The sequence below is a fragment of the Streptococcus criceti HS-6 genome (genome assembly GCF_000187975.2).
In the GTDB taxonomy this organism is placed as follows: Bacteria; Bacillota; Bacilli; order Lactobacillales; family Streptococcaceae; genus Streptococcus; species Streptococcus criceti.
In genome coordinates this window covers 1556806-1672148 of sequence record NZ_AEUV02000002.1, presented here as the reverse complement: position 1 = coordinate 1672148, position 115343 = coordinate 1556806, and the positions used below count along the sequence as shown (strand labels likewise).

Here is a 115343-nt window from a genome sequence, read left to right as displayed (position 1 = left end):
ATTGGCCGGAATCTGTACGCGATTTCCAAACAACTAAGGACATTCATCGTATCATCAGGTATAGATTCGAAGATGGTTCTCAAGCCAGTGTGGATGTGACTGATGCAGTAAGATTTGAACATACAGCTAAAGTTAATTTGGTGACAGGTGTTATTATTGATGAATCATGGACAGCAGTAGATGGTGATACAACCTTTGATGCCGTTACCTCACCGGTTATTGCTGGTTACATCGCAGATAAGGCAGCAATCGCTGAAAAAACGGGTTTGACACAAAACTCTGCAGATGACAGTCATGTGGTTATTTATAAAATTCTTGGTCACTACATACCAAACATGCCAGTACCAAACTTCCCGGATAATCCATATCCAAACGATCCGACAGATTCAACTAAGCCAAAGCAGCCAAGCGATCCAGATTATCCGGTGATTCCGCATAATCCCGGCTATACACCAGTTGATCCAAACACCAACACACCCTTGACTCCGGTAGATCCTAACGATCCATCTAAAGGCTATATACCACCAACGCCAGAAGATCCAACAAAGGATACCCCGATCAATTACGAAGCAGATACTCAAAAAGCCATTATCAACTTCGTAACCGAGACTAATCGTCAACTATCACAATTAACGGAAGCTGGTAAGTCAGAAGAAGCAATTCCGTCAACAGACTATACCATCACACTTGCGGGCTACCTCAAAACAGGTTACGCTCTTGTTAGCGATGACTTCGGTGGCTATCAAGTATTTGATAAAGATAAACTTGCAGACCAAATCTTTACCATCATTCTCAGAGAACGCATCGAACCATTCGATCCATCTAACCCACCAGTACCAGGTCAGCCAGTAGAACCGAACGATCCTAGCAGCCCAGTATGGCCAGATAATGTTAAAGATCAATCGGGAACTGAGACAGTTACTAGGACCGTTAAGTATGTCTACGCTAAAGACGGGTCACAAGCGTCTGCTCCAGTATCAGAAACATTGACCTTCACTCGCCAAGCTAAGGTTAACTTAGTAACTGGTGAAGTGACATTTGATGAATGGACAGCAACTGATACAATATTCGATGCCGTTACCTCGCCGGTGATTGCTGGCTTTATCGCAGATAAAGCAAAAGTTGCGGAAGTGACAGGTGTTCAAGTGAAAGATCCGGATTCTGAAGAAGTTGTTAAGTACACGAAACTTGGCCGCTACGTACCAAACGTGCCAGTGCCAAACTTCCCAGCTAATGCTTATCCGAATGATCCGACAGATCCAACTAAACCAAAGCAGCCAGAAGATCCAGATTATCCGGTGATTCCGTATAATCCTGGCTACACACCAATTAACCCAAACACCAACATGCCATTGACACCAGTGGACCCTAACGATCCAAGTAAGGGTTATATTCCACCAATCCCAGAGGATCCAACTAAAGATACACCAATCAACTATGTTCCAAACCTACCAGAAAAAGAAGTTCCGAATGAACCAGCTATTCCGAAAAAAGCAGAAATGCTTGCTCAATCAGCTAAGGCTGAAGCTGAAACTCCGATTGCTGAAGGACCAGCCGTGACTGCTAAAGAACTTCCTAAAACTGGGGATAAGGGGGCTCAGCCTTCACTAGTAGGCCTGCTGGCACTATTTGTAGGAAGCATACTGGCATTTGGTAAAAAACGCAAAGATGAAAAATAAAGAGAAACTTTAATAAGCTTACGAAGTCATCTATAGTTTTCAACTACCAATGGTAATCCTAAGGGAACCTTTATCAACTGCAGTTGGCAGACAAAAAGGGCTGAGATAAAATAATTTCTCAGCCCTTTTCGAGATCAAAGAGAGAATGGGCAGAAGTCGATTTATATAAAAAATTGACTTCTATCCAACCTCCGCACAGTTCATCAGATATTTTAGCACCAATGAACCCCTGCTGGCTGTTTTTCCTTTTGCCGCAAGGCTAAAGCGAAAAAACTAGCCAACGGTTCTGATGCCATCACCTACAGTAAAGCTAGAATCTAATTTTTTCTTAGTATCGATTGGCATAATCGCCTTTGGCTCATTCTCGGTTTTCTTATGCTATAAGAAGGATCTGATTTATCCGCTTGAAAATCTAGTTTTACCTGTCACAAAAAAAGCATGACATCTCATTCCTCAAACGAAGGGAAAATGTCATGCTTTTTTCATTTCATAGAAAAATTCTTAAGCTAGAGCTAGTTTTCTTCCTTTTTCTTTCCCGTAAAGAAGACTGTAAATGTCATGATCAGACCGACTAGGCTGAGGGCGGTTGCTGATTTCTCCTCGGTCCCCGTTTCCGGCAAGGACTTAGCCTCAGTTCGCTTAACTTGTTTAGCTTGAGCAGCGGTTGACTGATTTCCTGTCTTGTCAGCGAGAGGTGTGAGGTTAAAGCTAGCACTTGGTAGATCTTGAGTTTCTCGTTGAGCTCTTGCTTCAGACTGATTTTCTTTAATCAATTGGTCGCTGATAATAGCTTGACCGACTGGCTGACCTTGACGATTGACATAGGTCTCTATAGTCAGCAGATGGCGACCATCAGGTCGGTCTTGATAGGTATGGGCCGTTTGAACGGTGACATAGGTCTTGTGGTTCATCTCCGGTATATCAACCGTTTTACCGGCGGCCTCTTGATCTTTGATGTATTGGACAAAGGTTTCGGTATCAGGATCAATCGCACCGATCAGAGGAGCATTGCGCAACACAGAGAAACCATCACCACCACCATAGAGGAAGTCGTTGATGACCACCTTGTAGGTCTGATTCGGATCAATTTCGCTGCCGTCATCCTTATAAGCTTTGACCACTTTATAAGGTGTTTCCTTGCCCCCAGCAGGATTATCGGTATAGAGATAGTGAAGCCCAGCCATTTGAAAGAAATAGCGTTGTTGCTCGTCATATTGTTGGTTAAGGGCGTCATAAATCTGTTGGCCTGTCAGCTGAACAACTTGTAAGACATTACCAAATGGCTGAACGGCTTGGGCAGCTCCCCAAGTGATAGATTTGTCAGGATTAACAATCAAATCTGAACGAACACCACCATTATTTGTTAAAGCGAAATCAACATCAGGATAGGTTTTACGAGCAATGGTCAATTGTCCTTGAGTAACCAAATCACCAACAGCTGTTTCCTTATCTTGGTTGGTCTCCCGAGTGATAGCTTGAGGAAATGTAGCAGTTCCGATTTTAGCCTGCGTGACAGTTTTCACTCGCCTGCTGGCATCGTCAACAATAGCTTGAAGGTCAGGACTACCTGCCTTACCTGGTGCTACAGGAATAATTTGAGCGCTTGGGATATCAGTAAAATCACCTGTATCGGTATCTAAGACGCCGCGAACATCTTCAAAAGCCTTACCTTGGGAAGTGGCCTGAACGACACGTGTTCTGCCAACCACCCCATTAGCGTACTTGTGACTGTGACCGGCAAAGAAAATATCGACACTGTTGTCTGGATAAATTTGGTTGAGCTTATTAAGGATCGGCACAGCATCACCTTCGAGTTCACCCGCATCATTGTCAGCAGCGACGTGAGCCAGAACACCAATAGCATGGACGCCTTGGTCATTTAATTCCTTGGCATATTTGGCAATGGTTTCAGCCTCATCTAGGAAAGTGTAGCCTTCGAGATTTTTCCTCAAGACGAGATTGGGAATTTCAGTCGTAACAATACCAATATAGCCCATCTTGACTTTTTTACCATTAATAGGAATAGTTTTGATAGCATAGGGCTGCCAGCCAAAGGGAATCTGATTCGTCTTTTGGTCAATGATATTGGCGGCTAGGATCTGCTGTTTAGCAGCTTCTTGCTGGCCATCAGCTGAATATTGGTCGACAATAGGATCGAATTTACCCGGTTCCGGTGCTTGTCCTTGAACGATTCGGTTGTACTCAGCTAAACCTTCATCAAATTCGTGATTACCAATAGTTCCGAATTGGACATCCATTTGATTAAAGGCTTTAACAGTTGGTTCGTCCTGCAGAAGACCTGAATTGGCAGGACTGGCTCCAACCATATCACCTGCTTGTACTCGAGTCGTGTCACCCTGTGGATGCTCAGCTTGGAATTGCGTCTGAGCATCATCCATATAAGCATCAAGCTGGGCAACACCGCCGGCATCCCTGACAGGCCCATCTGGCATAGAAGCCGTCCCCGTCGTATCCAAGGCTCCGTGAAAGTCATTGACTCCAAGAACTTGGACATCTACTTGATCCGCCGCTGCCTGAATGGATAAAAAACTGGCTCCAGCTACCAAAGCAAGCAGTGAACTTTTTAAAAATATGTGTTTTTTCATAAACACCTCCATAATTTTTTCTAACCAGCATAAGTTTACAATGAAAATCCGAATATTTCAAGAGTATTTTGTTTTATCATTCAAATTAAAGCGAACAAGATAAAAAGAGGAAGTCGCGATTTGCTGAATAGTTTTCATAGAAACTTATTTCTTGACTTTGCTAACCCAGGAGACTATAATAATTCTCACGAGAACTAAAATGTTTTCAAGAAAAAGCGAGGTGTTTTCATGAAAGATCCTTTTGATACTTTCAGAAACTTCATCAATTCTATGGAAACTAGTGTTCAGGAATTGGCCAAGGTTCACGGAGTTGAGCATTTGGCTGGCCCTCAGGGGTTCACTGTCTCCTATCTCTTTGAAAACCGGGGTAAAGAAATTTTCATTAAAGACATAGAGGAAAAACTGGAGATTTCCAAGTCTGTCGCTAGTAATCTCATCAAACGAATGGAAAAGAATGGCTTCATTCTGGTCAAATCTTCTCAAAAGGACAAACGTTACAAGCAGATTGTTCTGACTGAGCTAGGTTTGGACAAGGCAGAGAAGCTAAAGGTTTTCCGAGCCAAGATCCATGAGAAGCTTCTGAATGGCATTGATAAGCAAGACATGGAAGTGGCCCGTCGGGTTTTTAAGCAACTGAAATCAAATTTAGAAAAGTAGGAAGAGTATGTTTAAAATATTTAAACGCTTAAGCGCTAAAGAATGGGGCATGATTGTTCTGTCGACCGTCTTTATCTGTTTAGCAGTTTGGATGGATTTGAAGACACCTGAATATATGTCTAAAATTACAACCTTACTGCAGAACAAGGGGACGACAACCTCAGACATCATGGACCCCGGTTCGAAGATGCTGATGTTCTCATTCGGCAGCTTTTTGATGGCCGTCTGTGTTGGTTTCTTAGCAGCCAGAACAGCTGCTAGTTTTACCACCCGTTTGCGCTCGGATATTTTCAATCAAGTAGCGGATTATTCGCAGGCTGAAATCAAGCAGTTTTCTGTTCCGAGTCTCTTGACACGGACAACCAATGACCTGACCCAGCTGCAGATTATGATTACCATGGCGATGCAGGTGGTTACACGGGGACCGATTATGGCAGTCTGGGCTCTGACAAAGATTTGGGGCAAGAGCGGTGACTGGACCAAAGCTGTCGGTGTGGCTGTTTTAATTGTTTTCATTCTCTTATCTGTTCTCTTATTTGTGGCTTTTCCCCGCCAGCGTAAGGTTCAGGGCTTGACTGATGCCCTTAATGCAACGACCCGTGAATCTTTGACAGGTGTCCGAGTCGTTCGTGCTTACAACGCCGAGGCTTACCAAGATAAAAAATTCCGCGAGGAAAATGAAAGCTTGACCAAGCTGAACCTCTTTGTTTATCGGCTCATGTCTTTGATGAACCCTGTGATGACGATGGTTTCCAGCGGTTTGACGCTAGCGATCTATTGGATCGGGGCGCATTTGATTTCGGATGTTTCCATTCCTAAGGTCGATAAAACTAGCCCTATGGTTATGAAAATGGTGGCAGAAGCAGCCAAGGCTATTAAAGACCGTATCTCCATCTTTAGTGATATGGTGGTCTTCTCTTCTTATGCCATGCAGGTTGTTATCGGCTTTATGATGATGGTGGCTATCTTTATCATTCTGCCAAGAGCCTTGGTTTCTGCTAAGCGGATTAATGAGGTATTGGCCTTAGGACCATCTGTAACATTCAAGAAAGTGTCCAAATCCGATAACGGTCATAAAGGAGAAGTAGAAGTCCACGATGTTTCTTTCCGCTACAGTAAGAATTCAGCAGCGGTTATTGAGCATGTCTCTTTCAAGGCAGAAAAAGGACAGACGATTGCCTTCATCGGCTCGACCGGTTCTGGTAAATCTACCTTAGTTAATCTCATTCCACGTTTCTATGATGCCACCGAGGGTTGGATCAAGATCGATGGTGTCAAGGTGCAGGACTACAGCCACGATGACCTCAACAACAAGGTGGGCTATATTCCTCAAACGGCTGTCCTCTTTAGCGGCACCATCCGTTCCAATATGGAATTCGGTGAAAGTGCTCAAGGTCACTTGAGTGATGACGCTATTTGGGATGCTCTCGAATTAGCTCAGGCCAAGGACTTTGTCCAAAGTAAGGACAAGGGTCTGGATACCGAGGTGGCCCAAGGAGGAACCAATTTCTCAGGCAGGCAAAAACAAAGGTTGGCTATTGCCCGTGCTCTTGCCCGTAAACCTGAAATCCTCATCTTTGATGATTCCTTCTCAGCTTTGGACTATAAGACTGACAGGATTTTACGTGAGGAACTCAATAAGAAAACTAGCGATCTAACCAAACTGATTGTTGCTCAACGGATTTCAACCATCATGGATGCTGATCAAATCATTGTACTTGATCAAGGTAAGGTTGTCGGCCAAGGAACTCATAGGGAACTGTTGGCCAGCAACCCTGTCTATCAAGAAATTGCCTACTCACAACTTTCAAAGGAGGAATTGGACAATGAAGACTAAAAAGACCTCTCTAATCAGCCAAATGACTCCTTATTTGAAAGGGTACAAGGCTCTCTTTGGTTTAGCTGTCATCTTTTCAATTGTTTCCAGTACCATTACCGTTATTGGACCAGATAAGCTGAAAGAAATGACCGATACCATGACCAAGGGTCTGGCTGGTAAGATTGACTTGGATAAAATCGGTTCCATTGCCCTGACACTTGCCCTCTTGTATATTGGTGGGGCGGTCGTCTCTTATCTGGCAAGCTTTATCGTTTCAACCCTGATTCAACGTTTTTCACAACGCTTGCGGGATGCTATTGCTGATAAAATCAACAAGGTTCCCCTCAAATACTTTGATAGTCACGCCCAAGGAGATACCCTGTCTCGGGTAACTAATGACGTTGACTTGATGACCCAGTCCTTTAACCAAAGTCTGGTCACCATGGTTTCGGCTATTGTACTTTTAATCGGATCCATCTTGATGATGATTAAAACTAACGGTGCCTTAGCAGGAACGGCTATCGGCTCAGTCCTAGCAGGGTTTGTGCTGACTGGCTTTATCATGGCTCGCAGTCAGCCGCTCTTTAAAAAACAACAGGCTAACCTAGCCGAAGTTTCTGGTTATGTTGAAGAAATCTATACTGGCCACAATATTGTGACTAGCTATAATGCCCGCCAAGAAACCAAAGAAGTCTTTGAAAAACTTAATAAGAACCTCTACACTAGCATGTGGAAGTCCCAATTTTTCTCTGGTATTATGATGCCCATGATGCAGTTCATCGGAAACTTTGGTTATGTCATGGTTTGTATTGTTGGGGCCCGCATGGCCATCAATGGCGATATTACTATGGGAACCATTGTTGCCTTCATGACCTATGTTCGCATTTTTACCCAGCCGATTTCTCAAATCGCCCAAGGCATTACCCAACTCCAAGCAGCCAGAGCTGCTATGGGACGGGTCTTTGAATTCCTTGGTGAAGAAGAAATGGAAGTAGAAGATGCTAAATCCAAGCAACTGGACAAGGTTAAGGGAGATGTCGCCTTTGAAGATGTCTTCTTTGGCTATAATCCTGATAAGACAATCATCCATGACTTCTCAGCACAAGCCAAGGCCGGTCAAAAAATTGCGATTGTCGGTCCAACAGGTGCTGGTAAAACGACCATCGTTAATTTACTCATGCGCTTCTATGAAATCAATAAGGGTAAAATTTCTATCGATGGTATTAATATCCATGACATGAAACGCTCGGAAGTCCATGATGCCTTCTCCATGGTCTTGCAAGATACCTGGCTCTTTGAAGGAACTGTCAAAGAAAATCTGATTTTCAACCAAGACCATATCACGGATGAACAGGTGCTGGCAGCGACCAAGGCTGTCGGTGTCCACCACTACATCAAGACCCTGCCTAAGGGCTACGATACTGTTTTGGATGACTCGGTTACCCTATCTGTCGGACAAAAGCAGCTCATGACTATCGCTCGAGCCTTACTCAAGGACTCACCGCTCCTGATTTTAGACGAAGCAACCTCATCGGTTGATACTCGGACAGAGGAGCTGATTCAAAAGGCTATGGATAAACTGATGGAAGGACGGACGTCCTTCGTCATCGCCCACCGCCTGTCCACTATTCGCAATGCCGATTTGATTTTGGTCATGAAAGATGGCAATATCATCGAACAAGGTAACCACAATGAGCTAATGACTCAGAATGGCTTCTATGCGGATCTCTATAATTCACAATTTGTTTCTGCCTAATGCTGGCAGCAAATCCCGAGCCCAAAAGGCCGGGATTTTTTAGGTACGAAATAGCTGATAGCCAAAAAATTAGGAAGTCCTATACAGGATCATTAATTTAAAGATTCAAGGAAAACTGAGATTTTTGCACAGCATTGTAGGCGTGTTCCGTTTTCAATGACCGATCCTTGTAATTTTCAAAGAGGATGCACTGGACAGGCAGCAGAGCAGCGAGAGATGAATAGCAGTTATAAGAAAGGTTAGCAAATTCAGATGCACCTACGAAAGAGGAGATTCTTCCTGTTTTTAAGTGTGTTTTCAAACAATTTCAGAAAATGATTATTTTTTCAAAAAAAGACTTACGAAAACATTTTTATTTTGCTAAGATAAGTAGTGACTCAATGAGTTCAAATAGCTTATATAGCGATAAAAGTATTATTAGTAGTCTGTAAAAATGAGCTTTTTCGAGGAGAAACAGACCCTTCTATGGTTTTGATGTTCTCTCTTTTTGAAAGACTCTTTTTTATTGGCTTGTAAATCGCTTTTACCGATTGAAAGGAGAATTTTTTGAAAGAACATACGCAAATGACTACTGGCAAGGCAGCTGTCCCTGTCAAACATCCTTGGCTAGCTATGGCGGGGTTGCTCATTGGTGCCTTTGTTGGGATGTTGTCCGAAACATCACTCAATATTGCCCTGCCTAAATTAGAAACAGCTCTGGGCGTAGGGACCTCCTCCCTACAATGGCTGGTAACCGGTTATATGCTGGTTATCGGAATTGTCCTGCCCTTGTCTAGTCTGATTTCTAAGTGGTTTACAACCCGCCAAACGGTAATCTTCGCCTTAATCGCTTTTATTGGTGGTTCAATTATTTCAGCCTTGGGAACAGACTTCGGTATGGTACTGGCTGGTCGAATGATTCAGGGTATCGGAACTGGCTTGATTATCCCCTTGCTTTTTACCGTAGCCATGAAAATATTCCCTATGCAAAAATTGGGGGCTGCTATGGGGGTCAATGCCCTAGTTATCATGTTTGCACCAGCAGTGGGCCCTACCTTGACAGGACTGCTCTTGGCCAAACTGTCTTGGCGATATATTTTCTGGGCTTTTGCTCTTATCTTGACCATCGCTTTGATCTTATCTCTTGCTTTTCTGAAGAACATCGCAGAGCTGACCAAACCCAAGGTTGACTTCCTGTCTGTTTTGTCAAGTGTTCTTGGCTTTGGTGCCTTAGTTGTCGGTGTCAGCTTCGCCAGCGAAAACGGCTGGGGGTCTTCGATTGTCCTAGGTTCACTTGTTATTGGTATTCTAATTTTAGCTTTCTATACCTATCGCCAGCTGCAACTGAAACACCCTATCCTCAATTTGAGAATCTTTTCTAAACTGGACTTTAGTACGGCAGCCATTCTGGTAATGTTAGACTTTGCAATTATCCTGTCAGCTATGTATCTCTTCCCGCAATTCATTCAAAATGGGATGAGCCTGCCAGTTGCGATGACCGGGATTATCATGTTACCCGGCGGCATTGTCAATGCTATAGTTTCAGCAGTATCTGGCCGTCTTTATGATACTCTAGGGGCACCAATTCTTGCTAGACTGGGATTTGCTATTGCGGTAATCGGGGCTATCATGCTGCTTTTGGTAAAACCGAGCTCATCTGTCGCCTACATTATTACAGCTCACATCGTCTTAATGATTGGTTGTCCTTTGGCTATGTCACCTGCCCAAACCCATGCTCTCAATAGTTTAAGGGGGGCAGAATCTGCTGATGGTTCAACCATCATGAACACCATGCAACAAATCATTGGTGCTATTGCCACAGCGTTGGCAACCAGTTTCTTGGTCCTCGGTCAAAAGCATTACCAAGGTGAAAGCAAGGCTCTTGCCTTTACCAATGGTGTTCACTATGGATTTTATTTCACCTTAGGTTTGGCAGCAATCGCCTTTTTGCTCAGCTTGACCTTGAGAAGACACAAGAATAGACTAAGAAAGTGATTCTCGAAAGATCAGCTTAAACTTGTATCGAAATAGCAAACAGTTGGGAATAATCTCAGCTGTTTTACTTTATCTATATCAAATTTTTAACCATTTTAGCAATTTATGGTATCCTAGGAGAAATTCTAAATCACAGCTGTGATTTAGAATAGGCTCTATTTAGACATTGTCACCTATTTTGAAACCTGCTGAAGATTGTGGCGGATGGTCTATAAGTCTCGCTGATTTCTGCTCTTTTTAGCAAATTAAGGGGTAAAAAGTGGCTAATCCGCATCGGTCAGCTCTTATCATCTAATAACTGTTTTAGCTTCGGCGGCTAATTAATATAGGGGTTGGTTAGGCTAAACAGCCAAAGGCTGAGCGTATATATATAGCAAATAGTTGCAGGCTTGTCTCGGGTATGTTAGACTAATATAGTAAAAGATTTTTACTATATTAAATCTAGGAGAGGAGATAGGAATCATGAAACTCACTAAAGCTCAGTCTTATGCACGACTGCGAGATGAACAGTTTTCCTTGTTTGAAGATTATGCCAGAAAACATGGCATGAACAGCAAATCTCTTTTAGTCTTGATGTGGGTCTATCATTTTCCCTCAGGCATGACACAAAGACAGCTAGCTGAGAGGACCTTTTCGACCAAACAGGTCATGCAGGCTATTATCAAAAATTATTTAAAAAAGGGCTGGGTTTACTTGGAAGCCAGCCAGTTAGACAGGCGCCAAAAAATTGTGAAATTGACAGAAAACGGAAATGAGCAGGTTAAAGAACTGATCGGCCCACTGCAGCGTTATGAAGCCGAAGCTATGGCCAGTTTATCTGAGGAGCAGCAGGAGCAGCTTTTAGCGGCGACTCAGGCCTATTCACAAAAGTTTAAAGAGCTGATAGAAAATACGGGAGACGACCTATGATTAATAAAATCATTCACTATTTTTCAGCTAACGGCTCTACCTACTGGAGCTATGTTTGGCAACATATCAGCCTTAGCTTAGCTGCCTTACTGGTTTCTTTAGTACTCGGACTTTCTCTGGGTGACTGGGCTTACAGAAGTCCGCGCCTCAGGCAGTGGATAACAGGAACCAGTCAGGCCCTGAGGGTCATTCCCAGTCTCGGCGTTCTCTTCATTCTTATCCCTTTCATTGGTGTTGGGGTCCTGCCGGCTCTGATTGCTCTGATTTTTCTTGGTTTGCCGCCTATCCTTGTTAATACAGTAGTGGGATTTGAACAGGTGCCGGATGCTCTGTTGGAAACAGGGCGAGGGTTAGGGATGACCCAGCGCCAGCTGATGGTCAAGGTCAGTTTTCCTTTGGCTTTGCCCTATATTTTAAATGGCATCAAGCTATCTTTGGTTGAAATTATTGCCAGTGCCACATTAGCAACTTATATTGGTGCAGGGGGGCTGGGCAATCTCATCTTCACAGGTTTGCAGCTTTTTAGGTATGATTTGCTGATTATCGGCGGTGGATCGGTAGCTCTCTTATCCTTTCTTAGTATGCTGATTTTAGATTTAGGAATTAAATGGAGTAGTGTCAAATGAACAAAAAATTATTATTAGGTCTTATTTTAGCTATCTTGTTGATTGCTGTAGGGGGATTCTTCTTCTTGGGCAAACAAACAACTGATAAGGCAGGAAACAAGGGAACTATCCGCCTTGGTTCCAAAGATTTCACAGAAAATCTAGTTGTTGCCGAAGTCTATTCTCTAGCCTTGGAAGACCATGGTTACAAGGTTGAACGCAAAGCCAATATCGGAAGCTCGCTCATTCATAATTCTCTGAAAAATGATGAGATTGATGTTTACCCAGAATATACCGGAACAGGTCTCTTATCGGTTCTCGGAGAGGACATGCAGACCGATCCTAAAGCGGTCTATAAGACAGTTAAAACGGATTACGAGAAAAAGTTTAACCTAACGTGGTTGGACTATGCACAGGCTAATGACAGCCAAGGTTTAGTAATTCGGACGGAGGTTGCCAAAAAATTGGGAATCAAGACAATTTCCGATTTGCAAAAACATGCGCAAGAATTACGCTTTGCTTCCCAAGGGGAATTTGATCAGCGAGATGATGGGTTGCCAGGCCTTAAAAAGACTTACGGAGATTTTGCATGGAAGTCCTCGAAAGTTTATGACAACAGCCTGAAATATAACATTCTCGACAATAACAAAGCCGATGTAACACCTGCTTATACCACAGAAGGTCAATTAGTCAACACAGACAAGTATACCCTGCTAAAGGATGATAAAAACTTTTGGCCGCCGTATAATTTAGCCCCTGTTATCCGCGATAAAACGCTTAAAAAATATCCGGAAGTGAAGGGAATCCTGAATAAGGTGACTAAAACCTTATCAACCAAGACAGTCACCAAGCTCAATGCTCAAGTTGATGTAGATGGCAAGGACTACAAAGAGGTGGCTAAGGATTATTATAACAGTATAAAATAACGACTATAGATAGAGTCGCAAATTAGAAAAAGGAGAGAGCATGACCGCAATTATTAACTTTGATCATGTCAGTAAACTCTATAATGGCAAAGCTGTTGTTGATGATGTTAGCTTTACCATTGAAAAGGGAGAGTTCATCACCATTTTGGGGAGTTCTGGTTCTGGTAAAACCACAACCTTGAAAATGATCAACCGTCTCATCGAGCCCAGCAAAGGAAAGATTGAATTTAATGGGCAGGATTTGCTGGCGCTTGACCCCATAGCCCATCGGCGACATATAGGGTACGTGGTGCAACAGATTGGTCTTTTTCCGCACATGACAGTAGCTGACAACATTGCCACCGTTCCCAAATTATTAAAATGGGATAAGGAACGTATTTATCAAGAGACCAATAGGCTCTTAGAATTGGTACAGCTGCCGGCTCAAGAGTATGCTGAACGCTATCCGCACGAGCTCTCAGGCGGCCAGCAGCAGCGCGTCGGTGTGGCTCGCGCTCTGGCCTGCGACCCCAATGTCATTCTTTTTGATGAGCCCTTTGGTGCCATTGATGCGATTACACGAACTGATTTACAGGATCAGCTGCTGAGTATCCATCAGCAACTAGCCAATAAAACTTTTATTTTTATCACCCACGATATTACAGAGGCTTTTAAATTAGGAAATCGCATCCTTATAATGGACCAAGGGCGGGTTTGCCAGTTTGATCAACCTCAGACGATTATTAAAAATCCGCAGAACGATTTTGTCAGCAAACTCATTGAAACTGCCCGTGCACAGGAATCTTTGTGGAGTCTTGCCCATGATTGACTATTTTAAAACGGCATCCGACCAGCTGGTGTCGGCAACAATTGAACATATTATCCTTGCAGGAACAGCCCTGCTGATCGCCTTGCTGGTTGCCAGTGCTATCACGTTCGTTTTACTCTTTGTACCCAAGCTGCGTCAGCCCTCTGTGTACACACTATCGCTTTTATATGCTGTTCCCAGCTTCGCCCTTTTTGCACTCCTGATTCCTTGGACGGGCCTAGGGACAACAACCGCAATTATTACCCTCGTTGTTTACGCACAGTATACGATGGTCAGAACCTTTCTCGAAGGGTTGCTTCAGGTGGATCAAAATGTAATGGAAGCAGCTGTAGGTATGGGAATGACCCCGCTACAGATTTTATATAAAATCCAGCTGCCTCTAGCGGCCCCAGCTATTATAGCTGGTATCCGTTTAGCGGCAACCGCAATCATAGCCATCGCCACCATTGCTTCGACAGTCAATGCCGGCGGGCTTGGCACTATTCTTTTTGATGGCCTGCGTACAATGAGTTTTCCTAAAATGGCTTGGGGTATTCTGCTAACAGTGACCCTCAGCCTGATCGCTAACGTTATCCTCTATCTCGTTGAAGAGATTTTAAAAGAAAATCAGACAGCTGCCTGATGGTAGCTGCTTTTTTCTATCCAGCAGGTAATCATGTTCAAAACCGTATAAAACAAAAACTGGGCAGCTGTTTGGTTTGGGTTGCTATTTAGAGTGATGAGCGTTAAAAGCATAATCAGTCTAACCGCTATATGTCGAATAGCACGTACGGCGGTGAGAGAGTCGGGGACTCAATCAGTAGGGAGTGCGGAGGTGGGACAACGAAGTCAATTTATATAAAAAATCGACTTCTGTCCCACTCTCAAAACAGACAGTTGCCGCTGTGGTAAAAAACGATTGCCCCTATTTAAGTCAATCATCGAGGGGATTTTCAAGACCCTAGGCTTGAAAATGAGCAATGGAACTCCGTTAGGAGGTCGCTTGCGTCCCTACCACATCAGGCTAACTGTCAAAAAATGTGAATACAAGTTTTTCAACAGTTCGGTGGACTGTTGAAGGGATCCACTTAAAAACTAAGAAGCTCCAGTTACAGAAAAAGCCAATCAGCAGTGGTTAATTGGTGCTAAAGCACCTAATGAACTGTGCAGAGGTAAGACTTCTTGGCATAGCTAACAAGTCTTACTGCCAACCACTGCGTTAATCCGATAAATCTAGAACAATGTTAACGAGTCTGGACTTTTTTGTCTCAGACCCTACTCGAATGTCGGGAATTATACACGTGATTGTGCTATAATAAACCCATTATTGCTTTAGAGGAAGATTTTATGACAGGTATCTATGGCGACTATGCAGATTATCTGCCGCAGATTTTGAAAACATTAACCGATGCTATCAAGACAGCTAGCCAAGAGCAAAAGGCAGCAACTGGTTTTAAGCTCTACGAACATTTACTGGCTCGCATCAAATCAGAAGACAGTATGATTGAAAAATGCGGCCGCAAGAACCTGCCAGCAACTCCGAGGTCAGCCCTCAAGGAAATCCGCGATAGTATTGGTATTCGTGTCGTCTGCGGCTTCGTTGATGATATCTACAAAACCGTTGACATCCTTAAGAATATGTCCGGGGTTGAGGTCGTATCTGAAAAAGACTATATCGCCCAGGCCAAGCCCAACGGCTATCGGTCCTACCACCTTATCTTGCAGTTAGAGACAGATTTCCCTGATATTGATGGCAATGCCAGAGGCAGATATTTTGCCGAGGTCCAGCTCCGCACTATCGCTCAGGATTCGTGGGCCAGTCTGGAACATCAGATGAAGTACAAACATGATATCAAGAATCCTGAATTGATTACCCGTGAACTCAAGCGCTGTGCGGATGAGTTAGCGTCTTGTGATCTGAGTATGCAGACTATTCGCGATTTAATTGAGGAAGGCGGTGACTAAATGACTTTACGTATTTTATTGGCAGAAGATGAGGAACAACTAGCCCGTGTTTATCAGGCAGCCTTGGAGCATCAAGGTTATCAAGTTGATCACGCCCCAAATGGGCAAGAGGCTGTTGATTTAAGCCGTGAAAATCCTTATGATGTTATCATTCTCGACATTATGATGCCGATTAAAACAGGGCTGGAAGCATTAAGTGAGATTCGTGCCTTGGGGGATCGCACCCATATCATCATGCTGACGGCTATGTCTGAAATCAATGACCGAGTAACTGGCTTGGATGCCGGAGCAGACGAGTATCTGACCAAACCCATCTCCTTAAAAGAACTTTTGGCCCGTCTGCGCTCAATGGAGCGCAGACTTGACGGCAGTTTTACGACCAAGATTTTAAAATACGGCTCTGTCACACTTAATGTCGCTGAACAGGAAATGACAGCCGAAAATACCATCCGTCTGGCCGGTAAAGAAAACAAACTGATGGAATTCTTTATGCTCAATCCTGCTAAAATGCTGTCTACCTCAGAAATTTTTCAGCAAGTCTGGAGCAAGGATGAGGACGGAGTCACTGAGGATTACGTTTACGTTTATGTTTCCTACCTGCGCCAAAAGCTCAAGTCCATCCAAGCTGATTTGGAAATTGTTGGTGAGAAAGGCGGGAGTTTCGAATTAATAGAAGCAGGTGACCGTCATGTTTAGGCACTTACGGATTCGCATTATTATGATTGCCGCCGCAGCACTCTTGGCTGCTCTTTTTCTCTTTGCCAGTGTCCTTAATTCCGCTTATTATCTCACGACAAATCGACAAATTGACAGTGCGCTTCAGCTTTTATCGACCAATAAGGGGGAATTAGCCTATAATAGCCAAACGTCAGAGCGTCTGGGTATTACGTCGCCGGATGCCCTTTATAAATATCGTTATTTCAGTCTCATCTTGAATAAAAATAACCAGCTGGTTTCTGCCTCTATAGAAAATATCCGCTCTGTTAAGGATGGCGATATTGATAATATTATGCAGAAACTTTTGCGTTCCGATGAACCGGATGGAAAATTTACCCTGAGAGGAATTACCTTTTCTTATCGGAAAACCCTTTTAGATAATCATCGAACACTCATCGTTGTCCTAGACAGCAGTGAGTTTTATGAGTCCAGCAACCGTCTCAGTCGTCTGACTTATGTCATGTCTGTCATCAGTTTTGTTGTCTTTCTCGTGATTTTTACGATTTTCTCCGGCCGCATTATCCGTCCTTTTGTCAGAAATATGGACAAGCAAAGGCGTTTTATCACTAATGCCGGTCATGAACTGAAGACCCCTTTAGCCATCATTCAGGCCAATACAGAGCTCCAAGAATTAATGACTGGGGAGACGGATTGGTCAACCTCCACCAAGGATCAGGTAACCCGCCTGACCAATCTGATCAATGCCATGGTGGCTCTGGCACGTTTGGAAGAACAGCCCGATTTGGTTTTAACGGATGTCAATCTATCAGAAGTGACACAAGATGCTGCCGAAGACTTTAAAGGGCCTGTTGTCCGCGATGGTAAGAGCTTTGTCATGGAAATTGCTCCAGATATTCACATTCAGGCCGAAGAAAAATCAGTCTTTGAACTGGTAACTATCCTAGTCGATAACGCTAATAAATACTGTGATCCAGACGGCCAAGTCAGCGTTCATCTCAGTCAAGTCGGCCGCACTCGAAAACGGGCCCGTCTGCAAATTTCCAATACCTATAAAGAAGGCAGGGGTATTGATTACAGTAAGTTTTTCGAGCGTTTTTACCGAGAGGAAGAATCCCACAACAACAAGAAGAAGTCTGGTTTTGGTATTGGGCTTTCTATGGCTCAAAGCGTTGCGAAACTCTTTCGAGGCCGTATTTTTGCTACTTACAAGGAAGATACAATCACCTTCACGGTTGTTTTTCCAAAGTCATAAAAAAGCTAGAGCTGAAAAATGTCTAGCTTTTTTTAATCTGGCTATGCTATAATGATCAAGACTAGTTTAAGCGAGGTAAGCCATGACTAAAGAAGATTGGATAACATTATTTAAAGAAGTTAATGGACGGGATCCAGAAGCGCAGGAAATTGAAGCGGCTATCAGAAATGGGGTTATCGACCAAGTCCCAGAAGAAGCTAAACCCGCCCGCAAATCAACCCCACAGCTCCCGAAAACTCACAGCTTTCAAAAGGAAACTGAAGTTGGACAGCGTTCAGTCCCTCAGCCCTCAGCAACTCCAGTTAATTCAGTGGCTGAGGAAAAATCAGTAGACGCAGCTCAGGAGCAGCAGAACCTGAACTTGATACAGAGAAGTTCGGACAAGCCTCAGCAGGCCCAGCCGTGCTTTGCCAAACAGAAGGTTCTGAAGGTCAGCTTAATCAGTTTAGCCTGCCTGTTTCTTGCGCTAATCTTGGCCGCAGCCAGCTATGGCACTTGGCGCTACCAATCTGGCAATATCTCCGGTACTTGGAAGTTGGAGAAAAAGATTGTCTATAGCTCTGGTGATAAGATTAAACTGGTTCAAGGCAATGCTAACTCTACCACTCAGACCAATGTTGCTTATAAGGAATATCTGACAGTCGATAGAGCAAGGAATCTCTATACTTTTGCCTATCTCCAAGATAAGCAGGATAAGGATTCCGTCGGCCTTCCTATCACTAATTACTTCCAAAACTCTCTCAAAGCAAATTATTGGAAGAAAACAATTAGGACGACCTACTCTAAAAAGGAGGCCAAGAAGATGGTTGTCAAATCCTACAATCGGTTCTTCAGTCGCATCGGTGTTAAAGAAACGCTCAAGATAAGGGATCTTAGCTACTTTGATACTGACCGAGATTTGCAAGAGAGATTTGCTTATACCTACAGCTATCAGGTGAAAGGAGATACCTTGACCTTGGTAGCTCGAGACAAAAAGGGCAAAAAAGTAGAAACGCTAACCTATAGAAAATTGTCTAAAAAAGGGACTGAGGATTTTCAAAAGCAACTCAAGTCGGTTAGGCTCAAATTTGAAAAAAACATGAAGAAACAATATAACTAGAAATAAAGCGAGGCGAATCATGACAAAAGAAGAATGGATTGAATTTTATAAGTCTGTCAATGGCAGAGAACCAAGTCAGACAGAAATCGATGCGGCTCAGGCCTCTGGCGTCTTTAGACCTGAAGGAGAAGACCAGCAAACAAGCCCCAATCAATCAGCCCAAGCGAACCAGACGGAAACTGTCCAAGCCGGCTCAGGGTCAGAGAATATAGCTCACCCCCAAGCCCAAGCATCTGCCCCTACCAGTAGTCAAGCCTTTACGGGGCAGATGCAGACGGGTGTCCCCAGCATGCAGACTCCAGTTAATCAGCTCCCCAAGAAAAAGATAAATTTAGTTTGGAAAATTCTGGCTCTAGTTGTTATCGCAGTCTTGATCCTCGGTGCAGGTGGCGGCGGCTTTGCCTGGTGGCACTATAAATCTGGTGACATTCGAGGAACTTGGGAGATGACCGACTCTCTCTACTACAATAAAAAGAAGAAAAAGTGGGAAAGTCGCCTTAAGGACTACACTAGACTTAACGAAGTTTATACTGAAGTCATGACCATTGATAAAGACAATCAGGTTAAAAATATTTCCTTTACAGTTATGACCAGCGAATACGACTATACCTTTGTTCCTTATTCTAATAAATACAGGAGTTTCCGCCGTGTCGATCAATGGAATCGGAAAATTGAAACCAGTATGTCCAGAGCCGACTATAAAAAGATGGTCAGCAAGGCTTCTTATAAAGAGTTATCCTATACACCAAAATCGGATATCGAAAATTTGATCAAGAGCGATGTTGATAGTGTCTATGATTATCAAGAGTCCTATCAAATTAAAGAAAATAGATTAACAATTAGCCGTAAGGATAAAAAAGGCAAGGTTGTATCTAAGATAACCTATAAGAAGCTTTCGAAATCACAAGCGAATCAACGAAAAGAAGACTTTAAAAAGGCCGAATACGATTCAGAGCATGGCCACTAAAAAATAGAAAGCCAGAGCAAAAGGGTCTGGCTTTTAATGTCTTTTATGGTATAACACTTAAGGATTATTTAAGCGACAAAGAAAAGGTGGAGTGAATATTTTGACTTATTAAGGGGCGATAGCCGAGCCGACTGGAAATCAATTAGGCTAGAGAAGCCGATGAGATGATGATTATCATAAGGAAACCTATTCTCAAAAAATAGAAATTCAAAAAAGCTAGTGATATCGAGTGATAAAGCTGGAACATTCGTCATCCGCATCGCTGACTTCTGACTAGTTGACAGCATTTTTTCAGCGAAAGTAAGTATAGTCGCAAAGTCCATTACTGAGTATCATCTAAAAACTAAGGGGGTGTAGATGGACAGGTAAAAAAGAGGGCTTGCCAATCTAAACTATTAAGATAATTATAAATATGAATTAGAGGTAAAAGATGACAAAAAACGAATGGTTAGAATATTTCCAATTAGTAAACGGGCGTGATGCCAGTCCTGAAGAGATAAAAATGGCATTACTTAACAGAGAATTTCAGACAGAGGAAGTTACAGAAGCCCCTCAAGACCAAGTCAGCCAAAAAACAGAGTCGGAAAGGATTCCTGACTTAGCTCAAGAAAGTCAATTAACTCAAGCGGAGGTCTCAGAGCCGGTATCGCCCGATTCAGTATCGGCTCACAATATCAAGCAACCCCAAGGAGTACCTACCCCCGTTCCAAATGTAGCAAAAACCAGCGCAGTGACTAGTCCACTAGGATCAGCAAACCAAAGCACCCAAAATCCATTTTCCCCTCAATCTGGTTCAGCTGGTCAAGTACCTCTAACTGGGCAGATTCAGAATCCTCAATATTTTGGGCAAATGATCCCGGCCAAGAAGACCAATAAAAAGTTAAAATGGATTTTGATCTCTTTAGCATCCTTGGTTGGAGCAATTCTGCTAATCGGCGGCAGCTATTCTACCTGGCGCTATACATCAGGTAATATTGAGGGGACTTGGGAAATGATAGATTACAAGGCCTTCAATGAGGATAAGAAACGCTGGTCGACTTCCAAGGATGACGACGCACCAAAGGATTTGCATTCCTATATGAAAGTCAACAAGGACAAATCTGTTCAATATTTCGCTTATTATACAGCTACAGATTATGTCTATAATTATTTTGATGATTCCTCTAAAAACTACTTGGATGCAGAAGATTATTCAGCTGTGACTGCTGAAAGCTACCTAGGGTCTTTTGACAAAGTCGATCAATGGAATAAAAAAATCAAACCTTCCATGTCCAAGTCAAACTATGAAGATAACTTAAAAGATATTTATAAGGATAAACTGGGCTTAGATAAATCAGATGCTGAATATCAGGCTGAAGAAGACGCTAAGGATTATGGCAAGTTGATGGGGGATAAACCTAAATATGACTTCACCTATAAGATCGATGGCGATCGGCTGACAGTTAAACGTATCAAGATCAGCACTGGCAAAGTCGTTTATACAGCTCATTACAAGCGCTTGTCCAAGGAAAAAGCAAACTCCGTCCAAGACGACATGAAGGATATAAAATCTGACTTTAAGAAGCGCATAGATGATTATGATGACTATGACGACAGCTATGATGACTACTAAGAATACTAAATTCAAAGCATATAAAAACTAGGAAAAAGTTCCTAGTTTTTTCAAATTTTATGAGTTGTTTGCTTAACCAAAGAAAACACTTGCAGCAATCGTTAATATTGCCAGACCTCCTTGAGTCAAGAGAATCTTAGGATTAGAAGTTGCAGCGCCATAGGCGGCGACAGCTACAATATAAACCATAATCGGTAAAATCATGCTGGGATTGTAGACCAGAGCATAGAGAATACCGACCCCGATCAGCCCATTATAGATCCCCTGATTTTTAAAGAGGGTATTGAGATTTTTAGTCTTGAGCTCCTCTTGAGACATACCGAAAACCCGCGCAGTGGAAGCAGAAGCGGTGGCAAAGGTTTCCAGATACATGATATAGAAAAATTCTAGGGCAACTAGAATGGACAAAGCAGTAGTATAAATTGACAATTAAAATTCCTCACTTCTTAATAATTCCTATCCATTATAGGTTGCTCCCCACCTATTTGCAAGGGATATGACTTGTACAGTGCTCGCTCTTTTTGGTTTAACGTTTTACGTAGAATATCAAGGAATTGTGAAAGCACCAGTCCTTTACCAATCTGCGGCATCAATTCCGACTACGACTGGCAGAGTGGCTACTTGGCTGGATTTTCTCATTTAGTTTCATTTGAAAGAATTTTTGCGCTAAAGTTGATCGTGTATTTCTTCTTTGACGAAACGATTGTTTTCCTCTAACATCAGGCATTTTGGGGTTCACAAACTGTTTAAAAAGCTTTATACTAGCTTTGTCAGATAAACTAATAAAAAGAAAAGGAGTTGATCTTATGACAACACAAGCATTTGAACAATTTGACGTAATGGACACTCAGGCTCTGGCTGCTGTAGGAGGCGGTGATAGTATTCTTCATGATTGTCTATTTTTTATTGATTATTTAATGGGAAATGCAGGTTGCGTTGAAGATTATAATGGTCAAGGTGACTCTCTGTGCTGGACTGGCCCTGACGCCATCTCAAGATACTACTCGTAATCCCTGATAAATCCATTGTGCTAAAGAATTTATCGGCTGATTTAAGTCTGATAATTACATTGAAAAAGCGTTCGGAACTTCTTGTTCATTCCAAACGCTTTTTATAGCAAAAAGGCTAATACAGCTGTAAAACTTGATTTTTATAATCTAAGTTAATCTATTAAAAATTTTAAACTAGTATGTGTAAAAGCTTTCCTATTTGACAAAACGATTGTTTTCCCCTAACATCAGGCGTTTGGGGGTTCACAAACAATTTTATACTGGCTTTGTCAGATAAAAAGTATGACAGAATAAGAAGAAAAGGAGTTAATCCTATGACTACAAAAACTTTAGAACAATTTGACGTGATGGATGAACAAGCACTGGCTGCTGTAGAAGGCGGGGGTTATTGGGACGACTATCCCCTTGTAGGTGCTGCTGCTGGCGTTTTGTTTGGTACTGGTGGGTATCTCTTGCAAAATTATGCAGATACTGATGTTGCCCCCGGTGTTAATTTCTGGTAGTAAGGTCCTATCGCACTGGTACTAAAAGGATTAATCGGCTGATTTAAGCTAAACTTTTACATTTATATTGAAAAAGCGTTTGGAACAAGATTTCCAAGCGCTTTTTGGTTTTCATGTTTGGTAATCAATAAGCCCACTGACCTTATTTCTTCTTCATCTCACCATGCGGGAAGTAACTGCCTTCTGGCAGGTCTCTGATGATGACATGGATGTTTTCTTTGGGCGCATTGGCAATACGGGAGACAACTTCAGTCACTTCGCGGGCTAATTCGATCTTTTGGTCTTGCGTACGACCTTCAAAAAGGTCAATTTTTACAAATGGCATAGAGATTCCTCCTAAATTTTTAATGAACATCACCATTCTAACATGAATCAGTCAATAGCGCTTGAGAAAAAAGTGAATAAACCGCTGTCGGTTAATCAATTTTCGGGAGGATAGGAGATTCGTCATCAAGTTCCCTAAAGTCCTTAGCACTGCTTAAGGGCTAAGCAAACATGGCATTCGGCTAGTCAATTTTACTAAGCAAAATAGGAGTAGTGGGAGGGGTAAGGAGTGAGCTCAACCCAAAAATTGAAAATTTTGGTTCTCACCACTTCTTAATTTCCAGACCGTTTCACTCCCAACAAGTCTCTAGCGTCTTAAGAAAGGCCTGAAAATATTACGTTTTAAAAGTAAGGGCTCTAAAAGTTAGCAGGAATTTTTAGACTTCCTCCCCTGCCAGTGAAGGGTAATTTATGGTAAAATAGAACCATTAATGTTTTAGACAGGATGGATATTTTGGCACAGTTATATTATCGCTATGGGACTATGAATTCGGGTAAATCTATTGAGATTTTGAAGGTGGCCTACAACTATGAGGAACAAGGCAAGCCAGTTGTTCTCTTGACCTCGGCCCTGGATACACGTGATGGCATTGGCTGGGTTTCCAGTCGAATCGGTCTCAAGCGTCAGGCTAAGCCAATTTCGGGCGATACAGACATCTTTGGTTATATCGAAAGTTTACCTGAGAAGCCTTACTGTGTCTTAGTTGATGAATGTCAATTTCTGACCAAGGGAAATGTTTTTGACTTGGCCCGAGTCGTGGACGAACTGGATGTTCCTGTCATGGCCTTTGGGCTGAAAAACGATTTCCGCAACCATCTTTTTGAAGGGTCGAGGGAACTCTTGCTCTTGGCAGATAAAATCGAAGAAATCAAAACCATCTGTCAATACTGCAGCAAAAAGGCCACCATGGTCCTGCGGATGAAGGGTGGCCAGCCGGTCTATGAAGGCCAACAGGTGCAAATCGGCGGCAATGAAACCTATGTCTCGGTTTGCCGCAAGCACTATTACCATCCCCAACTAGAAAGTGAGAAAAAATAAGGTTAATGAATATCTACGAACAACTGCAGGCGGTGGAAGACCGCTATGAAGAATTGGGTGAGCTGCTCAGTGACCCTGATGTCGTTTCTGACACCAAGCGCTTTATGGAGTTGTCGCGCGAAGAAGCTAGTACGCGTGAAACCGTGACCGTCTATCGAGAATACAAACAAGTTTTACAAACTATCGACGATGCCGAAGAGATGATTAAAGATGCTGGCGGTGATCCTGAGCTTGAAGAAATGGCCAAAGAAGAGCTCAAAGACGCCAAAGCTGCCAAAGAAGATTATGAAGAACGCTTAAAAATTCTTTTGCTGCCTAAAGATCCTAATGATGATAAGAATATTATCTTGGAAATCCGTGGAGCCGCCGGCGGAGATGAAGCCGCCTTATTCGCAGGTGACCTGCTCAATATGTACCAGAAGTACGCCGAAAGTCAGGGCTGGCGTTTTGAGATCATGGAAGCCTCGTACAATGGTGTTGGCGGCATCAAAGAAGTCGTGGCCATGGTGTCAGGCCAATCGGTCTATTCCAAACTCAAATATGAATCCGGTGCCCACCGTGTGCAGCGTGTCCCAGTGACTGAGAGTCAAGGCCGCGTCCATACGTCAACAGCAACCGTTTTGGTTATGCCAGAAGTGGAAGAAGTAGAATACGATATTGATCCTAAAGACCTGCGGGTAGACATCTATCACGCTTCCGGTGCTGGCGGACAAAATGTCAATAAGGTGGCGACAGCAGTTCGCATGGTTCACATCCCTACAGGTATCAAGGTGGAGATGCAAGAAGAGCGAACCCAGCAGAAGAACCGCGATAAGGCTATGAAAATTATCCGTGCTCGGGTGGCTGATCACTTTGCCCAGATTGCTCAGGATGAGCAGGATGCCGAACGCAAGTCTACCATCGGTACGGGCGACCGATCTGAACGAATTCGCACCTATAATTTCCCGCAAAATCGTGTGACGGATCACCGAATCGGCCTCACTCTGCAAAAGCTGGACTCTATTCTCTCCGGTAAGATGGATGAAGTCATTGATGCTTTGGTTCTTTATGACCAAACCAAGAAACTGGAAGAATTAACCCAATGACCTACGCCCAATTATTTTTGCAGTATGAGCTCGAACTGGAAAAAGCCCATGAAGAACCTGAGAGCTTAACCTTTACGTTTAGAAATCTCAAAGGGCTTAATATGACTGAGTTTGTCCTGCTCTTGAGACAGGAAATCACCGCTCAGGATCAAGAACTTCTTGCTCAGATTGCTAAGCGCCTTTTGGCTCACGAACCGGCTCAATATATCATTGGCTGTGAAACTTTTCATGACTTATGCTTCAAGGTGGATAAGCGGGTGCTGATCCCTCGCCCTGAAACAGCTGAATTGGTTGATTTGATTTTAGAGGAGAATGCAGACAGTGAGCTGAGCTTGCTTGATCTGGGCACTGGAAGCGGTGCTATTGCTGTATCGCTAGCACACAGTCGGCCAGCTTGGCAGGTGATGGCGTCTGATATCTCTCAGGATGCTTTGGACTTGGCTGGTGAGAATGCCCTAGCTAACAAGGTGCAGGTAGATTTTCTTCAATCGGATGTCTTTAGTCGGATTGAAGAAAGCTTTGCTATCATCGTCAGCAACCCGCCTTACATTTCCCGAGCAGATAAAGAGGAGGTTGGTCTCAATGTTTTGACCTCCGAGCCTCATTTGGCCCTTTTTGCCAAGGAGCAAGGGCTGGCTGTCTACCGCAGAATTGCTGAAGGAGCAGAGTCCTATCTCAAATCTAATGGCAAGATTTATCTGGAAATTGGTTATAAACAGGGGCTGGCAGTCTCACAGATGTTTCAAGCTGCCTTTCCAGATAAGCGGGTAAGAGTTTTGCCCGACCAATTTGGTCAGGATAGAATGGTGGTGGTTGATGATGGTTGATAAAGCAGCCGTTGCTAAAATTTTAGCTGCAGGAGGAGCAGTTGTCCTCCCGACTGAAACCGTTTATGGCCTTTTTGCCAAGGCCTTGAACCAGCAAGCCGTTGAGCGTGTCTATGACCTGAAGCAACGTCCACTCGATAAGGCCATGAACCTCAACGTAGCCAGCTTGGAAGATATTTTGGCCTACAGCAAGGATCAGCCAGTCTATCTAGCTAAGCTCTATCAAGCTTTCCTACCAGGTCCGCTAACCATTATCCTCAAGGCTAATGACAAGGTCCCAAGCTGGGTTAATTCTGGTCTGTCAACGGTTGGCTTTCGCCTTCCTGATCACCCCCTAACTCGGGAACTCATTAGGGAATACGGCCCCTTAATCGGTCCGTCGGCCAACTTATCCGGTCGAGCGTCTGGCACAAACTTCAAAGACATTATCGAGCAGTTGGGCAATCAGGTGATAGGAGTAGCAGATGATCCAGCCATTCAAGGTTTGGATTCGACTATCCTAGACTTATCTGGAGATAGGGCCATTATTCTTCGCCAAGGTACCATCAGCAAAGAGGCCTTGCTGGAGGCAGTGCCCGAATTAAATTTCTAAAGGAGAAATGACTGATGTTGAGAGCTTTGGTTTTATCGGACACTGCCGCTGTTCAGTCCATCAACCATTATTCGCTCGGTTATACCCTAGCTCAGGAAAAGGCTGAGCAGCAGCTAGAAAAGCTTCTAAAGGATTCTCATCATTTTCTTTTAGGATTTGAAGATGAGGTTAGCCAAGAATTGGTTGCCTATGTCCATGCTGAGTTTTATGACACATTTTATTCAGAAACTGGCTTCAATGTTCTTGGTTTAGCTGTTTTACCGGCCTATCAAAATCAAGGCATTGGTAAAAAACTATGCAGGGGCTAGAAACAGAGGCTAGGAAACGACAGTATGCTCAATTCAAGCGCCAATCGAAAAGAAGCTCATGCTTTTTATTGCACTATAGGATAGTTTTGGCCAACTATTATCAGGCTTACTTTTAATGAAAATGGCCAACCCATTTAACGCAGTGGTTGGCTGGCTGTTCTTATCTCTTGCTAGGCAGTGATAGCGACCAGCCTAGCCAACTGTGCGGGGGTGGGAAGACGAAGTCAAAATTCTATGATTTGTGATTTCTTTCCCACTCCCAAAAGCGATTTATTAAATCTATGAGGTAATTTTATGATTTTTGACAAAGATGATTACAAGGCCTATGACCCAGAGCTCTGGCAGGCCATTCAAGCAGAAGAAGTGCGACAGCAAAACAACATCGAGTTGATTGCATCTGAAAATGTGGTTTCAAAGGCTGTTATGGCTGCCCAAGGTTCCGTTTTAACCAATAAGTACGCTGAAGGCTACCCCGGCAAGCGTTACTACGGCGGAACTGACTGTGTTGATGTGGCTGAAAATCTCGCTATTGAGCGGGCCAAGGAGCTCTTTGGTGCCAAGTTCGCTAATGTCCAGCCCCACTCAGGCAGTCAAGCTAATGCTGCAGCCTATATGGCCTTGATCCAACCCGGAGATACCGTCATGGGAATGGATTTGTCGGCCGGCGGTCACCTGACTCATGGCTCGCCCGTCAGCTTTTCAGGTAAAACCTACAATTTTGTCCCTTATAATGTTAATAAGGAGACAGAAGTTTTGGATTATGATGAAATCCAGCGGCTGGCTGTCCAACATCAGTCTAAGCTAATTGTAGCGGGGGCTTCAGCCTATTCACGGATTATTGATTTTGCCAAATTCCGCGCTATTGCTGACAGTGTTGGTGCCTATCTCATGGTCGATATGGCGCATATTGCCGGTTTGGTTGCGTCTGGCCATCATCCTAGCCCAGTTCCTTATGCCCATATCACCACAACAACGACTCATAAGACCTTGCGCGGACCGCGCGGCGGCTTGATTTTGACCAATGATGAAAATTTGGCTAAGAAAATCAATTCCGCTGTTTTCCCAGGTTTGCAGGGCGGTCCCTTGGAGCATGTGATCGCAGCTAAAGCGGTTGCCCTCAAGGAAGCCTTGGACCCAGCTTTTAAAGAATACGGTCAAAATGTCATCAAAAATGCTCAGGCTATGGCTAATGTTTTTGCTGCCCACCCTGATTTTCATGTCGTGTCTGGCGGGACTGATAACCATGTCTTCCTCGTTGATGTGACTAAGGTTGTTGAAAACGGTAAACTGGCTCAGAATATCCTTGAAGAGGTTAATATTACCCTCAATAAAAACAGCATCCCATTTGAAACGCTGTCACCATTTAAGACATCGGGTATCCGTATCGGCAGTCCAGCTATTACCAGCCGCGGTATGGGGGTAGCTGAAAGCACCAAGATTGCTGAGCTGATGATTCAAGCTCTGGAAAATTACAGCGATGAGGCTGTACTGGAACGCATTCGCCAAGATGTCAAGTTATTGACAGACACTTTCCCACTTTACTAACATGCTAGATTTATATTTAAAAAAAATTATTATCCACCAATTCAGTCCCGACGACACCGAGCTTCGCTTTGCGGATAGGCCGCTGACCTTGACACCAAGTCTGGATGAGTATTTCCGTAAAAAGCTGGCTAAGGTTTTTACCGCCGACGCTAAGCGAGGGACCTTTGAGCCTGAAAATGACTTTATCGCCAACCTCGGTGATGATTTTATGGAATCTGCCCGCAAAATAGCCCAGCTCTGGAAGGAAGAGTTTGTCATCAGTGAGGATCAAAAAACCAATGATCTGATCTTTATCCAATTTGATAAGGATGGTGTTGAACATTTCGCCTTCTTGCGGTTGGTGCTTAAGGATAGTTTAGCGCATATTCTGGGAGATGATGAGCAGCCGCTAAAAGTCACCCAGAATAATCTGCCATCTGCGGCTCAAACGCCTGATGAGGCCTTGGTGATTGACCGCCAAACCTACCGTTATTATTTGATTGAAAAACGCATTAAGCACAATGGCAGTTTTGCCAACTATTTCTCTGAAAACCTGCTTAAGGTCCAGCCTGAGCCATCAATCAATAAGTCCATCAAACAGTTGGAGAAGACAGCTCAGAAGGTGGCCGATGATTTTAACAAAGATGATTTTAATTTCCAATCCAAGATGAAATCAGCTATTTTCAAGAACTTGGAGGAAGACCAAGAACTGTCTCCGGAGAAATTGGCCAACCAGCTTTTTGATGATAATCTCACGGCTCGTTTAACCTTTGTAGATCAGCTTAAAGAAGCTATTCCGGAGCCGATTCCAGTGGCTGATGTGGACTATTCCCGCCAGTCGAAGAAGTTGGAAAGTCAGAAGCTCTCTCTTTCAAATGGCATTGAACTAATTGTTCCTAATGGCGTTTATCAGGATGCAGAGTCGGTAGAATTTATCCAAAATAATGATGGTACCTATTCCATTCTAATCAAAAATATTGAGGATATCCAAAACAAATAATATGTTTAAAAAAATTAGACGAATCATCTATGTGATTATTGTCTTGCTCCTAGTTTACCAAGGGGTCAAGGTCTACCAATCCGTCAAGCGGGTATTGACCTATCGACCGTTAGTGGAGCAAGTCTTAGCTGAGGATGATAATAGTACCAATGAAGATTTAGTATTAGCAGTAATATATACGGAGACCAAGGGTCGTGATGGCGATGTCATGCAGGCCAGTGAGAGCTCGACAGGGACCACCAAATCCATCAAAGATAATAAAGAAAGTATCAAGCAGGGAACCAAGGTCTTAGATGAGAATTTGAAAAAGGCTCAAACAGCTAAAACGGATTCTTGGACTGCAATTCAAGCCTATAACTTTGGCTCCAACTATATCGACTATGTAGCTGACCATGGCGGGAAGAACACTCCCCAGCTGGCCAAGGCCTACTCCAGAGATGTTGTTGCACCAAGCTTGGGGAATAAGACTGGTAAGACCTATTATCATATCAATACCATTTCCATTCTTTATGGCGGCGGCAAGCTGTATGTTAATGGTGGCAACCACTATTATGCCAAGCAAGTGCAATTCAACCTTTTCTTAATCCGATTGGTTGACAGGTTATAGAAATGAAAGACTTATTGAAATACTTCCGAGGCTACATCAAGGAAACGATCCTCGGCCCCCTCTTTAAACTTTTGGAAGCAAGCTTTGAGCTGTTAGTTCCCATCATCATTGCTAGGATAGTCGACAAGACCATTCCTCATAAAGACACCATTCACCTCTTTATGATGATTGGTCTTTTGGTCTGTCTGGCTGTCTTTGGTGTTTTGGTAGCTATCACTGCTCAGTATTATTCCTCAAAAGCTGCAGTAGGCTATACTAGACAGCTGACTAAGGACCTCTATAAAAAAATAATGAAGCTGCCTAAGGAAAGCAGGGACCGTCTGACAACATCCAGCTTGGTCACTAGACTCTCAAGCGATACCTATCAGATTCAGACAGGCATCAACCAATTTCTGCGCCTCTTTTTGCGGGCACCGATTATTGTTTTTGGATCGGTTATCATGGCTTTTCTCATCAGCCCTAAAATTACTATCTGGTTCGTTCTCATGGTTGGTCTCTTGTTTCTTTTAATTTACACCATGTCGCGTCTGGTTAATCCCCTCTATCTGGTTATCAGACAATTGACCGATAGACTGGTCAGCCGGACGCGCGAACAGCTGGAAGGTATGCAGGTTATCCGTGCTTTCGGACAGATCGAAAGAGTCAAGCAGGAATTTGCCAGCCTCAATCAGTCTTATACCAAGGCGCAGCTTAAAACAGGTTTACTCTCCAGTCTGGTCAGTCCCCTGACTTATTTGATTGTCAACGCCACCCTAGTCATCGTTATCTGGCAGGGGAACCTAGCTATCGGCGATAAACTCTTGACCCAAGGTTCACTGATTGCCCTTGTCAACTATCTTTTAAATATTCTGGCTGAGTTGCTCAAATTAGCCATGATGGTAACCAATATCAATCAGAGTTTCATTAGTGCCAGACGAATTACAGAGGTATTCGGTCAAGAAGAAGAGAATCTCCATGATAGTATTGAACAACTAAATACAGATAAAGGAGAAGTTCTGTCAATTTCTGATATGACATTTACCTATCCAGCGGCCGCCCGTCCTTCTCTGACAGACCTTTCTCTAAGTTTGGGACAAGGCCAAACCTTAGGAGTTATCGGCGGTACCGGCTCTGGTAAATCGACTCTTGTTCAACTCATTATGGGACTCTATCAAGCCCAGAAAGGTCAGCTGACTATCTTTAATGATGGGCAAAGTCCAGCCAATCTGGCTCAATGGCGCAACTGGGTCGGACTAGTTCCTCAGAAGGCTGAACTGTTCTTGGGGACTATTCGTTCCAATTTGACCCTAGGTATGGAGACTAATAAAGTGTCGGATGAACAGCTCTGGTGGGCTCTAGATATCGCTCAAGCCAGTGATTTTGTCAAGGAGAAGGAGGGAGGACTAGATTCTGAGGTCAAGGAATTCGGCCGTAACTTCTCAGGCGGTCAGCGGCAACGTTTGACCATTGCTCGAGCCGTCCTCAGGCAAGCCCCTATCTTAATCTTGGACGATTCTACTTCAGCCCTTGATTATCTGACCGAAAGTAAACTGCTCAAGGCTATCAAGTCTGAACTCAAAACTAGTCTAATCGTCATCTCCCAACGAACCAATAGCCTTAAGTCGGCTGATAAGATTCTGGTTTTAGATAAGGGCAACCAAGTCGGCCTTGGCAGTCATGAAAGCTTGCTGGCTAACTGTCCGACTTACCAAGCCATTCATTATTCGCAACACAAGGAGGATCGAGCATGAGACCATCACCCTTAAAACGTTTGATCCGTGATTTCGCCAAACAAAAAGTTCTATTAGGTCTGGCTTTGGTGGGAATCTGTCTGCAAGTGGCTTTGACCATTTATCTTCCAATTTTAATCGGAAATGCTGTTGATGCCGTCTTGGTACCAGCCAATCGTCAGCTAATTGGGGGTATCATCGCCAAAATGCTGCTGGTTATTGCGAGCAACACCTTAATTCAGTACCTCAATCCTCTGATTTACAATAAATTAGTTTTTAGCTTTAGCCAAGATTTGCGGCAAAGGGTTATTGATAAGGTTCATGAACTGCCAATTGCATCTCTAGGACAATCTGTTGGTGATATGGTGAGCCGGGTAACGACCGATGTCGAACAGCTTAACAATGGCCTGCTCATGGTTTTCAATCAGTTCTTCGTTGGGCTTTTGACTATCCTGGTTCTCCTTGTCACTATGGCTAAGATTGATTGGCTCATGATGCTCCTAGTCTTGCTCTTGACCCCCTTATCCCTCTTTTTGGCTCGTTTCATTGCGCGTAAATCATTTAGCCTCTTCCAAAAGCAGACCCAATCTCGCGGCCGGCAAACTCAGCTGATTGAAGAAAGTCTCAATCAGGAAAGCTTAATCCACAGTTTCAATGCCCAGGATGAATTCGTTGAGCGTTTCATTGCTGTAAATGAGACCTATGCAGATTACTCGCAGGGGGCGATTTTTTACTCATCTACGGTTAATCCTGCAACCCGTTTTATCAATGCATTAATCTATGCCCTCTTAGCCGCAGTAGGAGCTATTCGCATTATGAACGGCGCCTTCTCCATCGGCCAACTGACCACCTTCCTCAACTATGTCACCCAGTATACTAAGCCCTTCAATGACATTTCCTCTGTCTTAGCAGAATTACAAGGGGCTCTAGCCTGTGCCCAAAGGCTCTATCAAGTTCTGGATCAAGATAGTCTGGAAGAAACAGGACAAGATATCCTGACCAGCGATCAGGTTCAAGGGCGTTTAACTTTTAAGCATGTTAATTTTGGTTACACCCCTCACAGAACGCTTATAAAGGATCTTAGTATTGACATACCAGCTGCCAGCCGAGTGGCTATTGTTGGTCCAACAGGAGCGGGAAAATCTACGCTGATTAACCTTCTTATGCGCTTCTACGAGGTCAATTCTGGCCAAATTCTTTTAGATGGTGTCCCGACTAGGTCCTATACTCGTGAGAGTCTGCGCAAGCAAATTGGCATGGTCCTTCAGGACACCTGGCTGCAGGAAGCAACCGTTCACGATAATATAGCTTTCGGCCACCCAAATGCTACCCGAGAATTAGTTATAGAAGCTGCCAAGGCTGCTAATGCAGACTTCTTCATCAAGCAGCTGCCAGATGCTTACGATACCTACCTGGCCGATGCCGGCGCTTCGCTTTCGCAAGGACAGCGGCAGCTCCTGACTATCGCTCGAATTTTTGTTGCTGTTCCCAAGATTTTGATTTTGGATGAAGCCACCTCCTCCATTGACACCAGAACCGAAAGTCTCATCCAAGATTCCTTTGAAAAGCTGATGCAAGGGCGAACCAGTTTTATCATCGCCCACCGCCTTTCAACCATCCAAAACGCTGATATCATCCTCGTTATGGTTGATGGCAATATCGTTGAACACGGTAATCATCAGGAACTTATGCAGGCTCAGGGAGTCTATTACAGGATGCAGACCGTCCAGAATCAAGCCTAAAAAGAAGGAGATGTTTATGAATTTAACAGCCATTCACCATGTTGCTATTATCGTTTCTGATTATGAAAAATCTCGGGACTTTTATGTTAATCAATTAGGTTTTGAAGTCATCCGCGAGAATCATCGGCCGGAACGCCACGACTACAAACTGGACCTGCGCTGCGGGAATGCAGAACTAGAGATTTTCGGCAATAAACCTTCTGATCCTGCTTATCAAGCACCGCCCAAACGGCTATCCTTCCCAGAAGCCTGTGGCTTAAGACATTTGGCTTTTCGGGTAGAAAATATCGAAGCAGTGGTAACTGAATTAACTAGTCTAGGGATTGAATCCCTCCCCATTCGGACAGATGATTTCACTGGAGAAAAAATGACCTTTTTCTTCGATCCTGACGGCCTCCCCTTGGAACTTCATGAATAGCACACATAACCCTAATGATGCAAACCTACCTAGCATATATTCCAGATTCTTCTAGAGGCTGGGAAAAAGTATTCCAGCCTTCTATTTTTGCAGTAATAACAGTTTGACGCAGTGGTTGGGAGAAAGACTTGTTGGCTCTGCCAACTTAGTCTTTCCCCTGCACAGTTCATTAGATGCTTTAGCACCAATGAACCACTGCTGATTGGAAGTCCTTATCTTGGGGTGCAGTCCCATTTTCAGGCACCCCCTTAAACAAACAGTCCACTGGACTGTTTTAACTACTCCGCAAGTGTTAGCGGCCATCCTAATCAACTGTGCGGAGGTGGGACAACGAAGTCAATTTATATAAAAAATCGACTTCTGTCCCACTCTCTTTTTAGTATTAAACTATTATTTATCCAACCTGAAAATTTTTCCGACTATTACTAATTTTAGTGTTTTTCTGTTAAAATAAAACTATCGAATAATTTTTAAGAGGTCTGGCATGAAAATCGAGCGTGTTTATAATAATAATGTCGTTCAGGTCACCGACAAGCAGCACGAAGAAATCATCATGGGAAAAGGACTGGGTTTTCAAAAGAAACCAGGAGATGACGTTGATGTAAATAAAATTGAAAAGCGCTTTATCCTGCAGGAAAGCGACCAAGATATGATCGGCGAGTTATCCCGTGTCTATCAAGATTTAACGAGTCAGGAAATCAATCTTGTTTTGACCATTATCGAGCGAGGCCAAGAGGTCTTAAAGCAGACTTTTGAGATTTCCCTGTATATTGCTTTAGCCGATCACTTGCAGTATGCTATTCAAAGAACACGAGACGGAATTAGTTTGCAAAATCCTCTAGCATGGGAAATCCGTAAATTTTACCCGAAAGAATACGAACTAGGTCAAGAAAGCCTTAAATTAATTGAAAGTCATATCGGCTTGAGCATGGAAGCCTCTGAAGCAGCCTCTATCGCCTTACATTTCATCAATGCCCAGAAAGACGGCAGTTTGATTGAGGCTAGCCAGCAAGTCAGCCAAATTGTTATCAACTGCTTGGAAATTGTCCGTCTGCATTTCGGTCATCTAGCAGCAGAGGATTCTGTCAGTTACAACCGTTTTGTCACCCACCTCCAATACTTTGCCCAGCGGGTAGTTTCTGGCAGTGTTCAGGGCAATAATGACGATTTTCTCTATGACCAAGTTAAGGCTAATTATCAAGAGGCTTTTGCCTGCACACAAAAAATTAAGGACTATATCGAAGGCCATTTTGCTTTTCAAATGAGTAAGGATGAGCAGGTCTACCTCACTATTCATATCCAAAGGCAAAATGAGAGTTAACCTTCTCCTCCAAAATTTTGGGGGAGTTTTTAATGACGAAATTTTTAAATTAGCTAAATTATTTCATGAAAGCCCTTGCAAAACCAAAATTATTCTGTTATGATAATAACATCAAAAGGATTGTTACTGGTAAGCAGGCAAAACCTAAATAAATACAAAATGGTTTGCACTAGGAGTGCAGATAGCTGTTTGGTATTTGTTTAGGTTTTTTGTTTGCCACGACCGGCGACTTTCCTAAAAATATTATGCTAGGACTAGTCTTAGCTGGGTTTGATTAGGCAAACGAGCTGTTATAGTTTAGCATCTTGCTTTAATTGAGCTCGCCTACGACTCTTTGAAAAAGGATGAAGCCACCTTGAGTCTTCAATAACTCTTCGTTGTCTTCCCTATTTTCCTTTGAGTCGTGTACGGCTTAGCATCTTATTTTAATTAAGCTCGCCTATGACACTTTGGAAAATGATAACCATTTCCTAGATGCAAGCATCTTTGTAATGGTTCCTATTTTCCCGTGTGTCATTCAAGGCTTAGCATCTTATGAAAGGAGCCTACATATGGCTAAAGATTATACTGAATTAGCTCAGGATATTGTTGATCACGTCGGTGGCAAAGACAATATCGGCAAGCTTGTCCACTGTGTGACGCGTCTGCGTTTCTCACTTAAAGATGAAGGTAAGGCAGACGAGGACTATCTCAAACAGCGTGATGGTATTGTAACCGTTGTTAAAGCCGGCGGTCAATTCCAAGTGGTTATTGGCAACCATGTACCGGATGTTTACGATGCTGTTTTGAAAGTTGCTGGTATTTCCGGCGATGGCGGTATCGATGTTGATGAAGGAGATGTTCCAAAGGGAAATATTCTTGATCGCTTTATCGCCTTGATTTCCGGACTGTTCCAGCCTATGCTTGGTGTGCTTTCGGCTGCCGGTATGCTTAAAGGGATTGTTGCTATTTTAGCAGGAGTGGGGGTTGCCAAAACTGATGGTCTCTATATCATTTTAAATGCAGCTGGTGATGGTTTCTTCCAATTTCTGCCTTTAATCTTGGCTCTAACTGCAGCTAAACGCTTTAAGATGGAGCAATTTACAGCTATTGCTCTTGGCTTTGCTCTGGTTTATCCTGATATCGCGGCAAGTTTTGCCAAGGGAGGCGTGACCTTCTTAGGGATTCCTGTAATCTTCCCAGCTTCCAGTTACTTACAAACGGTCTTGCCGATTATTTTGACGGTCTGGGTAGGATCCAAAGTTGAGTATTTCTTGAAGAAGATTATTCCAGACGTCGTCAAAGTCTTCCTTGTTCCCTTCTTTGTTCTTTTAATAACAGTACCGTTAGCTTACTTGGCCATTGGTCCGGTTATGAATTATGCGAGTGACCTTGTCGGTAGTATCTTTACAGGTATTTATGGCTTTAGTCCAATTGTTTACGGTCTCATTCTTGGTGCCCTTTGGCAAGTGCTGGTTATGTTTGGACTCCACTGGGGACTTGTTCCTTTGGCACTCCTTGAAATTCAAACGAAGGGTTCTGGTGTTATCTTGGTAGCAACTGTCGCTATCTGTTTCTCACAAGCTGGTTCTCTTATCAACATTATGATGCGGACCAAGGAAGAAAAAGTACGAGAACTAGCTGTTCCAGCTATGATTTCCGCCTTCTTTGGCGTTACCGAACCCGCTATTTACGGTATTACGCTGCCGATGCGTACACCGTTTATTATGACTTGTATCGCCGGTGCTATCCAAGGGGCTTTCCTTGGTTTGATGGATGTCAAAATGTTTGTCTGGGGAGGACTCGGAATCTTTACCATCCCATCGTTCATTTCAGGTAAAAACTCAATGAACCTAACCTACTATCTCATCGCCTGCGTAGCTTCTCTTATCCTTGGTTTCGTCTTGACACAATTTGTTAAAATCCCTTACCTCTACGGTGGACCAAAAGAAGCAGCAGATACTAAATCTGCTGAAGCCCCTCAAGCTCAGCCGCTTAAAGAACTCAAGCAAGAGATTATCGCATCTCCATTGATTGGTAATGTTGTCAAACTCGAAAACGTTCCGGATCAAGTCTTCGCGTCAGGTGCTATGGGTAAAGGGGTTGCTATAGATCCAACTGACGGTACCGTTGTCGCACCGGCTAATGGTGAAATCACTCTCGTGTTCCCGACAGGCCACGCCGTTGGAATGAAGACCGAAAATGGAGCTGAAATTCTTATCCACATCGGTATGGATACGGTATCCCTTGCTGGTAAAGGCTTCAAGAGTTTTGTTGAAGCGGGCCAAAAAGTTGAAGCGGGGCAAAAGCTCTTAGAATTTGACTTAGCAACTGTTCGCGATGCTGGCCTGCCAGTTATTTCCCCAGTTATTGTCACTAATTCTGCTGACTTTGATGATGTCCTTGTGACTCAAGAAAGCCGTGTCAATGCAGGAGATTATCTCCTAACAGCAGTCAAATAATGATTTGAAAATGCCTATAGGGGCATTTTCTTATAGTCGATTTTGTAACCGCTTACGATTTTCATATTGTAATTGAACTCGCCTACGACTCTGTGAATTTAGATAAAATGTCCTAGAAGCTTTGGTGCTTCGTCGTCTATTTTCCTAAAATTCTGTGAGTCGTTTAACGGCTTGGTATCTTGTAGAAAGGAGCTTCCTATGAAAAGACTTTGGCGATTATTACTAGTGCTGTCTGCGTTTAGCCTTTTAGCTGCTTGCGATTTAGCCAAAACCTCCAAGAATAACTTTGACACTTCCCTTGTCAAGACCGTTCAAAGCGGTAAAATCAAAGGTCACCGCGATAGTAAAAATAAGGCTCTTGAGTGGTTGGGCATTCCTTACGCTCAGGCTCCGGTAAAAGACCTTCGCTGGAAGGCACCGCAAAGGGTCAAAAATTGGAAAGGGACCAGAGATGCCAGCAAACCCGGCAAGCAAGCCATTCAATTGTCAAATGGTAAGGTAACGGGGGCTGAGGACGCTCTCAACCTCGATGTTGTCCGTCCCGATAGTAAAAAGAAAAAGCTGCCAGTCATTGTCTACATCCACGGCGGTAACAACCAAACCGGTTCGGCACAGGAAATTAAGGGCAATTCCTTTGTCAATGACCTGGACGCGGTCTATATTTCTGTCAATTATCGTCTTGGCGCTCTCGGTTTTAATCCCTTGCAGTCTCTGAAAACTGGCACGGCTGAGGAAAATTCCGGTAACTTTAGCCTATTGGATATTGCTGCAGCCCTAGATTGGGTCAAGGAAAATGTTGAAACTTTTGGCGGCGATAAAAATAACATCACTCTGGCAGGCTTCTCAGCAGGGGGACGGGATGTCATGGCTAGTTTAATTTCGCCAATTTTCAAAGGCAAATTTAATAAGGCTATCTCTTTTAGCGGCGGCATGACCTTATCCGATGAAACTGCCAGCCAAGAAACATTTGCCAAGGCTATTGCCCCTCTGGCCGTCCAAGATGGTGTCAAGGCCAACGAGATCGAAGCCCAAGCTTGGTTACAGTCGGACAGCAAGGAGGTTAAAGATTATCTTTACAAATTAGATGCTAAACGCTTGGCTGGTCTAATGGGGAATGCCGGTATTCGGATGTCTGTTTTCCCCCATCTTTATAAAGATGGTACTGTTATCCCTAAGGAAGGATTTGCCACTAAAACGTACAATGATGTGCCATTGATGTTGGTAAGCGGTACAGACGAGTTCTCGATGTTTGCGGCCGGTGATCCTTACTTCCAAGAAGATTTTAAGAGTGGCGACCTTTTCAAAGATCCTGAAAAGACAGCCGAATTTACTTATGCTAAAAAGTATGGCGGTCAGCTCTACCGCATGTCCAACACCATTGATAGTACGCGACAAATGGACGGTAAGTATCAGTCAAATATTTATGTTGGCCAGATCTATTATGGTGATAATGCTGAGGTGACACCAGACTTGACTAAGACGCTGGGTTCCTTCCATGGTATTTTTGAGCCCATGCTGCAAAAGCCGTCTAATTATCAGGACTACATCGGCGACTATTTCCAAACCCAAGGGGGCAGGGATATGTCACAAGCTTTCAAGACCTATCTCAAAGCCTTCTTAGCCGATGGAAATCCCAACCAAAAAGGGCTGGTTTCATGGGAACCATGGACTTCGAATGGAGAAGTTCTCACGATTGACGCAACAAAAGATAAGGCTGATATTAAAGCGACAAGTGATACCCAAACCGCCCAAGACGTACTTAATCAGATGGATGCTGACACTAGCATTTCTCAAGAATCAAAAGATTACCTTAATCACAATGTCCTCAATGGCCGCTGGTTCAGCCAACCGATTGATGAGCAATATGGCCAATAAGTCTAGTAAAAAAGCCCACTAGAATATTAGCTGGGCATCTTACTATCAACTGGGATTGACTAAAACCGTGCCGCTCTTAGCTTGCTTTTCCTTACGGCGGTATTGACTGGGAGTTAGCTGATAATAACGCTTGAACTGGCGGTTGAAGTTGGACAGGTTATTAAAGCCGACGTTAGTTGCAATCTCCAAAATTGAAGCACTGGTGTTAATCAGTTCCTCGCAGGCCTTACTTAGGCGGACCTGTATAATGAATTCCGTGCAGGAGGTTCCGGTCTGTTTTTTAAACACCGTCATAAAATGTGTTTTACTGTAGCCCATTCTCTTGGCCAAAACCTCGATAGAGAGGGTCTGATCATAGTGCTGATTGATATAGTCAATCAGCTGGCGAATTTTCTCATTCTTCCGATAGGCATCGTCGGTAGTTTTGCGGATAACATAGCGGTAGTAGAAAAGTAAGTAGATGAATTCATTGAGTTTAGCCTTGAGAAGGAGTTCAAAATGCCGTCCCTTTTCCTTAATCAGCTTAAAAATTTCAAAGAGACAATCTTTAATTTCGGTATAACCCACCATGTCGGGTTTGATGACTGGGATAAATTTATAAATGCTATTTTGCAAAGGCTGAAGATAGCGAAGACTGACAGCATCAAGATAGGAGTGGCCGATCAAATCGAGGTGAAACTGCAGCGTATCACTAACTTGACGCTCTCGTCCTTTAGGATGAATGGAGTGCATACCATTAGGACGAATAAGAATAATATCACCGGCCTGACTATCAAAATAATCGTAGTCAATGTGAAACTGGGCAGTCCCTTCATAGATATAGCTAACTTCCAGCTCAGGATGCCAGTGAAAAAGGACATCAGGACGCCCATCCTTAATCACGGTATGATAGAAGGTGTAGGGCAGGGTATCATGACTAGCCTCTGGGTTTTCTCTGTAATCTTGTTGTAAATCTTTTTTAACCATACTTTTTTATTTCCAATCTTAGAATAATTTTCTGCTTAGACTGCGCCAAAACCATAAGTTTCTAAATTAAAGCAAGCCTTCAAGAACCTCATTAAGTTTAGTTTACCATAGATTCATAGGATAGTATCATATTTTCCGATAATAATGTCAGAGATTTCCTAAATAACCATTTATACTATAATTATCAAGAAAATAGGAGTGTTAGGATATGACTAAAAATATTTTTCCAAAGAATTTCCTCTGGGGCGGAGCAACTGCTGCCAACCAATTCGAAGGGGCTTACAATGTGGACGGCAAAGGATTGTCGGTCCAAGACGTCACTCCACAAGGTGGGATTCCCGCACAAGAAGGCGATCTCAATCCCTTGATTACTGAGGAGCCAACCAAGGATAATCTAAAACTGGAAGGCATCGATTTTTACCACCGCTATAAGGAAGATATTGCTCTTTTTGCTGAAATGGGCTTCAAAGTTTTCCGTCTGTCCATCGCTTGGAGCCGAATTTTTCCAAATGGTGACGAAACTGAGCCTAACGAGGCTGGTTTGCAATTTTACGATGATGTTTTTGACGAATTGGCTAAGTATGGCATTGAACCCCTAGTGACCCTCTCTCACTATGAAACGCCTCTGCACTTGGCGCGCCAGTACAATGGCTGGGCAAGCCGTGACTTGATCGGCTTCTACGAACGTTATGCCCGCACAGTTTTTACCCGCTATAAGGATAAGGTAAAATACTGGCTGACCTTCAACGAAGTTAACTCTGTCCTCCACGCGCCATTTATGTCAGGCGGTATTGCCACACCAGTTGAAGAGCTCAGCAAACAGGACCTCTACCAAGCCGCCCATCACGAATTAGTGGCTTCAGCTTTAGCCACCAAGGTCGGTCATGAAATCAATCCAGATTTCAAAATTGGCTGCATGGTTCTTGCCATGCCAGCCTATCCTATGACGTCAAATCCGTTGGATCAGTTGGCTGTTCGTGATTTTGAAAATCAAAACTATCTCTTCTCAGATATTCACGCGCGTGGAAAATATCCAAACTATATCAAGCGCTATTTTGAAGAAAATAACATCGAGATTCAATTTGCACCAGAGGACGAGGAAATTCTCAAAAATACTGTTGATTTTATTTCTTTCTCTTATTACATGAGTGTCGCTCAAGCGCATGACCCTGAAAACTACAACTCAGGCCGCGGAAATATTATGGGAGGCATCAACAATCCTTACCTAGAAGCATCTGAATGGGGCTGGCAGATCGACCCAGTTGGTCTCCGACTTGTTCTCAATCATTTCTACGATCGCTATCAGTTGCCGCTCTTCATCGTTGAGAACGGTCTGGGCGCCAAGGATGTCTTAGTGGATGGTCCTAATGGTCCAACTGTCGAAGATGACTACCGCATTGACTACCTACAAAAGCATTTAGTTCAAGTCGGCGAAGCCTTGAAAGATGGTGTCGAACTTCTTGGCTACACCACTTGGGGACCAATTGACCTTGTTTCAGCTTCCACAGCCCAACTCAGCAAACGCTACGGTTTCATCTATGTGGACCGCAACGATGATGGCAGCGGCAGCCTAGCGCGTTATAAGAAGAAATCCTTCAATTGGTATAAGGAAGTCATTGCAACCAACGGTGCCTCCCTCTTTGATTAATACTCATTGATAAAAGAAATTTGAATAGCATCCCAAATGTTAGATAGAGTATCTGACATCTGGGATGTTTTTTGGCTAGAATTGCAAGATTGCCTCTTAGATTAACTAATAGTGAGTTTCCCCGCCCATCCGAGTTTTTCTGGACTTGGCGGTCTTAATTTCGTTAGATTTAATAGCTGAGATTACTTTAAATATTTGTTAAGTTTACGATTTGTTGCTACAATGGGCACTGTCTACAATGGCAGTATTAACATTGTAGCATTTAGACGACGTTCAACTTTTCAATATTTAGGAGGTTTATGAAGTAGTATGAACAAAAATTATTTATTTAACCGTCAGAACTTTGCAAACGCTAAAGGGCATGGGATTAAGCGTCGCTCATCTAAAGGTCTCTTAGCAGGGATTATCTTAGCGGGAACGCTGATCATATTGGGAGCTGGTCAAACGGTTTCAGCCGATGATCATGCCACTGCACCAGAAGACAAGGTTACAGAAACCGCTAGTCCCGATGGCCTTTCGCAAACAACAGAGGATCAGCAAGCGGCAGCTGCAGACCGTGCTCTCTCTGGTGATTCTGACCAAACAGAAGAGCAGCCAGTCAATGAAACAAAGGAACAGACAGAAAACCAAGCAGCTCTGTTTAACGATAGGCAAACCGTGTCCGATGATGAGGAAGAAGAAGATAACGAATCAGAGGAAGATGAAGAAGAGGGGGATGAAAATACAGAATCGTCTGACAATGCTGTAGCCTACAGTAAAAAATACGATGAGGATAACGATGGCGACGACGAAGAGGACAAAACAACCATTGCATTCAGCGATGCTGCTGCACAGTCGTCATCATCTCGTGTCACTATTGATGGTCAAAATGTCACTATTTCAGCTGCTGGCACCTACACCTTAACGGGTTCTGCCAATGGCTACCATATTGCAGTAGCTGACGGTGTAACAGGAAAGGTCAAACTGAAACTCAAGGCTGTCAATTTGACGGAATCAACTATTTCTTCTGCAGGAGATTTGGCCATCAAGGTTTCAGCGGATAGCTCCCTGTCATCGTCTGAAGCCACGATTGAAGCGGGTGGAGCACTCTTCATTACTGGTAAGAAAAAAAGTACCCTGACATTGACCAGTTCCGAGTCACATGCTATTAAAGCGAAAGGACTCGAGGCTAAAGAAGTTAATCTAAATCTGAATTCAGCTACGAAAGACGGTATCAATGCCCAAACAGAGGTGAGCATCAAAGAATCCAACATCGCGATTACCGCTGGTGACGATGGTATTCAAGTCAGCGATGATACCGATGTTAATGCCGGTGATCTCAAAATCAAAGATTCAACCGTGAACATCACAGCCGCAAGTAAAGGCATCACAGCTAACGACGAAGTAACTGTTAAAGGCTCTACGACTATAACCATTAAGTCTGATTCCGAAGGGATTGAAGGCCGCCATGTTGAACTGAAAAAAGGGACTATCACCATTGATTCCGGTGATGATGTCATCAATGCTACTGAGTGGACAGCCAAGGACGATGCCGACCTCTCTCAGTTGACCAACAGTCCATCTGATATTAAAAACGACGTCGCTATCATTCTCTCTGGTGCCGATGTTAGTGGCATTGGCTATGATGATGGTGTGGACTCCAATGGTAATTTAACTGTTACTGGCGGTAATCTTAAGATTCAGTCTAAGACTGATTACAGCTCAGCCATTGACTACGATGGTATCGGTCTGGCTTCTGGCGGCACTATCTGGGGAATTGGACACATGGGATTTGCCCAAGGCTTCTCAACAGGAACCAAGCAGGCCTATATTATCGGTATCATCTCAGGATTAGCCGGTGATACTATTACCGTTATAGATGAAAATGGCGAAGTGGTGGCCGAAACCAAGGCTGAGGTTGATTTTGATAATGTTGTCTACTCGAGTAAAGACCTCAAGGAAGGAAAGACTTACACCATTACAACAGCTGATGGTCATCCGGCAAAGGTAAGGGCAACCAAAGAAACAACTCCTCATCCAGAAATTCGCCGTGATATTCCTAAAGATACGATTCCTCTCTTACCCAACGGCCATCATCCGGCCTTCCCTGGAAGCGGAACACCGCCAGAGGATAATCATTAATGTTTTTATACGGGAATCAAAAACACTGGTATTTTATAATATCAGTCAACTAAGGTACTAAAGTAAAAGAAACTATTCCAAAGTGTTGATTTTTCGACATAAAATGGAATAGTTTTTTAGCTTGGGCTATTTTTGAGCGCACTAAAGAAAGGTTTTTATCCTTCAATTATGGTACCCTATAAGTAAAACTAACCGTTTTTTGGACCTTTTATTTTTCTCGAAAATGTTCGAGCGCATCGGCTAATGGATAAATTGTTTTCAGTTGCAGGGAAGGTAAAGCAGAGCTGAACAGAGATGCTGTGAGTAAAAGATTGTAACAGTTTGTGTGAGAGCGCTACAGAGTGGGGATAACAGCACAAATATTTTGAACTTATGTGGGGGTGTGAGATGACTATCAGATTTGAAGAAGGGATAAATAAAGACCATGCTTTGCTGTTATGTGAGTGGTCTAATAAAGAGGGAAAGGACTTCCAAGAGCAATGGATGGGACCGCAGATTTCTTATCCATTGAATGATGACAAGATAAAACAATTAGAAAATATATTTTCAATCTTCAATGATGATGAATTTATAGGTGTGATACAAAAAGTGGAGGTTAAAAGCAATAATATACACATAGGGAGATTCGTATTAGACCCCCAAAAAACAGGAATGGGGCTTGGAAAAGAAGCACTGAGCAGATTTATGAATCTCATTTTTGAGAATGCAAACATAAAAAGTATTACCTTAACTGTTTTTGATTTCAACCAAAATGCCAAGAAGCTTTATGATAAACTTGGATTTAAAATCGATAAAGTATTCGAAACGCCCAATCTCAAATATACTATGAAGTGTGAGAGGAAGGCTGGACTAAGAAGCTAATAGATGAATTATTGATAAAATATAGGTTAATTGAGGAAGCACTGTTGTTCATCGTTAACAGTGAGGGAAGGTCAGCTTGGCCTTCTTTTTTACGTATTCAAAACGCTACAATTGATCAAAAGTCAATTGATAGGGTAGGAGGTATGGAACCTAACCCTCCGCGGCTGGTTTCCCTAGTAGAGCGGTTTCATTTGGGTTAAATTATTGTATAATAGATTTGTTCGGTAACCGAAACTGGTATGTTACACTCATGAAAACCGCATACGAAAAGCCCTAAAACGTTGCTCAGAACATTTAAAATGGTTAAGCTGAGTTGGTTTATGGCATTATCAATTATGAAAGGCCTTAGTTTTCGAACAAGCCTAATAAACAACGAAATATCTTGCCGGTAACGTAATGAATGAAGGAGAGCTATATGGTATTTAAAATAGGAATGGTTGAAGATGATTCAGATCTGGCAACAAGTATCAAAGAACACCTTGTTAGGTATGGTTTTGAGGTGCTAATTTGTAAGGAATTTAGGCATATTGATAAATTTGTTGAAGAATATGCCCCGCATCTGGTTTTGCTGGACATTAACATTCCTTATTACGACGGTTTTTATTGGTGTAGTGAGATTAGAAAAATAACCAAGGTTCCTATCATCTTTATGTCTGCAAGAAAAGAAGATACTGACCAAGTCAGAGCTATTATGAGCGGAGGAGATGATTACCTTATTAAACCTTTTTCACATGACTTATTGCTCGCCAAGGTTAATTCACAGTTGCGGCGAGCCTATGGTGAATATGCTCATAATGAAACTGACATTGTCTGTGGAGATTGTGCCTTTAACAAACTCAGATTTACCTTGATGTGTCAGGATAATCAAATGGATTTATCTAAAAATGAAGCTATCTTAATAGAACTTTTGTTTGACAGTTATCCAAACGTGATTAGTCGTGAAAAGTTGCTGTCGGGCATCTGGGACAGCGAGCTTTTTGTCGAAGAAAATACGCTGAATGTAACGATTAGCAGGGTTAGAAAGAAGCTGAAAGATTTGAACTCACGATTAAAAGTCACAACCGTGAGAGGTATGGGCTATAAGGTGGAATATGAAGCGTAAAAGTGTCCTAAAATTATTCATTGCAGACTGTGCTCCTCTGTTTTTGGCTAGTTTTTTAACCCAGGTTCTTTTCTTTGGATTGTTGTTTTATCTTAAAGGAATATGGCTTGAAGAGATTTTTTATTTTAGCTTTCTAGTCTTTGTGATTTTGCTCATTTTAGTTATCATTAGATTCTATAAAAGAGTGCGGGTCTATGAAAAATTACTGCTGAAAAGTGATGGCTTAAACGACTACTTAATTCCAGAACCGAGAAGTCTATTTGAAGAGACCTTTAATCAGATGATTGATGGCCTGATTACAAATAATAGTTTAAAAGAAATAAAGCAAAAGCAAGATAAAAAATTACAAAAGGTTATGGTATACAGATTTGTACACCAAATAAAGACCCCGCTGTCGGTATTAAGACTAACTAGTGAAAATCTGCATGATACAGCTGAGTATCAAAAGATACGAAGGAATATCAGTACGATTGAGTATGACTTAAATCAGATGTTAGACATCTATAGGTTAGATGACTTTAAGAATGATTTTGTCTCCGAAAAGGTATTCTTAAAAGAAATCTGCCGGGATACTATCAATGGGTTGAAAGATTATTTCATCACATCAGGGATTTACCCTAAATTAGCCGTTGATGACACCATTTATGTCTATTCGGATTCGAAATGGCTGAAATTGATTATTCATCAACTTCTGACAAATGCTATAAAATACAGCGGTAAGGGACAAACAATAACAGTTTGTGCCAAAAGAGAAGGAGATCATGTTTTCTTGTCTGTTAGAGATGAGGGGATTGGAATCGAAAAAGCTGACTTGCAAAATATTTTTGACTTGTTCTATGTAGGAAAAAACGGAAGAAACACTGCTGATTCAAGCGGAATTGGTCTCTATATTGTCAAAAGGGTTGTCGAGCATTTGGGACATGATGTAGAGGTAAACTCCCAAGTAAATAAAGGAACCACAATGACGATAAGATTTTAGAGAACCCCTATCCGATAACATGACAAAACTGTAAGATTCTGTCATGTTATCGGATTTTTGGTTTAAGCCCTACTTGGTAAACTATACTTGCAAAAGATAAATGAGAATGTGACAGAAATCAATCATTCAAAGAATTTGATTTCGTTGTATCACCTCCGCACAGTTGATTAGGTTGGCTGTTATCACTTGCGTGGTAGTTAAGGGGGCGCCTAAAAATAAGAATGCGCCCCAAGAATAAAGACCACCAATCAGCAGTGGTTCATTGGTGCTAAAGCACCTAATAAACTGTGCAGGAGAAAGACTTCTTGGCAAAACCAACAAGTCTTTCTCCCAACCACTGTGCCTTGCATATAAAATTGACAAAATAAATAAGGCCGAGAACTTTTGTATCAACCTCGTTAATAATCATTTTGAAAGGAAGCATAACATGATACTAACAGTTTCAAATTTAGAAAAAACATACAAGGGAAAGGTCTCTTTCAAAGCCTTAAACGATATCAATATGGAAGTGGCAGAAGGAGAATTTATCGCCATAATGGGTCCCAGCGGAAGTGGGAAAAGTACCTTTTTAAATGCCATATCAACCATTGATAAACCTACGGGAGGTTCTGTTTTCATTGCCGGACGCAATCCTTATGACATGAATGATGAACAGCTATCAACCTTCAGAAGAAAAGAATTGGGCTTTGTCTTTCAACAGTTTAACTTGATCAACACTTTAACGGTAGGAGAAAATATTATTCTGCCACTCACATTAGACAATGTCCCCTTGGATAGTATGAGAACAAAGCTTGAGCAAATCAGCGAATTTTTAGGTATTTCCCATTTGCTCAATAAAAGGACTTATGAAATTTCAGGTGGGCAGGCGCAGCGGGTAGCTATCGCCAGAGCTGTCATAAACAATCCATCAATTTTACTGGCAGATGAACCTACCGGAAATTTAGATTCGAAATCAGCCCGAGATGTGATGAAGCTTTTTAAAAAGTTAAATGAATCCATGAAGGTAACGATTATCATGGTAACTCATGACCCTAACATTGCAGCTTACTGTGATAAGACTTATATCATAAAAGATGGCAACATTTATATGAAAATCATCAACAGAAATAACGCTGAAATCTATCGAAAAGAAATTTTGAATACGATGAGCCTGCTTGGAGGTGATGACAGTGACACTATTTGATTTTGCACTAAATAATATAAAAAGAGACTTTAGAACCTATTTATACCATTTTCTAAGCTGTACTTTTTCTGTCTTTATCTTCTTTCTCTTTACAACCTTGGCCCAGCATCCAGCCTTAGCCATTGTGGATTCAAGTGGTACGATTGGTCTCGTCCTGTTTCTAACGCGTATCGTCTCCGTAGCTTTTGCCTTTGTTCTGATTCTGTATTCAGTAGGCAATTTTTTGAAAATCCGAAGCAAGCAATTTGCCATCTTAAATATTATCGGAGCCAGCAAGAAACAGTTTAGTAAGCTGATTTTCCTTGAAAATATGATTCTGTCAACGTCAGCCATGATTTCAGGGATTATCATGGGAATTATTTTTTCTAAGCTCTTCTTAATGCTAGCGCAACAAATGATAGGCAGATTAGACCTTCACTTTTACTTTCCGCTGGTGGCAGTCTTACTAACCATAGTGTTCATGGGAAGCTTATTCTTAGTTGTAGCCCTACTTGCTCCAGTCATTCTGAGAAAGAAAGAAATCATCGTTCTTCTAAAAAAAGAAGAAGTGACGGAAAAAAATCATTTTATCCTATCCTTGCTAGCTATCGTATTAATTTTACCCCTAACCGTATATTTGCATTTAATCTCTGGTGAGACACCGTCAATTTTTATCTATGTATTAGATTTATTATCTTATGTGAGCAGCACCTACTTTATCTGCTATCTTATCTTTACCATCTATGCCTCTGTCATGAAAAAGAGCGGACGGCTGTATAGCAAGCAGAACTTGGTAACGGTGAGCGATTTTAAATACAAAATCAATACGAATATCAAAACGATGACCGGCGTTATGATTTTATTTAGTATCGTCTTAACTTCTCTCGTTTATATCGTTGGAGCACCTAGAAATATTGCGCAGGACACAAAAAAAGTAGTTCCTTACTCTTATATGTACGCTAATTGGGAAAATCAAGCAAAGAGCGCTAAAAAGGCAGATACCCTTTCTAAAACATTATCCGAGACTGATGACTTTAAACAGCTGACTATTGACTATGCTCAGCTAAAAAGTAACCTTAGAACAACCAGACATATTATCCTATCCAATACCATGTACAATGCAGTCGCTGACTTTTTGCATAGAAATAAGCTCAACCTTACAGACGACAGCTATTTTCTGGTCGGAGTTGATGGTAAAGCAGCGCCAGTTTTACCAGATAATGTTAGAGAAAAATTGGCAGATTATCACATCACAAAGAAAAATGGCTTAGATAAGAGAGTGATTGCCTTATCAGGCTATTTTACAAGTGTTACTGTTGTTTCAGATAAAAAATATGAAGAGCTATCCCAGACATTAACTAAAGACACTATCTATGCTTTTGACCAAGTCCGCTATCAAGAGGATAAGGCAGGAAAAATGGAAGAACTGGAGAAAGCGATCGGATTTGAAAAAGGAAAAGAGACCTTGATATCGTATTATATGTATTATGACAATGAAAGTTTAACCAGAAAGTTAGTCTCTTATGTCGGCAGTATTTTATGCGTCTCCTTTTTAATCGGAATGGCCAGCATTATCTACTCAAGACTCTATTCTGCTCTAGAGGAAGAAAGTAAGAAGTATAGCATCATGATGAAGATTGGCCTAAGCCAATCACGTTTAAAAGCTGTTACAGCAAGTACGCTTAGATGGCTGTTTCTAGCGCCATTTGCAATTGCCCTCGGAATATCTGGGCTCTTTGTGATTATTATCAATCAGATTACCCTAACGTCTTATACTGAATTAGCTTTTATCTGCTATGGTGTGTGTACCGTCATAGAAATTATCTTATATCTTATCGTCAGGAACAAATACCAAAAGCAAGTATTTAATAGTATCTATGAGACAAATGGTTAGTTTGTAAAACTTATCAAGAGGCTGGGACAAAAGTCCAATGTCATTAAGTTAAGCTAAGACTAGTTTCTATTAACCAACTGAGAGTCTGCGATGTCACCGTTTCGGCCCTCAGCTGGTTATTTTTGTGTACACTAAAGAAGAGATTATCCCCTAAGTCGTTGAAATTATGGTACTCTATAGGTGAAGCTTACGGAAGATTGCGCTCGTAGTCGTCGGTCAAATGAGCGATTCGGTCGGATGACAGAAACATGCCGTCTCAGAAAAGCTTCCAACTGGAAGGAAGACAAGATTCCCCTAAAGAATTGGCGACAGCCATAAGCGGCATCAGAGAAACAGATCTTATAGCTGTATTGGCCGCGAGACGGTTTGATGGGGATAGCCGATACCAGCCATTGACAAAAATTATAGTTGATAACTCTGGCCAACAGTTCTTGGAGAATCCCTTCCTTCTTTTTAGCGTGAAAGTTAACCAGGCCGATACTGTATTTTAGGTCACGAAAACTGGTCTCTATGCCCCATCTGCTGGCATAGAGCTTTTTAAGTTGGTCAGGGGGATAGTCCGTATTGGTGAGTAATGTTTCATAATGACCAGAAGAAATCTTAAGCCGGACGACCCGAAACGCTAGCTCATAGACCTGTGCAGGATTCTTTTTTCGATTTTTAGCTGGTAAGAAATCAAAGGTTGCCGAATAAGGAATATAGCGATACTGATTGGGATAATCTTTATAATAAGTTTTCCATTCTTTGGTTTGTTTCCGACAGAGTTTAAGCCGACAGTCTACATCAAAAGAAGACGACTGAGGCAAGTCTAGTCCTGACTTTATCCCCATTTTTCCATCTTTGATCCGCATGATGTAAAACCAGTTCTTTTCCTGACAATGAGCCATAAGGTTATGGCTCTCATAACCGCGATCCATGATCAAGAGGGCTGTCTGGAAAGGGAGAGGCCTGCATCATGTGAATCAAGCCAGCTTGCTCATTAGCCTGTCGTTTATCCTGAGAGCAGACATCGACATAAATGCCGCGATGGAGATCAAATAGGGCATTAAGGTGGATGACATTATAGGATCGGCCAGATTTATGAGTCCGTATGATCGTTGAGCCATCATTGGGATTTCTGGGAATACAGACATCACTGCTATCTACAGCTAAAACCGGTATCGTATCGGCTTGAGGAATTTTAACTGTAAAGTCACGAAAGAGTTCATAGAAAGTCCTAGAGTTTATAGCATAGCGTCTCTGGACGAAGGCGGCATTAGAAACCGATAGATGAGTGTCGAGCAATTCTTTGGCCAATGACTGACCTCCCATACTTAGAATGGTGCGAAGAAACGTGTCGAAAGTTAAGGCTCTGTTGCGAGTAAGGGTCTTGTCAGGATGAGTGACAAATTGATGGCGTTGGTCACTGATGGTTTGAATACTGTCCAACAGGTTGTTTTTGATTGTGGTCAACATCATCCCCCCCTTTGACCTTAGTTTAGCACAGAAAAAAAAGGGACGCTATCCCTAAAACGAAATAGTGTCTCTTAACTTAATGACATTGGACAAAAGTCCTGCCTCATTTAATTTATTTAAGATATAGCAGTTTGACGCAGTGGTTGATTGGAGGTCCTTATCCCTTGCCTTGCAAGTGATAGCGGCCATCCTAATCAACTATGCGGAGGTGGGACGACAAAATCGAAATCGTAATGTCATTACGATTTACCGATTTTTGTCCCCACTCTCTTTTTAAGTTACTCTTTGATAGAGTTGAGTTTAGTGAGCTGACTCGCTTAAATAAGCTTTTTTTGATATACTTAAGCTATATTTTTTAGAAAGATTTGAGCTAGGAATCCCTAGCAAAGAGGTATTAGTTTTGTCTCAATCTTACATCAATGTTATCGGAGCGGGCTTGGCAGGTTCAGAAGCAGCCTACCAGATTGCTAAGCGCGGCATTCCGGTTAAACTCTATGAAATGCGTGGCATTAAGCCAACACCCCAGCATAAGACAGCAAACTTTGCTGAATTGGTTTGTTCCAATTCCTTCCGTGGAGATAGTCTGACCAATGCTGTCGGCCTGCTCAAAGAAGAAATGCGACGCTTGGATTCCATTATTATGCGTAATGGTGAAGCTCACCGTGTACCAGCAGGAGGCGCTATGGCAGTAGATCGCGAGGGTTATGCTGAGGCAGTGACGGCTGAAATCGAAAATCATCCCTTGATAGAAGTCATTCGCGAGGAAATTACAGAAATCCCCGATGATATTATTACAGTTATCGCAACAGGTCCATTGACATCTGATGCTTTAGCGAAAAAAATTCACGAACTCAATGGTGGGGAAGGTTTTTACTTTTATGATGCAGCCGCACCGATTGTTGATGTGAACACCATCAATATGGACTTGGTCTATCTCAAATCACGTTATGACAAGGGAGAAGCTGCCTATCTGAATTCTCCAATGAACAAGGAGCAGTTTACAGCTTTCTATGAAGCCTTGATTACAGCAGAAGAAGCTCCGCTCAATGAGTTTGAAAAAGAAAAATACTTTGAGGGCTGTATGCCGATTGAGGTCATGGCCAAACGGGGCATTAAAACCATGCTCTATGGACCGATGAAACCAGTTGGCCTGGAATACCCAGACGACTACAAAGGGCCACGTGATGGAGAGTATAAGACGCCTTACGCAGTCGTACAGCTCCGTCAGGATAATGCAGCAGGAAGTCTCTACAATATCGTTGGCTTCCAGACCCATCTTAAATGGGGAGAACAAAAGCGTGTTTTCCAGATGATTCCCGGACTTGAAAATGCAGAGTTTGTCCGTTATGGCGTCATGCACCGCAATTCTTACATGGATTCGCCAAATCTTTTAACTCAAACCTTCCAGTCCCGTAAAAATCCCAATCTCTTCTTTGCGGGTCAGATGACTGGGGTAGAGGGCTATGTTGAATCAGCAGCTTCTGGACTTGTCGCGGGTATCAATGCGGTTCGTTTGTTCAATAACGAGACTCCTTTGATTTTCCCAGAGACGACAGCTATAGGCAGTCTCCCTCATTACGTGACCCACACCGACAGCAAGCACTTCCAGCCGATGAATGTTAATTTCGGTATCATCAAGGAATTGGAAGGTCCGCGTATCCGTGATAAGAAGGAGCGCTATGAAAAAATCGCCCAGCGTGCTTTAGAGGATCTATTCAAGCTGTCCCTCTAAGAAAAAACCTGTATTTCAGATCAATTTCACCCTTGAAATCAGCGAACGAGACAAAGCAATCACCAGCACAAGAGTTCAGCCTATCGAGGCTGATCTTTTTTTTACAGCTAGATATAAAGCCTGCTTGAGCTCACTAACTTTTTGAGCTATAATAAGACCTATGAAATTAACCAAGAGACATTTTGGCTATCTCTTTCTTGTGATAGCATTAATCTATGCCACCGTTACTTATTGGTCGCTGGGACAGAGAATCCTCCTGACGATTTATCGAGCCAGCCTCCCCTTTTTAGCCGGTGCCGGAATGGCCTATATCATCAATATTGTCATGTCAGGCTATGAGCATCTGCTGAGGAAAATTCTAGGACGCGATATCCCAGGAAGGAGAGCCATCAGTTTAATCCTGTCCTACTTAACGTTTGTTATTGCCATCTTCTTAATTTTCTCAATTGTCCTACCAGATCTTATCACTAGTTTAAAAGCGCTGCTAGCGATTGATTTCGAGGGGCTGGGTAAATTGTTCAATCATGTCCAAAAGGATTCCAATGTTCAGCGACTGATGCACTATTTCCATATTGATTTGAACAAGAGTGCTTCGAGTTTGCTAAATAAGTACAATAAACAGATTTCAACAACTGTGATTGGTATTCTGAGCGGCCTTCTGACATCAGCAACGAGTCTAGCTTCAGGCCTTGTTTCTCTCTTTATCAGCTTTGTTTTTTCAATCTATGTTTTGGCAGGCAAAGAGAAATTGGGCCGTCAGGGAAACATGTTAGTTCATGCCTATTTGCCCAAGTACGAGGAGAAATTCCACTATGTCAGACGGATTACCCACGAAAGTTTTCACGGCTTCTTCGTCGGCCAGACTTTGGAAGCCATGATTTTGGGCAGTCTCTGTGCCTTAGGCATGTTGATTTTCAAAATCCCATACGCCGGAACGGTTGGTATTTTAGTCGGTTTTACTGCCCTTATTCCAGTTGTCGGGGCCTATATCGGCCTCTCAATCGGTGCTATCCTGATTATGACCCTATCCATTCCTAAGGCAATTTTCTTTGTTGTCTTCCTTGTTATCCTGCAACAGTTTGAAGGTAACCTGATTTATCCCCGTGTTGTTGGCCATTCAATCGGTCTGCCACCTATGTGGGTTATCTTGGTCATCACTATCGGCGCCTCCCTCTGGGGTATCTTAGGTATGCTGGTTGCTGTTCCAACAGCTGCAACAATCTATAAGCTGATTAGAAATCACGTGTATAATAAGAGGGCTAAAGAGGAGCAGAGGAGCAATCAAGCCCTGTAACCCCTTTCCTAATAGGCTCAATCGTGTTATAATGGTAAAAGATTTTCTAAGAAAGTTGGACAGGTTATGTCAAAACGTACGAAAAATATTTTACAGCGGATTCTCGTTATCTTAGCTTTGTTAGTTTCCCTAGCCTTATTTGTCTGGTTAATGATTGAGGCTTGGCATATTCAGGAATTAGCAACCCAGATTGGGGTACACTTCACCAATAAAACGGGTAAGTTAGCATCGCTTGATAGCCCAGTGCAAAAACTCATCTTTATCTTTGCGATTTGGCTAGCGCTACAAATCGTTTTCTTCCTAGGACTTTTGATCCATTTCTTCAAAGCGACAAAAAACGATCAGGAACAAGACAGTCGCCGAGTGAATGACAGCTCCCATCATAGACGCCGTCGTCATGAAGAAGATGAGGAAGAAACACCTCGTCATCGGAGTTCGGAACGCGAAGAAAAAGAAGCGAGTCGAACTAGACGCCGTCACGTTTCAACTGAATTTAGAGATGATTATGATGAAGAAGGTGAGTCTGATAAAGATAGTACAGCAGTTGATACTGAATTAGAAGAACTTCCTACAAGAAGAGCTGACAAGGTTACTAAAACAAGTGACGATGACGACTATCTGGAAGTACCAAAGCCAGTCGGACGCCGTTCTCGCAAAGATCGTCACTAGAAATAAGATAAGAAGAGGCTGGGAAAAAGTATTCCAGCCTTCTATTTTTGCAGTAATAACAGCTTGACGCAGTGGTTGGGGGTCCTTATCTTGGGGTGCAGTCCCATTTTCAGGCACCCCCTTAAACAGTCCACCGGACTGTTTAACTACTCCGCAAAGTGTTAGCGGCCATCCTAATCAACTGTGCGGAGGTGGGACAGAAGTCAATTTATATAAAAAATCGATTTTTCCCACTCTCTTTTTTTAAGTGACAACTTTGGAGTTTGCGGAGTAAACAGGTATCAAAATTTACCTAATTAAACCAATCATTAAGCACGAGAGAATCATAAGAAAAACTTGAATTAAAACTGACAACATGCTAAGATAAGGAAGCATAAATATTGATGTTTGGGAAAAGCCATCACTAAAAAAAACCTAGCAAAGTGTTATTTTAGTGGCTTTTACCGTTTGGTAAGGGCTTTTTCTTATGCAGTCACAATACTTGGAGGAAAAATATGAAACGTCAATCCGCCCTAGTCGTCTTTTCTGGCGGTCAGGATTCTACCACTTGCCTTTTTTGGGCACTCAGGCACTATGACCACGTCGAAGCCGTAACCTTTGCCTACGGTCAGCGTCACAGTCAAGAAGTTGAAGTCGCTAAGGGAATTGCTAAAGACTTAGAAATCGAGCATCACATTCTTGACATGTCTCTCTTGGGCCAAATAACGAATAATGCCTTAACCTCTGACATAGAAATCGAAGCTCAAGAAGGAGAAGTCCCTAATACTTTTGTCGATGGCCGCAATCATCTGTTTCTCTCTTTTGCGGCTGTCCTTGCAAAACAAAAGGGCATTACCGATATCGTGACAGGTGTTTGCGAAACTGACTTTTCAGGCTACCCTGATTGCCGTGATGCTTTTGTCAAATCCCTCAATGTTACCCTCAATTTAGCCATGGATTATGATTTTGTGATTCAAACACCTCTGATGTGGTTAGATAAGGCAGAAACTTGGGCATTGGCTGATCAGTTAGGAGCTTTCGACTACGTAAAAGACAAGACCCTAACATGCTACAATGGAGTTATGGGGACCGGCTGCGGAGAGTGTCCTGCCTGCAAACTCCGTCAGCATGGCTTAGATACCTACCTAGCAAGAAGAGGTGAAGCCTGATGTTTTTTACTCCTAAAGAAATCAAGAAGGAAGTCCCTAATAAATCTCTAATTTACGCCCCAAAACGGGTGCTGGTTTCCAAAGAATTTACCTTCGATGCGGCCCACCATCTCTTCCAATATGAGGGTAAGTGCAAATTCCTCCACGGTCATACCTATCGCTTGCAAATTGCTGTCAGCGGAATGCTAGATGAACGGGGCATGGTCTATGATTTCGGCGACCTCAAGTCCATTTACAAGGAGCACTTAGAGCCTCAACTGGATCATCGCTATCTCAACGAAAGCCTGCCTTATATGAATACGACGGCAGAAAATATGGTCTATTGGATTTATAAGACAGTAGAAGCCCACCTCCCTGATCAGCATGACCTCCGGATGGAATATGTTCGGCTCTATGAAACCCCTAGCTCCTATGCCGAATTTAGAAGGGGATGGGACCTGACATGAGAAAAAAGCGCGACCTCAAGCTACCGATCTTGGAAATTTTTGGCCCCACTTTTCAAGGAGAAGGACGGGCTATCGGCCAAAAAACCATGTTTATTCGGACAGGCGGCTGTGACTACCATTGCGATTGGTGCGATTCTGCCTTTACATGGGATGGTTCTGAAAAAGCTACACCTATGACGACGGACCAAGTCATCGCCGAGCTAGACAAGTTGGGAACCTATGATTATGTCACCCTTTCGGGCGGCAATCCCTGCCTTCAGGCAGCTAATATGGCTGAATTAGTCCACAAGCTCAAAGAGCGCGATGTCACTCTAGCTGTCGAAACTCAAGGATCTCGCTGGCAGGATTGGCTGTTGGATATCGATCAGGTGACCCTCAGTCCCAAACCACCCTCCAGCAAGATGGACGTTAATATGGAAACCTTGGACTTTATTGTGGGGAGGTTGGATCCTGAAAAAGTAACCTACAAGATTCCTATCTTTAACGATGAAGATTTAGCTTTCGCTAAAAAAATCCAAGCCCGCTACCAGCCTGATGTCCTCTACCTATCAGTTGGCAATCCTGAACCCAAGGCCCAAGGAGATATTGTCCGCCATCAATTGGATCGGCTGCATGCTCTGTGGGACAAGGTTGCCAAAGATGATAATTGGGGAAACGTCCGAGTTCTGCCCCAACTCCACACCCTAGTTTATGACAACCAAAGAGGGGTCTAGAATCTTTTGGGGTCTGCCTTTCAAACCAGCCTAATAGCTGAGAAGTAGAACGGCCAAGTACCCTCACCATTAATTAACAAAATATCAAACAGAAAGAAGTAGCAGCATGGCAAATAACTCCAAAGAAATGAAAGACCTAACCCTGCTGGGCAATCAGCAGGTCCCTTATGTTTTTGATTACGATCCAAGTATCTTAGAATCCTTTCAAAACCGTCATCAGGACAACGATTATTTTATCAAGTTCAACTGTCCTGAATTCACCTCACTCTGCCCTATCACCGGACAGCCGGACTTTGCCACGATTTATCTCTCCTACATTCCAGACGAGCTCTGCGTTGAGTCCAAATCGCTTAAACTCTATCTTTTTTCGTATCGCAACCACGGTGATTTCCATGAAAATTGTATCAATACCATCGGTAAGGATCTGATCGACTTACTTAAGCCACGCTACCTAGAAGTCTGGGGCAAATTCACCCCACGGGGCGGTATTTCCATCGACCCTTACTTCAATTACGGTCGTCCGGGTACCAAGTATGAAGAGATGGCTAATTACCGTTTGATGAACCACGATCTGTATCCAGAAACGATTGATAATCGTTAAGACACCCAAAAAACTGCAGCTCCCAATCGGAATTGCAGTTTTGTTTAATTACATGGTTTACATAATTTATATTACGTTTCTATAGGTTGTCTAAAGCATTCTTTTGCTCATCGTTGACGATATGGGTGTAGAGGTCAGTGACCTGAGTAGAAGCGTGACCCAATTGGTGACTGACGAGTACTTGGGATTTGGTGGCATCATAAAGGCGAGTCGCCAATGTATGTCGAAGTTTATGAGGTGTCACACGGATTTTAAAATCCTGAGAGTATTTACCGACCATTTTTTCAATGCTAGAGGCATCCATACGATTGGGAACCCCACGATATTCGGAAAGAAAAAGCGCAGTATCTTGCTTTTCAGCCTTGTAGCGGCTTTTACGGACTTTGAGATAGTCTTCTAAGTAGGGCTTAGCAAAGCCTGCAACATTAACCGAATCCCGCTTGCCGCCTTTACGAGTAACCTCGATGACCATCATATTGAGGTTAAGGTCCTTCATATCCAGATTAACTGCCTCGGACAAACGCACACCAGAAGCCAGCAGCAAGGCGATAATGGCTAGATCACGTTCCTTATTTTTTCGGAAAGATGATTTGGCCCGATTGGAAAGTTTACCTTCATATTCCTTATCGACATAGTCCAAAAACTCCATGGTTTCATCACCTAAAAAGAGTTTCTGCTTGATATTTTCCGCTCTGGCAGCAAGTGTTTCCTTTTTCTTTTTAGTGGAAACTTTTTTCATAACATTGCGGTAGAAATAAGGCTCACCTTGATCGTTCTCAACCTCCTCAGTCAGATACTTGTAGAGACTGGATAAGGCTGACAAGGTGCGATTGATTGTTGTCTGAGAAACCCCTTGCTTGGTTGAATAGGTATTGAGCGAGGGACGTTCACGCAAATAGAGGATAAAAGTCTCCATATCTTTCTTGGTCAAATGCTCCAGTACATCAAGAGGAATGTCAGCAATAGCTTTAACATCTGTCAAATCAGCATCTATGAGCCATTCAAAGAAACGGCGATATTCCTTGAGATATTCATAGAGGGTCGTAAAGCTATAAGGAATGGAGAGCTTGGATTGGTAATAGTCCAGCACATACCAGGGCATAAGAGCCTTTAATTCCTCGATTTTTTCTAACAATCGTTCACGTTTCATAAGTTCGTTTTCCTTAGGTTTAAATAAATAGTTTTTATCTAGACAGTAGTATATCACGCCCCTATATATTTTTCAAGAAAATTACAGTTTTTCGGAAAGAAGTTATAACAAATACTCGAAACGATTAATACCCAAACTTTTCGAGTAACTAAAACCAGCCACATAAATTTCTTTTATGCAACTGGTTTTTATCAAGGACTAGTCTTATGTCTTATATCCCTAATTTTTTCGCTTCGTGTTCAATATTTAGTAGGAAATCTTCTGTTTCCTCCTTTATGATTTCAGAAATGATCTGGCCGTCTTTCATGAACAGGCAGCGTTTTCCATAGGAGGCTACATGGCTGTCATGGGTGATGAGGATGATGGTCCTTCCTTCTTGGTTTAGTTTTTGGAAAATACTCATAACTTCTAGGCTCATTTGGGAATTGAGTGCTCCTGTTGGTTCGTCCGCAAATATGATATCAGGCTGATTAATAAGCGCCCGACAGATACTGGCACGCTGGAGCTGACCGCCCGGTACTTGGCGGATATTCATATCTGCCAAATCTGCTATTGCTATTGTTTCGAGTAAGTCATAGGCATGTTGGTAAATCTTTTTTTTGGCTTCTTTAAATAACTAAGCAATACAATTGGTAATACCATACCAAATTTTTGAACTTTTTGAGCCATGTTTCTCCTTTTCAATAAGAAAAGCCATAGTAATATGACCTTCTTGATTAATAACGAATTTTCTACTAAATATGATAATCGTCGTAGTCGATAGCGATACGAGTATAGGTCGTTGACATCAGCAACCAATTTCCTGCATTGTCTTTGGTGTACGTTTCCGCAACAACAAAAGGATTGGTCACTTCATTTCCTTGCACTACTGCTGTTAATTGCAATTTTCTAAGAATAACGGTTGTTGCTCCGCTAAGAATCGTTTTTTCTTCAGCAACATCAACCTTTTTGACTGCAATTAAGCCCTTCCCAATAGCTTCAAATTCACTTTTTTATCAAGGCAAACACCCATGTGTACAAATACAGCATTATTTGAGATGAGACTATCTACTGTTTGTAAATTTCCTGTCTGAATTGCAGCTAAGATTTTCTCTGATAATTTTTGTACTACTTCGACCATAACAATTCTCCTCTATTTTAAAACGATTTTCCGACAAAACCCGCTAGGAGTTCAACTGTTGCGGCTTCGTGGTGGTCTGCAAAGACAGTTGTATTCGTATTGAGTGTTTTGATTTGTGCCATGTCGTCGTCAGATAATTTGAAGTCAAAAATATCAAAATTTTGGCGGACACGTTCTGGTTTGGCTGATTTTGATAAGCTAACGATACCACGTTGTAATTGCCAGCGAAGCATGACTTGGGCAGTTGTTTTGCCGTATTTATCAGCGATAGCTTTTAGAACAGGATTGTTAAAGACATCAAATCGTCCTTCAGCAAAAGCACCCCAGCTTTCAACTTGAACACCTTTAGACGCTTGGTAAGCGACAGAATCATCTTTTTGATTAAAGACATGAAGTTCAATCTGATTTACAGCAGGAATGACATCATTGAAAATAGCAAGGTTAGCTAATTGGTCATCTTCGAAATTTGCTACACCAATGGCACGAATTTTTCCGTCTTTGTAAAGTTCTTCCAGCGCACGCCATGCTCCAAAAGTATCACCCGCAGGTTGGTGAAGCAAATAAAGGTCGATGTAATCAGTATCAAGTTTACGCAGCGATTCTTCAAAAGCCTCCTTGGCACCTTCGTAATTAATGTGTTGAATGAAAGCTTTTGTTGTGATAAAGAGTTCTTCACGCGGAACACCTGAAGCTTTGATAGCTTTGCCGACGGCTTCTTCGTTGCCATAAGCTTCCGCGGTGTCGATTAAACGGTAGCCTGTTTCGATAGCTTCTTCGACAGCTTTTTGACAAACATCTGGGTCAGGAATTTGGAAAACACCAAAGCCGACCATGGGCATTTTAACGCCATTATTAAGTGTTATTGTAGGTTGTTGAATCATTATTTTTTCTCCCTTGGTTAATCATTTTCTTGATGATTTTATTATAAAATGCTACTGCTACTTTTAAAATTACTTCTTTTCTATGCTAGTATGCAGTTGGCGTATGGTTAGAAATTGGAAAATAAAAGGTACAGTTTAACAAGTAGACTGTACCTAAAAAATCGTATATTGTACTAAAAATAAGTTGACATAGAAATCTATTTTAATAGTAATGATTAAAGATTATCATTAAAGAATGGTAGAATGGCTTCTGCTGCTTCATCAACGAAGGGATACAAGTCATACATATCGAAATGGCTTGCTTCAGGAATGACAACCCATTCTTTGATAGCGCTTTTAGCGGCGTCAAAGATTTCACGTGATGCTGGTTGACTCCAAGCATTTTCAGCAGTGATAACCAAGTAAGGTTTTGTCATCTCTTTCATGATTTCTGTGACATTGTACTTGATGAGTTCTAATTGGCTCCAAGCAACGACTTGATTGCTCCAACGTGGACGATTTCCACGAGCACTGTAATAGTATTGAGCGCCTTCTTCAAAAGCACGTGGTTGGAAATTAAGATGAACTAATTCACCTGAACCATTTTCATAAGCTTCTTTCGCTGCTTTCACTTCATCTTCTGGCATAAAGAAATTCGTCATTGGAGATGTTGAAATATCTGAAATAGCTGGCACTACCGCTGTAATGGCTTTGAGACGTGGTTCTTTAACACCTGCAACTGACATGTATGAACCAGAACCGCAAATACCAAGTCCACCAATACGATTATTGTCAACATATGGCAAACTTTCTAAGAAATCAACTGCCCCTTCAATGTCTGTTTCTTTAACATCAGGAAGTTCTTGTTGGCGTGGGAAACCTTCGCTTTCACCAAAGTAAGCCCCGTCAAAAGTTAGGGCAACATAACCAGCTTTTGCCAAGAGATTAGCATAAGTTGCTTGTGCTTGTTCTTTAACTGAAAGCATTGGTCCTGTAACAACAATAGCCGCATAATTTTTAGTCCCATCAAATTCTGCTGGCAAATAAAGTTGCCCAGCCAAACGAAGGTCTAAAGCTTTATTTTTAAATGTTACATTTTGAATTGTCATGATGTTTTCCTCATTTCTTGTATTTAAGTCAGTCAACTGACTTAGCCGTAAGCAAAACTTGCTTTACTAATATTGGTTATAGTATAACCTCTTCACTAAACTTTGAAAATTACTTTTGGAGCATACCAAGCATACGCCATTTGCATACCATTAACTCGCTCCCATACCACCATCAACTGCTAGAATAGCACCAGTAACGTATCGTGCTTGTTCAGAAGCGAGATAAGCGGCAGCATTCGCAATATCCTCACTCGCTCCAACATAACGCAAAGGAATCATACTGATAATATTATCCATATGCGCCTTAGCATCTTCTTCTGACAAATCAGTTTGATTCCAGATATCAGTTGCAATAGTTCCAGGGGCAATAGCATTAACACGCACGCCGTCAGCAGCCAATTCCATTGCCCAAACACGTGTAAAGTTTTCAACAGCAGCCTTGGCACCAAGATACATCGACATATTCGGACCACGGTGTTGCGCTCCAACAGTTGATAAATTAATAATCGTTCCCTTGGCTTTGAGAATAAATGGTAAAGTTTGAATAGTCATATCCAAAAGAGCTCGAACATCTAGGGCAAAAGCACGGTCATAATCCGCTAATGTCAATTCTTTTAGCGGCGTTACAGGAGCCCAACCTGCATTATTTACCAAGATATCTAACTGACCATTAAAATCAGTTTCAACGGTTTTAACAATTTTAGCAACGTCATCTGAATTTGTAATATCAGCCACAACATAAGAAATATTTTTATTGTTATCTGCCACTTCTTTTAACACATTTTCTCGACGTCCTGCGATAATAACTTTTGCTCCTTCGTTGGCATACCGTTCAGCAATAGTACGACCAATTCCAGAACCGCCGCCCGTTACAACGGCAACTTTATTTTCAAATTGTTTAGACATCATCATTTCCTCCATTTTAGGATAATTCATCAATTTTTAGCTGATTCTAAAAATAGCGAGAGGTTATCAACCTTTCAACATCATTAGTATACTGCTTACTGCTTCACTTGAAAATTACTTTTAAAGCAAGCTAGTATACACTATACGTATACTGAATTCAAATGAAAATCCAGCTTTGAACAGCTGGTTTTAAGTTACTTTATTCTGATACAATGACTAAAGATTTAATCGCTTCACGTTTATCCATAGCTTCATAAGCCGCTTGAATATCATCGAGATTGAAGCGTTTGGTAAAGACTTTACCTGGATTAATTTTTCCAGTTAAGACAGCATCAAGAAGTAGTTCTTTGTCATAAGTAGTTACTGAGGCAACACCACCTCGTAAACCAATATTTTTCCAGAAGAGTGCATTGGTGTTCATTTCTGCTTTTTGAGGAACACCTACACGACCAATCACGGCACCTGGACGGCAGACATTGACAGCTGTTTCAACTGATTGCTCAGTTCCAACACATTCTAAAACAGCGTCAGCACCATTTGTCAATGCCATAACTTTTTCAACGGCTTCATCACCACGTTCAGCTACAATATCAGTTGCGCCGAATTCTTTTGCTAAAGCTTGTCGATCAGCATGGCGGCTCATGGCAATAATGCGTGTTGCCCCCAATAATTTAGCGCCAATAACGCCACACAAACCAACGGCACCGTCTCCCATGACAACAACAGTATCGCCAGCTTTGACCTCTGCTGTTTTAGCAGAATGATAACCAGTTGCCATCACATCAGCCAAAGTCAAGAGGGAATTCAATACGTCATCTGAATAGTCAGACGGTTGTCCAGGAATTTTAATAAGTGCCCAATCAGCATTTGTAAAACGGAGATATTCACCTTGATAGCCAGCGTTACCACCTGGTTCCATATTGGTACAATTGCCATCAAAACCAGCACGGCAAGCAGCGCATTTACCACAACCATGTGTAAATGGAACAATGACAAAATCGCCAGCTTTAACTGAGGTCACCGCATTTCCGACTGTTTCAACAATGCCGATAGCTTCATGTCCAGTATAAGAATTTGGTTCGCGTTTAGAAATGCCTCTAAACCACCAAAGGTCGGAACCACAGACACACGCGCGAACAATCTTAATAATGGCATCTGTGTCTTTTTGAATGTCTGGTACAGGTGCTTCAGTAACTGTCATTTTCCCTGGTTCAATAAATGTTGCGACTTTCATTTTTTCTCCTTCTCTATTTATCTTAATAAACAGGACGTGTCAATCCTTGAGTATCGGGGTCTGCAAGACCTATACTTTCTCTATTGAGGTAAGTTGGATCAGCAATCATTTTGACGACAACGTCTGCCATACTTTGACGTGAGCCAGAGACACCGACATACGATTCTCCTTTGTGCGTAATACTGTATTTCACCTCATCACGGTCATTTAACCAAGGCAAACGTAAAGTTGTGTAATCTAAGCCTGATTTTTCTAACAATTCGTCAGAACGTCGAGCTCGATTGAGCCCTGCTTGCGTAAGCATTTCTGTATTCCAACGACCATATTCTCCAGGAACTTCTCCGTAAATTCCTAAAACATTTGAAGCTATAACACGTTTAACATCATTTTTAATCATTGCTGTAATAACGCCTTGAGTCAGTTCGTTATTAGGGTCATGGTCAACATTTGAAATAAAAACAATATCTTGTCCTTGAACAGCCTTATCTAACGCTTCTTGGTCATGAATATCAGCATCTACTGTCCTTACACGTGCAGAATTAATAGCCACTAAGTCATCAACACGATGACTTTTTCGTAAATAAAGTGTCAATTGAACATCAGCTTGTTCGCTCAAAAGACGCTTCGCCACAATCCGTGCAATTTGTCCATTGGCACCCAAAATTAAAACATTTTTCATCTACTATTCCTCAAACAATCTTAAAGATTAATCATTAGCATGAATGTCATAAGCTGACAAGAGATAATCTCCAACACCTGGTGCGTCTGGGTCATGAGCACCTTTTCCTTTGTCAAGGGCACGAAGCTCTGCCATTTCTTCAGCGGTCAATTCAAAATCAAAGAGTTCTTTGTTTGATGCCATGCGAACTTTCTTGGTTGATTTTGGCAAGACAATGATGCCTTCTTGCACTTCAAATCTCAAAATAATTTGCCCAGCATCTTTGCCATATTTGTTAGCCAAGGCTGTGATGATTGGTTCGGCAAATAAGTCTTTATTTCCTTGTCCGAGTGGCGCCCAAGCTTCGATTTTAACATCATCTTTTGCAAGCAAGTCACGTAGAGCTTTTTGTTGGAAATAGGGGTTGAATTCTACTTGGTTAACAGCTGGAATCGTATTGAAATGTGGAACAAATTGATTCCAAAAGTTTGGCGTGAAGTTTGACACACCGATTGATTTGATTTTACCAGCTGCTTTGGCTTCTTCTAGAGCTTTCCAAGCTTCCTAGACTTTGCCATAAGGTTGGTGAAGCAGGTAGAGGTCAAGGTAATCAAGCCCCATTTTTTCCAAGGTTGCATCAATGGTTGCTTTAGCAGTTTCGTAAGCATAATCTTGAATCCAAAGTTTGCTAGTGACAAAGATTTCATCACGTGGAATGCCTGAATCTTTGATAGCTTGTCCAACTTCTTTTTCGTTAAAATAAGCTTGCGCTGTGTCAATATGACGGTAACCAACTTCTAAAGCTTCCTTAACAGCTGTATAGGTCGAACCGTCTGCAGGAATTTGGAAAACACCAAACCCAACTGCTGGAATACGATTGCCATCATTTAAAGTAATTGTTTCTGTCATTATTTTTACCTCGTTCTTTTTTATGCCTACATTTTACGTCTAAATGGCTCAAAAGTACATTACTTATGTGCTAAGCTAGCATGCGTTTTACGTATGCTGGTTTAGTTCGATTTAGCTTAGGATTTCCAAAAGATACTTAAAGCATTGTAAGTATAAACACAAACGGCATCATAATCATGCTTAGCGCCTTTTCGTTCTCTGAAAATCAGATTATCTTCCCATTTAAATTGTTTTGGAGCCTCACTGGCTAATGCTAAAATTTGATTTTTAAAAGCTTGATAAGCAAAATCTGCTGTTCCTGTTGCAGCATAAATGAAAAAATCAGCCTGTTTCTGCTCTGCTATTTCTGCAAAAACACGCGCTGGTGTTGACACATTACCACTCATTGGATTGAAATAGTAAACATAGTCAAGGGCATGCTCAAATATTCTCCAAGTATTAACTGACCCCATTGAAAAACCACTAAAGGCGCGATAGTATCGTGATTTTTTCAAATCTTCTTGACTTGTTGATGTTGCAAAAGTAGCATATTTTTCCTCAACAGCAGGAATTAAATCATTGACAAATTCATGGTGATAACGATTGGTCAAGTCAATAGCTAAATGATAATCACTACTGTCTTTAGGACTTGTGTTATTGTAGGTTAAATTAACAATAATCATCGGTACCATATCACCATTTAAGATAGCATGATCAACGATATGCTTGAATGGTCGAGGAGATTGCGCTGTTCCCATGGTTGTTTTCTCATTTGACCAGCCACCATGGCTAAGATAAACGACAGGATAGGATTGACTTTCCGTATAACCATAGGGCAGATAGACAATCGCTTCTTTTTCCAAAGGAATTGGCTGAGAAGAGGTATACGAAAATGATTCATAAGTGCTGTATTTTAAAACTTCTAACCGCCCTGCTTTTGAACATGGCAAAAAGTAGTCTTTAGGAATGTCGCGCAATTGTTTTGAAACTGTCATCAACATCACCTCATCTCATATTTTCTTTCCAGAAATGAATTGCTTTATCAATCCAGCCTTCTGCCACAGTTCCTTCACCCAGACCAAAACCATGGTTAAGGTGCTGATAAACATTGCAAATAGCTGGCGTTCCATTTTTACAAATAGCAGCAATTCTTGCTTGCATTACCTGATAATCAGCTATCCAATCTGCTGTTCCTACAACAGCCATCGTCGATGGTTCTTGACCAGTCACTTGATTAAAGCCAGTATATTGCATCACAATGGCTCCTGCTTTTGGATAAGCGAATTCTCCAAAAGGTTCTGTTCCCTTATTTCCAAGCCAAGCAGCAAGACGAGCACCAGCTGAACCTCCCCAAAGAGAGTAATCAGTCATATCAATTTCAAGCTCTTTTTCATGCTCATGTAAAAAAGCAATTGCTCTGGCTAAATCCTCTTGACCTGTTTTCGCCCCAGGTCTATAAATTAAAGCAAAAGCATTATAGCCTTGTCGTGCAAGGTATTGGCAATGTGGAAAACTATCTTGTAAAGCACCTACAAATTGAAAAGCTCCGCCTGCATTGACAATAGCAACACGTTGATTCGGATTGCCTTGAAAAAAGACAAGCCCCGTTCGTTTCTTGCTAGGGTCTTTTGCTTGCTCCTCTGGGCTATAAATCTCATAAAATATGGTCTGTCCTGCTCGCACATGTCCCCGTAATTCATTCATAATCGATACGGTACGTGATGGTAAAGCATAGGAATTGTACCACGGGAGTGCTTTGGTTACCTCGGCCAAAGTCATTTTGGGAGATAGATTAAGGTCAAGCGGGAATAATCTGCGCGCAAAGCCTGCAAACTCCTGCGTATCATAAATGTCTTGTAAAGTTGTTTTCTCAGTAAACATTCTCCCTCCTAACTAGATTCCTCTAAAGAAGCATCTTCTTGACGCATAAAATGATTAAGAAAATCCCAAGAATAATCTGCTTCTGATCGATGAACACGATGATCAGCACCTTCAATTAAAATGAATTGAGCAAAAGGATAAGCATAATCATCTTTAAAATAGTTACTGATTGTCCACGTTGTGTGATTTACTGTTTGGCTAAATTGTTCGTCAGCTTCATATCCCCAGTACGGGGTAGAAGCATAATCCACTTGTGTGCTATTTGTAATCATATTATTATAAAGCAATAGGCTTCGAATTGAATCTGCAGTATCACTTCTAACCATAGGATTACCCACATTATCATATTCTGTGGCTTCATTTGTCCCTTGAGTGACTTGAAAAGGAATTTGATAGCCCATTTTTGGTTCTTCCAAACTAACTTGCCAACCATAAGCTGCAATTCCTGCCAAAAGTTCAGGATACCTTGCTGCTAAAGCGACTGATATTGCACCACCATTTGAAAAACCAAGTGAATAGATACGACTAGTATCAACTGGAAAAAGTTGCTCTGCCTGCTCAATAACAGACACAAGATAGTCAACTTCAGAATAAGTGGCATAATCGTTATATTCGGGCACAATAAGAATAATATTTTCTTCACGCGCCTTTGCTACCCAACCAGACTCTAAAGCTTGTTGTCTAGGATTTCTACCTGTTCCATTTAAAAAGAGAACCAAAGGAAGCTTTTTATTTCCTTCTAAAAGGGATTCCTTCCCATAAACATATATCGTTTTATTATCACTAACTTGATAACTGGTGACTTCTGCATTTGATGCCGAATTTTCTCTCTGAGAAGTCATATTTCGTATGACTATAAACGCAAAAGATAGACCGATAATGGAAATAAGCAGAATTAACGTTTTCTTCATCAAAACACCTACCTTCTTTTATTGAAAAAGATAAGCTACGCCATGTTGAACTTCTAATTCTAAGGATTCTTGATTATGCCCACCATTAGCATTTTCCCAATAAATCAGATTATCATCAGTAATGAGGTCACTATGATTTCTTAAAAGGGCATTGATTTGGGGTTGCATACTATATTTGGTACCATCGTTTTCACCAACCATAGCTATTATTTTGACATCATTTGTTTGGTAATTATTATCTTCTAAGCCAGAAGCCAAGGTGTCTGCGACGGCTTCATCACTAGAATCTCCTGTGATTTGTCCTATCCAACTATCCCCAGCCATTGGCATGTAATCGTGGAAAAACTGACTTTGAGATACTAAAACATCCCATGTTGTAATGCCACCCATTGAATAACCACCAAATGCTCTGTGAGCTCTGCTATTTTCAAAAGAAGTATCACTAGTATCCTTGGCAGCGTAGGTTGTCAATTGCGACTCAACGGTTTTCATTACTGTTTTTACCTCATCGGTAGCAAAAAAATGATTAAGCGGGTAATCTTCAGTATAATTGCTTACCACAAAACTACTATCTGGATAATAAGTCGGAAAAACAACGAGCATGGGAGCCATATCACCAGAGGCAATCCATTGGTCAAACAAAGGTTGCATGGTTTCTGCAAAATCAACATTATTCATCGTTGAGCCGTGCATGAGGTAAAAAATATTCATCGGACTATTGTCTTGGTAACTGTCTGGAACGTAGACAACGGCATTTTTGTCATATGTTTTTCCGTCATAATCTATCTTATAATCCAAGGTTTGTAATTGGCTGCTTGTGGTTTTATGATTAGTCGTTTGAGTTACCTCCTTTGCTTGGCTGGCATTTTGTTGATAGATTAGCCAGCCACCGCCTGCTACTGCTAAAATGACAAGTCCTATGACTACTAAAATCAATCGTTTTTGCATGGTCATCCTCCTTTGATTCAATACATTGAATTACATGGTCAACCGTTCATCATGTAACCTCTTTTTATCAATTCCCATGGCGTTGAGTTGTGCTTCAACTTTTAGAACGATTTGAGCTGAGCCGACAATGAAAAATTGTCCTGTGTTGATTTCTTTCAAAGACATGATGTCATTTAACTCTTCCTGCGTGAAACGGTGAGCTTTTCCTGTATAAATGACGTTATCGTATTGTTCGGCTAAATTTTGGAAATCTTGGTGCAAATACATTTCCTTTTCATTTTTAGCAGACCAAATCACATGAATCTGACGTCCTAATGGTGCATAAGTTTTTGCCATGCTATAAAGCGGAGCAATTCCTGAACCTAAACCATATAAAATCAGTGGCGCACTAGGGTCTTGTTTAACAAGTCTATCAAAGCGTCCAAATGGTCCTTCCAAGTAGACTTTTGTTCCGATTGGAATTTGGTTGATTTTGGCTGTGTAATCTCCAACAGATTGAATCATAAAACGGACTTGATTTGGAAGCTCATCTGGAGAAGAAGCAACCGAAAAAGGATGATTTTCTTTTGACAAGCCTTTACCATTTAACCGCATAAAATAAAAATCACCTGCTTGATATGCTTGTTTGTCTGCCAATGCTACAGTCAAAGCTTGAACAGTGGGGGATAAAGACTCATTTGCCACGATGGTTCCAATCGTTTTTTCAGCGTAGCGCCCAACAAATTTTTGATAGGCATAACAACCAATTGCTAATGCAGTATAGATGTCAAATAGCAGTATAAAAGCTGTCAGATTTGCTATTCGTGGTATCAGATGAACATGTAACCAAATTAACCCAACAACAAAGAAATGCAAGCGATGTATCCAAACGGACAATTGGTGTTTAAAAAAGACCTGCAACTTCTGCTTTGCTATTTTTGCCAAAGGAAAACGATCGACAAACCAACCTGACATAAAGAAACTCGCGTATAAAATGCCAAACAAGGCTAGGTAAAAAGCCAAATCTCCCGTCAAACGAATGGCTTCATGATACGTAAATGCTAACTGACGGTGCAAAAAGGCAACCACTAGAGCCAGAACACCCAGAAAACCATGCACAAAGTACATGGCTGGTAAACCAATTAAACGGTCTAACCATTTTGGACGTGTCGATAAATAAATAATCACAAGCCACCAAACATAAGCCAAAAGCCCAAAATCATAAATAAGCAAATCACTAAAACTCGACACCAATTGATGATTTAACACAAAAATCAAGGGCAAGGGTACGATACCTAAAATAAGTATCCAAGTGATGTATAAAGCTAAGGGATAGCGTTTTAACATTAATTTGTTACTCCAATATCTTCTAACCAGTCTGTCACATCATCTTGAGCGTCAGCAGCATTTGACCCACGAACGGAAAAGCCGTCCAAGACAGTTGCATTTGGAAATTGACTTTCTAGTTGACTTTGCGTATTTCCAAGACCTGACCCCTCATGTGTTGTAAATGGAATCAATGTCTTATCTTGCAAATCATTTGCTTCAACGTCCAAGAATGTTCTGACAATCATCGGATATTCTCCCCACCAAACAGGTGCTCCGATAAAGATATATTCATAACCTGTCACATCTGGTAAATCACCTTTTATGGCTGGACGAGCATCTTCATCTTGTTCCTCTTGAGCTCGCTCAGTCGTTTCTTCGTAGTCCGTTGGGTAATCTTCCTCAGGAATAATTTCATAAGTATCAGCATTGGTTGCCTCTTGGATGAAATTAGCAACACGCGCCGTATTTCCAATTTCTAGCGGACCATTCCAAACACCTTCTGTGCGTGAAAAATAAACCACCAAGACATCATGATCTCCAGACAAATCACTATCTGTTTGGAGACTTGTTGATGCTGTCGTCACAGAATCAGCATTGGACCCAGCATTCGTTGTTTGTGAACGACGATAAAATAACCAACCTCCTACTGCGACAACTGCAACGGCAATAACCGCTACAAAAATCATTAACCGTTTTTTCATAGTATTCCCCTTTTTCAATTTTTCTTAGTATACACTTTAGAGTTAACTCCAAGTCAACAGTTTTATCCTATGGTAATTGTTCAAACCAATCTAGTAAGCTTGCGTCTGCTTGGTCAACTTTATTACCTTCGATTTCGTAAGCATCTGTAATGTTGGCATCAACTCCTTGGTCACTAAGAATTGATGCTATCCGATCAACGCTTGAGCCTAAACCATATCCACCATTCGTTGAAAAGGGCGCAAGGGTTTTACCTGCTAGCTCATCTCCATATTCTTCTAAAAAACTAGCCATTGGTTCTGCTAAGGTCATGCCCCAGATAGGATAACCGAGATAAACCGTTTGATATTGCGATAAATCAGAGACATCTACATTTAGCACAGGATCATTATCAACTTCACGCTCCTCATTTGCGCGTTCAACCGTTTCACCATAATCTGAACTATAAGGCTCTGAAACCGTCAATTCTAAAACATCTGCATTTGAAACTGCTTGAACTTTACTGGCAAGTAATTCCGTTGATCCTGACCGTGAAAAGTAAATCACAATACTATCAGCATCATCCGTAAGAATTCGTGTGGCTGGATTCTCACTATTGGTGTCTTGACCATCAGAAACTGTTCCAAGACTATTGTTCCAATCGTCATCTGATAAACCAACTTGTGGTGCATTAATCTGACTAGTATCCATCTTTCCGCCAGAAATTTGCGTGGTACTACTATCTGAAGTATTTGAAGATTGATTTCCCTGACGGCATGCTGTTATGGTTAAAGTTGAGAATAGCAACATTCCCGCAAGTAATATTTTTTTCATCATCAAACCCTTCCTTAAACTTCCTTAGCTAATTTCTTGGCTTGGCTGGCATTGTAGGCCATTCCCATATAATCCATGTCATAATAACCTGCAAAACGACTCATTGTGTATTCACCAGCAGCTAGAATTTCTGGAGTTGGTGCTTGTCCTTGAAAGAGAAAGAACAAACGTTTTCCAGCAAATTCAGGAGCCACTCGACCGTATTGACGGTCTAAGAAATTACGCAATAAACCATTTAAATTATGCCAATAAACAGGAGAGCCAATAACGATTGTGTCAGCCTTGGCAACTTCTGTCATCACATCGTCTAGTTGATCATCAGCGAAATTTTGACCATAAGCATACAATTTATAATCTGCTAAATCTAGCGTTTGATAGTCATGTCCTGCCAACAAAACACGTGCTAATTTGGCAGTATTGCCATTATGATTTGGACTACTATTAATAAACAAAATACTCATACTTTTTCCTCCAACTAACCTTTAGGAAAGATTGTTTTCAAAATAACTCTCTTTCCTTTTGATACTTAAACTATATACCAAGGCTTTTTATTTGAAAATTACTTCTCTTCTATGGTAGTATACTTGTAACGTATACTCACCAGAAAGGAAAGTATTCATGATTGATGACTACCTCTTAGAAGCCCTCGTTGCTTTTGCTAAATACGGTACGCTCTCTGCCACAGCAGAGCACCTTATGGTCACTCAGCCAACGGTCACACGAGGCATGCAAAAACTCGAAGACGAACTCGGAGTAACTTTATTCAAACGAACTCCTAATCGCATTAGCTTAACGGAAACAGGTCAATTAGCTGCTAAAGAAGCTGAAAAATTGCTAGAAGCCAAACAAGCCTTTATCGAGCATATCCAAGATTTTGAGAAACACTCAGGAAAGATTAGATTAGGTTCGGTAGCTCCTGGTCCACTTTATATTGCTGAAGATGTGGCATCCGAGCATATTAGCATTGATAATAATTTACTTTCGGAAAATGATGTCATTACTAAATTGCTGTCTCAAGATTATCAGCTCATTTTCACGCACCAAGAAATTCAAACAGATGACATCGAATCACTTTATGTCGGCACGGAAAGTTTACGTGTTAACAGTGATGCCATGGTTGTTCCAGCTAATAAAACCGAAACGACGTTTCAAGAAATGGCTGGTTTTAGTTTTGTGGTTCTTCGCGACATTGGTATTTGGCAACAAATTATCGAGGATAATATTCCAAATGCGAAATTCATTTACCAAGATGAAGTTGATGATTTCAATGAAATTAGGCGCTATTCGAGTCTACCTTATTTCACTACCAACATTACGCACCTCACGCGCGAAAGGCAAGTCCACAATCGCCGTTTAGAAATGCTGATTACCGACGAAACAGCACAGATTGATTTTTACCTTGCCTATCTGAAAACGAACAAATCACAATTCAAAGACGACATTACCGCCATTCAAACTGCTTGGGCAAATTTGAAATGAGAATGACGAAATCTATAAAAACAAAGCAGGTACTGATGGTTGGTACCTGCTAAAAATTTATGAAAAAAAGAAAAGTAATAGGATGATATATCATATACCTATAGTATCTGGACGGATACCATCTTGGTCATTGTTATCATCCCAAACTTTTGTAACTGTAAGGCTTGTTTTACCCGGTGTATAGTTATTGGTGATATTGTAACCATCATAAGTTGTTGTGTAATCAGCTACAGTATCTTCTGTTACAGTATAAGTGATGGCTTTTTCTACCATTTGTCAATAGTTATGTGAATAACATTACCAAAAGACCGTTTGTTAGCTTATAACCAAACTGAATTGAATGGCTTTTTTCAAAAAAAGAGTACACAAAAACCAACCTTATGGCAGAGATTTTTCAGGAATTGTTCTGGTAATATTTTTATTTTATCAGTCAACGCTTTTGAGTGCTTCTAACATGTCAACGGCTTTTAGTCTATGGTTAACTAGCCAGCCTAGGGCGCTCAGAATGATGATAATAGCTAGTACTGGAATGAGATAAACAGACCAGGTTAACGAGTAACTAAAGTTGAAATCATCTCCGCCCATCTGAGTGATCAAAAGTCTGTGGAGTCCAAAACCACTGGCAAGGCCCACCAGAATACCAATTAGCGATAGGGTGATGGTTTCGCGGTAGATATACATGGTGACTTCTTTGCTGTGAAATCCAAGCACCTTGATAGTTGAGAGTTCACGAATACGTTCGGCAACATTGATAGTGGTGAGATTATAAAGAATCACGAGGGCCAGTAAAATTGAGACGATAATCAAAATCAGCATGACGCTGTTGAGAGAGTCCACTATCTTTTCCAGAGAATTGACCATGGCAATATTCTGTGAGGCAGCTTCTACTCCTTTTAAGTCCAGCAAATCCGTCGAAAGGTTTTTAATCTTGCTGTCTGAATGATCTTTGGTCTGTAGGAGATAGGCGTTGGTTGAGAGATCAGTTTTAAAGGCCTTTTGGTAATAATTCTGGGTCATGAAGATAAAATGACCAGTATAGATCTGAGCAATGCCAGATACTTTCAAGGAGACCTTATGGCCATCCTTATCAATATAGTCAAAGTGATCGCCGACCTTTACCTGATAGAGTTGGGCGAGTTTTTCAGATAGAATAACCCCATCATCTGAGAGTTTGAATCTTTGTCCTTTGGATGAAGATAGATTAATCATACCAGAAAAATCTTTACCTGATGTTACCAAGCTTGTCACCGTCCGCTCTTCCGTAACATTTTTTATGCTCTGCTCGCTCTTTTCATAGTAGATGTCCAAGTTTTTACCGAAGTCTTTGGAAGCAATGGCTTTTTTGACAGCTGCTTTCTCCTGCGATGAGGCTTGTTTGTTGCGAACGGCAATCATGTCATAGGAGAAAATCTGTCCAAACTGCTTGTCGGCAACTCCGGAAATGGACGACTGGATGCCCAATCCAGCAAATAATAAAGCAACTGAGCCAGCCACCCCAAAGATGGTCATCAGCATGCGCTGTTTATAACGAAAGATATTGCGTGCGGTTACCTTGTGGGTAAAGCTGAGACGATTCCAAAGAAAAGTTAACCGCTCTAAGAAAATTTTAGAACCTGCTGCTGGCGGTTTGGGCAGCAAGAGCTGGGCTGGTTTATCGCGCAGTTCACGATAGGCCACCCAGAAAGCTGGTAGAATACTGGAGAGAATGGCTAGGCCAAATGCTAAGAGAATGTAAGAAGCATGAGGAGACAATTTCATCTTATTTAGGGTCAGATCGCTCATAGCGATATTACCGATATTGACAGGGAGGTAATAGGTACCTGCTATCACTCCTAGGATTGTTCCGACGATACCAGCTGTAGCGCCATAAACCACAAATTTACGGATGATATCTCGATTGGAGTAACCAAGGGCCTTGAAGAGTCCTGAATTTTGTCGTTCCTCATCGACAAAGCGCGTCATAGTCGTAAAGGTGACCATGGCAGCAACTAGGTAGAGAACAATGGGGAAAAGATCTGCGACGATTGAGATACTATCAGTTGTTGCCGAAAAAGAGGTATAGCCATCGCCACCTGGAAGCGTAGCGCGTGTATAGCTGGTGTAGGTTGGTTCTGTTAACCGGTTCTTTTCTTTTTGGGCGGCAGCAATCTTTGCTTGCGCCTGACTTATTTGCTTGCTGACCTCTGCTGCTTGCTGAGGTGGTAATTGAGCTTGAGTACCTGCTTGTGCTAATTGCTCCTTGACCTTATCTACCTGAACTTGCTTCTTATTAATTTTTTCCTGAGCATCAGCTTTGAGGTCAGCCAAACGCTTGGCACCATTATCCTTTAGCAAGTCATTTAGGTCTTTTTGATGGTCGGCTAGTCTTTTCTTATAGGTGTTTTTAAAAGGATTAAGTCCAGCCAGATCATCATAGCGAATGCGAGCGATACTATAGACATCACTGTCGAAGGCTTCTGGTAAAGTAACAGCATACCCTGATAGACTACCATCACCAGCTGTTGAGCTGCCCAAGCTTGTCTTAGAGAGGATTTCTGTTGAATTGACAAAGCCCGTGATCGTGTAGGTATCATATTTTAATGAAGTTTTATTGCCCCTTTTAAAAGTAATGTGATCGCCAATTTTATAATCCTTACGGTAAGCCTTGGATAGGGCAATTTCTTTAGCTTTTTTAGGAAATTTTCCTGATTCAAGTTCATAGCGAGAGATGTCATTAACAGTATTATCATAGGAGAAAATACGGACAGCATCAGAACGATGTCTGATCGTGACATCATCCAGATAGCCGTACTCTACTTTTGCCTCTTTGATAGCAGACAGTTCCTTTTGGTCGTTCTTGCTCAGTCCATAATCGGCCATAATGCTCAGGTCCATCGTGTGATACTTGGATAAGTAGTCACTGGCCGTTGTTTGCATATCGGGTGTGGTCGACTTGAGACCGACCAAGGCAAAGGAACCCAGCATCAAGAGCAGAACAATCGAAATAAAACGTCCCTTGGATCCTGTAATAGCCTTGCGCATATCTTTCCAATAGATTTTTTTAGACATAGCTCCCTCCTAGTATTCCAGGCTTGCAATATCTTGCGGATGATCATTAGTTTTGATAGATTTTACGCTAGCATCCCGCATATGAATCACACGGTCTGCAATAGGCGCTAAAGCTGAATTATGGGTTACGATGATGACCGTTGCGCCTTGTTGGCGAGACATGTCCTGCAGGATTTGCAGAACCTGTTTACCAGTTTGATAATCAAGGGCACCGGTCGGTTCATCACATAGCAGAATCTTTGGTTTTTTAGCTACGGCGCGTGCAATGGAAACACGCTGCTGCTCCCCGCCAGACAGTTGCGCTGGAAAATTGTTGATCCGTTTCTCAAGTCCGACTTCTTTTAGAATCGTTACAGGATCCATGGCATCTTTGACAATTTCTGAGGCTAATTCGACATTTTCCTTGGCCGTCAGATTGGCTACCAGATTGTAAAATTGAAAAACAAAGCCCACATCATCGCGGCGGTAATTGGTCCGCTGGTGCGAATTGAGCTGAGCAATATCTGTGCCATCAATAATGACCTGCCCTTCATCATTGGTATCCATTCCTCCCAGAATATTGAGCAGGGTTGATTTCCCTGCCCCTGATGATCCCAGAATAATCACTAACTCTCCTTTTTCAATCTCGAAATTGACATCATCATTAGCTGAGATAGTGGTATCCCCCATATGATAACGCTTAGTAGAATGTTTAACTTCGATATAAGCCATCTCTTTCCTCCTTAATTGGACACATTGTTGATTTATAACAGGAAATATTATATAATCAGCCTGTTGATTTAACAAGAACAAAAATAAACAAAGTGTTGATTTAAGGAAAGCATATGGCTCAAAAACGACAGACTGAAACCAAAAACTATCTCAAGAAGGCTCTAATCCGCCTACTATCGGAAAAGGATTTTGAAACGATTACTATCTCGGACTTGACCAAGACAGCGGGAATTAATCGCGGAACCTTCTATCTCCATTATCGGGATAAATATGACATGATTAATCAGATGAAAGAAGAAATGCTGACTCAGCTTTTTAATATTTTGCAAAAAGAAGACTTAGATGAAGATCCTAAGCCTGTGATAAAAGAGGTTTTGGACTATCTGGTGGGAGACTTCGACTTTGTCTCTGTGATTGCAAAAACTTCTTATGTCAATTTCTCCCAAATCATCAAGGATTTTGTCTTTCAACTCATTATCAGCCACCCTAACAACCCTCATTGGAAAAAGATTATCGCCAAGCACTATGATATTCCGGAAGACTATGCCTTAGAAGTTTACCTAGCTAGTAGTGAAAGCCTCATTACCTATTGGATCAATCAAGGTGCTGGCAAAAGTACAGCTGATATGGCTGATATTATCGTAAAAGCACTATTTTTAGATGAGCCTATTTAAAAAACAGCTCACATTGAAGTGAACTGTTTTTTAAAGATATCAATTAAAATAAAAATATGCTTGTCCTAATTTTATGCGAAGCTGAAATGTATTTACTAAACTATCACACCAATAAGATACCATAGACTAGCAAAACACTGATGATGCTGAATAGGGACCCAATCAGGTAATATTCTGCAAAAGCTTGGTTTTTCGAAATCCTATCGTAACGAGCAATAGATTTAGCCGTAAATACCAGACCTATGGCTGCAAATTGCCCAAACAATAAGAAAATCCCCATAATAAGACGCTCCAACAAACCAATAAGAGCACCAGCACCAGCTACAGTTGGTTCGTGGGGTTCCTCAGAAACTTGATACTTGCTGAAAAAGAGTTTAAACACAATATTAATCGGCTTAGTAATCAAAGTCAAAAATAAGCCCAAACGAATCAGTTCACTATTCTGGCTGATAAGCAATATGGTATCAGGTTTAAAGCAAATATAGGCAGAAAAGATAGCCAAATAATGCAAAATCTGGTCACCAACAAAAATCACCTGCTGTCCGGATTGGCTGTGCATATTTGGTACAAAATAAAACTTAGCACTATCGATAACGACATGGCTAAGCCAAACAACCAAAAGATAGATTCCGGCTGCAGGATTCAAAACCAAACAGACTAACAGAGGTAAGGCGACAATAATAAGGTGCTGCAATAGCACTCGTATACTGTAAGATTTCTGATCAGCCATTCTTTGGCTTTGCCATTGAAAATCTGCTAGAAAATGGGCCAATAAGGTCAAGGTTAGCAAAGGGTTCTCTATGAGGTAGTCCGAGAAAGTTAAAATTTCAAGCATGGTTCTCCTCCTCGCTACTTTGTTGTTGATCATTGCTTCTACTTGCTGCAATAATCAAATGTGCTGCTGCCTTGCGGCTGCGTAAATAATGCTTTAAACCGCTGGCTTTCAGTCGTTTGCTAAAGCCACTGGGTTTAATTCCTAAAGCATCTGCAATCATTTGATGTTCAAATTGTTCTTGATAGCTCTGCTGTTCCAGCAGGGCTTTTAAAATAGCCAGTTGATTTGCAGTCCATTTAGACTTAATAAAATCTCCAGAGGCCAGCAGGCTATTAACACTTTCTTGAATCAGCTGATTATCACAAGACAGTGCGATACGCGCAACCCCATAATCAGTCTTATCATGAACATGGTTGATAGCTTCACGAGCCCACCAAAAGGCTGGGCCGTCCGACCCAATGCTCTGCTTATCGTTGATAGGAGTCAGCATCTCTCCTAGACCTAATCCGAAACGAATTTGAACAGGCAACAGTTGCATCTGTATATTATCAATAATTTGAAAAATATTATCACTGGGTCGTAATAAAGCCTGAAATTCATCACCTGTCGTTACTGTGAATGGTGACACAATAACAGAAGCATAATCCTTATTGATTGCCTGCATTAAGCCCAGCAACTGCTCCTGCACCTGAGCACGGTCTTTGAGTTCTTTGGAATTGATAATATCACCAATAAGAGCAAGATAAGTCATCGTCTTCTCCTTTCTATACTTATTAAAATCAAGTATTTTTCTCGTCGGTACGAACGAGTCCCCCTTTAATAAATTCTCTTTAGCCACCAATTTTACTACTTACAACAATATCCTCTCAATGAATTCTATATTATTCATTGACTATCTAAAGATAATGCGCATCATCTCTGTTTTAATCTTTAAAAAACTTTGTTTTTGTCTATTGTAACAGACAAAAACAAAAATGTCTATCAAAATAGACATTTTATGGATTTTCCCTTATCAACCTATATCTTATTTATCGCTCAGTTGCAGCTGAATTCCATTCAGGGTGATAAATCACTAGGCCGTCTTTTCGGAAGATAAGAATTCCTCTGTCAGCTAGTCCGTAGGCAATAGCATAAAGAATAATAGACAGACAACTGATCACTGAAGCTGCCCAAGCTACGCGAGCCAACTGAGTATAATGGTAGGTTATCTTGATCTCATGAGTTCCCTCGGGAAAATGAATGGTCGTAGCGCCAGCTTTACTAAGGGTTGTCGGAACTTCTTGACCATCAACGGTGACGACCTGTCCCTTATAGCGATAAAAAGGAAGTTCAATCCGCTGTTCACTGCCCGTATCATTAGTGATAACCCCAGTCGCATAGCTATCCCTAAAACGAAATTTGGATTCTAAAAGAACATCACTGTCTTTAACTATAACCTGATGTCCTAGCTTCTTACCAGTATCAGCTACTTCATTTTTTTCTCTAGTCGACCTATTGGCATAGTCTCTGAGTGATATAGCGTTAAGAACCCTTTTTTGTTTATTACGATGAGATAGTTCGCTAAAAATGATCGGTTTATGACTGGACAACGTCTTAAATATAGTTACTGAACTGCTGATATTAATAGCAGACAAAGCAACCAGAACTGCTATAGTCTCAACATAGAAAAGTCGCCGTCTACCTACCGATGGATTTCTAAGAAGAAAAAGTTTGGATGCTAAAAACGTAGCAAAGAGGGTGAGAAAACTATTAACTCGCCAAGCAAACTGAATAACACTGACACTACTATTAGGACTATCAGGCCATTTGATAACCTTGCTCTCCAATAAAATAAGCAACACTATCCAGCCTATGAGATAGTAGTCTTCAATTCTTAATTTTCGAAATTGAAGTAAAATCAGAAGGAGGCAGACAATGACAAGAATTCCAGGCACTAACTCCTTAATGGCATTATTAAGGCTAAAGTGAAAAATATCACCGAGCGTTCTGGTAGAATCGTTTAGTGATATCCCCCCAGGATTATCAATACGACTGTAGCGAAACTGCTCTAACATGGTAAAAAACTGAAAAGCACTCAAAGCTAAACTAGCCATCACGGCAATAAAGAAATTCCAACAGCGCTGAAGCCTATTTTGCTGAAAAGCAATTGTTGTGATAAAGATTAGACCAACTACAGCTGAAGCCATAAAAGCCGTTAAAATATGGCTATAAATAAGCAAAGCCATGCCAAAAGTCAGAGGATACCATTTATGATAATTGCCTATAACGATATTATAAAGCCCATAAAAAGCTAGGGGAAGAAAGCTCATCGCGATAACCTCGCCAGTTGCAAAGCGAATCACAATATTGCCAAGGCGATAGGCCGAAAATACGTAAAATATGGCAAAAATATGTGAACTAAAAGGGTTATGGGTAATTCCTTTGCCTGAATAGTAAGAAATTAGGTATGTTACCGCTGTTAAGCCATAAATATAAAGTATCCAACCACTGTAAAGACTGCCAGTCAACCTATAAAGCAAATAATAAGGATAATAGGTTAAGTAAGGATAGAAAAAATTAACCCCTTGTCCGACCTTATAAAAAGCTTTGAAATTGACTGGAGTTTCATGGATGCTGGCCAGACTGAGGACACGGTTAAGATGAAAGTGCAAATCATCACCATACAAGGCACCGTTGCTCATCATCAAAGGAATGATATAAATCAAACTGATTAATAGAGCTACTAAAAACACCTTTAGCGGATCAGAAGCACGGAATTTAAGATACTTGATTAGCATCCGGCAGGTCTCTTTTAAGATAAGCCATAATTTTCTTAGGATATCTAAAACATTATCCAATTGCTTTCGATTAGAACTGTGATTATTTGGCTGGGGTTGTTGCATTGTATTATTCGTCATTGTTTTCCTGTTATGAGGTGTTATGAGGCTGGGACACCTAGCCCAGCCTCATGTATTTTTATAGTTTTAATTGCAAGAATAGCGTTTTTTCTGACTGTAAACAAATTACCGGTTACTACTTCTTCTTGCCGCGTTTTTTCTTGGCTTTTTTAAGTTTATTGGCCTGACGTTTCATAGCTTGATTAACAGCGAACTGACCAATTTTCCCCTTCAAGCCACCGCCAAGCATTTGACTCATATCGGGCATACCATTAGTACCAGCCAAGGCTGATATATCAGGCATACCTCCTTGTCCCATCATACCCTCAAGGGCTGACATGTCCATACCAGAACCATTTTTAGGCAATTGATTAGGATCCAAGCCCATTTGTTTCATAGCCTTGTTCATATCACCGCTCATAACGCCCTGCATCATAGACTTAGCCTGATTAAAATCCTTGATAAATTTATTGACATCAACAAAGCTATTTCCGGACCCTGCTGCGATTCGGCGGCGACGGCTTGGGTTGAGCAAATCAGGATTCTCACGTTCTTCTGGTGTCATCGATGAGACAATCGCACGCTTGCGAGCAATCGCACGCTCATCTACTTTAAGATTGCTAAGTGCAGGATTTCCAGCCATACCAGGAAGCATTTTCAGAAGATCTTCCATCGGTCCCATACTTTGCATTTGATCCAGCTGCTCAATAAAATCATTAAAATCGAAAGTATTTTCGCGCATTTTTTCAGCAATTTCTGCTGAGCGCTTTTCATCGTATTCTTGACTGGCCTTTTCAATCAGTGTCAATAGGTCTCCCATACCCAAAATACGGCTAGACATCCGATCTGGGTGGAAGGTTTCGATGTCAGTAATCTTTTCACCAGTACCGGTAAATTTAATCGGACGGCCAGTAATTTGGCGAACAGACAAGGCTGCACCACCGCGTGTATCACCATCAATCTTGGTGAGGACGACACCTGTGATATCCAGTTTCTGGTTGAACTCACGGGCAACGTTGGCTGCTTCTTGACCAATCATAGAATCAACAACCAAGAGAATTTCATTGGGCTGGGCCAAGTCTTTGACATCCCGCAGTTCCTGCATCAGGGTCTCATCAATCTGCAGACGACCAGCCGTATCGATCAAGACATAGTCATTATGATTTTCCCGAGCTTGAGCCAGACCACTTTTAACGATTTCAGTCGCAGGGACATCAGTTCCCATATCAAAAACTGGCACGCTAATTTGCTGACCTAAGGTTTTCAGCTGATCAATAGCCGCTGGACGGTAAATATCAGCTGCAATCATCAAAGGACGGGCATTTTCTTCTTTGACTAATTTATTAGCCAATTTACCAGCAAAAGTTGTTTTACCCGCCCCTTGAAGACCAATAATCATAATAATGGTTGGAATCTTAGGAGATTTTTCAATTTCCGCCGTTTCAGAACCCAGAATTGCTGTCAATTCTTCATTGACAATCTTGATAATTTGTTGAGTTGGATCCAAGGTGTCAATAATTTCATGGCCAACAGCCCGTTCGCGTACCCGTTTGATAAAATCTTTAACAACTGGTAATGCGACATCAGCTTCTAGCAGAGCCAGACGAATTTCCTTAGTAACCTCTTGGACATCTTTGTCAGAGAGCTTCTTCTTGCCGCGAATATTTTTGAAAACGCCTTGTAAACGTTCAGTTAAACTTTCAAAAGCCATTGTAATTCCTATTCCTTTATTTTACTAATTAATCTCGATTATCAATACTGGTTAAGAGAGAAATATTTTCCTGCAGATACGCATCATTAGGATAGTTCTCTAAAATACTGTCGAAAATCTGGCTACGAACAATATAATCGGAATACATGTGGAGCTTTCGCTCATAGTCTTCCAAAATTTTCTCAGTTCGCTTGATATTATCATAAACCGCCTGACGACTGACGCCAAACTCATCAGCAATCTCAGCTAAGCTATAATCATCTGCATAGTAGAGCTCAATATAGTTCATCTGCTTGTCCGTCAGGAGTGGAGCATAAAACTCGAAAAGCGCATTCATGCGATTGGTTTTTTCAATTTCCATAAGCCTTATTATAGCAAAAATTTCACACATTTTATAGCCGTTTAGATTTGTCCATACTAGATATTTTCTCTATAATAGCTTTGACTGATTAAAAATCCAATAGGAGGCATCCGCAAAATGATTGAGTATCATGATTCTTATTTTCCAGCTGTTGGTAAGTGGCGAAAATTGCATATTTACCTGCCTGACGATTACTATAATAGTCAGGATACCTATCCTGTTATGTATTTCTTTGATGGACAGAACCTTTTCTTTGACCAGATGGCAACTTATGGCAAATCTTGGGGACTTTACGATTTCCTAGAAAACTGGCCGAAGAAGATGATTGTTGTTGGGCTTGAATGCGGTCACGAAGGCAATGAACGCTTATCAGAATACAGTCCTTATGATATTGACTCAGATTTTTTTGGCGGTCATATTAATGGCCTAGGCCAAGAAACTATGGATTGGCTGGTTAACGATATCAAGCCCTATGTTGACAAAACTTATCGCACCTATGTCTTTCGTGAAGCTACAGCTATTGCTGGCTCCTCAATGGGAGGCTTGATGGCCATTTATGCTCTGGCTAAATATAATCATATTTTCTCAAAGGCGGCCTGCCTCTCCTCTGCCATCTTGGGCGACTTGCAAGCCGATGTTGCAGCAAGCAACCTTGATTCTAATAGCCGAATCTATCTGTCTTGGGGACGCCTTGAGGCTGGTCATACTCATGGTGACCCTTTGGACAGTCCGACAGCTAAGGCAAATCTAGCCATTGAAGCAGCTTTTCAAAGTTACGGTGCTGCTACTTATATTTACTGTCAAGAAGGCAGTCGCCACCGTGAAGCGGATTGGCAGAAGCAAGTTCCCATCTTTATGGATTTCCTCTGGATGCGATGACAGTCATTTCCCCTTGTTTTCCAGAGCGACAGAAATAATACATATATATAATTATGTAAATATTGTATTCCCATAACACTTAAAAGAGCCGATTAATTAAGTCGGCTCTTTTAGTGGTTTTCTAAATAAAATTCAAAACGTCCAGCTACATATTGACTGCGGACAAATTCAAAAGCTGTGCCATCATCTAGGTAGGAGGTCTGCGTTAAGGACAAAATAGCATGTCCCTGTTCAACAGCTAGCTCTTTGGTCAGTTGAGGATCAACAATGTCAGCAGAAATAGTTTGTTGACTCTTCCCAATAATATAACCATGGTCTGTCAATGTCTGAAAAAAATGATTGGTAACTTCTTTTCTCTTAAAGTTGCGAATTAGCCGTTCAGGAATACTGGTTACCTCATAAACGACAGGGATATTATCGGCATAGCGAACCCGTTCCATCCGAATAATATAAGATTTAGGTGTGACACCCAGATGACGGATTTCTTGTTCATTTGGATAAGTTCTTTCATAAGAAATCAATTTGCTCGATGGCTCTTTGCCCTGAGCTTTGATGATCTCTGTGAAACTGGTTGTTCCGCGGATTTTTTCTTGGACTCGTTGGCTGGCCACATAAGTGCCACTGCCTATCCGTCTTTCTAAGATGCCTTCATCAACCAAGAGTGTAACGGCCTGTCGCAAGGTCATCCGACTGACTTCAAACTGATCAGATAAATCCCTTTCACTGGGCAGACGGCTGCCAATTTTCCAAACCCCCTGATCTATTTCATTCTTGATGGCATCATGAATCCGAATATAAGCTGGTAACATAGCTTCCTCCTGCTTAATCTATACCAATATTGTAGCACAAAAAAGCAGAAGAGCTCTGGCTTTTTTCTAATTCGAGAAAAGCACACACAGAGCTTCTGCCCAAGCAAATCTCATATTCAAATACGAAAATAATCTACAACTCCACTGTCACTCAACTCCCCAACTAATTAGTTGTGTTGCCATAGACAGACATTGATGAACTTGGTGTAAAATGAATAGGTTTAAACATCCAGTTATTATCTTGATGGAAACGGCTGGTTAAAGTATCAGTAAGCGTGTTTCCAGATACCGTGACATTATTAACATCTCCAGAATGCTGACCGATGCTAGCACCGTAAGCAATAATTTTTCCTGACCCATCCTTATAAGGGATAAAGGAATTATTAGTTACACTGATGTTGCTAGTAACTGCTTTTGTTTGATTGAAATTACCATAATTAGGGTCGATATTTTTCAAGAAATTGCCATCCCATTCTCCCCTATTGTCGGAAGTATCAAACTGAATAGCCTCAGCGTAAATATCATGATCTTTGCTGACTTCCGATAAATCAGTTTTATCAGTCAGCTCTGGTGCATAGCCCTCGAAGGTATTGCCATCAAAACTGGAGTTTTGCAAGCCGCCTAAGTCAAAAATATGACTCCCCATTTTATGAACCATGATAAAGGTATTATTGTCAACAGTCCAGTCGCTACCATGATTAACCATAATCATAAATTGGTTTCCTTTTTTTAAATCTTTGGCTTTGACAGTGATATCTCTCATAGTAAAGTTTTGTACGCCATCTGTTGCACCAGGCCCTGTCGCAAAACCGAACCAATATTGAGCACCATCAACAATGAGATTGGTATTATCACCGCGAATCTGTGTATCTGATGCTAAAGTAATATAGTCTGTTTCAGGAGTCTGTGTTCCGATGGTGAAATCTCCACTTGGAAGACCAAGGATTGTTCCAGGATTCTCTTTGGCGTAATTAAAGGCGTCTTTTAATACCTGATTATTATCTGCTGCAGAATTTTCTTCTTTTAGAGGGACGTGGTAAATATCGTTGACACTGGCTTCTGCGATATTAGAAATATCTGTGCCATCATCCAGCTTAACATCATACTTATAACCGCCGCCAGATGTATAATTGTAGCTAACCTTTTCGACCTTTGCTGCGTCTCCCTGATAATTGCTTAAATCATAACCATCCAAGTCAGATTCTGCTGAATGACTAATCTGGATGGTCGCATCCTTTTTAAATTTAGCATCTGGTGCTTTGGTCAAATCAGATTCCTTAACACCGTTTAGACTATCGCCATTTTCAAATGTAATGGAATAGGTCATGACCGATTTACCATTTTTGGTATCAACCTGATTTTCAGATTTGACCTTACCGATCCAATTGTGATAGTCAGTCAAATCCTTACCGCCGATGGATTGCTTGGCTTTGTCTGAAAGTTGTACGCTTTCATCAGCTTGATATTTCGCTTTTAGATTTTCAGAGCCAATTTGCAGATGGTTGGTAATACTTCGAACATCCCTTTTGAGCACACCAAAACTATGAGTAACAGCTAAAAGGATAATAACAGAAATGACAAGAACTCCTAAAGCGATCAGTTCTTGAGGCCGAAAGAGCCCCTTATGATTTTTCTCCCTGAGAAGAGATTCCTTACGACTTTCTTTTCTTCTTTGTGTGGGTGGCATTTCTTTACGCATAGGTCATATTATAACATAGATTAATCAGCTAGAATAGGGATATGGCAGGAATTTTCACCCTGAATTTCTGGTGCACTTCCACTCAAAGTGTGTTACAATGGATTCAATAATCTGTCGACTTAATCGACAAAATTGGAAAGGCTTATTGATGACTGAATTTAACAATCTTGAAAAGATCATCGTTTTGGACTACGGTAGTCAATACAATCAATTGATTGCTCGTCGAATTCGTGAAATCGGTGTCTTTTCTGAACTCAAAAGCCATAAGATTACTGCCCAGGAAGTTAGAGAAATAAATCCAATTGGTATCATCCTCTCTGGTGGTCCTAACTCTGTCTATGCAGAAAATTCTTTTGGTATTGATGAAGAAATCTTCCAGCTTGGTATTCCAATACTGGGTATTTGTTACGGCATGCAGCTCCTTACTGACCGACTAGGTGGTAAGGTAGTACCAGCTGGTCAAACTGGAAGCAGCGAGTATGGTCAATCCACCTTGCATCTACGTCAGGACTCCGAACTCTTTACTGACACACCAAAGGAACAAGTTGTTCTCATGAGCCATGGCGATGCCGTCACCGAAATTCCTCAGGGCTTCCATCTGGTTGGTGACTCAGCTGATTGTCCCTATGCAGCTATTGAAAATTCCAATCGAAAGATCTATGGCATTCAGTTTCACCCCGAGGTTCGTCATTCAGTCTATGGTAATGATATTTTGAGGAACTTCGCCCTAAATATCTGTGAGGCCAAGGGTGATTGGTCTATGGATAATTTTATCGAAATGGAAATCACTAAGATTCGCCAAACAGTTGGTGAGCGGAAGGTTCTCCTCGGTCTATCAGGCGGTGTCGATTCGTCTGTTGTTGGTGTCCTTTTACAAAAGGCCATCGGCGACCAATTGACCTGCATTTTTGTTGACCATGGCTTACTTCGGAAAAACGAAGGTGATCAAGTTATGAATATGCTAGGAGGAAAGTTTGGGCTCAATATCATCCGTGTGGATGCTTCCGAGCGCTTTCTTAACCTTCTAGCTGGCGTTGACGACCCTGAGAAAAAACGCAAGATTATTGGAAATGAATTCGTCTATGTCTTTGATGACGAAGCCGGCAAACTCAAAGGGGTTAACTTCTTGGCGCAGGGTACGCTCTACACAGACATCATTGAGTCCGGAACCGAAACAGCCCAGACTATCAAATCCCATCATAATGTCGGTGGTCTGCCAGAAGATATGCAGTTTCAATTAATTGAACCCCTTAACACCCTATTTAAAGATGAAGTTAGGGCTCTAGGTACTGCACTAGGTATGCCTGATGATATTGTCTGGCGACAACCCTTCCCTGGTCCCGGTCTAGCTATCCGTGTCATGGGAGATGTCACAGCTGAAAAATTGAAAACGGTTCGGGAATCCGACGCTATTCTTCGAGAAGAAATCGCCAAAGCCGGTCTTCAACGTGATGTTTGGCAATACTTTACGGTTAATACTGGTGTACGATCTGTCGGTGTCATGGGCGACGGTCGAACTTATGACTACACCATTGCCATTCGTGCTATCACTTCCATCGACGGTATGACTGCAGATTTTGCCAAACTCCCTTGGGATGTGCTACAAAAAATCTCAACCCGCATCGTCAATGAAGTTGACCACGTTAACCGCATCGTTTACGACATTACCAGCAAGCCACCAGCAACTGTAGAGTGGGAATAACTCTTCTAAACTTGAAAACGAGATCAAATTAATTTTTCTATCAAAAACCCCACCAGAAAATAAATTTCTGATGGGGTTTATTATATGTTTTTAATCTGCCAAAATTTGGTAGCTGGCTACTTTTCTCGTCACGTGTTTGCGAACTTCTTTGACTTCTGGTCTTTGATGCCTTTCAGCATGCTCTGGGCGGTTGAGCCAAGCTCCAAAATCGTCTTTGTTGGCCCATTTTGACATCAAAATGAAATCCACTTTGCCATCTTGCTCATCGCCTTGCCAACCTTCGGCAGAGATATTGCCATCCCAAGCTTTGAGTGAAGTCACATCATTTTTAATTTTTTGCGCAAATTGTTCTTGATAGTCAGCTTCTACTGTAAATACTGCGGTTTGTACGTAAGTCATAAAAATTTCCTCCTCATGATAAAATTAATCTGCTAAAATCCGGTAGCTCGCTACGCTTCGAGTTACATGCTGACGGACATCCTGAATACCAGGTTTCTCGTGACTTTCAGCATGCCCGGGACGTTTCAACCAGGCTTCAAAGTCAGCCTTATAGTTCCATTTTGAAACGAGAATAAATTCAACTGTTCCATCTTTCTCATCACCCTGCCAGCCTTCGGCAGAAACATTACCAGGCCAAGCTTTCATCGAAGCGACATCACGCTCAATCTTTTCTGCAAACAATGCTTTATAGTCCGCCTCAACAGTAAAGACTGCAGTTTGTATACGTGTCATTAGACAGTCCTCCTTTTACCCTTGCCTTAATACTGCTCCAAGGTCCGTGCTAGTTTTTCCAGTTCTTCTTTCGTTCCGGTGCCGTCTAACTTGGCCAGAATAGGAATCTGATAGTGCTGACTGATTGTTTCGGCTGCAAAATTAAAGGTTTTCGCATGCTTAGCCATAGAGCCACTGCCGACAACAGCCTTCACACCAGAATTCTTAGCCAAAAAAGTCTCAACTATTTTTGGCACCTGACCTTGACCAGTTGAATAAGTAAAAATAATGTAGTCCCCATCAATAACTTCCTGACCTGTCTCAATCTTAAGTACATCAGGGACGCCAAGTGTGTTAACAATTTTTTCGACATTACCAGAACGGCTGGCATAAGCGACTTTTACCATATTAGTTTTCCTTTCTTTGTGCCCGGAAGAAAGCCATCATGTCCTGCAGTGACGCCATCAGATGGCCGGCAGCTTCCATACCTTCAAAACTTTTTGCGACCTCTGCTTGCACCCCTAAGGCCTCCTCTTCTAGCGCTAAGCCATCAGCGGTAATAGTGACAATCACATCCCTAGCATCCATTTTTGAGCGCTCCTTGGTGATCAGCTTCTTGTCTTCCAGTTTCTTCAAAACAGGCGTCAAGGTTCCGCTATCAAGAAATAGTTTCGCGCGAAGGTCCTTGGTAAGGATCTGCTTCTCCTGCCAAAGCACCATCATGGTGACATACTGAGTATAGGTTAACCCAATACCTGCCAGCAGCGGTGTGTAACGGTTAATGAATTCCCGTGAAGTCACATATAAGGAAAAACAGAGGTTATTTTCTAATAGTAATGATGGTGGATTTTCCATAGCATGTTCGTCAATAGCAGTGTGAGGCATCCGACTTTCTCCTAGTCAATTTTGTTCAATTGATTTTGTAAAACTAGCTTAGTCAAATTCTATCTGAAGCGACAACTGATTAGCTTGATAGTCCAAATCAATCGTTCCATAAGGCTATTTAAGCCAGCGGGACTTTTGCCAAGCCTAAATCAATATGGCAATAGCCATTTGGATTCTTTTTCAAGTAATCCTGATGGTACTCTTCAGCATCAATAAAGTGACGAAGCGGTTCTAGCTCAACTGCTAGAGGACGACCGCCATGTTCTTGGCTGACCTTTTGCATGATAGCTTCCGCGATAGCCCTATCTGCCTCATCTTCATAATAGATGCCGGTACGGTACTGCCTGCCAATATCGTTTCCTTGACGATTAATCGAAAATGGATCGATGATACGGAAGTAATGGGCTAGAATCTCTAACAAACTCACACGCTCAGGATCATAGGTCACAGCCACTGTCTCAGCGTGATCAGTCGCATCGACAAGTTCGTAAGAGGTAACCTCAGACTGACCATTGGCATATCCGACACGGGTAGCTGTAACGCCATCGATCAAGTCAAAGTATCCTTCAACACCCCAAAAACAGCCACCAGCTAGATAAATTTTTTTCATAAGTAGCACTCCTTCTTTTATTTTAATCATCAAAGAGCTTCAAGTAGTCTGCGTAACCTTCTGTTGCCATATTCTCATAGGGGACAAATCTAAGGGCTGCAGAATTGATACAGTAGCGTAAACCTCCCTTATCAATCGGGCCATCATTGAAGACATGCCCAAGGTGAGAATCTGCTTCTTGACTACGAACTTCAATACGTCTCATCCCGTACGATAAGTCCTTGTGGTTGGTCACCTTCTGCTCTTCAATCGGCTTAGTAAAAGCCGGCCAGCCACAACCTGAATCATACTTGTCTGTCGATGAAAACAGAGGCTGTCCACTAACAATATCTACATAGATCCCTTTTTCAAAGTGCTCATCATACTCTCCTGTAAAGGCACGCTCAGTAACAGCGTTCTGTGTCACCTCATAAGCCAGATCTCCGATACGCTGGCGTAACTCTTGTTCATTTTCTTTTGCCATAGAAAGTCCTCCCTCTTTCATAAGATACAAAAGGCGTCTGTGGACATTGCTAAGTCTCTCCCACTAACGCCGTTTGGTCAGCAAGATCAACTAACCAACATTATGCCACTAAGCCATTAAGCGACTCAAAGAAATTTAGGAAGCCTGACAAGGAATCGCTAAAGATTCTAGGAAGACGTACCTAATTTCACAAAGTCCGTAGGCGTGTTCAATCAACAAGATACCAAGCCGTGAAGCGATGCCCCAGCTTGTACTTAGGTTGATCTTGTGGAATCAGTTTAACTCAATCGATTTTGGATTTCAAGAATTCGGCTCAGAAATTTTTATGAGAAGCTATGGGAGAGTGATACGGAAATTAATCATTCGGAGAATGTGATTGTCCTCGCTTCCTTATTTTAAAACTCAGGTAGAAATCCTTCAGTGAAGGATTTTGACACTTGCTTTGCAAGCTTTATTTCCCAATTAAAAAGGTCTACTAGACCTTTTTAACCCACCTCCGAACAGCTCAAAATGCCCAGGAGACCTTTTAAGGTTGGAAATAAGATGAACAAGGTTCATGGTATTAGATAACTTCTGAATAGTTTCCCAAACTGTTGAGGCTATCACTTGTATGATCCTTAAACAGTCCAGTGAACTGTTTAAGGGGGTGGCTGAAAATGGGACTGCACCCCACCAAGATAAGGAATTCCAATCAGTAGTGGTTCATTGGTGCTGAAGCACCTCATGAACTGTGCAGGGGAAAGACTTCTGGCAGAGCCAACCAGTTTTTCTCCCAACCACTGCGCCTAGCAAATAAAATTGACCAAATAATAAGGCTGAGAACTTTTGTCTCAACCTCTTCGCTATTCTCCAAAGTTAGTAGAATAAATTCCTTGTTATGAAACCGTAAGGTTGGCTCAAAAATTAGACTCAATCCCAAGGAGGAACTGAGTCTACCCATTTATCATCTTAATCGAGAATTTCTAGTAGCTTCTGGTAAGTAGCTACCGTATAGGTCGGCTGAGCCTGATTGGTATTCTCCTTACCATCTGGATTGTACCAAACCGTATCAATCCCAGCATTGTTACCGCCTTGAATATCACTGAGAAGACCATCACCGATCATAAGGGCCTGCTTGCGGTCAAAGCCCTTGATAGCCTGCGCAACCTTGTCAAAGTAAGCAACAGTCGGTTTTTGATGACCCAGATCATCCGAGATAAACACCTGCTCGAAATAGTCTTTAATACCAGAGCGATCCAAACGACCGTTTTGGATAAAAGTCACCCCATTAGTCGCAGCAAAGAGACGATAACCACGCGCCCCAAGGATCCCCAGAAGTTCCTTAGCCCCCTCTAAAACCTGTCCCTGCTGGCTGAGGAAGTGCTGATAACGCTGGGCATAATAGCGGCCATCCACATCTTGATCAAAGTGGGCAAATAGTCGGGCAAAACGCGTATCGATCAACTCTTGCTTGCTGATCTTACCCAAGCTCAAATCATCCCAAAGCCCACGATTCATGGGGACATAATAGTCCATATAAGCTGCAATATCTGACACTTGCGCCTCAAGCAAAAGTTGGTGCAGCGCAAGGTTTTCCGCAGCATCAAAATCCAGCAGGGTATGATCGAGATCAAAAAGAAGGTATTTGTAGAGCATGATGATCCTTTCAAAAGTTTTTACGCTTATTATAGCAAAAACTTCAATCGCGGTCCTGACTGTTAATTATCCTAAGTCCTCTCCATTAGAAGCAATAACCTTCTTATACCAGTAGAAAGAGTCTTTCGGTGTCCGGTTAAATGTCCCTTTGCCTTTGTCATCTTTATCGACATAAATGAAGCCATAGCGTTTACGCATTTCACCTGTACCGGAAGATACAATATCAATACAGCCCCAAGTTGTATAAGCAATTAAATCAACTCCATTTGCTATGGCTTTTGCCATAGCATCGATATGATTTCTGTGATAGTTGATGCGATAATCATCGTGAATGCTGCCATCTTCGGATACTGTATCGACGGCTCCGAGTCCATTTTCGACGACCATTAATGGAATTCCATAGCGATCATAAATTTTTTCAAGATAATAAGTTAATCCGAGCGGATCTTCTGCCCATCCCCACTCAGAATAAGTTAGATACTCATTACGAGCCCCAGTAGAATAATTTCCGTCTACCATATCTTTGGAATCCAAGTGGTGAGTTGTCACATTGTTCGACATGTAGTATGAAAAAGTATACATATCCACACAGCCTTCACGCAGCTCTTCTAAATCTTTATTTGTGATATCAAGTTCCACATCATGCAGCTTCCAAAGGCGCTTCGCATAGGTAGGATATTGCCCTTTCACCTGCACATCTCCACAATAATAAATTCCTTGTTGCCATTTATGTTCATTGGCCAGAATGTCATTGGGATCGCACGTTGCCGGATAAAATGTAATGCCACAAATCATGCAACCAATCTTATTTTCAGGGTCAATTTCATGTCCAATTTTAATAGCACGCGCGCTGGCTACAAATTGATAATGCAGTTGCTGATAGCCCTGTTGGTACATCTCTTTAGTAGCCTTTCTGCCAAACATATCCAACATCATGACCGTATTATTAATTTCATTGAACGTTAGCCAATACTTAACAAGGCCTTTGTATGCTGTAAAGATTGTTCTTGCATATCTTTCATAAAAGTCAATCAATTGACGATTGTTCCAACCGCCATAGTTTACTTCCAGATTTAAAGGTGTATCAAAGTGCCAAATTGAAACCAAGGGCTCAATACCATATTTATGACACTCTTCAAATACTTGGCGATAAAAATCTAAACCCTTTTGATTGGGCTCTTTATCGTCACCATTCGGGAAAATACGACTCCAAGAAATCGATAATCGAAAAATGGAGTAGCCCATTTCGGCAAAGAGCTTAATATCTTCCTTATAGCGATGGTAAAAATCTACACCATCATGATTGGGATAATAGTGATCCTCCAAAACCGCATAGTGTGCTCCCTCTGGAATAACTGCATGGTGACCACGACCCGGTGCCTCACCCGAATTACCATCCTTATCAATGTACGTTGTCATACGGGGAGTATCTTTTGTTCCTCCCGTAGTCACATCAAGTTTGATTAAACCACGCCCATCTTCCTTGTAGGCTCCTTCTGCTTGCGTTGCAGCAATTGCACCACCCCATAAAAAATTTTTTGGAAATTTATTTGACATTCTGAATTCCTTTCTTTAAAACAATTGTTGCATGACTAATTGTGCTATAAGATAAATTACTGGTATTGATATAATACAAGTCACAATCGAGAGACCAATTTCAATAATTGAAAACTCAGGATTTCCTTTGGCTTGGATTATAAATAAAGTAACTAAAGACCCGATTGGACAAGCGAATAAAATGACATTTGCAAAATAGTCTATTCCTTTTATTCCCAGAAGTGCAAATATCAATACTCCAATAACTGGCATCAATAGATTACGGTAAAACACTGTTACAATCATCCAAGGTTTGACAACTTTTCTATCCATCGCTATATTTGCCAAACTATTCCCTATCAAAAACATTGATAAAGGAGTATTGGCACCCGCCAGATATCCCAGACCTTGATTAAGGGGAGTTGGAAGTCTTACACCTGAGAAAAACAGCACCAGACCTACACCTATTGCTATGGTGTTAGGATTTTTAAACATCTTTAGAAGCTTCTCTTTTGAACTTCCGTCACCATTGTCAAAAAGAGTCATTCCGTGTGTCCAGACAAAAGTATTGTAAACCATAATACCAATGGCTGAATAAAACACTCCTCTGTCACCAAATAAAGCACTTGCAATCGGTATTCCAACAAAGCCAATATTAGAATATACTGTTCCCATAATTGCACTACGTTTCATGTCTAAAGAGTGTAAATGTGAAAAGCTCGCATTAGATAGCAAAATAGCTATAAAATAGAGAATCACCAGAGCAATAACAACAAGGGCAATTATTTTTAAACTATAGGAACTCCGATCTTGCTGCATTGACTTTAGTATAAGCGCTGGACTTATGACATATAGCAAAATATTGGTTAAATCAGAACCTGTCTCTTTATGAAGAAATTGAATTTTATTTAGTATAAACCCAATTCCAACCAATACAAACATCAAAAATACTTGATTAAGAATATTAGTAAACATTCTTCCTCATCTCTAATCCAAGAAAGAGTCTGAGATATTTCCAGACTCTTATTTTCTTAGTTACTTGACTGTCTTCATCAAGAAATCACCAGAATTAATGGTACCTGCTACTGTCGGCTCAATAGCCTGATATTCTGAAGCGTTGGTAATGATAATAGGTGAAATAACTGACAATTTCGCTTCCCTGATTTCTGACAAGTTAAATTCAAGCAATTGATCACCCGCTCTTACTTTATCACCAGGTTTAACAAAAGACTTGAATCCTTTACCAGCCAATGACACAGTATCCATACCAATATGGATCAGAATTTCTGCACCGTGCTCAGTTTTCATTCCAACAGCGTGACCAGTTGGAAATACTAATGTGATTTCACCAGCAGCCGGCGCAACAACTGTACCGTCTGTAGGATTAATCGCAAGACCTTGCCCCATGGCACCAGAAGCGAAGACCTCATCAGGCACTTCAGAAAGTCGAATGACAGAGCCAATCATGGGACTTTGGATGTCTTCTCCAACTGGTTCAACCGCTGAAGTTGTAACTTCAGACTGTTGCTTAACAGTAGATTTTTCATCAGGTGTCCCATATAAATTTGGAACAGGAACAAACATTTGAATAGTAAACGAAATCAGAACGGCAAGAATGTCAAGAGCGATAAGAATAAACATAGGCCGCAATCCTTGGCTAGGGCTGACATACCCAGGGACCCCAAAAATACCGAGCGCACCCATTGCATAATTCTTTAGTCCAAAAAACTGAGTCCATCCACCTAAAACAGCTGAAACAATACAAGAAATTAAAAACGGCATTTTCATTGGCAATGTAATACCATAAATGGATGGTTCCGTTACACCAAAAATAGATGAAATAAATGCTGGCCAGCCAACTGATTTTACCTTTTTCTCTTTAGTTTTAAGAAGAATTGCTAAAAGGACACCTGTTTGGGTAAAGGCAACAATTGAATTTTGCACAATAATTGTTGTCCACCCCTTATCAGCAAATTGGAGAATAGCTAATGGAATAATGGCCCAATGCAAACCAAACATCACCAATATTTGCCAAAGGCCAGCCAAGACTGCACCATAAACAAATGGACTAAAGTCTAGTATTGCCATAAATCCTTTTGAGAGCAGATCTGAGATAAGATTTGCGACTGGTCCCACAATAGCAAATGTTAATGGAACTGTCACCAATAATGTAGTAAATGGAACCAAGAACATTTTTGCTACTTCAGGTGACACTTTTTTGACAAACTTTTCAACATGTGAAGCAAACCAAACGGCTAAAATAATCGGAATAACCGTTGATAAATAACTACCTGATGATGGCAGCGCAAACGGCAAACCAAGCATATGAGTAATTCCTGCTTTCTCAAGCGTTTCAACACCTGCAGGAAGAGTTGGATATACCAAGGCAGCACCAATAGCTGCCGCGGTAAATTCTGACATCTTAAATTTTCTAGCTGCTGTAACAGCTAGAATAATCGGTAAAAATTGATAAAGTCCATCACCTGCAGCATTGAGTACTAATGCTAGGGCCGAATTGTCTGGAGTAATAGCAAAAACTGCTTTTAATAATGCTACGATCCCTTTAATAATCCCAGCTGCTGCCATCACTCCTAGAATTGGTTGAAAAATACCAGAAATAACATCAATAACCCTGTTAAAAATATTGGTATCAGTGTCTTTCTGACTCAAGTCATCAGAAGTTGTCGTTGCCATGACGCCTTGCTCAAGGACTGCAGCATAAACATCGGGTACATGATTGCCGATTACAACCTGATACTGTCCACTAGCTTGAACGACCGTTACTATCCCCTCTCTCTTTTTGAGGTAATCGGTATCAGCTTTGGACTGATCCCTTAATGTAAAGCGCAGACGTGTGACGCAATGACGTAAGTCAATGATATTATCTTTTCCACCAACATGCGCCACAATATCCTTGGCTAAAGCTGAATAGTCTTTTGCCATATTCTAGGCTCCCTTCTTTGTTTTTACACTTTTATTATAGATGAGCCAACACTCGCATACAATGTCAAAAAGATAGTTGATTACTATCAAAAAGTAAGATAATATAGTATTATGAATTTTGAGCAAGATATAAAATCTTTAGAGAAACATTTATTTGCCTATACAGAAAATGAAAGTTACTATCTTTCCCATCCCAATAGTCTTTCAAAGCGTTACAGCAATGGCAGCACGCCCCGACGAATACTGAATGGAAAAGAAATTTTTGAGATTAACGATTATAAGCTAAAAATATCACCTCTCCACATTCGTAAAGATTCTCGTTTCACCCCCATGCCTCCTCATATTTATTCCAACATTAATCTTAATTTCATCTACTCCGGCAAATGCACCTATGTTATAAATAATAAGGAGGTAACACTGGAAGCTGGAGATATTTGCTTTTTTGATACACAAGTGATACGTGAAAAACGAAAACCAGATTATGATGATATTATTATTAATATAGTCATGAAAAACAGTTATCTCAAATCATTACTAACAGTGGATACTTCTAATTTATTGTCTACGTTTATTAGTAGGACTCTCTACTCAAACGCTAGTCATAATAACTATATTATTTTTAAAACAAAGGACAGCAATAAAATAAGACGGCTATTTCAAGACCTCCTTCTGGAACACTACAGTGACAGAGACTACAAGCACCAAGCTATCCAGTATTATTTCTCGCTGATTTTCCTTGAATTGCTGTATATTGGGGAACATCAGAATCAAACAGAAATTCATTTCTCAGATGCATTATCCAATAATATTTTTAATATCGTCAATTACATTGAAAATAATTATAAAGAGATTAATCTTAAAAAGCTTGCCAAGCTATATGGTTACCACGAAAAGTATCTCTCGAGTCTTTTGAAAAACTCATACGGTAAATCTTTTAAAGAAATACAGATGACTAAACGAATAGCCGAGGTAGAAAATTATCTTGTCAACTCCACATATACTATCTCTGAAATCGCTGAAAAAGCAGGCTTCTCTAACCAAAATCAACTCTATCAGAAATTTAAAGATAGGTATGGTATGCTACCAAATGAGTATAGAAATTTAATCAAAGATAAAGAAAATACCTAACATTTTCGTCAGGACGAATTACACACTTATTTGAAAAAAGATCAAGTATGGCACAATAAAGCAGAAAAGGAGCTGGACGGCGGGCGATCCAACTCCAATGTAGAACTGTTAAACAATGGCAGCTTGTTTTACAGAATAAATCCGTCCAACTAGCCAAAAGTGGGGACGGATCTATTTTTTGTCTCTATCTTTGAAGATTTTATAGCACAAGCTAATCAAAGCAATAGTAAGCTACCAAAACCAAGAGTCGTTTGTACGACTTCAAAGGCAATCATTACAATAGCGATTTATTTACATATAATTTCCCTCAAAAATCTAAATCATTTTCTTCTCTAAACTGCTGTTTCTCCTCAGCTGTTCCTCCCCTTAGATAAGGCTTGCCATCCCTATGTGCAATATGCACTCTAGGTGATTTCCGTTGTTCTGGATAATCATGATGTGAACTTGAAGACTCGGGAACATTTTTAACCTCTTCTGAATTTGTTAAAATAGTATCTTCACTGTTATCGTATTGATAATATGTCGGTTTGTAGTTTTTATCATCATAACCACCTATATACTCAGAATTTGACCTATTTGAATTATTAATAGCGACTTCAGCAATTATTTCCCCAACTGCAGCAACTATTGCAGTTCTCTCCTCAGGATGATTAGCTAGCCATTTCACAGCTCCCTTACCAGAATTTAATACAGTATTTAATCCTGTATTAAAAAATGATTTGGCTTTGTCTACCAACTTAAGAGACTTGGACTTGTGTGTTACTATATTTGCCTTTTGTGAATGAGAGCTAATAGAATTGCCTGAATCCGATTGAATACCGAATTCAACTGTATCAACATCTTTAGATGATTCTTGAGTATTAAAAATAGTTTTAACTTCGCTTAAAAATACTGTCCAATCATAAGATTGCGCATTAGAAATTTTACCGCTATATAACTTATCTTTAATTCTAGGAACACTGATATCTTTGATAGAAAGTGCTGACTCTGTACTAGGCAACAAGTCAAATTCCACATATTTTAGGTAATCAGCAATCACCCTCATAATATCATCTTTGTTCCAAGCTGATGGAATTGGTCGTTTATTAGGAAATTGTATGCTAAGTTCTTCAAATTCAGCTCTTTGTTTTTTAGTTAACTGCTTCAATCCTTCCTCAGTAGTCAGAATATCATCCACATCTACCATTGGAATTTCATACCTATTTTGAACTATTTTTTTCCATTGATTAAAAACATAGCTACTACCACCACTCTTCACATCAGGCCCAGGAACCGCCTTAAACCCATTACTAGTATCAATAATATGAAGTAAATCAGCTTTAGATGATGGATCTGGATTGGTTATTGTTATTACAACTGCCCCCTTATTCTTCAGAGCATTGTATTCAGCGCATACCAACCATTCAGAAATTATACCTCTAAACAGACTTAAATCAGTTTTCCCACTTCTCTCCCTAAGTAAAGCTAAACCTTTTGAAAGACTTTGTGGCGTTTTCGCCATACTACTAATGGTTTTATCAGAGTAGTTCTTAGTAGCATATTGCTTAATTGCTACCTTTACACAATCAATATACTGCTCTGGTACAGTATACTCTGAAGCTAAAAGTTCAACTAGTCTGTCTCGTTTATCAACTGTTAAATCCATAAAATTCACCTAGAAATCTAAATATATCTTACTAGATTCTGAAAATTCCTGCTTCTCGGTTTCAATGAGTACATTGGACGATCCCCAGTTAGTTAATAGTGCAGTACACCCTAATATTATTATAAGCCGATAAAAGCAGCTCTCTGATTTTAATTTCGAATTGTTACTTAAATGTTACTATTTTAAAAGCGCTTTCACAATAGTTTTATGGAAATTTTCCATAAATTTAATTAAAATAACTCCAATAAAAAAGAAGATCTAAGTGACCTTCTCTGACTATGACTATTTTATACTTTCTCTTCACTCCGCCACATGTCTATCGCCTAAGAGATAGTCCTTTGGATTTTTAAACATTTGAGCTAGTGTGATCGGTCGCCTTCCTGTCAGTTTGACAAAATCACTAACGGCTACGTCTAAGAAGCCTTGAGTAACAGTCGTACCAAAGCTGACCATTCCTTCAGAAGTTGCCTGAATAGGGCTCTTACTGAAATCACCGTCAGTATCACGAGGGACACCAATACTGTCGAAATAAGCATAAAGCGCTTCATCTGTGAGTTTTGTATAGGTAATATTATTGTGAGTTGCCTGATTAGCAATATCTAAAAAACATTGATAAGACACTGGTTCCAGACCGTTGATGTTCAAGATTTCTCGGTGCAATAAATCATTTGCTAAGGCACAACTAGCTGCAAGGGCAGCATCTCTTCTTGAAATAAACCAAACACGGCCATCTCCCATATTTTTTGAAATCGTATCTTCGCCAGACTCCACAGCTCGCAGATAATCACTAATAAAAGCTTCGGCAAACAAAGAGTTTCTCAGTATAATATAATCTAATGGTGAATTTTCAATCAGTGCTTCTGTATAGCTGTGATCGACATTTTCAATACTTGGATTGAAGGGGTGACTTGCTGAAAGAACTGAGGTATAAATAATTTGCTTAACATTTGCTTTTATGCAGGCTTCCACTACATTTTTATGGGCAAAGCGACGGTTTTCACCAACAAATGGCATCGATACGAGCAATACCTTATCAGCATTTTCAAAGACCTCAACCAAGCTTTCCTGAGAGGTAAAATCGGCAACCGCTGTTGCAATTCCTTCCTGCTTGTACTGCTCTAAACCATCTTCTCTAGGCGCTGTAAAGAGCAATGATTCCTTAGGCAGCAATTTTAAAATATCTTTGGCAACCTGAGCTCCAAAGTTGCCATCAACTCCATTAACTACAATTTTAGTCATAACGTCCTCCTTTTAATCAAGATACAAAAGTGTAAGCGATACACAGCACAAAATAGGAAAACTATCATAAATGCCTGAAGTGGCTAGTAAGTCTTTGGATTTTTGCAAGTGTCGTTGGCTGTATTCTTTTAATTATCCTGAGAGTGCCGCTCTCCAACTTGGAATTCTGCCGCATGCTCAAACATATACCGAACGCTCAAAGCCTTGTCTCCCGTAAGATTTTTAAAATCATCAGTGCAAAGATCCATCTTGCCCTCACGAATGGCTTGGGCAAACGTCACCATACCTTCCGATGAATAAGGGGCTTCAGAATCTTTTTTGAAATCACCGTCAGTTGTACGAGGGACACCCATGGCATCAAAGATAGCATAGTTTTCTTCATCAGTAATTGCCTTATAGGCAATATGATTTCCAGTAACGTCATTACCAATAGCCACGAACTCTGCCATGGTCAGAAGCTCTGGTCCATTAATATTTTGTATAGATTGATGCAAGTCATCTGCTAGCAAGGCGTAAGCTACTGCTTTGGCGCAGTCTCTTCGAGAAATATAGGCCATCTTCCCTTCACCTTGACTATTAGCAAGCGGTGCATTTGCGTGAACAAAAGTGAAATAGTTCGTGATCATAGCTTCAGCATACTGTGAGTTACGTAAGAAAATATAATCGAGACCAGATTCTTCAATATACTTTTCAGTAAAGGCATGGTCAATCTTTTCCTTACTAGGATTGGTTGGATCAGATGCATTGACTAAAGAGGTGTAGATAATTTTCTTGACCCCTGCTTCTTTAGCAGCATCTACAACATTTTTATGAGCCGTTTGCCGCTTTTCACCGACAAATGGCATGGAAATAAGTGCCAAAACCTCTGCACCTTCAAATTTTTCAGCCAAACCTTCTTTATGATTGAAATTCATTTGGCGAGTTTCGATGCCTTGATTAGCATATTTTTCAAGGGCTGACCTACTATAACCGCCAAAGATAAGACTAGATTTTTCTGCCAAGCCAAGCAGATAATCTGCAGCAAGGCCACCTAGATTTCCATCGACACCTGTTAATAATAATTTACTCATGTGAATTTCCTCACTTTCATAAGATACCTTCATTATAGTGCAAACATTATCAAATAGCCAATTCTGATTTATTATGGGCTATAAATTTTTATAATAAGTAGGTCTTTAACTGCTTTATGAACTGTACTAATGCTTCATTCTCGGTATCAAACTGATAGGCTAGCACAAGTTCGTAAGTATGCTGACTACTATTTATAGGGATACTCTTAATGACCCCTTCTAAATTATCAAGAGTATACTCATCAGTTGCAAATCCAACCAACTGCTCAGTGAGGATATAGAAGAAGCCTTCTTCAAAATCATCTACAGTCCGAGCAATATTTGGGAAAAAGCCCTCTTTAAGAGATCGTTCTTGCATCGTTTGATAAGGCGTCCCCATTTTGCCTTCACTTAGCATGAGCATAGGATACTGATATAAATCTTCAATGTCAATAACTTCTTTATCGAATAAGTTGTGCCCCTTTGGAACTAAAGCCCTATATGTTCCTGACTTAATGGTTATTTTGACTAATCTATTACTTGCAAATTCATCTGAAAAGGACAAAGCAATATCAGCCAGTCCTTTTAACACGTAATTTTCAATGTCTTTACAATCAACTTTTTCCAGTTCTATGCTGAAAGTCTGAGGTTGATTCTGTAAATAACTGATAAAAGGTAGCAGTAATTTTATATCACTTAAGGAAGTATAAGCCAACGTTAACTTTGGAATTTCCGCAAGTTTAGTATGGTTGACATCTTCCTTAGTTTCTTCGTATTGCTTTAGCAAGAGCTTAGCATGATCATAAAATATTTTCCCAGCTTCTGTAGAACCGATAGGATTTGTAGAACGATCGAAAAATACCGTATCAAACTCTTTCTCCAAGCTAGAAATATATTGACTAATGGTAGCTTGAGAAATATAGTTTTTCTTCGCCGTTTCAGTAAAATTTCTACAATCATATAAATCAATAAAGTATTTAAGCTTTTCGATATGCATAATGCCCCTCCCCAAACATCATTAGATTACCAATCGAATATTAGATCAAACTATTGAATACCATGCTTTAATGCCTCTCTGTAACCTTTTCATCATGTTTTTATTATCGGGTAATGCATTTAAAAATTTAGAGTTGGCTGATACCATTCATAAAGCTACATTTTTAAAATTATACTTAGGCTCTTAATTGACAGCATCGTTATTCTACTAACCAACCCTCACAGTTGGCATCATAGAGATATCCCGCATGCATGTTTTTCTTGTCCTCCTAGTCATTCTTGTCTCTATTATGACATAAACATCAAAAAAAGTTCCAGCTAAATAGCCGAAACTTATATTATCTACACCAAATCCGCAATCCCGCTCATGAGTTTATCCATAATAACAGAAACAGGTTCGATTTTATCAATCATTGAGATACCAAGTCCAAAAGAAGCGAAGCCCTTGGTCAGATCTCCAAAGAGCATCCCATCACGCATGCCATTGTAGCCTCGCTGCACTTCAAAAATCGCTTCTTCTGTCGCTCCGTCCTTGCTCATCTCTAAGAGTTTATTAGGAATTTCTCCCGGTAATGAACGGTAATAGGCAGGCACTGTACGGTAGAGCAAGAGATCAGAAGCGTCAGCTTTCAAGGCCATCTCCTTGATGTTTTGTGCTAAGATAGACTCCTCTGACATCATGAAGGCAGTACCAACGTAGAGCCCTTCTGCACCCAGGGCAAAAGCTGCCCGTGCTGTACGACTGTCAGCGATACCGCCGGCCGCCATGACTGGTACACGCCCCTTAGCCGCATCCACAATCATAGGAACAATTGAGAAGGTCCCGATAACCTTGCTTGGAACTGTCCCGCCTTCATCAAAACCAGTCGCCACAATGATATCGGCACCACCTTGAATAGCTTCTTCCGTATTTTTAACATCTGGCGTTTCTGCCCGAAAGACAACCTTGATGCCTTTTTCCTTGAATTTAGCCGTCCAGTAGGCAGAAAATTGACCGACCATGATAGCAACAGGTACTTTTTCTTCAACCATGAGATCAAGCATTGGACCGGTAAAAATATCAGTCAGTTCACTGCCCGGTGCTACATTAATCCCCAATGGTCTATCAGTAATCCCGCGTACAATATAAATTTCGCGGCGCATATTTTCAATCGTTTCCTCTACGGTTGTTGCTGCGACCTTTTGACCAGCACTGATGCCAAGCACTCCGAGACCACCCGCCGCGCTGACTGCACCTGCATAGTGCCCATCAGTCAACCAAGCTAGGGGACCTTGAATGATCGGCTTCTCAATTCCTAAAATTTCTGCCACACGATTTGTCATAAGCTGACCTCGATTCTTTATTTTCTACAGCCTAATAGTACATCTGTCATTTAATTCGGTCAAATGGCAGATAAAGTCTGTTTGTCACTTAGGTGACAAATTGGTCAAAACTGTCACCTAGTCTTCTTTTCGCACACCATATTGATAAGGAAGGCCTAGATTTTCTCGGAGCGTTTCACCTTCATAATCGGTATGGAAAATACCTCGTTCTTGCAAAATCGGGACAACCTCCTCAACAAAACGCTTAAGATCAGTTTCATAGACATCAGGCATGACCCAAAAGCCATCAGCTGCCCCACTTTCAAACCATTCTGTCAAGTGATCAGCGATATCTTCAGCTGTTCCGACTGCTGCAGGGTGATAGTCAATGACTGAGTGGTAAACCACTTCTCGTAAGGTCCAGCCTTCACGCGCCACTCGGATGATGTTTTCAGTCCGTGGGTCACTATAAGGCGTGATTTCAACACTGTCTAGAATCTCAGAATCAATAGGCTTCTCAATATCTGCCATGGTAAATTGAACGCCCAAGGCATAGCCGACATGGGCAACCCGTTGGTAGAAGGTGTCCTCGCTTATAAACTTGGCATGGCGCTCAAGAGCTTCTTTTTTACTATCTCCGATGAGAGGCATGACCCCTGCAATAAAGGCAATAGCATCAGGTTTTCTGCCATTGACAACACCTGCTTGGCTGAGGGCCTGACGCATGGCTTTCCCTTGCTCAATGGTCCACACTTCACCAACATAGACATCCGCATGCTGACCAGCAAAGGCCACACTATTGCTAGAACCGCCTGAATGGAAAATCGGCGGCTGCCCCTGTTTTGATGGCGGAATTGGCAGTGTACCAGACGTTTCAACATATTTTCCTTTGATGGACACGGACTTCACCTTGTCATAATCCGCAAAAATTTGGTTGTCATGATCGAGTTTAAGAGCATCTTCTCCCCAGCTAGCCCATAAGGCTTGGACTACTTCTACAAATTCAGCTGCCTTGCCATAACGATCAAAACTGGACGGCAAAGAAACACCATAAGCATTGGCACTGACCCCATTGGCACCGGTCACAGCATTCCAAGCCACACGGCCCTTACTAATCGCATCTAGAGTCTTAAACTGTCTAGCAACTTCATAAGGATTGTTCCAAGAAGTCGCTCTGGTAATCCCGAGACCAATATGTTTTGTCTGACTGGCAATGACTGTAGCAATCAAGAGAGGATCCATTCCCATCGTCTGCATGTCACCATTGTCCGCAGCCTTAGTCCCCGGGAAATCTCCAAAGAACATGAACTGGAATTTTCCTTTTTCAGCTAATTGGGCTGCCTTGACATCCACGGAAATATCAGGGTAGTCTTCCAAGTGAACCTCTGGATCCAGCCAGGATTTAAAATTTAAGCCTGCTGCGCCAAACATGGCAAGACCAAGCTTCATTTGTTTCTTTTCTGTCATAATAGTTACTCCTCTTTATTTATACGATACTGATCATGTCTCATCCTAAGAGACATTCATCACCGCTCTGTATTTTTTAATGCCAGAAGTTAAGTCGGCAAACACTTCTAGCAGTTAGACTAATCAGCTGGAACAGTTATAAGCCTCTACCATTTTATCTACCGTACTGCATCATCCATTTGTTTACCTTTGAACAATTGACTTGCTATGCCTAAAATAACTGTAATACAATTTACTATCTATCAGTTCCCTTTCTCTTTGGCAATATGTTATAGTATTTATAGTACACCTGTCATTTAATTAATGCAATGGTCATTATCCCCGTATCTGTCACTTAAAGGACACATTAGAAAGGACTGTCATCTTGAAAAAAGACTTACGTTTTGAAAAAACTGAAAAAAACCTGCAAGAGGCTTTTTTACACCTCCTACAAGCCAAGGATCTTACAAAAATTTCTGTCAAAGAAATCTGCCAGCTAGCTCAAGTATCACGCAATGCCTTTTATCAACATTATGAGACCCAAAGAACATTTATACGAGAGCCTCCTGCAGAAAATCCTTCTGTCTATGGAGGAGGCCTGCCGACCAGTCGCTAAAGATCTCAGCCATATCACACCAGCAGAAAACCGACTCTTTCTCAATAATATTCTGCATGCCGTGGATCACAACCGCTTTATTATCCACCAGCTCTTAACCAGCCAACCCGCTAGCTTTTCGGCTGCCTTTCATCAGATGATCGTCACCACCAACCTAGAAGGCAGTCATGAACATGGCTTGACCATAGATCCAGCCTCTATCCACATCTTTTCAGGGGCTATTGTCTCCTTTGTCAACTATTGGCTTTTAGACACCAACTTAAGTCTAGAAAAAGCACAGGAAAAACTTTTTGCCACTATTGGAAACTTAAGACTGACCTAATCTACAAAAAAGCTAAGCCCCCTACAGACCAACTCAGCTTTAGTCTCTTAAACATCCTAAAGAAAAAACATAGCTGACTGTATTGATCACAAAAAAGTTGGACAAGAAATTATTGAAAGGATTTGGTTCTGTATTGGAGAAGACTAAATCAAAAAGCCTTGGTTGAAGACTATCAACCAAGAGATCTCACTATTTTACTTAAACACCATTTCCCGTAGTCACCTGTCATGTCACTACTCAGATAAGAAATCTTGCTAAAAGACCCTTTAGGTATTTATCAACAATAAAGACGCCAATGATGGCAATCAAGAAGTTTGAAATCGCTACGGAGAAGACGCTGAGGGCAAAGGCCTTGCTTTCAAATGGAATCTTGGTCACGTAAAAAATGACGCTTGAAACGACGAGACCAGCTGTTAGGGCATACAAAAAACTTTTTAGGTAAGCTGATTTGAAGGCACTATTATAGACGAATAGGGATAGGGTTTGGATGACAAAGCCACCCAAGACATCAATCAGGCCGAAACCTGTAAAAAAGTTACTGACCATGACACCGATCACTAGACCATAAGATAGTCTCGGAAAGAAAAAGGGAACTGCCATCAAAAGTGTGGATAGACGAAATTGGAAAATTCCACTTGAGATAGGATTGATGAGAGTCAGCACTAGATAGATGGCTGCGATCATAGTATTTTGTGCGATGAGTTTGGTAGATAGTTTGCTCATGGTTCACTTCCTAATCTTATCTATAAGTTCTGTCACTGCTATTACTTGCCAGCTTACAAGAAGACAGGACTATTATTGTAACAAGAATATCAGCTTAGGTAAAGAACTGTTTATGGAGAACTAGAGCACCAGCATGTTTATAGCCTTGACTAAACAATAGAATTTCAACCGGTTTAGCTCCATTTCATGCAGTCATAATCACGGAATGCCCCCCCTATTAAGATACCCATTTTCTTTTTGTAATCACTTGGACAAATCAGTTAAATAGGCATGAGGTCTAGTATTCTCTGTCTTCTCTTCGATTTCCTGAACCATTCCCTGCAATTCTTTGAATTGCGACCATATAAGACAATCTCATGGCCTTGGCTGGCTAGCTTTGTTGCTAAGTGCTTGCCGATACTGTCGGTTGAGCCGGTGATGAGGATGGTTTTAGTCATCTTAATCTCCTAGGAATTCTTCTAAGTCCTTGGCAAATTGGTCGGCATACTGAAAGAGTGAGCCGTGACCTGCATTTGGGAAGATGATGAGCTGGCTGTTACTAATCTTATCGTTCATGATATAAGAATTTTCCGTAGGCACCATCATGTCCTTGTCACCATTGACAATCAAGGTCGGTTGGCTGATAAAGCTCAGGTCGTCCTCTGCTGACTTGCCCCAAGCTTTGATTGCTTTTAATTGACGTAAGAAGGACGGCACAGCCATCGCCTTATCGGCATAAGCTTTTTCACGACTGTCTAGACGACTAAGAACCTTATCGGCTTCTATTTTACCCTTATCATCATGGCCGTAAAAAATATAACGTTTAGGGTCCACACGGTGGAAACTAGCACGCGCCATGTAACGAAAGGTTATTGATGTCACCTTATCAATACCGACACCGCCTCGGTGGCCAGTTCCTACAAGAATTAGGCGTTGGACCAGATTTGGTGCAAGACGTACCACTTCTTGGGCTATCATGCCTCCCATAGACAGTCCCAAAAGATTGATACTAGAGTAGCCCATGGTCTTGACGATAGCAATCACCTGCTCAGCCATGCCTGAAATGGTCGTGGCGACCTTCCCTCCGCTTGACCCAACACCGGGTAAATCAAGTAGAACAACATGCTGCCGCTTCGTTAAAAGATCGATCAGCTTGGGATCCCAATTATCCATGGTAGCGGCTAAGTGAACCAGCATCACCAAGGGACGTTCAGATTTGCCTTTACCGATTTCACGGTAGGCGATTTTCATTCCTTTAACGGTTATATATTGATTTTTCGTTTCTAAATAGGCCATGAGTTTTACCCTTTCATGCTGAGAACTGTTTTTCCGCGTGAGCGACCATTAGCAACCTTGTCCAAAGCCTTATTGATATCTGAAAAGGCAAAGACCGTATCCACCGATGGCTTGATTTGACGCTCGGTGAAGATATCTGCCACTTCCTGCAACTGTTTGCCATTGCTTTCAACGAAGATAAAATCATAGTGAACCCCATATTTATCAGCCATTTTATCGAATTTACGACCAGCTTGGGCAAAGAGAACTTGTTTGTATTTGGGGAGGTTCATGCGTTTAGCAAAGCTGCCGTTGGGCATGGCCCGCAGAGACACCAAATGTCCGCCCTGCTTCATGATGGTCATCTGTTTCTCCGTTTCAGAACTACCTAGCGTATCTAAGACCAAGTCAATATTTGACAAGAGCTCTGTATAATTCTGTGTCTTGTAATCCAAAAATTGATCCGCACCAAGTTCAAGAACACGATCACGACTATCAGCTCCGCCATTAGTGATAACGGTTAAGCCCTTGGCCTTGGCTAGGGGAATCGCCATGGCACCGACACCGCCGGTTCCGCCAGAGATAAAGAGAGTCTGCCCTGCTTTGGCCCCCATCAAATCAAGAGCCTGCATAATGGTCAGAGCAGTCAGTGGGACACCAGCGGCTTCTTCGTCAGTCAAATAGTCAGGCACTTTGGCAAGGGCTGCTACATCTACTGCCACGTATTCGGCAAAAGCACCGATACTGTCCAGCGGCAAACGCCCAAAGACACGGTCACCAAGGTTAAAATCGCTCACCTTACTGCCGACCTGCTCAATGATACCAACCACTTCATTACCAGCGATCAAAGGGGTCTTGTAGGGAACAATCATCTTGACCTCCCCACGGGTGATCATATTATCTAGAGGATTGACACCAGCTGTCAGAACCTTAATCAGGACTTGGTCGTCTTGTGGCTCTGGTGTTGGGACATCGATGAGGTCGAGGTTGAGGTTGTTTTTGTTGTAGGCATTTAATTGTGCTGCTTTCATGATTTTCTTCTTTCTTTTTTTGAAAATGGCAGAATTAATCTGCTAATGATTGACGTGAGTGTTGGTTTTTCTTGTTCTTGTTTTCGATACAGATACAAGTTGATCTAAATTATTAACCAAGCGCGTCACTTGGCTAAACTGGCTTGTTTATAGAGGTTTGCAATGACATCTGCCAGACTTTGATCAGCTAGCTCCTGAGCTAGTTGATTCTCCGCCTGTTGGAAGACTGGGCTGATCGCCCCTTCGATATGCTTACCAACAGGGCACTCCAGATTAGCATGTTGGTGGACCTGAAAAAGCTTGACCTGAGCCACTTCTTGTGTCGCATAGTAGATATCAAGCAGACTGATGTCCGCCGAGTTCTTGGTCAACTCATAACCGACCTTACCCTGATGCGATGTGATGAGCTCTGCATTTTTCAACAGAGCAATGACCTTTCGGATATAGCTGGCATTGGTTCCGACACTGGTTGCTAAAGCCTGTGAAGAGAGATTTTCTTTACTCTCACTAATCATTGTTAAGATATGCAACGCAACTGAAAATTTTGTGTCCATAATACTCCTTTCAAATAAGTAAGTAAGATACTAAGCCTTTAAGCACTCCAAAGAGAAATAGGAAACCGGACGAAAAGTCACACCGCTTAAAGCAAGATGAGTTTTTCACAGGAGTCTAGGCGGGTTCAATCCCAGAAGAACAGTATATCGTTTAGCGAGCAATTGTTCTTGTTAGTGATACAAGTATATATTATCTTAAATAAAACGTCAAGGAAGAAAAAGGTCATTTTTTCTCCGGTGAAATCATCTGTCCGAATGGAGAGGGATCCAATCCCTAAACTGGTTAATCCAGCTACCACTGCTTCGATATTTTCTAAACGAACTGACGCTTGACATTCGTTTAAAATCCGTCTATCTCTTATTACCTATCACTAAATATATCGCTCTTCTCAATGCCTATCTGATTTTCCTTTAAACTTATCCCTTACTGTTACAAGTGGATTTTGACGCAGATAAGCCAACACTTCTCTTTTTTATCCCCCCTCATAAAGTGCAGATTGAGCATAAATAGGAATTGGCTAACTCCTTATTTTTCTTGGGTAAAGTATAGATATTTTTTGTAGTTGCTTGGCCTTCTCGGAAAATCATTACTGAGTCTTGAAAATTTTTCCTCTTTAAAAAGTCTTACCTATATGCTTATTCCACAAGCAAGTTTCTGCCACTTTTCATTAGCATATGTGCTGGCGAAATTTTTAAAGCAACATGATTAATGTCTGAACCTTCGAAGAAGTGTTCGGATTACTATTACGAATAGATAAGCCCTTGTATAAAACGCTTGCTAGGTTTTACATTAAAGTTGGGTTGGGCGTTCTACCAAATTCCTTTTCCATCTTTATCATTTCATTTTTAGCGTCATCGCATTGATCGCAACAATAACTGTAGATAATGACATGAGGATAGCACCGGCAGCTGGATTTAAAATAAATCCGACTGGGGTTAATATTCCAGCAGCTAGTGGAATAGCTAGAATATTATAGCCAGCTCCCCAAATCAAGTTTTGTACCATTTTGCTTCTTGTATTTTTGGCTAGGTCCAAGAAGTACAAGATATCTTTTAGCCTACTATTTATCAAAACAAGATCTGCAGATTCAATAGCGATATCAGTACCTGCCCCTATTGCAATACCAAGAGTAGCACTGGCTAAGCTTGGCGCATCATTGATCCCATCGCCTACCATTGCCACTTGATCCCCCTGAGCTACTAACTCGGCTACCTTTTTTTCTTTATCACTTGGTAACATCTCTGCGAAATAGGTTGTGATTCCTAAGTAGTCAGCAACAGCCTTGGCTGAATCTTTATTATCTCCAGTCATCATGATTGGGGTAATCCCACGATTTTTTAGTGACTTAATAAATTCGGCTGAATCAGATTTAACAGTATCACCCAGAGCAATCATACCTACCAATATACCATCGACAGTAAGAAAGGTCAATGTATTCCCCTGTTCTTGGTAAGGTTTGATAACTTTTGGGTCAATGTTAAATCCAAGGTGCATGATGGCTTTGTAGCTTAAAATTTGGACTTCTTGATTATCAATCAAACCTCGAATTCCTTTACCAGAGATATTCTCTGTCTCCTGCGCATCTCTCACGGGAATGTTGCGTTCAGAAATATAGTTAACAATACTGGTTGAGATAGGATGCTTTGACGTTTTTTCCAGTGCCCCGTAAAAAGCTAAAACTTCTTTAATAGTGTAATGGAAGAAAGATTCAACACCTGTAACATCAAATTTCCCTTCTGTTAAAGTGCCAGTTTTATCCAAAACCATTTTATTTAAATGACTGGAAACTTCGAGAGCCGAGCGACGTTTTAATAATAGTCCGTTTTGAGCAGCCATTGACGTTGAACGAGAAACGACAAGTGGAATAGCTAAGCCAAGAGCGTGCGGGCAGGCAATAACCAGTACTGTTACTGTAAATTTAAGTGCTGTTGGCAAATCAGCTATCAGTAACCAAATAATAAAAGTCACAATACCAACACTAGTAGCTACATAGAATAGCCATTTAGCCACCTTATCTGAAAGAACTTCCAAATGAGACTTTTCGTCCTGCGCTTTTCGCACCAGCTCCATGACTTGAGCTAGGAAGCTGCTTTCTCCAGTACCAGTTACTCTAACTTGGATAGTTCCATTGCCATTAATGGAACCTCCGATGATACTATCTCCTACATCTTTAACAATTCCTCTAGATTCACCGGTAACGGCTGATTCATCCGCAATGGTTGAGCCAGATTCGATGATTCCATCAGCAGGCATTTTATCACCAGCACGGACCAAGAGAACATCTCCCTCTTTTACGTTTTCGAGAGCTACATTTTCCTCCTTACATCGGGTAAAAGTTTGGCTAATTGCTCTAATGAAGAGCTAGCATTAGATATGGCTTTCATCTCAATCCAGTGGCCTAATAGCATAATAACTACTAGGGTCACCAGTTCCCAGAAAAAATCCATGACATGATCGCCACCGATAAAGTTATTGGCAATGAAGGCATAGACACTATAGAAATAGGCAACAGATATCCCCATAGCAACCAAGGTCATTATACCAGGACTCTTCGTCTTGATTTCGTCTTTAGCACCAGTAATAAAAGGCACGCCACCGTAGAAAAATACAGCAGTAGAGAGAACTAATACGATCCAGTTAGACCCAGAAAAAGTAAATTGAAAAGGTAGATTTAACCCCATAACCGGTGATAAAAATAGCACAGGGAGAAATAGGATAAGGCTTATCCAAAACTTTTCCTTGAACATTTCAGCATGGCCACTGTGAGCCATTCCACCCCCATGACTGTGGTGAGAGTGTGAAGAATAATCCTGATTCGTATGATGGTGATTATGATGATTGTGTTGATGATTCATAACATGCTCCTTTTAGTTTTTTAAGAAATTATGGCAATAACATTGACCCCTAGGACACGAACACTGGACCACTTTGGGTACTGCTTTTTTCTTTTCTTCAAGCAAAATCATTAAGGTTTCGATATCAAGTGATAGATAAATCTAAGCTATCAATCTGATACTTTATTAAAGCAGCATTCTTAGTGTGGCAGACATTTGAAACAAGACAATCCTGCTCATACTCGTTCTGCTTTGCTTCGCCGATATTAGCAAAGTAACGGCAGTTTCTCCCCCTCTTCCTTGTTATGTAGATAACCTTTGCTGACCAGTCGACTAAGCAAGGTGCAAATAGAATTGGGCTTCCATGATCTAGGACTTAGATTTTTGATAATGTCAGCACTAGTCAATCTTTCGTAAGCCCAAATGGCCCTCATGATTTGCCACTCACTCCCAGTTATATCAGTCATCGATGCTCCCCCACCTCTAAACTACAATTGTAGTTTGGTTTACACTTGTAGTTTAGGGCTGATGTGGCTGGATGTCAAGAATTTTAATCGGTTTTATAAAAGACTAAAGTATAAGACAGCTAAGAAATTTCTTTTAAGGTACTCTTGCTTAAAAGAAAAACTAAAAAATTGGTAATGCCCCCTCACAGTGGACAGTGAAAGAATTCACTATGAGAGAGTATACCAATTAACAATACTGTTTCGATACTACAGTGCTTCTGCTTGTCTAGCCAGATACTTATAAAGAGCGGCATAACGTGTCGTGTAATTAGCGTACCACGGTTTATCACGTCCAGCG

102 protein-coding genes and 7 pseudogenes (2 of these 109 only partly in view) are annotated in these 115343 nt (G+C 41.4%); 52 read left to right on the top strand and 57 right to left on the bottom strand.

The window, feature by feature from the left end; genetic code table 11:
- Nucleotides 1-1679 carry the 3' portion of a mucin-binding protein gene (locus tag STRCR_RS07840; protein WP_004226036.1) on the top strand. It extends 553 nt beyond the left edge of the window, so 1679 of the gene's 2232 nt are visible here — the last part of the coding sequence; the start codon falls outside the window, past its left edge; its stop codon occupies nucleotides 1677-1679.
- Nucleotides 1680-2191: 512 nt separating this feature from the next.
- On the opposite strand, the gene STRCR_RS07835 is transcribed toward STRCR_RS07840, so the two are convergent.
- Nucleotides 2192-4285, bottom strand: coding sequence for a surface-anchored 5'-nucleotidase (locus tag STRCR_RS07835; protein ID WP_004230053.1), 2094 nt, complete (start codon nucleotides 4283-4285; stop codon nucleotides 2192-2194).
- Nucleotides 4286-4513: 228 nt separating this feature from the next.
- Here STRCR_RS07835 and STRCR_RS07830 point away from each other — a divergent pair, with 228 nt between their 5' ends.
- The 15 genes from STRCR_RS07830 to STRCR_RS07760 all read left to right on the top strand — a co-directional run bounded on the left by STRCR_RS07830 (nucleotide 4514) and on the right by STRCR_RS07760 (nucleotide 21291).
- Nucleotides 4514-4942 (top strand): MarR family winged helix-turn-helix transcriptional regulator, encoded by a 429-nt coding sequence (locus STRCR_RS07830; RefSeq protein ID WP_004226691.1) that lies wholly within the window; start codon nucleotides 4514-4516, stop codon nucleotides 4940-4942.
- 7 nt (nucleotides 4943-4949) lie between these two features.
- Nucleotides 4950-6779, top strand: a complete 1830-nt coding sequence (locus STRCR_RS07825) for an ABC transporter ATP-binding protein (protein WP_004227787.1) — start codon at nucleotides 4950-4952, stop codon at nucleotides 6777-6779.
- Entirely contained in the window at nucleotides 6769-8517 is a 1749-nt protein-coding gene (locus STRCR_RS07820) for an ABC transporter ATP-binding protein (RefSeq protein ID WP_004228419.1), read from the top strand. Before STRCR_RS07825 ends, STRCR_RS07820 begins: the two co-directional genes overlap by 11 nt.
- A gap of 546 nt (nucleotides 8518-9063) precedes the next feature.
- Nucleotides 9064-10491, top strand: coding sequence for a DHA2 family efflux MFS transporter permease subunit (locus tag STRCR_RS07815; RefSeq protein WP_004225737.1), 1428 nt, complete (start codon nucleotides 9064-9066; stop codon nucleotides 10489-10491).
- A 462-nt stretch (nucleotides 10492-10953) separates the two neighbouring features.
- Nucleotides 10954-11400, top strand: a complete 447-nt coding sequence (locus STRCR_RS07810; protein ID WP_004227173.1) for a MarR family winged helix-turn-helix transcriptional regulator — start codon at nucleotides 10954-10956, stop codon at nucleotides 11398-11400.
- Entirely contained in the window at nucleotides 11397-12026 is a 630-nt protein-coding gene (locus STRCR_RS07805; protein WP_004228728.1) for an ABC transporter permease, read from the top strand. Before STRCR_RS07810 ends, STRCR_RS07805 begins: the two co-directional genes overlap by 4 nt.
- Nucleotides 12023-12931 (top strand): glycine betaine ABC transporter substrate-binding protein, encoded by a 909-nt coding sequence (locus STRCR_RS07800; RefSeq protein ID WP_004230094.1) that lies wholly within the window; start codon nucleotides 12023-12025, stop codon nucleotides 12929-12931. Before STRCR_RS07805 ends, STRCR_RS07800 begins: the two co-directional genes overlap by 4 nt.
- 49 nt (nucleotides 12932-12980) lie before the next feature.
- On the top strand, nucleotides 12981-13739 hold the full coding sequence (locus STRCR_RS07795) for an ABC transporter ATP-binding protein (RefSeq protein WP_172459638.1): 759 nt from the start codon (nucleotides 12981-12983) through the stop codon (nucleotides 13737-13739).
- Nucleotides 13732-14361 carry an ABC transporter permease gene (locus STRCR_RS07790; protein WP_004227913.1) on the top strand — a complete coding sequence of 210 codons (630 nt, stop codon included), beginning with the start codon at nucleotides 13732-13734 and terminating at the stop codon, nucleotides 14359-14361. Before STRCR_RS07795 ends, STRCR_RS07790 begins: the two co-directional genes overlap by 8 nt.
- Before the next feature lie 704 nt (nucleotides 14362-15065).
- Nucleotides 15066-15683 carry a GTP pyrophosphokinase gene (locus tag STRCR_RS07785; RefSeq protein ID WP_004226470.1) on the top strand — a complete coding sequence of 206 codons (618 nt, stop codon included), beginning with the start codon at nucleotides 15066-15068 and terminating at the stop codon, nucleotides 15681-15683.
- Nucleotides 15684-16379: a response regulator transcription factor gene (locus STRCR_RS07780; RefSeq protein WP_004227029.1), complete on the top strand. Its 696-nt coding sequence runs from the start codon at nucleotides 15684-15686 to the stop codon at nucleotides 16377-16379.
- Nucleotides 16372-17613 carry a sensor histidine kinase gene (locus tag STRCR_RS07775; RefSeq protein WP_004227954.1) on the top strand — a complete coding sequence of 414 codons (1242 nt, stop codon included), beginning with the start codon at nucleotides 16372-16374 and terminating at the stop codon, nucleotides 17611-17613. Before STRCR_RS07780 ends, STRCR_RS07775 begins: the two co-directional genes overlap by 8 nt.
- 82 nt (nucleotides 17614-17695) lie before the next feature.
- The gene (locus STRCR_RS07770) at nucleotides 17696-18712 is read left to right on the top strand and encodes a hypothetical protein (protein WP_004229944.1); all 1017 of its coding nucleotides are present in this window, start codon (nucleotides 17696-17698) and stop codon (nucleotides 18710-18712) included.
- Between the two features lie 19 nt (nucleotides 18713-18731).
- A complete protein-coding gene (locus STRCR_RS07765) occupies nucleotides 18732-19679 on the top strand; it encodes a hypothetical protein (RefSeq protein ID WP_004225760.1) in 948 nt (315 codons plus the stop codon).
- A 430-nt stretch (nucleotides 19680-20109) separates the two neighbouring features.
- Nucleotides 20110-21291, top strand: a complete 1182-nt coding sequence (locus tag STRCR_RS07760; protein ID WP_004227428.1) for a hypothetical protein — start codon at nucleotides 20110-20112, stop codon at nucleotides 21289-21291.
- Between the two features lie 72 nt (nucleotides 21292-21363).
- Here STRCR_RS07760 and STRCR_RS07755 read toward each other — a convergent pair whose 3' ends face one another.
- Entirely contained in the window at nucleotides 21364-21720 is a 357-nt protein-coding gene (locus STRCR_RS07755) for a DUF1304 domain-containing protein (protein ID WP_004229505.1), read from the bottom strand.
- A 377-nt stretch (nucleotides 21721-22097) separates the two neighbouring features.
- Here STRCR_RS07755 and STRCR_RS07750 point away from each other — a divergent pair, with 377 nt between their 5' ends.
- Nucleotides 22098-22301, top strand: coding sequence for a hypothetical protein (locus STRCR_RS07750; protein WP_004225147.1), 204 nt, complete (start codon nucleotides 22098-22100; stop codon nucleotides 22299-22301).
- 314 nt (nucleotides 22302-22615) lie between these two features.
- Entirely contained in the window at nucleotides 22616-22804 is a 189-nt protein-coding gene (locus STRCR_RS07745) for a Blp family class II bacteriocin (RefSeq protein WP_004225939.1), read from the top strand.
- A 142-nt stretch (nucleotides 22805-22946) separates the two neighbouring features.
- On the opposite strand, the gene STRCR_RS07740 is transcribed toward STRCR_RS07745, so the two are convergent.
- The gene (locus tag STRCR_RS07740; RefSeq protein WP_004226384.1) at nucleotides 22947-23129 is read right to left on the bottom strand and encodes a 4-oxalocrotonate tautomerase; all 183 of its coding nucleotides are present in this window, start codon (nucleotides 23127-23129) and stop codon (nucleotides 22947-22949) included.
- Nucleotides 23130-23582: 453 nt separating this feature from the next.
- On the opposite strand from STRCR_RS07740, the gene STRCR_RS07735 reads away from it, so the two are divergent.
- The 14 genes and pseudogenes from STRCR_RS07735 to STRCR_RS07670 all read left to right on the top strand — a co-directional run bounded on the left by STRCR_RS07735 (nucleotide 23583) and on the right by STRCR_RS07670 (nucleotide 39616).
- Complete coding sequence (locus STRCR_RS07735; protein ID WP_100208002.1) at nucleotides 23583-24167, top strand: thymidine kinase; 585 nt, start codon at nucleotides 23583-23585, stop codon at nucleotides 24165-24167.
- 5 nt (nucleotides 24168-24172) lie between these two features.
- Nucleotides 24173-25252 carry a peptide chain release factor 1 gene (gene prfA, locus STRCR_RS07730; RefSeq protein ID WP_004229888.1) on the top strand — a complete coding sequence of 360 codons (1080 nt, stop codon included), beginning with the start codon at nucleotides 24173-24175 and terminating at the stop codon, nucleotides 25250-25252.
- On the top strand, nucleotides 25249-26079 hold the full coding sequence (gene prmC / locus STRCR_RS07725; protein WP_004228306.1) for a peptide chain release factor N(5)-glutamine methyltransferase: 831 nt from the start codon (nucleotides 25249-25251) through the stop codon (nucleotides 26077-26079). Before prfA ends, prmC begins: the two co-directional genes overlap by 4 nt.
- Nucleotides 26072-26671: an L-threonylcarbamoyladenylate synthase gene (locus STRCR_RS07720; protein ID WP_004227446.1), complete on the top strand. Its 600-nt coding sequence runs from the start codon at nucleotides 26072-26074 to the stop codon at nucleotides 26669-26671. The genes prmC and STRCR_RS07720 overlap by 8 nt, the downstream gene beginning before the upstream one ends.
- 14 nt (nucleotides 26672-26685) lie before the next feature.
- Nucleotides 26686-27063, top strand: a pseudogene (locus tag STRCR_RS07715) (GNAT family N-acetyltransferase).
- A 210-nt stretch (nucleotides 27064-27273) separates the two neighbouring features.
- Nucleotides 27274-28524: a serine hydroxymethyltransferase gene (gene glyA, locus STRCR_RS07710; protein ID WP_004229853.1), complete on the top strand. Its 1251-nt coding sequence runs from the start codon at nucleotides 27274-27276 to the stop codon at nucleotides 28522-28524.
- Nucleotide 28525: 1 nt separating this feature from the next.
- Complete coding sequence (locus tag STRCR_RS07705; RefSeq protein ID WP_004229090.1) at nucleotides 28526-29503, top strand: nucleoid-associated protein; 978 nt, start codon at nucleotides 28526-28528, stop codon at nucleotides 29501-29503.
- 1 nt (nucleotide 29504) lies between these two features.
- Nucleotides 29505-30110, top strand: coding sequence for a lysozyme family protein (locus STRCR_RS07700; RefSeq protein ID WP_004228285.1), 606 nt, complete (start codon nucleotides 29505-29507; stop codon nucleotides 30108-30110).
- 2 nt (nucleotides 30111-30112) lie between these two features.
- On the top strand, nucleotides 30113-31840 hold the full coding sequence (locus STRCR_RS07695; RefSeq protein WP_004227382.1) for an ABC transporter ATP-binding protein: 1728 nt from the start codon (nucleotides 30113-30115) through the stop codon (nucleotides 31838-31840).
- The gene (locus tag STRCR_RS07690) at nucleotides 31837-33561 is read left to right on the top strand and encodes an ABC transporter ATP-binding protein (RefSeq protein ID WP_004228564.1); all 1725 of its coding nucleotides are present in this window, start codon (nucleotides 31837-31839) and stop codon (nucleotides 33559-33561) included. Before STRCR_RS07695 ends, STRCR_RS07690 begins: the two co-directional genes overlap by 4 nt.
- A 16-nt stretch (nucleotides 33562-33577) precedes the next feature.
- Nucleotides 33578-33979 carry an SMU1112c/YaeR family gloxylase I-like metalloprotein gene (gene gloA2 / locus STRCR_RS07685; RefSeq protein ID WP_004226833.1) on the top strand — a complete coding sequence of 134 codons (402 nt, stop codon included), beginning with the start codon at nucleotides 33578-33580 and terminating at the stop codon, nucleotides 33977-33979.
- 484 nt (nucleotides 33980-34463) lie between these two features.
- Nucleotides 34464-35300 (top strand): BglG family transcription antiterminator LicT, encoded by an 837-nt coding sequence (gene licT, locus STRCR_RS07680; protein ID WP_003048833.1) that lies wholly within the window; start codon nucleotides 34464-34466, stop codon nucleotides 35298-35300.
- Nucleotides 35301-35851: 551 nt separating this feature from the next.
- Nucleotides 35852-37741, top strand: coding sequence for a beta-glucoside-specific PTS transporter subunit IIABC (locus tag STRCR_RS07675; RefSeq protein ID WP_004229124.1), 1890 nt, complete (start codon nucleotides 35852-35854; stop codon nucleotides 37739-37741).
- A 198-nt stretch (nucleotides 37742-37939) separates the two neighbouring features.
- Complete coding sequence (locus STRCR_RS07670; RefSeq protein WP_004227937.1) at nucleotides 37940-39616, top strand: carboxylesterase family protein; 1677 nt, start codon at nucleotides 37940-37942, stop codon at nucleotides 39614-39616.
- A 45-nt stretch (nucleotides 39617-39661) separates the two neighbouring features.
- On the opposite strand, the gene STRCR_RS07665 is transcribed toward STRCR_RS07670, so the two are convergent.
- On the bottom strand, nucleotides 39662-40582 hold the full coding sequence (locus STRCR_RS07665; RefSeq protein ID WP_004228885.1) for an AraC family transcriptional regulator: 921 nt from the start codon (nucleotides 40580-40582) through the stop codon (nucleotides 39662-39664).
- Nucleotides 40583-40790: 208 nt separating this feature from the next.
- Between STRCR_RS07665 and STRCR_RS07660 the strand changes: the two genes are divergently transcribed.
- From STRCR_RS07660 to STRCR_RS07630, 7 genes are all read left to right on the top strand, one after another.
- On the top strand, nucleotides 40791-42230 hold the full coding sequence (locus STRCR_RS07660) for a glycoside hydrolase family 1 protein (RefSeq protein WP_004227082.1): 1440 nt from the start codon (nucleotides 40791-40793) through the stop codon (nucleotides 42228-42230).
- A gap of 309 nt (nucleotides 42231-42539) precedes the next feature.
- Nucleotides 42540-44351: a carbohydrate-binding domain-containing protein gene (locus STRCR_RS07655; RefSeq protein ID WP_004225999.1), complete on the top strand. Its 1812-nt coding sequence runs from the start codon at nucleotides 42540-42542 to the stop codon at nucleotides 44349-44351.
- Between the two features lie 387 nt (nucleotides 44352-44738).
- Nucleotides 44739-45212 carry a GNAT family N-acetyltransferase gene (locus STRCR_RS07650; RefSeq protein ID WP_004229429.1) on the top strand — a complete coding sequence of 158 codons (474 nt, stop codon included), beginning with the start codon at nucleotides 44739-44741 and terminating at the stop codon, nucleotides 45210-45212.
- Nucleotides 45213-45627: 415 nt separating this feature from the next.
- On the top strand, nucleotides 45628-46314 hold the full coding sequence (locus STRCR_RS07645) for a response regulator transcription factor (protein ID WP_004227622.1): 687 nt from the start codon (nucleotides 45628-45630) through the stop codon (nucleotides 46312-46314).
- A complete protein-coding gene (locus STRCR_RS07640) occupies nucleotides 46304-47293 on the top strand; it encodes a sensor histidine kinase (RefSeq protein WP_004228529.1) in 990 nt (329 codons plus the stop codon). Before STRCR_RS07645 ends, STRCR_RS07640 begins: the two co-directional genes overlap by 11 nt.
- Before the next feature lie 427 nt (nucleotides 47294-47720).
- Nucleotides 47721-48476 carry an ABC transporter ATP-binding protein gene (locus STRCR_RS07635; RefSeq protein WP_004225255.1) on the top strand — a complete coding sequence of 252 codons (756 nt, stop codon included), beginning with the start codon at nucleotides 47721-47723 and terminating at the stop codon, nucleotides 48474-48476.
- Nucleotides 48457-50349 carry an ABC transporter permease gene (locus STRCR_RS07630; RefSeq protein WP_234944261.1) on the top strand — a complete coding sequence of 631 codons (1893 nt, stop codon included), beginning with the start codon at nucleotides 48457-48459 and terminating at the stop codon, nucleotides 50347-50349. The genes STRCR_RS07635 and STRCR_RS07630 overlap by 20 nt, the downstream gene beginning before the upstream one ends.
- 164 nt (nucleotides 50350-50513) lie before the next feature.
- Here STRCR_RS07630 and STRCR_RS11785 read toward each other — a convergent pair.
- Nucleotides 50514-51804 (bottom strand): annotated as a pseudogene (locus STRCR_RS11785) (IS4 family transposase).
- Between the two features lie 400 nt (nucleotides 51805-52204).
- Between STRCR_RS11785 and trmFO the strand changes: the two are divergent.
- The 7 genes from trmFO (at nucleotide 52205) to queF (ending at nucleotide 58407) form a co-directional block, all read left to right on the top strand.
- Complete coding sequence (trmFO, locus tag STRCR_RS07615; protein WP_004227166.1) at nucleotides 52205-53536, top strand: methylenetetrahydrofolate--tRNA-(uracil(54)-C(5))-methyltransferase (FADH(2)-oxidizing) TrmFO; 1332 nt, start codon at nucleotides 52205-52207, stop codon at nucleotides 53534-53536.
- 160 nt (nucleotides 53537-53696) lie between these two features.
- A complete protein-coding gene (locus STRCR_RS07610) occupies nucleotides 53697-54830 on the top strand; it encodes an AI-2E family transporter (RefSeq protein ID WP_004228875.1) in 1134 nt (377 codons plus the stop codon).
- A gap of 66 nt (nucleotides 54831-54896) precedes the next feature.
- Nucleotides 54897-55499, top strand: a complete 603-nt coding sequence (locus tag STRCR_RS07605; protein ID WP_004229932.1) for a hypothetical protein — start codon at nucleotides 54897-54899, stop codon at nucleotides 55497-55499.
- 494 nt (nucleotides 55500-55993) lie between these two features.
- Nucleotides 55994-56647 (top strand): 7-cyano-7-deazaguanine synthase QueC, encoded by a 654-nt coding sequence (queC, locus tag STRCR_RS07600; protein ID WP_004226077.1) that lies wholly within the window; start codon nucleotides 55994-55996, stop codon nucleotides 56645-56647.
- Nucleotides 56647-57093: a 6-carboxytetrahydropterin synthase QueD gene (gene queD, locus STRCR_RS07595; protein ID WP_004226047.1), complete on the top strand. Its 447-nt coding sequence runs from the start codon at nucleotides 56647-56649 to the stop codon at nucleotides 57091-57093. The genes queC and queD overlap by 1 nt, the downstream gene beginning before the upstream one ends.
- Nucleotides 57090-57806 carry a 7-carboxy-7-deazaguanine synthase QueE gene (gene queE, locus STRCR_RS07590; protein ID WP_040804580.1) on the top strand — a complete coding sequence of 239 codons (717 nt, stop codon included), beginning with the start codon at nucleotides 57090-57092 and terminating at the stop codon, nucleotides 57804-57806. The genes queD and queE overlap by 4 nt, the downstream gene beginning before the upstream one ends.
- A gap of 106 nt (nucleotides 57807-57912) precedes the next feature.
- On the top strand, nucleotides 57913-58407 hold the full coding sequence (gene queF / locus STRCR_RS07585) for a preQ(1) synthase (protein WP_004228963.1): 495 nt from the start codon (nucleotides 57913-57915) through the stop codon (nucleotides 58405-58407).
- A gap of 79 nt (nucleotides 58408-58486) precedes the next feature.
- Here the strand turns inward: queF and xerS are convergent, their stop codons facing one another.
- From xerS to STRCR_RS07505, 17 genes and pseudogenes are all read right to left on the bottom strand, one after another.
- Entirely contained in the window at nucleotides 58487-59557 is a 1071-nt protein-coding gene (gene xerS / locus STRCR_RS07580; protein ID WP_004225584.1) for a tyrosine recombinase XerS, read from the bottom strand.
- Between the two features lie 211 nt (nucleotides 59558-59768).
- Nucleotides 59769-60149, bottom strand: coding sequence for an ATP-binding cassette domain-containing protein (locus STRCR_RS07575; RefSeq protein WP_081478752.1), 381 nt, complete (start codon nucleotides 60147-60149; stop codon nucleotides 59769-59771).
- A gap of 366 nt (nucleotides 60150-60515) precedes the next feature.
- Nucleotides 60516-60677, bottom strand: coding sequence for a nuclear transport factor 2 family protein (locus STRCR_RS12145; protein WP_004226114.1), 162 nt, complete (start codon nucleotides 60675-60677; stop codon nucleotides 60516-60518).
- 17 nt (nucleotides 60678-60694) lie between these two features.
- Nucleotides 60695-61558: an aldo/keto reductase gene (locus STRCR_RS07570; protein WP_004227789.1), complete on the bottom strand. Its 864-nt coding sequence runs from the start codon at nucleotides 61556-61558 to the stop codon at nucleotides 60695-60697.
- A gap of 215 nt (nucleotides 61559-61773) precedes the next feature.
- Entirely contained in the window at nucleotides 61774-62646 is an 873-nt protein-coding gene (locus tag STRCR_RS07565; protein ID WP_004228973.1) for an alpha/beta hydrolase, read from the bottom strand.
- Nucleotides 62647-62796: 150 nt separating this feature from the next.
- Nucleotides 62797-63552: an SDR family NAD(P)-dependent oxidoreductase gene (locus STRCR_RS07560; protein WP_040804987.1), complete on the bottom strand. Its 756-nt coding sequence runs from the start codon at nucleotides 63550-63552 to the stop codon at nucleotides 62797-62799.
- Between the two features lie 199 nt (nucleotides 63553-63751).
- Nucleotides 63752-64786: a zinc-dependent alcohol dehydrogenase family protein gene (locus STRCR_RS07555; protein WP_004226925.1), complete on the bottom strand. Its 1035-nt coding sequence runs from the start codon at nucleotides 64784-64786 to the stop codon at nucleotides 63752-63754.
- Nucleotides 64787-64808: 22 nt separating this feature from the next.
- Entirely contained in the window at nucleotides 64809-65465 is a 657-nt protein-coding gene (locus STRCR_RS07550) for an NAD(P)H-binding protein (protein WP_004225186.1), read from the bottom strand.
- A gap of 27 nt (nucleotides 65466-65492) precedes the next feature.
- Nucleotides 65493-66353, bottom strand: a pseudogene (locus STRCR_RS12020) (aldo/keto reductase).
- A gap of 116 nt (nucleotides 66354-66469) precedes the next feature.
- Nucleotides 66470-67327 carry an alpha/beta hydrolase gene (locus STRCR_RS07540; RefSeq protein WP_004227239.1) on the bottom strand — a complete coding sequence of 286 codons (858 nt, stop codon included), beginning with the start codon at nucleotides 67325-67327 and terminating at the stop codon, nucleotides 66470-66472.
- Nucleotides 67328-67337: 10 nt separating this feature from the next.
- Complete coding sequence (locus tag STRCR_RS07535) at nucleotides 67338-68213, bottom strand: alpha/beta hydrolase (RefSeq protein ID WP_004226817.1); 876 nt, start codon at nucleotides 68211-68213, stop codon at nucleotides 67338-67340.
- Between the two features lie 8 nt (nucleotides 68214-68221).
- Nucleotides 68222-69124 (bottom strand): CE1 family esterase, encoded by a 903-nt coding sequence (locus STRCR_RS07530; protein WP_004229847.1) that lies wholly within the window; start codon nucleotides 69122-69124, stop codon nucleotides 68222-68224.
- Between the two features lie 18 nt (nucleotides 69125-69142).
- Entirely contained in the window at nucleotides 69143-70072 is a 930-nt protein-coding gene (locus STRCR_RS07525) for an alpha/beta hydrolase (RefSeq protein ID WP_004229016.1), read from the bottom strand.
- A 30-nt stretch (nucleotides 70073-70102) separates the two neighbouring features.
- Nucleotides 70103-71398, bottom strand: a complete 1296-nt coding sequence (locus STRCR_RS07520) for an FAD-binding oxidoreductase (protein WP_004227977.1) — start codon at nucleotides 71396-71398, stop codon at nucleotides 70103-70105.
- Complete coding sequence (locus STRCR_RS07515) at nucleotides 71398-72081, bottom strand: flavodoxin (protein ID WP_004229427.1); 684 nt, start codon at nucleotides 72079-72081, stop codon at nucleotides 71398-71400. The genes STRCR_RS07520 and STRCR_RS07515 overlap by 1 nt, the downstream gene beginning before the upstream one ends.
- A gap of 67 nt (nucleotides 72082-72148) precedes the next feature.
- Nucleotides 72149-72895 (bottom strand): flavodoxin family protein, encoded by a 747-nt coding sequence (locus STRCR_RS07510; protein ID WP_004228008.1) that lies wholly within the window; start codon nucleotides 72893-72895, stop codon nucleotides 72149-72151.
- Nucleotides 72896-72906: 11 nt separating this feature from the next.
- Nucleotides 72907-73353, bottom strand: a complete 447-nt coding sequence (locus STRCR_RS07505) for a flavodoxin family protein (protein WP_004228594.1) — start codon at nucleotides 73351-73353, stop codon at nucleotides 72907-72909.
- Between the two features lie 157 nt (nucleotides 73354-73510).
- On the opposite strand from STRCR_RS07505, the gene STRCR_RS07500 reads away from it, so the two are divergent.
- Entirely contained in the window at nucleotides 73511-74371 is an 861-nt protein-coding gene (locus STRCR_RS07500) for a LysR family transcriptional regulator (RefSeq protein ID WP_004226777.1), read from the top strand.
- A gap of 93 nt (nucleotides 74372-74464) precedes the next feature.
- On the opposite strand, the pseudogene STRCR_RS07495 reads toward STRCR_RS07500, so the two are convergent.
- The 3 genes and pseudogenes from STRCR_RS07495 to STRCR_RS07485 form a co-directional block, all read right to left on the bottom strand.
- A pseudogene (locus STRCR_RS07495) lies at nucleotides 74465-74629 on the bottom strand (Cna B-type domain-containing protein); the annotation flags it as partial.
- A 168-nt stretch (nucleotides 74630-74797) separates the two neighbouring features.
- Complete coding sequence (locus tag STRCR_RS07490; RefSeq protein WP_004230070.1) at nucleotides 74798-77419, bottom strand: ABC transporter permease; 2622 nt, start codon at nucleotides 77417-77419, stop codon at nucleotides 74798-74800.
- A gap of 9 nt (nucleotides 77420-77428) precedes the next feature.
- Nucleotides 77429-78130 carry an ABC transporter ATP-binding protein gene (locus tag STRCR_RS07485; RefSeq protein ID WP_004227891.1) on the bottom strand — a complete coding sequence of 234 codons (702 nt, stop codon included), beginning with the start codon at nucleotides 78128-78130 and terminating at the stop codon, nucleotides 77429-77431.
- A 113-nt stretch (nucleotides 78131-78243) separates the two neighbouring features.
- Here STRCR_RS07485 and STRCR_RS07480 point away from each other — a divergent pair, with 113 nt between their 5' ends.
- Nucleotides 78244-78804, top strand: coding sequence for a TetR/AcrR family transcriptional regulator (locus tag STRCR_RS07480; protein ID WP_004228699.1), 561 nt, complete (start codon nucleotides 78244-78246; stop codon nucleotides 78802-78804).
- A 103-nt stretch (nucleotides 78805-78907) separates the two neighbouring features.
- On the opposite strand, the gene STRCR_RS07475 is transcribed toward STRCR_RS07480, so the two are convergent.
- The 5 genes from STRCR_RS07475 to STRCR_RS07455 all read right to left on the bottom strand — a co-directional run bounded on the left by STRCR_RS07475 (nucleotide 78908) and on the right by STRCR_RS07455 (nucleotide 84527).
- Complete coding sequence (locus tag STRCR_RS07475; protein WP_003048838.1) at nucleotides 78908-79639, bottom strand: DUF3307 domain-containing protein; 732 nt, start codon at nucleotides 79637-79639, stop codon at nucleotides 78908-78910.
- A complete protein-coding gene (locus tag STRCR_RS07470; RefSeq protein ID WP_004229449.1) occupies nucleotides 79632-80330 on the bottom strand; it encodes a SatD family protein in 699 nt (232 codons plus the stop codon). The genes STRCR_RS07475 and STRCR_RS07470 overlap by 8 nt, the downstream gene beginning before the upstream one ends.
- A gap of 277 nt (nucleotides 80331-80607) precedes the next feature.
- The gene (locus STRCR_RS07465; RefSeq protein WP_050897013.1) at nucleotides 80608-82476 is read right to left on the bottom strand and encodes a glycosyltransferase family protein; all 1869 of its coding nucleotides are present in this window, start codon (nucleotides 82474-82476) and stop codon (nucleotides 80608-80610) included.
- A gap of 115 nt (nucleotides 82477-82591) precedes the next feature.
- A complete protein-coding gene (ffh, locus tag STRCR_RS07460) occupies nucleotides 82592-84166 on the bottom strand; it encodes a signal recognition particle protein (protein ID WP_004229526.1) in 1575 nt (524 codons plus the stop codon).
- Nucleotides 84167-84194: 28 nt separating this feature from the next.
- Nucleotides 84195-84527: a putative DNA-binding protein gene (locus STRCR_RS07455; protein ID WP_004229497.1), complete on the bottom strand. Its 333-nt coding sequence runs from the start codon at nucleotides 84525-84527 to the stop codon at nucleotides 84195-84197.
- A gap of 117 nt (nucleotides 84528-84644) precedes the next feature.
- On the opposite strand from STRCR_RS07455, the gene STRCR_RS07450 reads away from it, so the two are divergent.
- The gene (locus tag STRCR_RS07450; protein WP_004229645.1) at nucleotides 84645-85406 is read left to right on the top strand and encodes an alpha/beta hydrolase; all 762 of its coding nucleotides are present in this window, start codon (nucleotides 84645-84647) and stop codon (nucleotides 85404-85406) included.
- Nucleotides 85407-85516: 110 nt separating this feature from the next.
- On the opposite strand, the gene STRCR_RS07445 is transcribed toward STRCR_RS07450, so the two are convergent.
- Both STRCR_RS07445 and STRCR_RS07440 read right to left on the bottom strand, forming a co-directional pair.
- Nucleotides 85517-86215 (bottom strand): GntR family transcriptional regulator, encoded by a 699-nt coding sequence (locus STRCR_RS07445; protein ID WP_004226293.1) that lies wholly within the window; start codon nucleotides 86213-86215, stop codon nucleotides 85517-85519.
- A 163-nt stretch (nucleotides 86216-86378) separates the two neighbouring features.
- On the bottom strand, nucleotides 86379-87914 hold the full coding sequence (locus STRCR_RS07440; protein WP_004227451.1) for a hypothetical protein: 1536 nt from the start codon (nucleotides 87912-87914) through the stop codon (nucleotides 86379-86381).
- 148 nt (nucleotides 87915-88062) lie between these two features.
- On the opposite strand from STRCR_RS07440, the gene guaA reads away from it, so the two are divergent.
- Nucleotides 88063-89616, top strand: coding sequence for a glutamine-hydrolyzing GMP synthase (gene guaA, locus STRCR_RS07435; protein ID WP_004229996.1), 1554 nt, complete (start codon nucleotides 88063-88065; stop codon nucleotides 89614-89616).
- A gap of 90 nt (nucleotides 89617-89706) precedes the next feature.
- On the opposite strand, the gene STRCR_RS07430 is transcribed toward guaA, so the two are convergent.
- The 10 genes and pseudogenes from STRCR_RS07430 to STRCR_RS07380 form a co-directional block, all read right to left on the bottom strand.
- Nucleotides 89707-90015 (bottom strand): antibiotic biosynthesis monooxygenase family protein, encoded by a 309-nt coding sequence (locus STRCR_RS07430; RefSeq protein ID WP_003048827.1) that lies wholly within the window; start codon nucleotides 90013-90015, stop codon nucleotides 89707-89709.
- Between the two features lie 24 nt (nucleotides 90016-90039).
- Complete coding sequence (locus tag STRCR_RS07425; RefSeq protein WP_004226500.1) at nucleotides 90040-90348, bottom strand: antibiotic biosynthesis monooxygenase family protein; 309 nt, start codon at nucleotides 90346-90348, stop codon at nucleotides 90040-90042.
- Between the two features lie 26 nt (nucleotides 90349-90374).
- Nucleotides 90375-90734 carry a class Ib ribonucleoside-diphosphate reductase assembly flavoprotein NrdI gene (locus tag STRCR_RS07420; protein WP_004228300.1) on the bottom strand — a complete coding sequence of 120 codons (360 nt, stop codon included), beginning with the start codon at nucleotides 90732-90734 and terminating at the stop codon, nucleotides 90375-90377.
- Nucleotide 90735: 1 nt separating this feature from the next.
- Complete coding sequence (locus STRCR_RS07415; protein ID WP_004225883.1) at nucleotides 90736-91212, bottom strand: MarR family winged helix-turn-helix transcriptional regulator; 477 nt, start codon at nucleotides 91210-91212, stop codon at nucleotides 90736-90738.
- A gap of 124 nt (nucleotides 91213-91336) precedes the next feature.
- Nucleotides 91337-91822: pseudogene (msrA, locus tag STRCR_RS07410) on the bottom strand (peptide-methionine (S)-S-oxide reductase MsrA); the annotation flags it as partial.
- A gap of 22 nt (nucleotides 91823-91844) precedes the next feature.
- Nucleotides 91845-92285: a peptide-methionine (R)-S-oxide reductase MsrB gene (gene msrB / locus STRCR_RS07405; protein WP_004228482.1), complete on the bottom strand. Its 441-nt coding sequence runs from the start codon at nucleotides 92283-92285 to the stop codon at nucleotides 91845-91847.
- A gap of 948 nt (nucleotides 92286-93233) precedes the next feature.
- Complete coding sequence (pynA, locus tag STRCR_RS07395) at nucleotides 93234-93920, bottom strand: pyrimidine 5'-nucleotidase PynA (RefSeq protein ID WP_004227960.1); 687 nt, start codon at nucleotides 93918-93920, stop codon at nucleotides 93234-93236.
- Between the two features lie 66 nt (nucleotides 93921-93986).
- Entirely contained in the window at nucleotides 93987-95477 is a 1491-nt protein-coding gene (locus tag STRCR_RS07390; RefSeq protein ID WP_004227338.1) for a family 1 glycosylhydrolase, read from the bottom strand.
- A gap of 15 nt (nucleotides 95478-95492) precedes the next feature.
- Nucleotides 95493-96431, bottom strand: a complete 939-nt coding sequence (locus STRCR_RS07385; protein ID WP_004226299.1) for an AEC family transporter — start codon at nucleotides 96429-96431, stop codon at nucleotides 95493-95495.
- A 60-nt stretch (nucleotides 96432-96491) separates the two neighbouring features.
- The gene (locus tag STRCR_RS07380; RefSeq protein ID WP_004225884.1) at nucleotides 96492-98399 is read right to left on the bottom strand and encodes a beta-glucoside-specific PTS transporter subunit IIABC; all 1908 of its coding nucleotides are present in this window, start codon (nucleotides 98397-98399) and stop codon (nucleotides 96492-96494) included.
- Nucleotides 98400-98510: 111 nt separating this feature from the next.
- Here STRCR_RS07380 and STRCR_RS07375 point away from each other — a divergent pair, with 111 nt between their 5' ends.
- Complete coding sequence (locus tag STRCR_RS07375; protein ID WP_004229979.1) at nucleotides 98511-99527, top strand: AraC family transcriptional regulator; 1017 nt, start codon at nucleotides 98511-98513, stop codon at nucleotides 99525-99527.
- 307 nt (nucleotides 99528-99834) lie between these two features.
- On the opposite strand, the gene STRCR_RS07370 is transcribed toward STRCR_RS07375, so the two are convergent.
- From STRCR_RS07370 to STRCR_RS07345, 6 genes are all read right to left on the bottom strand, one after another.
- A complete protein-coding gene (locus STRCR_RS07370) occupies nucleotides 99835-101172 on the bottom strand; it encodes a hypothetical protein (RefSeq protein ID WP_004226905.1) in 1338 nt (445 codons plus the stop codon).
- Between the two features lie 300 nt (nucleotides 101173-101472).
- Nucleotides 101473-102411, bottom strand: a complete 939-nt coding sequence (locus STRCR_RS07365) for an NAD(P)H-binding protein (protein ID WP_004226854.1) — start codon at nucleotides 102409-102411, stop codon at nucleotides 101473-101475.
- 128 nt (nucleotides 102412-102539) lie between these two features.
- Nucleotides 102540-103481: an NmrA family NAD(P)-binding protein gene (locus STRCR_RS07360; RefSeq protein ID WP_004226022.1), complete on the bottom strand. Its 942-nt coding sequence runs from the start codon at nucleotides 103479-103481 to the stop codon at nucleotides 102540-102542.
- 88 nt (nucleotides 103482-103569) lie between these two features.
- Entirely contained in the window at nucleotides 103570-104457 is an 888-nt protein-coding gene (locus STRCR_RS07355; RefSeq protein ID WP_004225150.1) for a LysR family transcriptional regulator, read from the bottom strand.
- Between the two features lie 341 nt (nucleotides 104458-104798).
- On the bottom strand, nucleotides 104799-105779 hold the full coding sequence (locus STRCR_RS07350) for an NAD(P)H-dependent flavin oxidoreductase (RefSeq protein ID WP_004228359.1): 981 nt from the start codon (nucleotides 105777-105779) through the stop codon (nucleotides 104799-104801).
- Between the two features lie 117 nt (nucleotides 105780-105896).
- The gene (locus STRCR_RS07345; protein ID WP_004227448.1) at nucleotides 105897-107225 is read right to left on the bottom strand and encodes an NtaA/DmoA family FMN-dependent monooxygenase; all 1329 of its coding nucleotides are present in this window, start codon (nucleotides 107223-107225) and stop codon (nucleotides 105897-105899) included.
- A gap of 494 nt (nucleotides 107226-107719) precedes the next feature.
- Here STRCR_RS07345 and STRCR_RS07335 point away from each other — a divergent pair, with 494 nt between their 5' ends.
- Nucleotides 107720-108142 carry a hypothetical protein gene (locus STRCR_RS07335; RefSeq protein WP_157769176.1) on the top strand — a complete coding sequence of 141 codons (423 nt, stop codon included), beginning with the start codon at nucleotides 107720-107722 and terminating at the stop codon, nucleotides 108140-108142.
- 237 nt (nucleotides 108143-108379) lie between these two features.
- Here STRCR_RS07335 and STRCR_RS07330 read toward each other — a convergent pair whose 3' ends face one another.
- The 9 genes and pseudogenes from STRCR_RS07330 to STRCR_RS07295 all read right to left on the bottom strand — a co-directional run.
- Nucleotides 108380-108865: a QueT transporter family protein gene (locus STRCR_RS07330; protein ID WP_004225441.1), complete on the bottom strand. Its 486-nt coding sequence runs from the start codon at nucleotides 108863-108865 to the stop codon at nucleotides 108380-108382.
- Nucleotides 108866-109125: 260 nt separating this feature from the next.
- Nucleotides 109126-109302: an SDR family NAD(P)-dependent oxidoreductase gene (locus STRCR_RS11770; RefSeq protein ID WP_420805010.1), complete on the bottom strand. Its 177-nt coding sequence runs from the start codon at nucleotides 109300-109302 to the stop codon at nucleotides 109126-109128.
- 1 nt (nucleotide 109303) lies between these two features.
- The gene (locus STRCR_RS07320; protein ID WP_004230140.1) at nucleotides 109304-110140 is read right to left on the bottom strand and encodes an alpha/beta fold hydrolase; all 837 of its coding nucleotides are present in this window, start codon (nucleotides 110138-110140) and stop codon (nucleotides 109304-109306) included.
- Between the two features lie 5 nt (nucleotides 110141-110145).
- Entirely contained in the window at nucleotides 110146-111150 is a 1005-nt protein-coding gene (locus tag STRCR_RS07315; RefSeq protein ID WP_004226024.1) for an NADP-dependent oxidoreductase, read from the bottom strand.
- Nucleotides 111151-111275: 125 nt separating this feature from the next.
- Nucleotides 111276-111704 (bottom strand): Rrf2 family transcriptional regulator, encoded by a 429-nt coding sequence (locus STRCR_RS07310; protein WP_004228258.1) that lies wholly within the window; start codon nucleotides 111702-111704, stop codon nucleotides 111276-111278.
- A gap of 125 nt (nucleotides 111705-111829) precedes the next feature.
- A pseudogene (locus tag STRCR_RS12335) lies at nucleotides 111830-112024 on the bottom strand (hypothetical protein); the annotation flags it as partial.
- Between the two features lie 515 nt (nucleotides 112025-112539).
- Nucleotides 112540-114560 (bottom strand): annotated as a pseudogene (locus STRCR_RS07305) (heavy metal translocating P-type ATPase).
- 245 nt (nucleotides 114561-114805) lie between these two features.
- Complete coding sequence (locus STRCR_RS12565) at nucleotides 114806-115006, bottom strand: BlaI/MecI/CopY family transcriptional regulator (RefSeq protein WP_050897012.1); 201 nt, start codon at nucleotides 115004-115006, stop codon at nucleotides 114806-114808.
- 246 nt (nucleotides 115007-115252) lie between these two features.
- Nucleotides 115253-115343, bottom strand: the 3' portion of a protein-coding gene (locus tag STRCR_RS07295; RefSeq protein ID WP_004228942.1) for a glycosyltransferase family 8 protein. Its footprint extends 734 nt past the window's final position; 91 of the gene's 825 nt are visible here — the last part of the coding sequence; its start codon lies beyond the right edge, outside the window — the gene reads right to left on this strand; its stop codon occupies nucleotides 115253-115255.

Coding starts and splice junctions, on each gene's coding strand:
- STRCR_RS07835 (WP_004230053.1), bottom strand. CDS start 4,285: ATGAAAAAACACATATTTTTAAAAAGTTCACTGCTTGCTTTGGTAGCT.
- STRCR_RS07830 (WP_004226691.1), top strand. CDS start 4,514: ATGAAAGATCCTTTTGATACTTTCAGAAACTTCATCAATTCTATGGAA.
- STRCR_RS07825 (WP_004227787.1), top strand. CDS start 4,950: ATGTTTAAAATATTTAAACGCTTAAGCGCTAAAGAATGGGGCATGATT.
- STRCR_RS07820 (WP_004228419.1), top strand. CDS start 6,769: ATGAAGACTAAAAAGACCTCTCTAATCAGCCAAATGACTCCTTATTTG.
- STRCR_RS07810 (WP_004227173.1), top strand. CDS start 10,954: ATGAAACTCACTAAAGCTCAGTCTTATGCACGACTGCGAGATGAACAG.
- STRCR_RS07805 (WP_004228728.1), top strand. CDS start 11,397: ATGATTAATAAAATCATTCACTATTTTTCAGCTAACGGCTCTACCTAC.
- STRCR_RS07800 (WP_004230094.1), top strand. CDS start 12,023: ATGAACAAAAAATTATTATTAGGTCTTATTTTAGCTATCTTGTTGATT.
- STRCR_RS07790 (WP_004227913.1), top strand. CDS start 13,732: ATGATTGACTATTTTAAAACGGCATCCGACCAGCTGGTGTCGGCAACA.
- STRCR_RS07785 (WP_004226470.1), top strand. CDS start 15,066: ATGACAGGTATCTATGGCGACTATGCAGATTATCTGCCGCAGATTTTG.
- STRCR_RS07780 (WP_004227029.1), top strand. CDS start 15,684: ATGACTTTACGTATTTTATTGGCAGAAGATGAGGAACAACTAGCCCGT.
- STRCR_RS07775 (WP_004227954.1), top strand. CDS start 16,372: ATGTTTAGGCACTTACGGATTCGCATTATTATGATTGCCGCCGCAGCA.
- STRCR_RS07770 (WP_004229944.1), top strand. CDS start 17,696: ATGACTAAAGAAGATTGGATAACATTATTTAAAGAAGTTAATGGACGG.
- STRCR_RS07765 (WP_004225760.1), top strand. CDS start 18,732: ATGACAAAAGAAGAATGGATTGAATTTTATAAGTCTGTCAATGGCAGA.
- STRCR_RS07760 (WP_004227428.1), top strand. CDS start 20,110: ATGACAAAAAACGAATGGTTAGAATATTTCCAATTAGTAAACGGGCGT.
- STRCR_RS07750 (WP_004225147.1), top strand. CDS start 22,098: ATGACAACACAAGCATTTGAACAATTTGACGTAATGGACACTCAGGCT.
- STRCR_RS07745 (WP_004225939.1), top strand. CDS start 22,616: ATGACTACAAAAACTTTAGAACAATTTGACGTGATGGATGAACAAGCA.
- STRCR_RS07740 (WP_004226384.1), bottom strand. CDS start 23,129: ATGCCATTTGTAAAAATTGACCTTTTTGAAGGTCGTACGCAAGACCAA.
- prfA (WP_004229888.1), top strand. CDS start 24,173: ATGAATATCTACGAACAACTGCAGGCGGTGGAAGACCGCTATGAAGAA.
- prmC (WP_004228306.1), top strand. CDS start 25,249: ATGACCTACGCCCAATTATTTTTGCAGTATGAGCTCGAACTGGAAAAA.
- STRCR_RS07720 (WP_004227446.1), top strand. CDS start 26,072: ATGGTTGATAAAGCAGCCGTTGCTAAAATTTTAGCTGCAGGAGGAGCA.
- glyA (WP_004229853.1), top strand. CDS start 27,274: ATGATTTTTGACAAAGATGATTACAAGGCCTATGACCCAGAGCTCTGG.
- STRCR_RS07705 (WP_004229090.1), top strand. CDS start 28,526: ATGCTAGATTTATATTTAAAAAAAATTATTATCCACCAATTCAGTCCC.
- STRCR_RS07700 (WP_004228285.1), top strand. CDS start 29,505: ATGTTTAAAAAAATTAGACGAATCATCTATGTGATTATTGTCTTGCTC.
- STRCR_RS07695 (WP_004227382.1), top strand. CDS start 30,113: ATGAAAGACTTATTGAAATACTTCCGAGGCTACATCAAGGAAACGATC.
- STRCR_RS07690 (WP_004228564.1), top strand. CDS start 31,837: ATGAGACCATCACCCTTAAAACGTTTGATCCGTGATTTCGCCAAACAA.
- gloA2 (WP_004226833.1), top strand. CDS start 33,578: ATGAATTTAACAGCCATTCACCATGTTGCTATTATCGTTTCTGATTAT.
- licT (WP_003048833.1), top strand. CDS start 34,464: ATGAAAATCGAGCGTGTTTATAATAATAATGTCGTTCAGGTCACCGAC.
- STRCR_RS07675 (WP_004229124.1), top strand. CDS start 35,852: ATGGCTAAAGATTATACTGAATTAGCTCAGGATATTGTTGATCACGTC.
- STRCR_RS07670 (WP_004227937.1), top strand. CDS start 37,940: ATGAAAAGACTTTGGCGATTATTACTAGTGCTGTCTGCGTTTAGCCTT.
- STRCR_RS07665 (WP_004228885.1), bottom strand. CDS start 40,582: ATGGTTAAAAAAGATTTACAACAAGATTACAGAGAAAACCCAGAGGCT.
- STRCR_RS07660 (WP_004227082.1), top strand. CDS start 40,791: ATGACTAAAAATATTTTTCCAAAGAATTTCCTCTGGGGCGGAGCAACT.
- STRCR_RS07655 (WP_004225999.1), top strand. CDS start 42,540: ATGAACAAAAATTATTTATTTAACCGTCAGAACTTTGCAAACGCTAAA.
- STRCR_RS07650 (WP_004229429.1), top strand. CDS start 44,739: ATGACTATCAGATTTGAAGAAGGGATAAATAAAGACCATGCTTTGCTG.
- STRCR_RS07645 (WP_004227622.1), top strand. CDS start 45,628: ATGGTATTTAAAATAGGAATGGTTGAAGATGATTCAGATCTGGCAACA.
- STRCR_RS07640 (WP_004228529.1), top strand. CDS start 46,304: ATGAAGCGTAAAAGTGTCCTAAAATTATTCATTGCAGACTGTGCTCCT.
- STRCR_RS07635 (WP_004225255.1), top strand. CDS start 47,721: ATGATACTAACAGTTTCAAATTTAGAAAAAACATACAAGGGAAAGGTC.
- STRCR_RS07630 (WP_234944261.1), top strand. CDS start 48,457: ATGACAGTGACACTATTTGATTTTGCACTAAATAATATAAAAAGAGAC.
- STRCR_RS07610 (WP_004228875.1), top strand. CDS start 53,697: ATGAAATTAACCAAGAGACATTTTGGCTATCTCTTTCTTGTGATAGCA.
- STRCR_RS07605 (WP_004229932.1), top strand. CDS start 54,897: ATGTCAAAACGTACGAAAAATATTTTACAGCGGATTCTCGTTATCTTA.
- queC (WP_004226077.1), top strand. CDS start 55,994: ATGAAACGTCAATCCGCCCTAGTCGTCTTTTCTGGCGGTCAGGATTCT.
- queD (WP_004226047.1), top strand. CDS start 56,647: ATGTTTTTTACTCCTAAAGAAATCAAGAAGGAAGTCCCTAATAAATCT.
- queE (WP_040804580.1), top strand. CDS start 57,090: ATGAGAAAAAAGCGCGACCTCAAGCTACCGATCTTGGAAATTTTTGGC.
- queF (WP_004228963.1), top strand. CDS start 57,913: ATGGCAAATAACTCCAAAGAAATGAAAGACCTAACCCTGCTGGGCAAT.
- xerS (WP_004225584.1), bottom strand. CDS start 59,557: ATGAAACGTGAACGATTGTTAGAAAAAATCGAGGAATTAAAGGCTCTT.
- STRCR_RS12145 (WP_004226114.1), bottom strand. CDS start 60,677: ATGGTCGAAGTAGTACAAAAATTATCAGAGAAAATCTTAGCTGCAATT.
- STRCR_RS07570 (WP_004227789.1), bottom strand. CDS start 61,558: ATGATTCAACAACCTACAATAACACTTAATAATGGCGTTAAAATGCCC.
- STRCR_RS07565 (WP_004228973.1), bottom strand. CDS start 62,646: ATGACAATTCAAAATGTAACATTTAAAAATAAAGCTTTAGACCTTCGT.
- STRCR_RS07560 (WP_040804987.1), bottom strand. CDS start 63,552: ATGTCTAAACAATTTGAAAATAAAGTTGCCGTTGTAACGGGCGGCGGT.
- STRCR_RS07555 (WP_004226925.1), bottom strand. CDS start 64,786: ATGAAAGTCGCAACATTTATTGAACCAGGGAAAATGACAGTTACTGAA.
- STRCR_RS07550 (WP_004225186.1), bottom strand. CDS start 65,465: ATGAAAAATGTTTTAATTTTGGGTGCCAATGGACAAATTGCACGGATT.
- STRCR_RS07540 (WP_004227239.1), bottom strand. CDS start 67,327: ATGACAGTTTCAAAACAATTGCGCGACATTCCTAAAGACTACTTTTTG.
- STRCR_RS07535 (WP_004226817.1), bottom strand. CDS start 68,213: ATGTTTACTGAGAAAACAACTTTACAAGACATTTATGATACGCAGGAG.
- STRCR_RS07530 (WP_004229847.1), bottom strand. CDS start 69,124: ATGAAGAAAACGTTAATTCTGCTTATTTCCATTATCGGTCTATCTTTT.
- STRCR_RS07525 (WP_004229016.1), bottom strand. CDS start 70,072: ATGCAAAAACGATTGATTTTAGTAGTCATAGGACTTGTCATTTTAGCA.
- STRCR_RS07520 (WP_004227977.1), bottom strand. CDS start 71,398: ATGTTAAAACGCTATCCCTTAGCTTTATACATCACTTGGATACTTATT.
- STRCR_RS07515 (WP_004229427.1), bottom strand. CDS start 72,081: ATGAAAAAACGGTTAATGATTTTTGTAGCGGTTATTGCCGTTGCAGTT.
- STRCR_RS07510 (WP_004228008.1), bottom strand. CDS start 72,895: ATGATGAAAAAAATATTACTTGCGGGAATGTTGCTATTCTCAACTTTA.
- STRCR_RS07505 (WP_004228594.1), bottom strand. CDS start 73,353: ATGAGTATTTTGTTTATTAATAGTAGTCCAAATCATAATGGCAATACT.
- STRCR_RS07500 (WP_004226777.1), top strand. CDS start 73,511: ATGATTGATGACTACCTCTTAGAAGCCCTCGTTGCTTTTGCTAAATAC.
- STRCR_RS07490 (WP_004230070.1), bottom strand. CDS start 77,419: ATGTCTAAAAAAATCTATTGGAAAGATATGCGCAAGGCTATTACAGGA.
- STRCR_RS07485 (WP_004227891.1), bottom strand. CDS start 78,130: ATGGCTTATATCGAAGTTAAACATTCTACTAAGCGTTATCATATGGGG.
- STRCR_RS07480 (WP_004228699.1), top strand. CDS start 78,244: ATGGCTCAAAAACGACAGACTGAAACCAAAAACTATCTCAAGAAGGCT.
- STRCR_RS07475 (WP_003048838.1), bottom strand. CDS start 79,639: ATGCTTGAAATTTTAACTTTCTCGGACTACCTCATAGAGAACCCTTTG.
- STRCR_RS07470 (WP_004229449.1), bottom strand. CDS start 80,330: ATGACTTATCTTGCTCTTATTGGTGATATTATCAATTCCAAAGAACTC.
- STRCR_RS07465 (WP_050897013.1), bottom strand. CDS start 82,476: ATGACGAATAATACAATGCAACAACCCCAGCCAAATAATCACAGTTCT.
- ffh (WP_004229526.1), bottom strand. CDS start 84,166: ATGGCTTTTGAAAGTTTAACTGAACGTTTACAAGGCGTTTTCAAAAAT.
- STRCR_RS07455 (WP_004229497.1), bottom strand. CDS start 84,527: ATGGAAATTGAAAAAACCAATCGCATGAATGCGCTTTTCGAGTTTTAT.
- STRCR_RS07450 (WP_004229645.1), top strand. CDS start 84,645: ATGATTGAGTATCATGATTCTTATTTTCCAGCTGTTGGTAAGTGGCGA.
- STRCR_RS07445 (WP_004226293.1), bottom strand. CDS start 86,215: ATGTTACCAGCTTATATTCGGATTCATGATGCCATCAAGAATGAAATA.
- STRCR_RS07440 (WP_004227451.1), bottom strand. CDS start 87,914: ATGCGTAAAGAAATGCCACCCACACAAAGAAGAAAAGAAAGTCGTAAG.
- guaA (WP_004229996.1), top strand. CDS start 88,063: ATGACTGAATTTAACAATCTTGAAAAGATCATCGTTTTGGACTACGGT.
- STRCR_RS07430 (WP_003048827.1), bottom strand. CDS start 90,015: ATGACTTACGTACAAACCGCAGTATTTACAGTAGAAGCTGACTATCAA.
- STRCR_RS07425 (WP_004226500.1), bottom strand. CDS start 90,348: ATGACACGTATACAAACTGCAGTCTTTACTGTTGAGGCGGACTATAAA.
- STRCR_RS07420 (WP_004228300.1), bottom strand. CDS start 90,734: ATGGTAAAAGTCGCTTATGCCAGCCGTTCTGGTAATGTCGAAAAAATT.
- STRCR_RS07415 (WP_004225883.1), bottom strand. CDS start 91,212: ATGCCTCACACTGCTATTGACGAACATGCTATGGAAAATCCACCATCA.
- msrB (WP_004228482.1), bottom strand. CDS start 92,285: ATGGCAAAAGAAAATGAACAAGAGTTACGCCAGCGTATCGGAGATCTG.
- pynA (WP_004227960.1), bottom strand. CDS start 93,920: ATGCTCTACAAATACCTTCTTTTTGATCTCGATCATACCCTGCTGGAT.
- STRCR_RS07390 (WP_004227338.1), bottom strand. CDS start 95,477: ATGTCAAATAAATTTCCAAAAAATTTTTTATGGGGTGGTGCAATTGCT.
- STRCR_RS07385 (WP_004226299.1), bottom strand. CDS start 96,431: ATGTTTACTAATATTCTTAATCAAGTATTTTTGATGTTTGTATTGGTT.
- STRCR_RS07380 (WP_004225884.1), bottom strand. CDS start 98,399: ATGGCAAAAGACTATTCAGCTTTAGCCAAGGATATTGTGGCGCATGTT.
- STRCR_RS07375 (WP_004229979.1), top strand. CDS start 98,511: ATGAATTTTGAGCAAGATATAAAATCTTTAGAGAAACATTTATTTGCC.
- STRCR_RS07370 (WP_004226905.1), bottom strand. CDS start 101,172: ATGGATTTAACAGTTGATAAACGAGACAGACTAGTTGAACTTTTAGCT.
- STRCR_RS07365 (WP_004226854.1), bottom strand. CDS start 102,411: ATGACTAAAATTGTAGTTAATGGAGTTGATGGCAACTTTGGAGCTCAG.
- STRCR_RS07360 (WP_004226022.1), bottom strand. CDS start 103,481: ATGAGTAAATTATTATTAACAGGTGTCGATGGAAATCTAGGTGGCCTT.
- STRCR_RS07355 (WP_004225150.1), bottom strand. CDS start 104,457: ATGCATATCGAAAAGCTTAAATACTTTATTGATTTATATGATTGTAGA.
- STRCR_RS07350 (WP_004228359.1), bottom strand. CDS start 105,779: ATGACAAATCGTGTGGCAGAAATTTTAGGAATTGAGAAGCCGATCATT.
- STRCR_RS07345 (WP_004227448.1), bottom strand. CDS start 107,225: ATGACAGAAAAGAAACAAATGAAGCTTGGTCTTGCCATGTTTGGCGCA.
- STRCR_RS07335 (WP_157769176.1), top strand. CDS start 107,720: ATGCCTTTTATCAACATTATGAGACCCAAAGAACATTTATACGAGAGC.
- STRCR_RS07330 (WP_004225441.1), bottom strand. CDS start 108,865: ATGAGCAAACTATCTACCAAACTCATCGCACAAAATACTATGATCGCA.
- STRCR_RS11770 (WP_420805010.1), bottom strand. CDS start 109,302: ATGACTAAAACCATCCTCATCACCGGCTCAACCGACAGTATCGGCAAG.
- STRCR_RS07320 (WP_004230140.1), bottom strand. CDS start 110,140: ATGGCCTATTTAGAAACGAAAAATCAATATATAACCGTTAAAGGAATG.
- STRCR_RS07315 (WP_004226024.1), bottom strand. CDS start 111,150: ATGAAAGCAGCACAATTAAATGCCTACAACAAAAACAACCTCAACCTC.
- STRCR_RS07310 (WP_004228258.1), bottom strand. CDS start 111,704: ATGGACACAAAATTTTCAGTTGCGTTGCATATCTTAACAATGATTAGT.
- STRCR_RS12565 (WP_050897012.1), bottom strand. CDS start 115,006: ATGACTGATATAACTGGGAGTGAGTGGCAAATCATGAGGGCCATTTGG.